The sequence below is a fragment of the Rhodococcus sp. IEGM 1409 genome, from assembly GCF_030056735.1.
In the GTDB taxonomy this organism is placed as follows: domain Bacteria; phylum Actinomycetota; class Actinomycetes; order Mycobacteriales; family Mycobacteriaceae; genus Rhodococcus_F.
Genome location: NZ_JASHKN010000015.1, coordinates 1 through 108,220, shown reverse-complemented (window position 1 = coordinate 108,220; position 108,220 = coordinate 1). Strand labels below are relative to the sequence as shown.

Genomic DNA, 108,220 nt, shown 5'->3' with positions numbered 1-108,220 from the left:
ACACTGTCGTCGCCTCAGATCGACCGAACGTACCGTTCGCACGATCAGGGCAGGGCACAAAGGCCAGCAGGGCGGGGCAGGCAGAACCGGCAAACCCCGTGGGCTCCTATCGCAGCGCAGCCTGTAGCACCTCGCAGAGCACATCCAGCGTCCTCGGGTACTGGGACTTCGTCGGCGTGCTGTAGCCGACGACGATGCCGTCACCTCCGACTGACGACACGTCGGGGTGACGGAAGGCGGACAGTCCTTCGAGGCCGAGATCGTGCGCCTGCGCAGCAGCAAGCACGGCTTGTTCGCTGCCGGAAGGAAGTCGGATCACAGCGTGAAGTCCCGCGGAGATCCCCGCGATCCGGACTTGGGGCACTTGCCGAGCGAGCGTCGTAACCAGTTGATCGCGTCGTCGTCGGTAAGTGGCGCGCATCTTCCGAATATGGCTGTCGAATCTTCCGGACTCGATGAAGTCTGCCAAAGTCAATTGATCCGTTGAACTGACCCAGCGTTCGTAGGGTCCTTTTGTTGCGAGTACGGGTTCGATCAGCCTGTCCGGCAACACCATCCACCCAATTCGAATCGCCGGCGACAGTGTCTTGCTGACAGTGCCGAGGTAGGCAACCTGCTGCGGCGCGATTCCCTGGAGTGCTCCGACAGGCTTTCTGTCATAACGGAATTCGCCGTCGTAGTCGTCCTCGATGATGACGCCGCCTGTGCTCGAGGCCCATTCGACAGCGGTTGCACGCCTTGCCGGAGTCAGTGGTCCACCGAGAGGGAACTGATGCGTCGGGGTCAGAAGCGCGCTGCGGGTGGATGTTGATGCCAATTCTTCTGTGCAAGTTCCGGATTCGTCGACCGAGATGGGAACTGTTCGTAATCCTTCGTCGACAAGTAGCTGCCGGTGAAGATGAAGGCAGAAAGAATCGACTGCAATCGCTCCGCCGAGGGCACGGGCGAGTAGGGAGATCCCGTGACCCGAGCTGGCACTGATCACAATGCGGTTCGGGTCGACGCGAACTCCTCTGGCTCGGCTCAGGTAGGTGGTGAGGGCGTTTCGGAGTTCGACTCGGCCCCTGGGGTCAGTGGCGGCGAATGCGTCGTTCGGTGCGGCAGTCAACGCGCGTCTGGCGGATGAAATCCATGCAGCGCGGGGAAACGCCGACACGTCCGGCGATCCCGGGAGAAGGCTGTAGGTGAAGCGCGGTCTTGTCGGCGACGGATCGGTCCCGCGGACGTGTGCGTCGGCCAGTGTAGCGACTACGGTCCCCGAACCCTGCCGTGTGACGAGCCATCCAGCCGCAGCAAGCTCGGCATAGCAGTCCGCAACGGTGTTTCGTGCGACGCCGAGGTCGAGTGCCAGGGTGCGGGAGGGTGGAAGCCTGGTGCCAGGTTTCAACAGCCCACTGTCGATCGCGTCGCGCAGCGTCTGTAGCAGCGCAGCTCGAATCCCGATTCCTTGCGGTAGTTCGATATGCAGATCGAACCCAAGATTGGCCCATGAATTCATCACCGGATTGAACCATGTTTCGGGGTCTTTTCGGGCTTACGGTTTAGGTATGACTACAACAACAGGCCAACGAATCGACATTGCGAAGCTGGCACCCGAGGTCTACAAGGCGATGATTGCGTTGGATGCCGCTGCGCGTCAGGGGCTGGAGCCGACGCTTGTCGAATTGGTCCTCACTCGCGCGTCGCAGCTGAATCATTGCGCATGGTGCTTGGACATGCACACGCGTGATGCTCGAAAGGTCGGGGTGACGGAGCAGAAGCTCTATCTACTGAACGCGTGGGAAGAAGCGCGAGGGATGTACTCAGATCGCGAACGCGCCGCTCTTGCCTTGACCGAGGCCGTCACAGTCCTTACCGACGGTTTCGTTCCGGACGAGGTGTACAGCGAGGCAGCCGGCGAATTCTCGGACGAGGAACTGGCCCAGCTCATCAGCGTCATCTTGACGATCAATGCGTGGAATCGCATCGCGGTGACCACGAGGAAGGCGCCTCCGGTCCGAAGCTGACCCGAGCCGCATCCTCTGCGTTCGATCAGGCGTCCTTTGTCTCAGCCGGAGATTTGGGTAATCGTTCCAAAGGCGACCAAAAGATTGATTTCGAGGGTGAACAAAACCGAAGAAATCTCTAAATGTGAGGCAAATCGCATTACAGATGCTCGGACGAACGTACCGAGCGCGTGCAGGTTGTCCGAATTCCGACATACCAGTCTCGGTTGAAATCTCCAGTCAAGGGGCCCGCCATGCGGGCCCCTTCTTTTTGCGCGCGGACCGAATGGGCCCTTTTTGGGTTGATCGTGACGGTAGTGCGGTTGAACAAGATTTCAGTCACGGGCTTGAAGCCGGCCCGGAGGGCACCCGCAAGTTGGCTGTTGTCACCTGCGGCGGTGAACTCCAATTCGAGGACGGTGTGGGGAACTACGCCGGCGATCCCCGATCTCTCTTCGTAGAGATCGGGGATTGCCTGTTGGATAGTGTCGCAGGCATGGATCTTCACCTTTCTGGGAAACGTGCCATAGTCGCCGGCGGCAGCAAGGGGATCGGCCTGGCCATTGCCAGAGGTCTCGCAGCTGAAGGGGTTGATGTCGCGATACTTGCGCGCACAGAATCGACTGTCCTGGACGTTGCCCGAGATTTGACGTCGGAGTTCGGAGTTCGAGCTATCGGCATCGCGACCGACACGCGTGACGACGACGCAGTCCAGAGGTCGGTGCGGCGGGTGGTCGAAGAGTTCGGCGGCGTCGACATTCTGGTCAACTCGGCCGCGACGCCGTTCAGTGCGGGTCGATCGTTCGACTTGGAGGCGACCTCCGATGATGTCGTTCGTGGTGAGATCGACGTCAAAGTGCTGGGGTACCTGCGCACTGCCCGCGCAGTAGCGCCGTATCTGATCGATCAGGGCTGGGGCCGGATCATCAACATCAGCGGTTTGGGGGCCAGACAGGCCACTTCGATCGCCCACACGATCCGCAACGTCAGTGTGTCGGCGCTGACCAAGAATCTTGCAGACGAGCTGGGCCCCAAGGGAATCAACGTCACCGTCGTCCATCCGGGGGTGACGCGAACGGAAAGGTTGACCGCACGGATCGCGCGCGAGTCGGAAGATTCCGGCCGGCCGCCGGCGCAAGTGGAAGAGGGCATCGCGACGAACTCGATTCACCGGATCATCGACGCCGAAGAAGTAGCGGACGTCGTGACCTTCCTGGCGTCGCCGCGGAGCATCGCGATCACCGGCGACGCAGTGGCTGTCGGCGGGGGAGTGCCGGGGCCGGTCTACTACTGATACCTCGCGTGCCGCTACCTGGTCGCAGTGGTGACGATCGTGTGAACGCGTCCGCCGCCGAGTCTCTTGCTTTCGTACATCGCCGAATCGGCGACTTTCTGCATGTCCGTGAATGCCCCCGTACGTTCTTCGCCGGCAACAAATTTGTGGGTGCGCACGGCGATTCCGATGCTCGACGTCGACTGGATCTCGTCGGCATTCGAGTGCATTGCCGGCCCGATCGAGTCGAGCATCGGGCCGATTGCCGGGACCGGAAGTCGTTGAACGAGGATGAATTCGTCGCCACCGACTCGCGCGACGACAGCATCGGTATGTGCCCAAGACGACAAGCGCTGTGCCACTCGAAGAATGATGCGATCGCCGACGTCGTGACCGTGGACGTCGTTGATCGTCTTGAACCGGTCGATGTCGATCGCGATCACGAGTAGAGCCGCAGATTCTTGACGCTCGAACCCCCCGAGTACCTTCTCGACGTGGCGGTCGAGGCCACGACGGTTCAAGAGGCCGGTGAGAGGATCGAGGTCGGAGCTGGATGCGTCCATGCTGAGCATCGTCAGCACGATCTGCGAGATGAACGCGCAGACCACGAGTGCGGTGACGACCACCAGCAGTTTTGAAACACCTAGTGCTGGATCGCGATCCGGCCCGAACAAAATTGGCTGCGCCGCGACCCCGATTACCGAGACTGAAAAAACCAGGTGGGCAACCTGCAACTTCGGGTTGTGAAAGTAGGCGATGTAGATGCCGATCAGGGCAAAAATGACGCAGGTGAACAATCGTGCAAGCTGGTAGGAATCTCCAACGATGGAGATCGTGACTGCGATGTCGCAGAAGACCACGAAACCGAACGAGCGACGCTTCGTGGGGCCGAAGACCCACCATGAGACTCCGACCATGAAGCACGCGATCACGACAACAGTGTTGAAGAACAGCGCAATCGTGCTCGTGGGCCCCGCAGGGCTGAACCTGTTGAGTAGCGCGCACACTCCCAGCCCGATGACAATGATGCCAAGTAGTAGCCGAGTGGCAGTAGTGAGGCCGTTATCGCGAAGATAGCGAGTGAAGCGGTCGTATTGATCGGGAAGGGTCAACCACTCGCGGGTCAGCGTCCTCATGGACTTCATCTGCGGCGTCATGGGTGCTTCAGTGTGCGATGGCGGGGGTGTGCACCGCTCATCGTGAACCGACTCCTCTTCTGTCCTGCACCTTGCAATGCTAACTGGATCGATGCCGCATTGGACTGAGATGTTCGGATCGGTGACCCGAAAGTCTTGGTTGCGCGAGCGTGGAGTATAAATACATCTTGTGTCTATGTTGTATTCCGCTTCCGAAACCGTCTTCCGCGAAGTCAAGGAACTGATCCTTTCCGGCGAACTCGCCGGAGGGGAGTTGATCAGTGAGGGTGACATCGCCGCACGGACCAGTGTGAGTCGAACGCCAGTGCGTGAGGCGTTTCTGCGTCTTGAAGCGGAGGGCTGGATGCGCCTCTATCCGAAGAAGGGGGCGTTGATCGTCCCGGTCGCGGACGGGGAAGCGGAACACGTGGTCAGCGCCAGGCAGCTCGTCGAGACTCAAAGCGTTCGAGTGGTGTCGGTCCGACCGCACGCGCGCGAAGCACTTGTCGCAGCTTTGCGTGCAAACCTGATCGAGCAACGTGAGGTTGCTCAGCGTGGGGATGTGGCCGCATTCAGCGCAATCGACGCCGACTTTCACAAGATGATCGTCGCGGCGGGTGGGAATCCACTGCTCGACTCGTTCTACTCGAGCCTGCGCGACAGGCAACGTCGGATGACAGCGCGGTCGATCTCGCGCGACCCTGGCCAACTACCTCGGATACTGGCGGACCACACCGCGCTGACCGACCTCGTCGAATCTGGCGATGCTGACGGATACAACACCGCCGTTCTCACACACATGCGCCAGGTACACGGCCTCGGCTTCGAAGGAACTCTGTGATGAGCACGCAAACGATGGGCGTTGGGACCGCGGTCGATCGTCGTCCAGGCAGTGAACGCGGCAACGGCGGGAAATGGCTGTGGCTGACCGTCGCCGCCAGTATGTTCGCCGCGGCCTGGGGCGGCAACGAATTCACTCCACTACTGGTCATGTACCGACTCGACCACGGCTATTCGCCGGTGATGGTCGATTTCTTCCTCTTCGCCTACGTGGTCGGGATCGTGCCTGCCCTTCTGCTCGGCGGACCGCTGTCCGATCGATTGGGCCGACGCCCGATCATGCTTCCGGCGCCGATCATCGCGATCGCCGGTTCGGCGCTTCTCGCTTTCGGCGCCGACTCCGCCGCTGTCCTGATTTTGGGAAGAATCCTCTGCGGCATTGCCTTGGGGATCGGCATGGCCGTGGGCGGTTCGTGGGTGAAGGAGTTGTCCACGCAGCCTTGGGATTCGGCGGCGTCGGAAGGGTCGGGAGCCCGGCGAGCAGCGATGAGTCTGACCGCCGGCTTCGCCTTGGGTGCGGGTGCTGCGGGAATCTTGGCGCAATGGGCGCCCATGCCGAGTGCGTTGGCGTACGTGCTGCACATCGTGATCACCGTACTTGCGGGCGTGGCGCTGTGGCGTGCGCCCGAAACCCGACCGGCTCAAGCAAAAGATGATCGTCGACGGCTCATCGATGACCTCAAGATCCCCTCGGCAGGCCATCGCAGATTCCTCTACGTCGTTGTTCCCTTGGCTCCGTGGGTGTTCGGTGCTGCCAGTGTCGCGTATGCAGTAATTCCGGCGTTGATGACCGGGCACAGTGGCGATGCGCCCGTGGCCTTTTCGGCTTTGCTGTGTATGGTCGCGCTGACATGCGGATTCGCGATTCAGTCGTTGGGGCGCAAGATCGATACCGATCGCAGTGCGCGGGGCGCTGTAGTGGCGCTGGTGTTTCTGGTGGTCGGTATGGCGGGCGCTGCTCTGGTTGCGTCGACGTTGACCGTGGCCATCGCGATCGTCGCCGCAGCGATCCTCGGCTGCGGGTACGGCATGGCATTGGTGTCCGGATTGCTGGAGATCCAGCGAATCGCGGGCCCGGACGATCTGGCAGGGCTGACCGCAGTGTTCTACTCGATCACCTACATCGGGTTTGCCGTGCCGGCGCTGTTGGCAATGCTGTCGGAAAGCATTCCGGCGCTGAGCTATACGGTGACTCTTCTGTTCGGATCAGTTGCCGCAGCTGCTTGCCTGGTGCTGATCCTTTTCAAGTCGCGTTCACATCTTCCGACTGCATGAGGCCGCCGGGTCCGCCGACTCCCGCGAGAGCCGGCGGATCGGGTGAATCATGCATCTACAGTTGCGGACCCGTTCTCGAAACTGTGAACCGGACTGTGAACCGAACTGTGTACTGACGGGTGTCGACGAACGAGACTTCTCCCCAACCTTCGGCTGAGATGGTGAGGGTGACCCGTACCCAGAAGTCCGGGGTATGAATCTCGTCCGATGTGCGAATTATTTTGTTGCTCAAGGAGATAAGGGAGAATGGGGCCGCGAGTGACGACAACGAGAACGGCGGCCAGTGCGAGTCTGCCATCACCGCTATCAACGTCGGAGCGTCCGCGAGAGTGGCAGCTACGCCGCCGGCACCGAAGCCGAAAAGTGCTGTGGCCAAAGTAGTCAGGCTCAGAAATGGCAGCCCGTCTGTGTGGCCGCCACCCAGATCTGCAACCTCGCCGACGGCAAAGGCTAAGATCGGAGCGACAACCCCGATCGCAAAACATGGTAAAGGTTAGGCAAAGCTAATCGGCGCTTTCGGAATGTTTCGGCGTGGTGGTACGGCTGAGTGAAAGCGTCAGAGTCGAGGCAACGAGCCTTTATTCAGCCAAGCATCCCAGAGAGGGCGCAGTGGAGTGTCCGTGAAACGTGAAGCGAGATCGGTGAATTGCTCGGTGCTGACCGTGCCGTGCCGATGCTTCGTGGTCCACTGACGGATCAGTTCGAAGAACTTCTCATCTCCGAGAACGCCGCGCAGAGTGTGCAGCGTCAACGCGCCCCGCTTGTAGATTCGATCGTCGAACATCAAGGCAGGTCCGGGATTGCCGACGATCAAGTCCTGAGATTTACGCCCGAGCCCCTGATAGGCGTTGGCGGCCAGTTGGTCGGAGGACGGGCCGCCGGAATTCTCGGACCAGATCCACTCTGCGTAACAGGCAAAGCCTTCGTGCAGCCAGATGTCGGACCATTGTCCGAGGGTGAGACTGTTGCCGAACCACTGGTGGGCAAGCTCGTGCGCGACAAGACGTTCGGAACCGCGTCGGCCGGTGCAGTGGTTGGCTCCGAAGATCGAGAGCCCCTGCGCTTCGATGGGAATTTCGAGTTCGTCGTCGGTGACCAGTGCTGTGTAGTCGGCAAAGGGGTACGGGCCGAACAGCTCTCCGAAGACCTCGAGCATCTGAGGTTGGCGGCCGAAATCGACGTCGAACGCTGCGCGCAGCCGCGGCGGATGAACGGCGAAGACCGGCACCGGGCCGGCGCTCACCTGTCGGTGCTCGTACTGGCCGATCTGAATGGTGGCCAGGTAGGTTGCCATCGGTTCGGTCTGTTCGTAGACCCACGTCGTCTGACTGGCGCGGGTCTGCTTGCGGATCAGTTTGCCGTTGGCAAGGGCGTAGAACGGCGAATCGGTGGTGATCGAGATGCGGTAGGAGGCTTTGGAAATCGGGTGGTCGTCGCATGGGAACCAGGACGTCGCGCCGTTGGGCTGACTTGCGACCAATGTTCCTTCGTCGAGTTCCTCCCAACCGACTTCGCCCCACAGGCTCTTGATCGGCTCGGGGTTGCCGCTGTACGCGATGGTGACCGACAGGGCACCGCCCGCCGGGATCTTGGTGGACGGTGTGACGATCAGCTTGTTGTTCAAGTGCGCGTACTTGGTGCCGCGGGCACCGTTGACCGACACCTTGGATACCTGCAAGTTCTGCGCGAGGTCGAAGCTGAATTTGGATCGGCTCTCGGTGGTGACAGCAGTGATGACAGCCTTGCCGGCGAGACGGTTACTGAAGACTTTGTACGTCAGATCCAATTCGTACCGAGACACGCGGTAGCCGCGGTTGCCGTTGTGCGGTAAGTACGGATCGAGCGGCTCCTCGAGCATTCGGTTCGGCTTCACGAGGCCGCCCACGGTGCAATCGGGTTGCCCTGCCAGCGCGTGGAAGGCGGAACTGTGTCACCTCGCATCACCAGAGACGCAGGCCCGACCGTCGCTCCCGCGCCGATGCCGGCTGCGGGTAGCGCGACACAGTGCGGTCCCAGTGTTGCTCCTGCTCCCAGAGTGACGGTATCCATGGACATGATCCGATCATGGAAGAGATGAGTTTGCACGACGCACCCCCGTTCCACCGTTGCTCCGTCGCCCAAAGTCACAAGATCTGCCTCGGGTAGCCAGTACGACTCACACCAAACGCCCTTGCCGATTTTGGCCCCGAGCCCACGCAGGAAGATGTTCAGTACGGCAGTACCAGTTGCGGCCCGGGCGAACCACGGTGCCGCGACGGTCTCGACGAACGCGTCGGCCACTTCGTTGCGCCAGACGAACGAGCTCCACAGCGGGTGCTCTACCTTGGCGATGCGTCCCACGACGATCCACTTTGCCGCGATGGTGATCGCGCCTGCCACTGCTCCGGCGATGAGCAGAACTACGCCGCTCAGCAGCGCCGCGAACCAGAATCCGACGGCGCCGACCAGTGCTTCGAGAGCGAACAGAACACCGAGACCGATGCCGAACGTGACCATCACCGGAATCAGTCGACAGGTTTCGACTATTCCGCGGGCGATTTTCAGTCGCGTCGGCGGGTTGAACGTACGGGCGGCGTCGGTGTCCCCGGCAGCCCTCCGCAGACGTACCGGTGGACTACCCAGCCACGAAGATCCGGACTTCGCCTTGGACGGGGTAGCGGACAGGACGGCCACCAGACCGTTCTTGGGGACGCGTCGACCGGGTGCGGTCATACCGGAGTTGCCGAGGAACGCGCGCTTGCCGATCTTTGCCTGTTCGATGTGCATCCAGCCACCGCCGAGGCCGTAGCTCGCGACCATGGTGTCGTCGGCGAGGAATGCGCCGTCGGCGACCGTCGTGAACTTGGGAAGGAGGAGCACGGTGGATGCTTCGACGTTCTTGCCGATCTTGGCACCCAGGAGGCGGAGCCACCCCGGCGTCAGAAGGCTGGCGTAGAGCGGGAAGAGGAAGGTTCTGGCCGAGTCGAGGAGCCGCTCGGTCGCCCACACCTGCCAGCCGATGCGGCTACGAACGGGGTGGTAGCCGGGGGTCAGACCGATTGAGAGAAGACGTACGGCAACCAGAGTGATGACTGCGAAGACGAGCAGGCTCAGGATGGTCGCGACCGGAAGCATGATCAACGACTGGAGTACTGCACTCCTGAGAGTCTCGGTGTCGCGAATCCACCAACCGATCAATGCGATTCCCGCCATCAGAGCGAAGATCGGCATACCTGCCAGGAAGACAGAGGTGACGCCGTACACCGGAACCCAGCCGGGTGCGCGCTTCGGATGTTCGGCCGGCCACGGATGATTCGCTTTCCCGATCTTGGTGGCGGGGGATCCGGCCCATTGCTGGTTGGCCTTCACCCGGCCGAACACCGCGGATCCTGGTTCGACGACGGCGTCACGGCCGATACGTGCGCCGGGCAGAAGCGTCGAGCGTGAACCGACGGAGGCGCCGTCACCGATCTTGATCTCGCCGATGTGAATGACGTCGCCGTCGATCCAATGACCGGAGAGGTCGACTTCGGGTTCGACGGAGCAGCCGTCGCCGAGTTCGAGCATGCCGGTGATGGGAGGAAGTGTGTGGAGATCGACGCCGCTGCCGATGTCGGCGCCGAGGGCACGTGCGTAGTAGAGCATCCACGGTGCACCCGAAAGATTGGCTGCGCCACTGGCTTCGGTGAGTCGCAGCGCAATCCACAGACGCAGATGTTCACTACCGCCTCGCGGATACGTGCCCGGTTTCAGCTTGCGCAGGAGCAGGCGTGCTCCGACGACGGCGATGGTCATGCGCCCGATCGGCGTGATGAACACGATGAAGGCCAACAGAATCCACCACCACGAGACGGTGGGTGCCCAGCTCGCATCGACGAACCAGCCGAGGACGTTGTTCGCGATCGCCAGCCACGTCACCCACTGCAAACCGGTGAGTGTGGTGAGTGGAACGGTGACGGCTATCTGCGCGAGCTGAGTCTTCAAAGGTGTGGGAGCGACGATGCGCGGCTCCACAGTGTCGGTGGGTGCCAGCTCGTCGAGGTATTCGGCCAGCGATCCCAACCGGGGATGGTCGTAGAGCTGCGCGACGGTCACTTCCGGGAACCGCTCGCGTAGTGCGGTGACGAGTTGCGCGGCAGATAGGGATCCGCCGCCAACTTCGAAGAAGTCGTCGTCGAGCCCGGTGATCTGTGCGCCGAGGATCGAACCCCACAGTCCGGCGACCCACGCCGCGGTTCCGTCGAGTCCCAGCGCGGCGCCGGCGTCTTCGCCCGCACCTGGCAGCGGCCAGGGGAGTGCGTTCCGGTCGACTTTGCCGGACGTGCGCGTCGGGAGTTCTTCCATCAACGCCAGACGCGGCACGAGGGCTGCTGGTAGCTGCTCGCTGAGCTGTGCGTGAGCGGCCTTGAGATCGAAGTCCGGGTCGGTGCTCGCGATGTATCCCACGAGAATTTGGTTGCCGGCCGCGGTTTTCTTCACGGCCGCGGCAGCGCCACTGACACCGGGGAGGTTCTGGAGCGCGTTGTCGACCTCACCGAGCTCGATGCGTCTGCCGCCGAGCTTGACCTGATCGTCTGCGCGGCCTTGGAACATCAAACCGGCGGTCTCGAGCCGGACCAGATCGCCACTTCGGTACGCGCGTTCCCAGCCGAGAGACGGCATCGACGCGTACTTCTCGGCGTCCTTCGCGGGATCGAGGTAGCGGGCCAGACCGACGCCGCCGATCACCAGCTCACCGACTTCACCGACCTCGACGGGGTTACCTTGGGCGTCGACGACCGCCAGGTCCCAGCCGTCGAGGGGGAGGCCGATGCTGACCGGGCTCTTGCCGTCCATGAGAGCGCCGCAGGCCACGACGGTCGCCTCGGTGGGTCCGTAGGTGTTCCAGACCTCGCGGCCTTCGACTGCGAGGCGTTCAGCCAGCTCCGGTGGGCAGGCTTCTCCGCCGAAGATCAGGAGTCGTACCGCTTCGAGAGCCTCGGCCGGCCACAGGGACGCGAGCGTCGGCACGGTGGAGACGATGCTGACATCGCGAGAGACCAGCCACGGACCGAGGTCCATGCCACTGCGGACCAGCGAACGAGGTGCGGGGACGAGGCACGCCCCGTGACGCCACGCCAGCCACATTTCCTCACACGATGCGTCGAAGGCCACGGAAAGTCCAGCAAGCACGCGGTCGCCGGGGCCGATCGGTTCGTCCTGCAGGAACATGCGCGCCTCGGCGTCGACGAACGCCGCGGCGTTGAGGTGCGTGACGGCAACGCCCTTGGGGGTGCCGGTGGATCCGGAGGTGAAGATGATCCAGGCGTCGTCGTCGGGTTCGGGCTCGCGAACCGGTGGATGTTCGTCTCGCTTCGGCGCCGTCCCGGGCTGAATACCGTCGCCGGTGATGATTGCCGCTACCTGCGCCTCACCGAAGACCAACTCGGCGCGCTCTTCCGGATCGTCGGCGTCGACGGGCACATAGGCGGCACCCGCCGCGAGGATCGACAGGATCGCCACGTACAGCGAACGTGAACCAGACGGCATCCTGATTCCGACGCGGTCACCTGCGCCGACGCCGGCATCACCGAGCCAGCGCGCACCGAGCTTGATTTCGTCGAGCAACTCCGAGTACGACAGTGTGGTGTCGCCGTCGTCGATGGCAGGTGCTTCCGGGTTGGCCTCGGCTGAGGCCCGCACGATGTCGATGAGCGTGCGCGGCGCAGGTGCATGCGCCGACCGTAGGAATACGGACGGTATCCCGAAAGATTGTTCCGTCTCCGACTGCGACTGGAGTGGCAAACCCGTTGGTCCTGTTCTACTCACGAAACTTAGAGTCCTGCGAACTGTCGAGTTGAAAGTCTCATGACAAGTTTGCGAGTTGGTGAACAGATATGCCTAATGCAACATGCCGAACGTGCCGGTCAGTCCGTACTGGCAGCTTGGGCGTGCCCTTCTGCCGAGTCGGCGAACTCGGGTGTGTCGAACACCTCTCCGCCCAGCGGATCGACGACCTTCGAATCCTCGGAGAAGTCGACAGCGCCGGTGTCCGGGTCGATGTTGACCGCATGGGCGGGAACTTCGTGCACCGCGACGAGCATGTGGGCGTCGGAGGGTTCCGTCGTGATCCCGCTTTGCGACGGGGTGAGCCCGGCGAAGGTGGACGAGATCTTCAGATCGCGGAGCCGTTTCTCGGCGGGTTGCGGAACGTCGGTCGATGCCGCGGTATTTGTCGAAACCCGCAGGTAGCGCGGGGCCGACGCGACCTCGTACCGGAACGCCTTCAACATCGACAGACATGCCAGCACCATGATGACCGAGAACGGCACGGCGGTGGCGATGGCAACGGTCTGTAGCGCCGTGAGCGATCCGCTGCCACCCACGATGAGGAGAACCGCAGCGGCGGCACCGGAGAGGAACGTCCAGTAGACACGCGTGATCTTGGAGGTCTCCAGGCTGCCACCCGTCGCGAGGATGTCGATGACGATCGAGCCGGAATCCGCGGACGTGACGAAGAAGAACACGATCACGACGATCGCGAGGACACTCGAAATCGTTCCGAGCGGAAGTCCGTCCAGAAGCGTGAACAGTGACGTGTTGGTGTCCACTGCGCCGGATGCGTCGAGCATCGTGCCCTCGTTGCGCTGACGCAGAATGCCGGAGTTACCGAAGATCGTGAACCACAGCGATCCGACCAGCGTCGGTGCCAGCAGCACGCCGAAGACGAACTCGCGGATGGTGCGGCCACGTGAGATGCGCGCGATGAACATGCCGACGAACGGCGCCCAGCTCATCCACCAACCCCAGTAGAAGATGGTCCAGGCACCCTGCCAGCCGTCTTCGGCGAACGGGGACGTGCGCAGCATCAGCTCGGGCAGGGCCTGGACGTATCCGCCGAGGTTCTGCACCCACGACTGCATGAGGAACAGTGTCGGACCGAGAATGAGGACGAACAGGGCCAGCGCTGCAGCGAGCATCATGTTGATGTTGGAGAGCCACTTGAGGCCCTTGGTGACTCCGGAGACGACCGAGAAGGTGGCCATGCCCGTCACGATGATGATGATGGTGATGACCAACCAGTTGTCGGTCTCCACCCAGCCGAGGTAGTCCAGGCCGGCCGAGATCTGCTGGACACCGAAGCCCAACGACGTCGCGACACCGAACAACGTGCCGACGATGGCGACGACGTCGATGGCATGGCCGATCTTTCCCTCGATGCGAGCGCGTCCGAGGAGTGGCTCGAGCAGCCAACGGATCGACAGCGGGCGACCCTTGCGATAAGTCATGTACGCCAGACCCAGGCCGACGACGACGTAGATCGCCCATGCATGCAGACCCCAGTGGAACAGCGTCAGTTCCATCGCTTGATTGGCTGCGGCGTCGGTCGATCCCGCGATCTGCCCGGCTACGGGAGGGCTCACATAGTGCGAAAGCGGTTCTGCTACTCCGTAGAACACGAGGCCGATGCCCATGCCGGCGCTGAAAAGCATCGCGAACCACGAGAGCATCCCGAACTCGGGTTGCTCGTCGTCACGCCCCAATCGGATGTTGCCGATGCGGCTGATTCCGCAGTACAGCGCAAAGATCACGAAACCGGTGGCGGAGAGGATGTACCACCAGCCGACGCCGTCGCTGATCACGTTGTTGAGTGTTTCGAATGCGTCCGCAGCGGTTCCCGCGTAGATCACGGCAAAGGCGATCAGGGCAAAGATCACTATCGACGCGGGGATGAACACGGGTTTCCGTAGTTCACGCCACGCAGTTTTGACCGCAGTCATTCCACTCCTCGAACATTCAGGTATTCACAGCGCCCATTCGGGCGGCCACGTGTCACGCGTAGGTGGGTGTTTCGCTCACGCCATCGCAGTCAAGACCGAGCTATTGCTTTGAAATTCAACGTAACGTCAAGGTTCGGTCAACTCAACTGAACGAAAGATGCTGCACTGTCGCGAAACGTATCGCGGACAGGCGCTTCACCGGTTTTAAACCGTTGAACAATAGCAAGATTGGACTCTTTTGGAATCCATGAAAGGTGAATTCGATTGGTACGGTGAGTTGAATCGGTCGGGTCAACTCACATCGGTCGATCACTTTTGTCAAACTCGGCGAATCAGCTTGTCTGTCAGGTGGTTAACTCTTGGCGTGCGCGCTCGATCGCGGCAGTGTGGTTCCGATACCTAACTGTGATTGTGATGGTCGCAACTATCGGCGGTGCGGGCCCTGTTCTCCTCGCTGGGCGTCGATCAGATCCATCGCATCCTTCAGGCCCAAGCCCGGATGTTGTTCGCGTAGTGCCTTGATTGCCGGGATGCGGCCGTCAGCCGACGCGAGTGCGCTGCGGACGTCGTCGGCAGGTATCACTGGCGCCGACGATTCGGAGGGTGCGGGTATCCCTTCCAGCCAGACTGGTTGCGGATTGTTCCTGGTTCGCCAGGCTTGGGCGGTGCCGTAGGCAAATCCGACGGTTGCAAACAACCAAATCGCCAGCCATGTCCAATTCCAAGCCGTTGGTTCTGTGGTCACCGTATCGATGGTGCTTGGACCGACCACAACGAGAAGCCAGGCCAGCATGATCGTCTGCCACCATCGCTCGACGCGCCTGCTCGGATTCCACCATTCGGCCATCGATGGATACTCGCACAGGGCTGCTGTTTCGGTGCGACCCTGCTGTTTTGGTGCGACGATGGAGACCATGGAGATTCGTGATGCGGTGGAGCGCCTTCGAGCGGAATCAGGGACCTCGACGATCTTCGGTGAACCGCACCAGACCAGCGACGGAACGACGATCATCACGGTTTCGCGTCTACACCGGCGGTGGCGCCGCGACCCGATTCCGGTGCCAGTCGGAGTGTTCTCGATCCACGACGGTGAGCCGTCGTGGTCACCGGCCGTCGATCACACCAGAGCAGCGTTGATGGGGGAGTTCATCGGATTGGCGGCCGCTGTGATCGCAACATTGGCCGTTCTACGTCGACCGCCCTGGCCTGATGTGACGATTCAGAAGGGGTGACCCAGAATTACGCCGATCAGCTGGAACGGCATTGCCAGGAACATCGATCCGACGTAGAGCGGATAGCGAATCGGATCGCCGGCGAGGTAACCCTCGGCGAGCCAGGCCATTACGTCTGCTGATCCCATCATCGTTACTTCCCTTCGCTGTTGCGGTTCACCGACATTTTCGGTCGCGGGAGTTGTTTTGTTACAAGCGAACTCGAAGGAGTAGTAGATGTGATGGCAGTTTCGGCGCAGCAAACGTCGTCAAGTGAGACCTTCGGGGGCGGCGGATGCCAACGGGTGCGATGACGACTTGCCGGGGCAAACTCCATCGGCGGAGTTTGGGTACTCAGCATCGTGTTGTGGGCCCAGCCAGATTCGGAGCGTCTCTGTCGGAGGCGGGAGATGCCGCTCGGCTCGCCGGTTCCAGGTCGCAGACCGGCCGGTTCCTGCACGTGGACCGCCTCGGGCTGGCGCAGTTGCTGCTGGCGCGGACGCGGACCGACACGTTTCAGCCCGCGGCCGCGGCACTGCTCGCGCCGCTACGAGATACGAATGGAGAGTTGCTCGAGACCCTCTCGACGTACCTCGACCAAGAATCATCTCAGGCGCACACCGCAACACGAATGGGCTTGCACCGCAACACCGTATCGATTCGGATCGATCGAATTCAGCGCCTTCTCTCGGTGGATCCGGCCGATCCGGAAACCAGACTTGCACTCCACCTCGGCTGCCGAATTATCACGCCGTGACGACGGCCTTCGCAGCTTCGTCTTGACAAGCGCAGGACGTTCCTGCCATCCTCGTTGCCAGGTCACGAGTACCAGTGTTCAGCCCCGGCTTGCTGGTCGGCAACCCTCCTCCGCGGTGGGGTGCTCCGGGTGACGACCCGGCTGCGTTCGAAAACGAATGCGGCAAGCGCGGACTCTTCCGGGGCCATCACCCGACGAACGAGTCCTTGAACGTGAGGATTGTCTTCGATGACTGCTGTATTGAGTGCCGACACCTGCTGCACCGCTCCGATCGCCAAGGTTTCGGGTGCTGACCTGCAGGTTCCGCTGGTTCAGGGCGGCGAATGCTCCTACGCCAACTTCGACTACGCCGCGAGTGCACCGGCATTGGCCCAGGTCACCGACCGTATTGCCGAGTTGTTGCCGACGTACGCCAGCGTCCACCGCGGTGCCGGCTACGCATCCCGGATCTCCACCCTCACCTACGAGAACGCTCGCGAATCCGTTGCTCGTTTCGTGAACTGTGCCGACGATCAGGTCGTCGTCTTCACCCGAAACACCACTGATTCGCTGAACCTGCTGGCCCAGTGCGTCCCCGGCAGCACCGTTGTCCTCGACGTCGAGCATCACGCAAACCTGTTGCCGTGGAACGACGCTCGTATCGTCACCGCCGCAGACACCATCGAAGAGACCATCGAGCGCCTGATCGGTGAACTGTGCACCAAGCCTGCCGCACTGCTCGCAATCACCGGCGCCTCCAACGTGACCGGCGAGATCCTGCCGATTGCACGCTTGGCTGACATCGCTCACCGTTGCGGCGCACGTATCCTCGTCGACGCTGCTCAGTTGGCTCCCCACCGTCGCATCGACCTGCAGGAATGCGGCGTCGACTACGTCGCGTTCTCGGGGCACAAGCTGTACGCACCCTTCGGCGCCGGCGTTCTGGTCGGACGCCGTGACTGGCTCGACGAGGCTCAGCCGTACCTCGCCGGCGGCGGCGCCGTCCGCGAGGTGACCATCGAGTCCACCGAGTGGGCTTGTGCGCCCGCACGCCACGAGGCCGGTTCGCCCAACGTTCTCGGCGCCGCAGCAATCGCGACCGCATGCGAAACCCTGCACGCCCTGGACTTCGACGTCATCGCCGAGCACGAGAAGGCGCTCACCGCCCAGCTCACCGAGGGCTTGTCCGCCATCGAGGGAGTCTCGCTGGTGCGACTGTGGAACGACGCTCCTGACGCCGTCGGAATTGTGACTTTCACCGTCGACGGATTCGAAGCGGGCGAGATCGCCGCTTTCCTGTCTGCAGAACACGGCATCGGAGTTCGCGACGGACGCTTCTGCGCACACCCGGTGCTCGCACGCCTCGGCCTCTCCGGCGGCGCAGTTCGTGCCAGCCTCGGCCTCGGTAGCAGCTCGGACGACGTGACGAGGTTGGTCGACGCCGTGAACATCCTGGTTTCGAATCAGCGTGATTGGAACTACGCGAAGACCGCCGGTGCGTGGAACCCCGTGCCCGAGACCCGCCCCTTCCTCGGAGCTGCAGACGACAATGCCGGCGCAGCCGAGTGCGTCTGAGCTGAGCTCGGTCCCCGAAAACTCGAACGGACAACTAGCATGGCAGCCATGGCACCAGCGGACTTTCCCGCCACTCCTTCGAGAGTGAGTATCACTCTCGGTCAGTGGTGCCGTCGCCATGTCGATCTGTGCCGCACCTCGTCAGGAATGTGTTCGAGCTGACGATTCGTCTCGCTCATCCCACACTTTTCTGATTTTCGGAGGTCACACATGTCTTCACTCGCTTCGCATTCTCTGCACGTAGCGGTCGAGTTGACCGGTTCCGGTCACCATCCGGCCGCTGAGGGCGCACCCGGAAACCTGCCCATCATCGGCGGCGACTATTGGGTGGACCTCACCGAGAGCGACAGGGTTCTCGATTTGGCTTCATTTCCTACCAATGTGGTTCGGATTCGGGCTGCAGACCTGCGTGAGGCGCAGCTCGAACGCGCACGGATACGTGCTGCCGTCGCCGAAGAAGGACGCGATCCCGACACCGTCGCAGTACTGGTCGATCTCGAGATTCTGATCGCGCCGGAAGCTCGCTCCGCTCGTAAAGAGCTTGCACAGTTGGACAGCGCCTTGACTGCGCCGCGGGTTCCCGTTTCGCTTCATTACGTCGGAACACCTTCCGGTCTCGGCAGTTTGATCGCCGATATCCGAGCTGCCGAGGTTGCCGACGGTGTGACGTTGCTGCCTCTCGCATTGCCCCGCACTCTCGAGCACCTGGTGGACAGCACCATTCCGTGGCTCCAGGATCGCGGCCTGGTGACACCGTCTACCGCAGTCGACGAGGTCCTCGGTCGTTTCGGACTGCCGCCCCGTCAGCGCACGCTCGCGTCCTGATCGCCACCGATTGCATCTGCGTACAGGTGGAACAGCGACGGTAGTTTGTCGGCGCCGTCCACCTGTGCCAGCAGCGTCCAGCACTGTGCCGTGACGGAGCGTGCCCGCCTGCCGATCCAGTTGGTGGGCAGCAATTCTGGCGGCAGCAGCGGATCCGGTTCCATGGCTCGCGTGAATTCCGCCGCGAGCTCGATGGTCATCGTGACGGCATCGGTGTCTTGGGTGCTCTGCAGTTTGTGCAGGCGTGCGGTCGCTACATCGAGCAGCCGTTCGTATCCGGCTGCGATCTCGTCCAGTGGCCACAACTGTGCCGCAATCTTCACGGGTTCTTCGAGGGTGCCCACTTTCAGATCACGAGTGGTGAGCGAGGACAGGTGCTGTTCGACGTCGAGTTCGGCGGCCGCATCGAGAACGTACGGTTCCCAGGCGTGCGGCGAGACGTACAGACCGCCCTGGACGAGCGCGCCGCCGAGGTAGACCACCCTGGTGCGCAGCGCATCTCGTGCTTTCCGTGACGACTCCGGAATTGCGAATCCAGCCAGATGCCAGCACCCGTCCCACGGCGTCGCGGAGTCGCGATCTTGTTGATACGCCAGCCGAACGAATTCGACGTCGGGTTCCATCTCGCGCACGGCTTTCGGCGTGGCTCGCAGCGTGGCCTGACGCCCGCGTCCCTCCTGAGTGAACTTTCCCTCGGCGACCAAACGCTTGATGCACAGCCGAACCTGTTGATCTGTTTTGTCGAGGGCGTCGGCGGTGGCATAGAGGGTGTGCCCGTCGACAGTTCCGTCCGTGCGCAGTAGTCCCTCGATCAAAATCCTCGTGGGTACATCGACGTCTCGGTCGGTCATCGCCCTGCCCTTTCCTCGCGTCTCGACATCTTCGCCCATAACTGTACTATCGACGTCAAAACGATCGTTTTCAATTCGTACGTTAGGACGGGAAGATGGCAGTGCAATCGGTGAGTGAGAGGAAGGGCAACCCTCGTTTGCGCAGGTGGGTGGTTACTTCCCTGGCGGTGGTCGTTGTTCTGATCGTTGGACTTGTGGGCTGGACGCTGTACCAGAACACCTATGACATTCGTGAGGAGAAAGTGACGATTACCGGGGGATCGGTGCCACTCCAGGGAGTCCTTGCCCTGCCCGAACACGGTGACGGCCCCTTCGGGCTCGTGGTTTTCGTCCACGGAGACGGACCGGTCGATGCAACACACGAGACGTTCTACCGGCCGGTCTGGGAGGCGTTTGCAACCGCTGGGTACGCGTCACTCTCCTGGGACAAGCCGGGGGTCAACGGGGCGCCGGGTAATTGGCTCGATCAGAGCATGGACGATCGGGCCGCGGAGACGGAAGCTGCAATCGAGTGGGCGCGGGGCCGCTCGGATATCGATTTGTCTCGTATCGGCCTGTGGGGTGCAAGCCAGGCAGGTTGGGTGATGCCCAAGGTGGTAAACCTCGACCCGGACCTCGCGTTCGTCATTGCCGTCGGTCCCGCGATCAACTGGCTTCAACAAGGTGAATTCAATACTCTTGCAGAGCTTTCCGAGAGAAATGCATCGGCCGACGAGTTCGAGAAAGCGCGGGTCAGCCGCGCGAAGAACTTGGAACAGTTGGCCCGTGATGCATCGTTCGAAGATCTCGTGGCCTCCGGCGAGGCTGACGGTCTCACCGAAGATCGGTGGAACTTCATTCGAAAGAACTACCGATCGGACGTGCGAGCCGATCTCGAAACCGTGAAGGTTCCGGTGTTCTTGATTCTCGGCGGTCAAGACGTCAACGTCGACGTGGCCGATACGGAAAGGGTGTACCGCGAATTACTCGACTCCCCTGGGCAATTGGTGGTCGAGAAGTATCCCGACGCCACTCACTCGATTGTGGAGAAGGACCTCGAAGACTCGGAAGTGATGTCGGCTCTGGTGGCCGTTCTTGCTCCCCGTTCGATCTTCGCTCCCGGTTATCTAGCGGATCAGACTGCATTTTTGGAGGGAATTCATGGCTGACGGCATCACGGTTGTCGCACTGGGCGGTGCCGGTGCCATGGGCTCGGCAGCAGTTCGTCTGGCTGCAACATTGTCGGGAATCGGCAAGGTAGTAGTCGCGGATCGCGATATCGATGCTGCGAAGCGTCTTTCGGTTGAACTGGCTCAGGCGTCAGCGCAAGTCGAGGCGCGCAGCATCGACGTCACGGACGGTCGCACGCTACGTGAATTGTTGGATGACGCAGACGTGATCATCAATACCGTCGGCCCGTTCTTCCGTTTCGGTGTCGGCGTTCTCCAGGCAGCGATCGAGACCGGGACGCACTATCTCGACATCTGCGACGACTGGGAACCGGCAGTCGACATGCTGGAATTGCAATGTGCTGCGCGAGAAGCCGGAATCTGTGCAGTGGTCGGAATGGGCGCAAGTCCCGGGATGAGTAACCTCCTGGCCGCGATGGCAGTCTCGCGATTGGACATTGTCGACGACCTGTACACGGCCTGGCCGGTTGATGTCGACGGCGAGGGGGAGTCGGTAGATACGGTGAGTGCCGCTGCCGTTCACTGGATGCAGCAGATCAGCGGCAAGGTGCCAGTAGTTCGTGAGGGACGGATCGTCACGGAAGCACCGCTGCGTTCCATCGCACTGGAACTGCCCGGCGGACGCCGCGGAAACGCTTACGTGGTCGGGCATCCGGAGCCGGTCATGTTTCATCGGACCTTCAGTCCCTCAGGTCATTCGGCTAATCTCATGGTGATCACACCGGAAACTGTGGCGTTTCTCGACGTCCTCCGTGCGGATATCGACAAGGGGATAATCGATCTCGACGCGGCCGCTGAAGAATTGGGCCAGCCCTCGCTCCGGCGGATGATCCGCGCTGCACCTCGAATGCTCACGCGTGCCGACCACGGATCCTTGCCGTTGTTCTTCGCCTCGGCGACTGGGACGTTCGACGGAAGAGCGATGCGCGTCGTGGCCCGGATTGCAGACGATTCACCGATCTCGGAGTTGCTGTCGGACATGGCCAGTGCGACTGGAATCCCTTTGGCGCTGGGCCTTGCTCAGGTTGTATCCCGGCTGGCCGACGGAACGATTCGGGATCGGGTCGGTGTGCACTCACCTGAGAGTGTCATTGATCCGGAAGTTCTGTTCACTGCGCTGGCGCGGTTGTTCGATCGAACCGACTGGAGGGAGATCGTCACCGTCGAATCCGAGTTTCGCTAGTCAGTTCGCGGCGCGCGATCCGATGCGACTGCGGATTTCGGTCTCGACTCGGTCTGCGTCTTTGGGACTGAACGAGGGCGCTCCGCGGCCGGTGAGGGTGAGTACCACCGCAGTCTCCTTCCAGGGACGTGAAAGATCCAGGCTGTACCACGAGCTGAAATCTGTTGTTCCCCAAATTCGTAGGCGTCCACTCAGCCACGACATGACTCCGAGGTCGACGGATTCGATCTGCGAGTACGGAACGAACTTGCTGACAAACGGGAAGTAGTAGTGACGGATGGTGACGCCCTGATCGTCGATCCGGACGGTTCGGTCCTCGTAGAATGTCGATGTCCCTGCACTCACAGTGATAACCCGGTTCCTGCTGTTCGATGCTCTGTATGGTTGCCTGGAAACCAACCATACAGTCTCTATTGGGGCAGGTCGCGAGCGCGGGCGTCAGGTGCTGGTGGGCCTTGAGACGACGAGATCGCTCACCGCGATCTGGGCATTGCCGATTGCCGCCTGAACTGGTTCGCAACTGCTCGACGCTCGGGCGAGTGCAAGAACTGCGGTGAGTAGGGCGGCGTCGGGTTGTCCTTCGAACGGTCCGCTCTCGACGTCGAACTTTCCATCTCGCAACTGCTTTCGGGCGTTGATTCCCAGTTGTGAAATGACCTCGTCCATCGCGGTCAGGCACTGGGAGAGCGCTCCGATCGACCAGTAGAGATCGGCTGCAACGACGGGTGTCCCCGACGCCACGGTGCCGGCGCGGCGTAATCGGTTGTGGGTATCGAGGAGTATCTCGGGCAGTCCGTGGTCTGCGCAATGTTCCATCCCGCCGCCTCCGTAAGGTGTAAAGTTAGATTATTCAATTACGGTAAAGCAGGGCGGTAAGGGATGCAAGTAGTTTTAGACGATTACGTATCCGGTGCGTCGTTTGCGACTGACCTGGTCAACACCTCACCCCGAGTGTGGGTGGAGGCCGGTGACGCGTTGCCAGACTCCCAGACGCTTCAGGATCTACTGAGTGAACACGGACTCTCGCCGGACGCGCTCCGCAACGGGCGTCGGCCGACCAGCGGTGAACTTTCGGACGTTCAGGGGCTTAGAGAGGAGATTCGTTCGGTTCTCGATGCTCCGACTGCCGGCGAACTGGTCGATCGCACTCATCGACTTCTGCAGACCGTCCCGCATCACGTTCGACTCTCGCCGGATTCCCAGAACGACTATCGGTGGAATGCAGTACCGGACAACAAAATCGATCTCGCGGGCGAACTCACGTTGGTGATCGGCTACTCGTTGCTGGGGACTCTGCGCACATTGGGGTACGAACGATTCCGACCATGCGCATCGCCGACGTGCAACGGGGTGTTTGTCGATACGAGCCGGGGAGGGCGACGCCGATACTGCATGCCGGCGTTGTGCGGCAACCGAATCAACGTCGCGAATCACCGTCAACGGCAGCGTGGTACTTAGTCGTCAACGGCAGCGTGGTACTTAGTCGTCAACGACAGCGTCGTACTTAGCGTCTGCAGTCGCCCGGTCGATAGTGACAATCGAACAGAGTGCGGCCTACTGGATGGGTCGCTTCAACGAGATCCAGACCACGTCAGTCTCGCACCATTGTCGCCATGGCAACTTCTAGTAGATGGCGGCTCGTATGGAAGCTCGTTCTGTCTCCCCGACAGCAGTCACCGGTCCGCCGAAGCCTGAAGGAGTGAACTTCGCTTCGCTCGACAACAAGAAGTACATCGAATTGTCCACTGAGGCTTCGCTTCTTCCCGGCGACGAGTCCTGCAAGGTATGGGAGGAAGGTGAGCGAGCATTGTTCAACGACGTTGACCTGCTGCCGGTGTCGACGACTCCCGCGCACATGTTCTTCAACGGCGCAACGTCGATCTACCCGCCGTCGAGTGGAATCCTCCCGGGCTCGGCGATACGGGTCCTGAAGTAGGCCTCTCCGTAAACGCTCACCTTCGGGTATTGATCATCCGAAGTGCAAACCGAAATACCACCGCGGCGCCCGCACCTGCAGCTAATCCAGCGACGACGTCGGCAAGAAGAACACCGACGCCTACGCCCAGGACGGCAGCAGCGGCGACGGCGAGGGCGACGTCAGCACGAGGAGCGGCGATCGCGGCATCCCTTCCCCGAGTATCGAACGAGCACCCATCTCAACGGAGCATGTCACGAAACTGTCGTCCGGAGTTGTATCAACTGCAAAATGCGTAAAACGCGTCGGCCCCGACGGAGTTGGACTCCGCCGGGGCCGGGCTGTGTGTATTGCGCAGTGGTCAGTGTGTCGGGACGGATTCCTTCGAAGTGGTCGGGGACATATCGGTGTGCTCGCTACCAATCTCCGTGCGGGAGTTGGTGCTGTTGAACCGAGGGAGGAAGCCGGCCAGGACGAGTGCGATGACGGCGGATCCGGCAGCGAGGGCCATGACTACACGGAAAGCGTTCTCCGACGGCAGCGTTGCCCCACCGATGGACATGGTCATCTGGGCGATGACGACACCGGCGATAGCGCTGGCGAATGATGTACCGAGGGAGCGCATCAGGGTGTTGAAGCTGTTGGCTGCACCGGTCTCGGACGCAGGAACAGCCCCCATTATGAGAGCGGGGATCGCGCCGTAAGCCATGCCGGTGCCTGCACCGGTGATTACTGCGATCACGATCAGTTCCCAGATCGAGTGCATGGCGAAAATACCGATGCCGTAACCGATTGCGACCACAATGGCGCCGAGCATGAGCGTCACCTTGGGGCCGTACGAATTGGTGATGCGTGAGGACAGCGGAGAGATGAGCATCATGACGATGCCGGAAGGAGCCATGACCAGACCTGCGGTGAGCATCGAGCCGCCGAGGCCGTAACCGGTTACCTCAGGCAACTGGACTACCTGGGGGAAGACCATGCTGGCGGCGAACATCGCGAATCCGAACACGATGGATGCGAGATTGGTGAAGAGCACCTGGCGGCGGATGGATACGCGTAGATCTACCAGCGGCTTGGGGGTGCGTAGTTCCCACCATGCCCAGAATCCGAATATCACGATCGAGGCGCCGAACAGCGAAAGCGTGAGCGTGCTTGTCCAGCCCCAGTCACCACCCTTTGAAATGGCAAGTAGTAGAGCGATGAGGGCGGCTGAGAGAGAGATTGCTCCGCCGAAGTCGAACGTGCCACCCGTGCGAACCGTCGATTCGGGGACCAGGACGACAACAAGTCCGGCCGCAAGTGCGCCGAGGGCTGCAGACGCCCAGAACAGAACGTGCCAGTCCGCGTATTCCGCGATCAGGGCCGCGATCGGAAGCCCCAGCGCACCACCGACTCCCAGCGAAGCGCTCATCATCGCAACAGCGCCGGCGAGCTTCTTGGGCGGAAGCACGTCGCGCATCACGCTGATACCCAGCGGGATGACGCCGGCCGCAAGACCCTGGAGGATTCGGCCGGCAACGAGGGGGATGACGCTCGAACTGAGTGCTCCGACCACCGAACCGGTCACCAACAGCGCCATGCTGATCAGGAGCAGCCGGCGTTTGCCGAACATGTCGCCCAAGCGGCCCATGGTCGGGACGGCGACGGCGGCTGCGAGCAGGGTGGCGGTCACCGTCCACGCGGTGTCGGACGCGGGAGCGTTCAGGTACTCGGGTAGGTGCGGGATGATCGGGATGACCAGCGTTTGCATGAGCGAGACGACGATGCCGGAAAACGCCAGAACAGCCACTACTGCCGTGGTGGCGGGTGACTTCGCTGTCTGTGGTGGAGAAGTGGTTGACGACATTGCGGTAACTCCATCGGAGGAAGAACGAATAGTGGTTTAAGTCAGTTGCTTGAACTAAGGTTAAATCAACTGACTGACTTAATGGAAGGATGTGTCTCCGATCGTGACGAACATCTCCGGTGCCGAGCAGCTTCGGACAGTCGAGGATGATGGTGACCATGACTACGAGGGCTGAAGATGCGACGGCCGACGCCGGCGTCGCGGGAAGTTCCGCGCGTTCTGCTGCAACCCGAGACCGCATCCTCGCCGTTGCCGAGCAGCTGTTCGCCGAACACGGAGTCTTTGCGGTCTCGAACCGTCAGGTGAGTGAAGCGGCGGGACAGGGCAACAATGCGGCCGTCGGATATCACTTCGGCACCAAGACCGATCTGGTACGCGCGATCGTGAACAAACACTCCCAGCAGATCGAGAAGAAGCGCGGCGAACTGCTACGGGAGGTTGAAGGGTCGAAGGATGTTCGAGACTGGATTTCGTGTCTGGTTCGGGCGTCGACCGATCACTACGCCGAAATGGGTGGCCCGATGTGGTACGCGCGGTTCAGTGCGCAGATTCTCACCGATCCAGTCCTGCGGAAAATCGTCTACGACGAGGCTCTGGCCTCGCCCACTCTGCAGGAGACGCTTCGCGGACTCTCCGACTGTCTCACTGACATGCCGATGAGTGTTCGACGCGCTCGCGCGGACATTGGACGCAATGCGATCGTGCACATGTTTGCCGATCGTGAGCGCGCGCTCGCCGAAGAGGGGCCGGACGAGGTCACGTCGTGGGAGGACTTCACGACCGACCTCGTCGACGCACTGGTGGGTGTTTGGACTGCCCCGATCAGCCGCTGACCTCTGTACTTGTCAACGCCGTTTTGGCTGGGGCTCGAGGTCCATGTTCGCCTTCGCGTCCGCTCGGGGCTGTGATGTCGAATCCAGTTTGGTTTCAACGGGTCGTGTCGGTGCTTGTTTGGGCTGAGACTTTGTTGTCGTCCTTGACGTCAGGGGCAGGTCCCGGCGGTGATGGCAACCGTAGTGCGGGTGTTGCCCAGATGGCGACGGCGATAACAGCGAGTGCACCGGCGATCCAGAATGGATGTGTCACCGCCGCGTCCGATATCGGTGCGAAAGGGTCGGTGTGGATCATTGTCGTTCTCTCCAACAGCCAGCCGGTTGAGAGAACAATTCCGAGCCCGGCGAGCAGAACTCTCAGCGGTGTGTAGACGCGGGTTCGACTGAGCAACAGTAACGATGGCATCAGCAGCGCCACGACAATCAGTTGGGTGAGCTCGATTCCTAGATTGAATCCGAACAGTTCGGTGATCAGAGAACTGCCGCTCGTGTGGAGGTCGTTGAGTAGCGTCGCGAATGCGATGCCGTGAACCAAGCCGAAACAACCGGCGATCCACACTTCGCCGCCACGGACGATGGGCCGGATGGCGTGGATACCCGAGACGAGAATGGATAGAGCGATGAGGCTTTCCACCACCCGACTGGGGATCTGCAGGTAGCCGAAAGCTGCCAACGCCAACGTGATGGAATGACCGACCGCGAAAGCGGTCACCACCTGTACGACGCGTATACAGCTGCGCCGGACGCTGCTGGTGCGCACCCACCGACCGCGGATCGCCAGCAATGGTGCCGGCAGCAGCAGCATCACCAGGAACAGTAGGTGGTCTGCGCCCTCGGCGATGTGTTCGACCCCGAGGTGCACTGAGGACACGAACACACGGGGCAGCGATTGGCCCTGCACCGGCACCTCGACTGTCTGTGTTCGCCAGTCGATCAATCCCACAGCGTCGTATGCGGCGTCTGACGATTCGCGGGAGGACACGAACACTTTGTGAGAGAGGAGGTGATGCACGATCCCATCGAAGTGCAGTTGAAAATCGGTCACTTCTCCTTTCGGCGGCTCTATCGCGGTGTCGTACACGAGGTGATCGACACCGTCGATCACCTCGACCCGTCCACCACCGAGGGTGATGTTCCAGTCGGCTCCGCCGGTGTCGGTGTTGTCGACCGCGAGGTGCGCGAGTACGTAGTTGTGTAGCTCTTGGGCCTTGGCAGGCTCTTGGACCACTGCCGCTGTCAGCGGTTGGTCGATGGCGATCGCAAGTCGGTCGATGGGGAGCTGAATCTGGCCGGTGACCTGATCGGAGTTGATGGTAAGCAGTATTGCGGAGCTGCTCAGTGGATGCGCCTGAGCGGGGTTGACGCTGAACAGGGCCGCCACACCGGCCGATAGGGCACCCAGAATCAGGATTGTCGATCTCCGAAGCCACCGCCGGCCCAGGTTCTCGCGTCGTCGAGCCGGCGCAATGTTATCCATCCGGTCAGCTCGGTGTGGTGCTGCCGTAGTCGTTGGTCTTGTCGCGGTAGACCGAGTGGAAGTGAATGTCCGGAGTGCTCTGGCTGCGTGTGTTGATGAATTCGATCCAGACGCTCGGCCCGTCGATCCGTATGTAACTGTTTTCCTCGGTGGGGCCGGTGTTGTTGGACCACCCGATCCGCGTCTGATCCAACTCCGATTCGTACTTGGCCATCGCTTTGTCCGCCGCGGCGGAATCGAGATCGTTCACATACGCCTTGATAGCGGCGAGGACGGCGTCTTTCTGGGTGGTGTCGAGGGTGGAGACTTCCACGCCCTCAGCGGCCGGGAAGATCCCTGAGTCCGCGCCGGGGCCCGCTACCAAGTCGTCGAACGTGCCCGAGGTGATCTCCGCCGAGCTCAGCTGGCCGTCGTTCAACGCGGCGATCGCACCGAACATTCCATCGGATTCAGCCTTCACGGGTTCGACTGTCACGCCATCTGTTTCGAACGTCACGGGTTCGGAGCCGACGAATTGGGGTGTCTGACTGACGTTGTCGCCGTTGTAGGTCAGAGTCCGCGCCAGGTGGTGGCCACCGAACTGGACCATGAATGGTTGGGTCGGCGACGGTTCGCCGTAGACGGCGACGAAGTAGTCGTTGAGCGCACCGAAGCCGTCTGCGCCCTGTCCACCCAAACTGTTGAGGTAGTCGTCGGCCTTCCCGATGTCCGTGTTCTGGTTAGTACCTTGCTCGCTCAGTGCAGTACCGAGCAGCGTGGTCAAGGCCGCTCTCTGGTCGTCGCTGAGATCGGCGAGAGCGATTCCTGGGCGCGCCACCGTCGTTGCCGGGAAATTGGACCATGTCTGGCGAGACTTGTTGTCGGAGAAGTCGTACTCCACGACCTCGCGCTGGGAGTCGTCGAGAGAGGTCAGAAATGCGGTCGCGGCAGTGACCACCTCGGCGGTGTTGGCCCCACCCGGGCTGGCCCCGTCAGTGTTGAGATTTACCGCAGTCACCTCTTGCATGCCCCCACCGGGCCCACCGCTGGAGGGTCCGCCGGCGGTGGACGAGGTGGTGGAACCGCCTACCGACGACGTAGTCGGCGAGTCCGAGGTGCTCTCAGAACTCGAGCAGGCGGTGACGAGCAGCGCAACGGCGCCGACCAGACCGGCAGCGGCGCGGATACCAGAATTTTTCATCGGGACTCCTGCTTTCGTTGGCTTGAGAAAATCCAGCGTGTTGGTTATCGGCGAGCGTATGCCATCGAACACCGATCACGTGTGGTTGTCCGTTGTGTCCTCGTGTCGCCGAGCCTGTGCGCCTGCTGTCAACCTGCTTGCCGTCTTCTGTCAGATTGCTTCCTCTTTCTTTGTGTTGCAATGCATTTCCGAGAGCGGTGGCACGTTGCTTTTCGGATCGAGCACTGTGCACGGCGACGCACGCAGTAGGCGCTACTGGTTGCGACTTGGAGAGTTGCCGAATACTTGCGGTGCCGGTTGCTTTTCCGTATCAGATCGCAAACTGCTTTTCGTGAGCGTGCCTGAGGTCAGGACGGATTGACGCGTCTTCACCGGGTGGTCGGGTTCATCTCGTTCACCCTGATGCTCGCCCACGTCGGACTGATCACTCTCTGCTACGCCGCCGCTGATCCGAACAAGGTATGGGCAGTCGGACGGGCTGCAGGCCGCTTGCGAGAGCAAGACGGGATCGCCTTCTGGATCCAACGCAGGAGGAGACATGGTCTGCGGTCCAGGTGCCGAGTCCGGCGAACTGGCACGGCCGTGGCGCATCGTATCGAAGTCCCACCGAACCAGTCGAAGATCACGCGTGGAAGAAGCAGCGCGGTCAGCAACGTGCCGGTGCCCGATGCGGCAAGCATCCAGGCCACGTCGGATTGGGTTCCACCGAGCTCGTCGCGGACGTAGTTGACCGTGTTGACCACGACGATCGCGCCGGCTGCTGCCACCACGAGGTTGAGTGCCATGATGCCGCGCAGTCGCGGGGTGGTCACGAAGATTCGAACTCCCGACGCGATCCGATCCCACGCCTTGCGGTGAGTGCTGTTACAAGCGTTGGGGATTCGGGTGGCCGGCACGAGCAGCGTCGAGACAGCAAAGCCCACGGAGGCGGCGACGAACAACAGGTTGAACGTCATGAAGGACAACGCGACTGCGGCAAGAACAGGGCTGAGCAGACTTTCCATCGTTAAGCGACCTGCGATGGCGACAGCGCGGGTGAAATCGGCCGCGTCGGTCACGATGTCTGGGATGACCGCCTGGAACGTGGGTGTGAATGCTGTGGGCGCAGCTTGGCGACCAACCCGGTGCCGAACAGCGCGATGATCTGGGCGCTGAGGAGCAGGCGATAGCTTCGAATCAGGAACAGACGCATGCTGTTCCGTTCCGGCACGGTCCTAACGTCCCGATTCATGTGTGTTCAATCCCGCGAGAAGATTGAAGGCTCCGGTCAGGACATTGAGCGAGACGATCCCGACTACGTCGGCGATCTCGCGATCACCGTAGCCGTACGCTCGAAGGCCTGCGATGTGTTCATCGGAAATCGAGGCAGGTTCCCGGTAGACGCGAAGTCCGAGGTCGATCATTGCCGCGATTGCGGGATCGGCCGATGTGCCCGCGTGGGCACGCTCGATCTCATCCGACTCGACGCCGTTGGCGTGCGCGGCTGCAACGTGGGCTTCGAGGCAAACAGCGCAACCTTGCTGGACCTGTACAGCGATCGAGATTCGTTCGCTGATCTTGCGGTTCAACTTCGCTCGCTTCATTGCCCGGCTGAGCTGCAGGTAGCCGCCTAGTACGGCGGGCGAATGAGCCATCGTGCCGACCATGTCACCGACCTGTCCGTGACGATCGACGAGTTCGGTGAGAAGGTCTTTCGATGCACCGACAGCGGTGGCCGGTGTGAGAGATGCAAGGCGCGGCATGAGGAGTCCTAAGTGGTTCCGACGGTGGTGGGTTCGGCGGGCGGTCGCCGGCTGAACCCACCACCGAAGTTGGTCAAGAATTGACGGTGGACTTAACGGTTCGAGGCTCTTCGACCTTAGGTGACTGCATCACTACCGCGGTGATTCCCGCGCCCACCACTGCGATGACGGCTGCACCGATGAACACTGCGGAGAACCCGTTCGTCAACTCGGTCAGGTCACCGAGTTGATCAGCTCCGAACACCGCTGCGATCGCGGTCATCACCGCGAGACCGACAGCCGAGCCGACCTGGTAACTGACATTGACGATGCCGGAAGCCAATCCGCCTTCTTCCGGGCGTGCGGCCGAAATCGCCGTACCGAGTGAGGGAATGAACGCCAGCGTCATACCTGCCGCAGCCACCAGCGACGCCGGCAGTACGTCGACCCAGAAGTTACCGGTGGGCCGGATCAACGACATCCATCCCAAACCTATTCCCAGGACCAGCAATCCGGCTACGATCATCGATTTTGCGCCGAAGCGCGCCATGGCCCGTGGTGCCACGACGATCATGCCGAGCATGACGAAGATCGTCATCGGCAGCAGAGCCGCGCCGGCGGGGAAGGCGCTGTATCCGAGTACTTGCTGCAGGTACAGGTTCAGGAAGAACCACATCGGTATCCAGGCGGCGCCGAGGACGAGCTGAGCGATGTTCGCGGCACCGAGGTTGGGCGCCTTGAAGATTCCCAGACGCACCAGTGGCTCCCGACGCTTGGACTGGATCAACACGAATGCACCCAACAAAGCGGCCGATACCGCGAGCGCCAGCCACGTCTGCCCGGATCCCCAACCGACGTCAGGCGCCCTGACGATGCCGAAGACTCCGACAGCGAGGCCCGCGGTGACCGCCAGTGCGCCGAGGAAGTCGATCGACCCGGTACGTGCCGGTGCGTTCGGCATCAGGAAGGGAATGGCGATCAAGGCGATGACTGCGATGGGAATGTTGAGGTAGAAAACCCAAGGCCAGCTGGTGTATTCGGTGATGACGCCGCCGAGGAACACGCCGGCCGTACCGCCCGCCGGGGCGGCAGCGCCGTAGATGGACAGTGCCTTGGTCATTTCCTTTTGCGTGCTGCCGAACAGCATCATCAGCAGGGTGAGCGCCGACGGCGCGATGAGTGCGGCGCCTGCACCTTGAACTGCGCGGCCCGCAAGTTCGACGGCGACGTTACCGGCGGCACCGGCGACAACGGAACCGATCAGCAGGATCAGCCAACCGGCGGTGAATACTCGGCGGGCGCCGAAGAGGTCGGACAGGCGCCCGCCGAGGAGGAGTAGCCCACCGAATGCGATGACGTATGCATTGAAGACCCAGGTCAGGCCTTCCTGGGAGAAGCCGAGATCGCTCTGCATCTGGGGGAGAGCGACACCGATGATCGAGGTGTCCATGATGACCATGAACTGAGCGGCGGCGATCAACGCCAACGCCCACCACTTACGTGTGGACTGCGGTTGTGTGGACATTCTGAGTTCCTTACCTGTACGGGGTATAGGTGATGTTTGTCTGGTCAGGGGGCGTCGTAAACGAGCTGCTGCGACATCGATGCAGAGCTGCGACGAAATATGGAGGGAAATAACGCGTTTCGAACTCATTCGGCCGGCGCTCGACGTGGGTGCGCATCGGATCTCCTTCGAGTGAATTCAAAGTACTTGAGTAGGTCGTTAGATACCCTAGGGGGGTATGGTAGAAATTGCAATAAGTTCGACTTCAAGGAGTGTGGAACCCAACGCAGACGGCAACGGAAGTGCTGCCGACCTGAGCTTTGGAGGGCAAGATGTTCAGCAAGAACGGCTACACGCTGGAATTGGCAACGTCGGAGGCGGCTGTCGGCAGCAATGTACCTCTGCAATTCCGGATCCTGGATTCAGCCGGAACGCCGCTGATTCGGTACGCGGACACCCACGACAAGCAGCTACATCTGATCGTCGTCGGTCTGGATCTGACCGGGTTCCAGCACGTGCATCCCGAATTGGACGAGTACGGAAACTGGTATGTGTCAGTTGATTTCGATCATTCGGGAGGCTATCGAGTTTTCGTCGACTTCACCCCGGACGGCGGTGACGGAATCACGCTGAGTGCGGATGTTCGCGTCGCTGGCCTCTATGAACCTCGGCCGTTGCCTGCCGCTGCTACCGCCACGACGGTCGACGGCTATACCGTCTCGATTGAAGGCGCAGCCCATGCAGGTCAGACATCGAAGCTCACACTCTCGGTCAGTCGTGACGGAATCCCAGTCACAGACGTGGAGTCCTATCTTGCCGCATACGGGCATCTGGTCGCGTTGCGCGCCTCCGACCTCGCATATCTCCATGTCCATCCGGACGGCCATCCCGGTGACGGTGTCACGCCGGCTGGACCGGCAATCACCTTCTACGCCAACATGCCGAGTGCCGAGGATTACCGATTGTTCTTGGACTTCAAACACGACGGGGTGGTGCGTACGGCGGAATTCACACTGACTGCCGACAGCGCGACCACGCCTGTGTCCGAACACGCGCATTACGCGCACCACGGGCACTGAGATCCGAATGCGTTTCGCAGCAACGCCGTAGAGGAAAGACGCCACCTAAGAACTGGAGGACAGTATGCCGGCAACGGCCAATCGGGCATGGGCGATCGCTATGCACCCATCTGTTCGTGCAGTAGCGAAGTGCGTGGCGATGTGCGCAGTGATTGCTCTGCAGGGCAATGGAAGCCGAAGAGTATCCGCACATCGCCCCGGAAATGAGAATTGTTGCGACGTCACGCGTTGACGAACAGGAGGGCATCGAATGTTGGAAGCGACAGAAGTTGGCAGTGCTCCAAGCAGCGCCCCAGGCAGTGATCCGACCGGCGATGCATGCTGCACGAGTGATTGGCCATCGGCCGGCTCGAGGACCACATCGGCCACCGCGTCGTCAAAGCCGCTGTTGCCGGTGGGCCCGAGGCGGACGCGAAGATCGAAGAAGCGAACGACGCGATTGCGCGATTGGTCCGCTCGTAGAACTGTGCTCGATGAACATTGATACCTTGGCGGGCATGTTCAGTATCGAGATCCGTCGTACATTCGCTGTGAGGCAAGGGCTTCCGGCACCGGTTCGGGATGCGAAGAATCTGCCGCCGCTGATGCCTGCCGAGGGATTTCGCGTGACGATGCGAGTGGCGTTCTCGTTCGAGGACGACCAACTCGGAGAACGTGGATGGTTTGTCGACACGGACGCTCTGGACGAGTCCGTCGATCGATGTGCCGAGCGATTGGCGAGCGGTGTCTGGCCGGAGATTCTCGATTTCCGTCCGTCATTCGAGAACATTGCGAAGTGGGCTTTCACTGAACTTGCGTCCAGCATTCCTCAGCTGACGTACGTCGAGCTCGACAACGAGACAATAGGTGTGGCAACGAGATACGCCAGATCACACTGATCTGACGTATCTCGTTGACGGACAGGGGTCGATCGGACTACTGGTAGAGACGCAGTGCAGACCCGATGAAGGACTTACCGAATGCGAGCCCGGCCTTGTTGAAGTAGAAGCTCAAGTTCGTATTTGCAAACGGCACCGCGGACACCGTTTTGGTGATCTGCGATTCGGCGTCTGCCCACTCTGCGCACGCTGCGTCGCCGGTCAAACCGGAGGCCTTGGCAACTGCAGCTTCGTAGGCGGGGTTGTTGATCGAAGAGAAATTCTTACCAGCTGCCGGAGCGGGCCCGGTGAAGAACGGAGTGAACCCGCTGGGAATCGAGTTGTTGATCTGGATCCACGCGATGTCCCATTGATTGTTGTCTTTACCGCTGAGCATGACGTCGACAACCTTGTTCTGGTCTGCTCCCGTCACCTCGACGGTGGCGCCTAGATCGGACCATGCAGACTGAGCGAGTTCGGCTGCCGCGCTGCGAGCATCTTCGCCGGCGGCGTAGAGGAGGCGGAGTGTCAACGGGTTTCCGTCCTTGCTTCGTTTTCCGTCCGAGCCGGCGGTCCAACCGGCCGCATCCAAGGTAGCCTTCGCTGCGCTGACGTCGTAGTCCGGAATGTTGCCGGTGACGGAGTCGTACACGCAGGCGCGGGGCTCTACGCCGACGAGACTTGTTGCGCGGGTGCCCTGGCCGGCAGTGATAACTTCTGCCAGATCGTCGAGATTGACTCCCTGGATGAATGCTTTGCGAACGGCGGGATCGCTGGTGGGATTGTTCGCGATCTGGTTGAAGTACATCTGACCGGACGGCATCGGGCGATTGATCGAGGCGAAATTGGCGGCTTCGATCCGGTCCTTGTCCGGACCGGCGATCGGAGATGCGTTGAGTTCGCCTGAGAGGAGCTGGTTTGCGGCGGTGCTGACATTGGGCGCCATGACAGCGATGACGGTCTTGGGGACGCCCGGAGTGTCGGAGGTGGTGTCGTCGGGGCCCCAGTTGTAGCCGTCACGACGCTCGAACGTGTAGTGGTCGTTGGCGGCGACTTCGGTGACTTCGAACATCCCGGAACCGAGAGACTTCTTGTTCGAGGCGGTCGGGTCCGCGAGTCCGGCGTCGCACATGATCGGGAGGCGACTGACTGTGAGGAGGAGGAAGGGGCTCGGCGCCGGAGTGGTGACCGTGATGGTTCGGGTCGCGGGATCGGCAGTCGCCGAAGCGCCTACGGGGACCGTAGTGCCGCGCTGTTGTGAACCGTTGGCCGGATCGGCCACGAAGTTGATGTTGTTCGCGACGGTCTGTGCGGTCAGCGTCGACCCGTCGGTACAGGTCACACCTTCACGAATGGTGAAGGATGCGGAGGTCGGCGTCTCTTCCCATTTCTCGGCCAACCACGGTTTGAATTCACTGGTGTCCGGATCCTGGTAGACCAGGGAGTCGTAGGCCAGCCTCGAGATGTCAGCGGTTGCCGCGGAGCCGGACATGATCGGGTTGAGTGCACCCGGATCGGCTTGCAACGCATAACGGAAGGTTCCGTCTGTCAGAGGTTCACCGCCGTCGGAGCCCGAGGACGTGCCTCCCGAGCTGCAAGCCGACAACACGAGTGCGAGCCCCGCGGCCGTTGCAAGTGCCGAATAGGAGCGGTGTTTCATTGTGCCTCCGTGAAGGAGCCAGGGCCCGAGCGAAATTCGAGAGGGCGCGGTCGAGTGTGACCGCTAAATCTTGGCGTAGGACGTGACGGGCATCTCGGTCGATCTTCACGAAAAAGGGGCGGATTTTTGTCCGATTTCACGAGAACCGGGGTGATGAACCAGTCTGGCTCACGGCGAGTCGAGAAACGATCCACGGCGGTCCGGCTTCTTGAAAGGCAACGAAACACGGGAAATCCACCTGTCACGAAGCGTGGCGTTAGCAGAGCATCGAAATGGAGAAGTTGCTGTTTCGGCAAAGAAGGTTGCGTGAGTTGTGGAAGGTCGTTCATCCTGGGTGCATGAGCCACGAACACCACGATCACCACGAAAACTCTGAAACCACCGAGAATCCGTACGCCAAGGCGGACGCACAGTTCTGGAACTCGCTGTACGAGGAACGCCCGGCGCGGTGGAGCGGAAACCCCAACCCACAGTTGATTGCCGAGGCCTCCGACCTCGAGCCGGGCACCGCACTGGACGTCGGTTGCGGCGAAGGCGCTGACGCCTTGTGGTTGGCGCGTCGCGGGTGGAAGGTCACCGGCACCGACATCTCGTCGGTTGCACTCGGCCGCGCCCAGGCTCACATCGAGGGCGAGGGTGTCGACATCGAATGGCTGGAAGCCGATCTGACGAAGTGGGATCCGCAGGGTCGCTCGTTCGATCTGGTGTCCGCGCAGTTCTTCCACATGCTCGAACCTGCGCGCGGGGAATTGTTCCGGGCGCTCGGTGATCTGGTCGCGCCGGAGGGGCATCTGCTGATCGTGGGCCACTCGCCCCACGAGTCGCCCACCGAGCATCATCGGGCCATGCTGCATACCCCGGAATATGTGGAGTCGCTGTTCACTGATGGCTGGAAGGTGTTGGTCTCGGAGTCGCGGGAACGTGATCTTCCCGCGAACCCCGAGATGCATCACACCACGGATACCGTTGTGCTGCTTCAGCGATTGAGTGCGAGTACCGACAGCAACTCGTAAGCGACGTGAGCCGCTGCGATACCGGTGATCTCGGCGTGGTCATACGCCGGCGCTACCTCGACGATGTCGGCGCCGACCACGTTGAGTCCCACCAATCCGCGCAGTGTGTTCAACAATTCGCGAGAGGTCATGCCGCCCGCTTCGGGTGTTCCGGTACCCGGGGCGTGGGCGGGATCGAGCACGTCGATGTCGACGGAGACGTACACCGGACCACCGTCGAGGCGCTTGCGCATGCGCTCGACGATGCTGGCGACACCGTCGACCTCGTAGTCGTCACTGCGGATGACCTGGAAGCCGAGGACGCGGTCGTCTTCGAGGTCTTTCTCGCTGTAGAGCGGTCCACGGATACCGATGTGCTGCGAGCGCTCCATGTCGATCAGGCCCTCTTCGCTGGCGCGGCGGAAGGGGGTGCCGTGGGTGAAGGGCTGACCGAAGTAGGTGTCCCAGGTGTCGAGGTGAGCGTCGAAGTGCAGGACGGCGATCGGGCCGTGATCGCGGGCCAGTGAGCGCAGGATCGGCAGTGCGATGGTGTGGTCGCCGCCGAGCGTGAGCACAGATGAACCGTCGGCACGCAGGTCGGTGACGGCGGACTGAACCGTCGTGAGAGCTTCCTGAATGTCGAAGGGGTTGACGCCGATGTCACCGAAATCGGCAACCTGCTGGTTGGCGAAGGGGGAGACCTTGAGCGCGGGGTTGTACGGACGCAGCAGCTTCGACGCAGCGCGGATGTGGCCCGGGCCGAAACGAGCGCCGGGGCGGTAGCTGACACCCGAATCGAAAGGAATGCCGAGGATGGTCACGTCGGCGCGCGAGACCTCGTCCAGGCGTGGAAGACGCGCAAAAGTGGTCGGCTCGGCGTAGCGGGGGACGCGCGTGGCGTCGACGGGTCCGATGAACGATCCGGGGTTGTTGGTAGCCATGTGCAGAGGTCCCTGCTCTCGATTCGGCGCACACCGGGCGCCCTTCAGTGATGTAGCTCTCTGAGCAAGTATGGTTTCCCCAAGAGGCTCGGTTGTCAACCCCTGTTTCCTGAAAGGGACACGGCGGTCGTGAAGGAGTGGGTTCAGTGGCCAAGGCGAAGGAAGCGGTGGTGCCGGTCGGTCCGCGCATCGGGGCGAGACTCAAGGCGGCACGCCAATCGAAGCGATTGACCCTCGACGACCTGGCCGAGGCATGCGGTGTGACCAAGGGGTACCTGTCGAAACTCGAGCGCGATCACGTCAACGCGTCGGTGGCGACCCTGATCAAAGTGTGTGCGGTGCTCGAGATCCCCGTCGGATCCCTGTTCGAGAATGCGTCCGCCGGTGAAGTGGTTCGCGCCGACGCCATGCCGCAAATCAGCTTCGGCGGCGAAAAGATGACGGAGTACCTGCTCACGCCTACCAACGAGCGTCGAATCCAGGTGCTGCTCGGCGAGCTAGAGCCGGGTGGCGGAAGCGGTCAGGAGTTCTACAGCTTGCCGATCGACGTGAACTTCGTACATGTGCTCGAGGGTGGCCTGCGGGTCTCGTTCGAGGGCGGTCGGACGGATCCGAACGGTGAGGCCGTCGACGCCGAGGACGTCGTGCTTGCGGCGGGCGATTCCTTCACGTTCACGCCCACGCACAACCACAGCTTTCAGGCCGAAGGCGCGGTTCTGGCGAAGGTTCTGTGGGTCCTGAATCCGGCGTTGCCGGAAGGGCCCCGCGCTCCGTCTTCGTGAGACTCGATTGTGTAAATGTTGATTCTTAGGAAACAAGAGTTGACACGATTGGCGGCACCAGTCACGCTGGTAGTTGTCCCCGTCACACGCACCGTCGAAAATTGGCGTCACGGAACTCCTGAAGGAGCGAACCATGCATGTCGATTCTGTCCGAGTTGGCCTGTTTCAAGGTCCGCTCACCACACCGGACACCTTTGCGTCGGTGGAGTTCAACCTCGCTGCGATCGATACGGCAGCCCGTGAGGCTGCTGCGTCCGGTGCGAAGATCCTCCTGACGCCGGAGATGTCCGCAATCGGCTACGACATCGGCGAACTGGTGTCGCTGCGCGCGGAACCGGCCGACGGCCCGATCTTCGATTCCGTCGCCGCGATTGCTCGCAGCGCGGGCATCGCAGTCGTCTACGGCTACGCCGAACTCGACGGGGGGGATGTCTACAACAGCGTGCAGGTGGTGGGTAGCGCCGGCACTTCGCTTGCGCACTATCGCAAGACGCACCTGTTCGGCACGCTCGACCGCGAGCACTTCCGGCCAGGTGAGACCTTGGTGGTCGGGTTCGATTTCGAGGGCATCCGCTGCGGATTGTTGATCTGCTACGACGTGGAATTTCCCGAAGCAGTTCGGGCACACGCCGACGCCGGAACCGAATGGCTGATCGTGCCGACCGGTTTGATGACTCCGTACGAACACATTGCGCAGCAAGTGGTTCCGGCCCGCGCATACGAGAGTCAGATGTTTCTCACCTACGTCAATCGCTGCGGTGCCGAAACCGACCTGACCTACTGCGGGCTCTCGTGCGCCATCGCACCCGACGGTGCCGAGTTGGCGAGGGCCGGGGGTGGCCAGGAGTTGCTCTTCGCGGATCTTGCTGCCGCCGCCATCGCGCAATCGCGCACTCTCAATACGCATCTCGACGATCGACGCCTCGATCTGTATCCAGACCGTTCTGTCACAACTGTCTCCAAGGAGAACCGTAGATGACCATCCCAGTAGCTCCGGACAGTTCCTCGGAACCGGGCAAGCAGCCGCCGCTCACGATGTTCGGGCCGGATTTCCCGTTCCCGTACGACGATTACGTCTCCAGTCCGGCGGGGCTCGGCTCGGTGCCCGATCTGGCCTTGGGTACCGAAGTTGCCGTGATCGGCGGCGGCCTCTCCGGCATGATCACGGCCTACGAGTTGCTCAAAATCGGTCTCAAACCGATTGTCTACGAAGCCGATCAGATCGGTGGCAGGATGCGGTCGGTCGAGTTCGACGGACACCCCGGAGTAGTCGCCGAGATGGGCGCAATGCGTTTCCCACCGTCGTCGACGACGTTGTTCCACTACCTGAACGAACTGGGTCTGCAGACCGAGGAGTTCCCCAATCCCCTCGCCGAGGTCACGCCCAGCACGGTCATCGATCTCAAGGGCGAAAGCCACTACGCGCACGCTCTCGAGGATTTGCCGCCGATCTACACCGAGGTGGCAAAGGCCTGGCAGCGCACTCTCGAAGAGCATGCGGATCTGATTCCGTTGCAGCAGGCCATTCGTGACCGCGACACCGTAGAAATCAAGCGGATCTGGAACGACCTCGTGGTGCGCTACGACGACCAGACCTTCTACGGATTCCTCGCCGCGTCGAAGCATTTCAAGTCATTCCACATGCGGGAAGTGTTCGGGCAGGTCGGATTCGGTACGGGTGGTTGGGATACCGACTACCCCAACTCGATTCTCGAAATCCTTCGTGTGGTCATCACGGCCGCCGACGACGACCACCGCGGCATCGTGGGTGGATCGCAGCAGCTGCCGATGCGGTTGTGGAACCGCGCCCCGGCGCACATGGCGCATTGGCCTGCCGGTACGACGGTCGCTTCGCTCAACGACGGCGAGACGCGTCCCCGCGTCACCGAACTCCGGCGTACCGAGCCCGGCAACATCACGGTCACGGACTCCGGCGGATACATTCGCACCTACGCGAGTGCCGTTGTAACAGTGCAGAGTTGGATGCTGCTCAACAACATCAGGTGTGACGACGATCTGTTCCCGATCGACCACTGGACTGCGATCGAGCGAACTCACTACATGGGTTCGACCAAGGTGTTCGTACTCGTCGACCGCCCGTTCTGGAAGGACAAGGACCCCGTGACCGGCCGTGATTCGGTGTCGATGACACTGACCGACCGTATGAGTCGCGGCACGTACCTGCTCGATCAAGGTGAGGGCAAGCCTGGCCTGATCTGTTTGTCGTACACCTGGTCGGACGATTCGCTGAAGCTTCTGGCGCTCGACGCCACCGAGCGCATGAACATCATGCTGCGCTCTCTCGAAGAGATCTACCCGGGCGTGGACTTCCGCAGCCACATCATCTCGAGTCCGGTGACGCTGTCATGGGAAACCGAGCGCGACTTCATGGGCGCATTCAAGGCGAACCTTCCGGGGCACTACCGGTACCAGGAGCGCCTGTTCTCTCACTTCGTGCAGAATGATCTCGAACCGCGTCATCGGGGAATCTTCCTCGCCGGTGACGACGTGTCGTGGACCGCCGGCTGGGCCGAGGGCGCGATCCAGACTGCGATCAACGCGGTGTGGGGCGTCGTCAACCATCTCGGTGGTGCTGCGCCAACCGAGAATCCCGGACCCGGCGACGTGTTCGAGGAGCTCGCTCCGATCAGGTTGGGCGACTGAGCTCACCGCAACTGCCGAAATGTCGTGCCCGATGGGGGTTGGTACTCCTATCGGGCACGACCTCTTTCCGGTGATCCACGCAACACTGGAAAGTGTTCGGATCCAATAATTTCCAGGAGGGTGTTCAATGGCGAGCACATCATCGGCGACCAAGACCGCAGCTGCAGCATCGAGACCGGCAGGCGGTGATCGACCCGGTGACCCGGCGCTCGAACTGGTCGCCGAACTGGCAGCAGCGGGTCAGCGACTCGTCTTCCGGCAGGGTGACGACCGGAACAGTGGTGACCTGACCTGCGTGGTGCTGTGGCCGTCCGGAGAGCCCTCCCTCTCCGATCTGTGCGAGAACTTCGAATCCCTCGGACTCCGAGTTTCGACGCACCGCCCGATCCCGACCGTTCTGGGCTCGGCGCACTACTTCACCTTCGAGCCGAGCACCTTCGACGGCGGTGCGCTGGAGAAGATGGCGGACGCCTTCGAAGCCGTCATCACCGGCCAGACTCGTATGGACGCCTTCTCCAGGCTGATCGGACGAGCAGACATCACGTGGCGCGACGCAGAGTTGCTGCGCGCTGCGTGCCGTTTCCTCGCTCAGGCTCGTATCGGGTTGTCCGAGAGCTACATCGTCGGAGTGTTGGCAGCGAAGCCACTCTTCGTACGTCAAGCGATCGAACTCTTCACCGCGCGTTTCGATCCCGCCGTAGCAGGATCGCGTGAGACAGCCGTGGCTACCGCGGCATCGGCCATCGACGAATCAGTCGACGGGGCAGACACTCTCGACGAAGATCGCGTCTTGCGTGGCGTGCGTTCGTTTCTGCAGGCGACTCTGCGCACCAACTGGTACCTGCGCGGCGAGAGCGGCGAACCGCTGCCGTACGCTTCGTTCAAGATCGACTCGCAGTTGCTCTCTACCCCGCAGAAGACCGTTCCCTTCCGCGAGATCTACGTCAGCGCACCCAATGTCGAAGGCGTGCATCTGCGTAGCTCCTCCGTCGCCCGCGGTGGCCTGCGCTGGTCGGATCGGTCCGAGGACTTCCGTACCGAGGCCCTGAGCCTCATGAAGACCCAGAGCGTGAAGAATTCGCCGATCGTTCCTTCGGGAGCCAAGGGCGCGTTCGTGGTTCGTGGCACGTCGTCCCCGACTCCGGCGCAGGTGCAGGAGTCGTACAGCACCTTCATTCGCGGCCTGCTGGACGTGGTGGACAACATCGTCGACGGCGCTGCAGTACATCCGGCCGAAGTGATCGAGTACGACGGCGAAGACTCCTACCTGGTCGTGGCGGCCGACAAGGGGACTGCACGGTTCTCCGACGTCGCTAACGGCATCGCCGTCGAGCGTGGTTTCTGGCTCGGCGACGCTTTTGCTTCCGGCGGTTCGGCAGGGTACGACCACAAGGCTATGGGCATCACCGCTCGCGGCGCCTGGGTAGCGGTACGACGCCACTTCGCCGAACGTGACCTCGACATCGACACCGATCCCTTCACCGTCGCGGGCATCGGCGACATGTCCGGCGACGTGTTCGGCAACGGAATGTTGCTCTCGCACAAGATCCGTCTGGTCGCGGCATTCGATCACCGTCACATCTTCATCGACCCGAACCCCGACACCGAGACGACGTTTGCCGAGCGCGCTCGGCTCTTCACCGTGCCGCGCTCGTCCTGGGACGACTTCGACCGCACCGTGATGTCGCCGGGTGGTGGCGTCTGGCCGCGCAGCGCGAAGTCGATCCGCCTTCCGCTCGAGGCGCGTCAGGCCCTCGGCATCAGGGAGGAGAAGCTGACCCCTCAGGAACTGATCCGAGCGATCCTGTGCGCTCCGGTGGACCTGTTGTGGAACGGCGGCGTCGGTACCTACGTGAAAGCGTCGACCGAAAGCAACGTCGACGCAGCCGATCCGTCCAACGACGCAGTTCGCGTCAGTGGTGACGAGTTGCGTGCGACGGTGGTGGGTGAGGGCGGCAACCTCGGGTTCACCCAGCGAGCCCGCATCGAATACGCCGCTGGCGGTGGCCGAATCAACGCCGACTTCATCGACAACGCGGCCGGCGTGGCCACCTCGGACCGTGAGGTCAACATCAAGATCGCACTCGCAGCGTTGGACGCGACCTCGCGCAATGAACTGCTTGCGGCCGCTCAGGACGAGGTAGCCGCTTCGGTGCTCGAGGCCAGTGAAGATCAGACCCTCGCAATCAGCCTGGCCGAGCACCGCGCTCCCGCCTTGCTCGATCAGCACGAGCGGTTGATCGAGAACCTGGTCTCGGCAGGTGCGATGAAGCGACTCGAAGAATCATTGCCGGACGCCAAGGCTCTGGCGGTCAGGGCGCGTGCCGGTCAGGGTCTCCTGCGGCCGGAACTTGCTGTGCTGGTAGCACAGTCGAAGAACGTACTGACGGCGGAGTTGGGGGCGTCGACCGTCCCGGACAACCAGATCTTCGCCGATCGCCTTCCTCAGTACTTCCCGCTCTCCGTCGTCGAGGCAGCACCGGACGCAGTCCGCGCACACCGGTTGGGCCGCGACATCATCATCACCTCGGTGGTCGACGAACTGGTCAACCGCGTCGGACCCGGTGTTCTGTTCCGGCTCGAGGAACACCTCGGAGTTCGCAGTCCGGAAGCGGCTCTGGCCTACGCTGTGGTCAGCGAAGTGCTTGGTACGGAGGACCTTCGACGCGAGATCTTGAAGTCCGATCTCAGTGCCACCGAGCAGTTGAAGGCTCTCGATCGCTTGCAGCAGTTGTTGGAATCCGAGATGAGCTGGGTGTTGCGCCGCCCGGGTGCCGCCGGCCGGTTCACCGTGAACCCGCGCGCCGACATCGATCGATGGGCCGCTCCGGTGCGGGCTCTCACCGAAGGCTTGTCGGCAAGCGACCGTATCGAGGCGTCCTTCGGAGCGCTCGCCCTGGCGGACATTGCACTGCAGGAGAATACGACGGTCGCGGCCGCGGCGGCGATCTACCGGGAACTCTCCGACGCTCTCGATCTGGGCGATGTTCTCGGTGGCGTCGATGTCGCTGTCGGTGCCTCGCATTGGGAGGTCATGGGCAGCGCTGCCGTCCATGCCAGGTTGACGGCGCGTTTCGCGGACCTCGTGTCCGGAGCGCTCGGTGAAGGTGTTTCGGATGTAGTCGCGTTGTGGACCGCCGCCAATCCGCAAGCGGTGCGCCGGTTCACGGCCTTGATGTCGAGCGTGAGCCGCAGCGGAGCGCTGGACACAGCACGGCTCTGCACGGTCGACGCCGAACTGGAACTACTCGTCCGCGGTGCGTCCAGCTTCGCTTCGGTGCACGCTGCGGAGCGCTCAGCGGCCCTCCCAGGCGAGTAGTGAGAGCAGCAGTTCGGCTCTGACCCTGGCCTGCCCGAGGTCGCATTGCAGCAGTTCCTCGATGCGAGCGATGCGACCTCGGAGGGTGTGCCGATGAACCCCGAGTTCGGCTGCGGCCGACTCCCATTGGCCGTTTGCCTCGAGATAGGCGCGCAATGACGCGACCAGTGCGGTCCCGTGTGCCTGGTCGTGTTCGGTCAGCACCGGGATGGTGTCCGCAGCCATGGCGATCAATGCCTCGCGGGCAGGCTCGGACGCCAGAATTGTCGACCCGCTCAGGGCGTCGAACTCGAGAATGCGCGCCGTGGCCGTCGTAAGGTTGGCTGCGGCGCGGGCCTGGACGAGTGCGCGGGGTGCGTCGAGAAGACGGTGAGGGGTGCTGATTCCGGCCCGCACAGCTTTTGCCTCGGCGGGGGAGAGTTGCGCCAGTAGCGTTTTGGCTGTGTCGATGGTGTCGGTTCCGCGAAGGAGTACGGTCAGCGCGCCGTCTTCGGATTGGGCGAAAAGCGGCCGGCCTGCCCGGGCGAGAGCGTTGTCGAGTTCGCGAAGAACGGGCCCGAGTCCGGATCCGCGAACGTGGACGACACGAACGTTTCCGTGAGTGTCGCTCGCTTCGTCCAGGTACGACGGCACGCCGTCCTCGGGGATTCGGCCGTCGAGCAGAAGCCCGAAAGCCATGGCGTTGAGTCGGGTTCGCTCGGCGCGTAGGCGAACCGGCTTCTCGAGTTCGAGGGTGAGCAACGAGACGGCATGCCCGAGCAGCACTCTGTCGATGTTGCTCAGGGGCCCGGCTCCTGCCATGGCGAGGTAGCCGTGCCAACTGTCGGTCACTCCGACGGGGGACAGTGTCAACGTCCGTTCGGGTGTGCTCTGCGAGATCGACGCCGGAGCGTTGGGATCGCGGGTGGTGGCCGCGACCGCGCGAACCTCGGTGATCAACGACTTCTGGTTTGCCGGGTGCACCGCGGTGATCCGATCCCCGACAAACGCCACCGAAGTCTTTGTGGCTGTGGCCAGTTCACGCACGATCGCCGACACGCCACCGCGCAGCGCAACCCGGGTGATGCGAGTCTGCACTTCTGCCGCGCGCAGTACCGATTCGTATTCCTGCTGGCTCAGGCGGGTCATCACCGCGCGCGTGACGGCCGCGAACGGGGTCGTGAACGGCACTTCCAGCAGGGGGAGTCCGCGGCTACGGGCGGCGGCAATCAGGTCTGCGGGCACACGCTCGTGGGAAAGGCCGGTCCCGAAACCCAGAGCCGAAACTTCTGCGGCGGCCAGACGGTCGATGTACTCGCTGTAGTCGGTGGCGTCCGCGCCTACCAGTGCCAGCCCGGTGGTGAGCACCAACTCGCCGCCGGAAAGCCACGGAGTGGGGTCCGTCAGCTCTGTGGCCTGCGCAAACGTGACGGGGTGGGTGGCAGCTGCTCGGTCGGTGAGCAGAGCCAGCGAGAGGTGTTTCTGGCGCAAGAGCCACGAGATCGGAACCGTCACCTGATCAAGGTTAGCTGGCGTTGCCGATATGGAGTAGACCCGAAGCTTCAGGTATCCATTTCGGCAGTGCTTGCGGTGCTTCGCGCGTCGCATACTCGAATGCAATACACAACCGAGAGGGTGGTCACATGAGTGCAATCGAATACCGGCTTCCGCAGGAGCGTCGCATCGTCACGGAGTTCCCGGGCCCGCGCTCGGCTGCGCTCGCCGAACGTCGTAAGAAGGTCGTCGGCGCAGGCGTCGCATCCACCCTCCCGGTCTACGTCGCAGACGCAGACGGCGGAGTCATCGTCGACGTCGACGGCAACTCGCTGATCGACCTCGGTGCCGGTATTGCCGTGACCAGCGTCGGCGCTTCCAACCCGGCCGTCGTGTCCGCGGTTCAGGATCAGGTCGCACACTTCACCCACACCTGTTTCATGGTCGCTCCGTACGAGGGCTACATCGAGGTCGCCGAGCGTCTCGCCGAACTCACCCCCGGTGATCACGAGAAGCGTTCCGTGCTGTTCAACTCCGGCGCAGAAGCCGTCGAGAACGCCGTCAAGATCGCCCGTCACGCAACCGGTCGCGACGCAGTCGTCGTCTTCGACCACGCGTACCACGGCCGCACCAACCTCACGATGGCACTGACCTCGAAGTCCATGCCGTACAAGAGCGGCTTCGGTCCGTTCGCCCCCGAGGTCTACCGCGTTCCGATGTCCTACCCGTACCGCGAGGGCCTCAACATCGACGGTTCCAAGATCACCGGTGAGCAGGCCGCGCAGCGCGCCATCACGATGATCGAGAAGCAGGTCGGCGCTGCCAACACGGCCGCCATCCTCATCGAGCCGATCCAGGGCGAGGGTGGATTCATCGTTCCCGCAGAAGGATTCCTCCCGACGCTCGTCGCGTGGGCCAAGGAAAACGGTGTCGTCTTCATCGCCGACGAGGTTCAGGCAGGCTTCGCTCGTACCGGCGCCTGGTTCGCCAGCGATCACGAGGGCATCGTCCCCGACCTGGTCACGCTCGCCAAGGGCATCGCCGGCGGCATGCCGCTCGCCGCTGTCACGGGCCGCGCCGAGCTCATCGACGCCGTCCACCCCGGTGGCCTCGGTGGAACCTACGGCGGTAACCCCGTCGCCTGCGCCGCTGCATTGGCGTCCATCGACCAGATGCGTGAGCTCGACCTCTGTGGCCGTGCACGCACCATCGAATCGACTGTCGTCGGCCGAATGAACGCACTGGCAAAGGAACTCGACGTCATCGGTGACGTTCGCGGCCGCGGCGCCATGCTCGCCATCGAGCTGGTCAAGCCCGGTGGACAGGAGCCGGACGCCGAGATCACCAAGAAGATCGCCGCTGACTGCCTCGCTGCCGGCGTCGTGATCCTCACCTGCGGTACCTACGGCAACGTCATCCGTCTGCTCCCGCCGCTGGTCATCTCCGAGGAGCTGCTCGACGACGCATTGACCGTCCTCGAGACCGCAATCCGCACTGCAGCACAGGGGAACTGACATGTCCAACGTCTCGGATCTTCTCGACTCGGTACCCGAGGGTCTCTGGCTCGGCGGCAAGCTTGTCCCAGCCGAGAAGACCTTCGCGGTCTACAACCCGGCCACGGGTAAGGAACTCGCCCAGGTAGCCGACGCCACCGCGGCCGACGGTATCCGCGCGCTCGACCTCGCCGCTGCGGCGCAGGAAGACTGGGCGGCTACTCCGGCACGTGTTCGCGGCGAGATCCTGCGCACCGCGTTCGAATTGCTGCACACTCGCGCCGAGGACTTCGCGCTGATGATGACCCTGGAAATGGGTAAGTCGTTGGCAGAGAGCCGCGGTGAGGTCAACTACGGCGGCGAATTCCTGCGTTGGTTCAGCGAGGAAGCGGTCCGCATCGGTGGACGTTTCACGCAGGCTCCGGCCGGCAACGGTCGCATCCTGGTCACCAAGGAAGCCGTCGGTCCGGTCCTCGCGATCACCCCGTGGAACTTCCCGCTTGCCATGGGCACGCGCAAGATCGGACCGGCACTGGCTGCCGGCTGCACCATCATCGTCAAGCCCGCCGAGGACACGCCGCTGACCATGCAGCTTCTCGGTCAGGTGTTTGCCGACGCGGGTCTACCCGACGGTGTGCTCTCGATCCTCCCGACGTCCGACGCGGCTTCCATCAGCGGACCGCTGATGGAAGATGCGCGTCTGCGCAAGGTCACCTTCACCGGCTCCACCGGCGTCGGAAAGCTGTTGGTGCGCAATGCCGCTGACAAGCTGCTTCGCACGTCGATGGAACTCGGTGGCAATGCACCGTTCATCGTCTTCGACGACGCCGACATCGACGCAGCTGTCGAGGGCGCAATGCTCGCGAAGATGCGCAACGGCGGCGAGGCCTGCACCGCGGCCAACCGCGTCTACGTCGCCAACTCGGTGCGCGAGGAGTTCACCGACAAGTTCACCGCCAAGGTTGCGGCCTTGAAGGTGGGCGCAGGCGACGCCGAGGGCACCAACATCGGCCCGCTGATCAACACCAAGCAACTCGCAACCGTCACCGGACTCGTCGACGACGCCGTGTCCAAGGGTGCTCGCGTTCGCACCGGTGGATCTGCCCCCGAAGGCCCCGGCTTCTTCTTCACCCCGACGGTCCTCGACCAGGTGCCCGCCGATGCGCGCCTGCTGAAGGAAGAGATCTTCGGACCCGTTGCGGCAGTAGTCGGTTTCGATACCGAAGACGAGGCGATCGCGGCTGCGAACAACACCGAGTACGGCCTCGTGGCGTACTTCTACACGCGCGACATCGACCGTGCGATGCGTGTCTCGGCCAAGCTGGACACCGGCATGGTCGGCGTCAACCGCGGCGCGATCTCCGACGCTGCGGCGCCGTTCGGTGGCGTCAAGGAATCGGGCTTCGGCCGTGAAGGCGGTACCGAGGGTATCGACGAGTACCTCGATACCAAGTACGTAGCGCTGTAACTTGCTGTGCGCCTTTATTAACCGCGGGCGGTTAATAAAGGCGCACAGTTGTCTCTACTGACCTAATGGAGTCGGGCGGTAGTACTTGCCCTCGTGGTAAAGCAGGGGCGCGGCAGCGGATTCGTCGTCCTCTTCGGCGTGAACTCGGGTGACGAGTCCGATGACCAGGGTGTGATCCCCGACGGGGATCAGCTGGTCGACCTTGACGCGCATCCAACTGGGGGTGCCGTGCAGAACCGGCTCGCCGGTGTCGAGTACTGCCCACAGCGACTCGTCTGCAAAACGTTGATCGGCGCTACGCGCAAAGCGCTGGGCCAGATGTTGCTGATGTTCGCCGAGAAGGTGGATCACCAAGGACTCGGCGGCCTTGAGGGCGTTGATACTCGACGACGTCTCCGCGATGTTGAACGAGACGAGCGGTGGCTCGAGGGAGACGGACGAGAACGAGGTGGCGGTGAAACCCACCGGGCCGGTACCCGAATCTAGGGTCACGACGGTGACACCGGCGGGGTGGCGGCGAAGCGCTGCGCGATAGTCCCCGGCGCAGATACCGGTGGACAACTCGGGCGTCGCCGCTACTTCGGGGACATCGGGGGTGGTGTGGCTGGAAACGGCATTCGGCTTGTCAGACAACGGGAACTCTCCGGCTGGAACTCGAGGTGTGCGGTGTGGTCGAGGTGACTGCACTCGGCATACACAGACATGCGTCGGTGCGGCACAGATCTACGTGCCGTCGTCGCCAGTGGTTGCCGGCCGGGGTCCTTGTTGCAGTGCACATGGTGTGTCCAACTATAGGTGGACACACATCTGAGTGGGTTCGGACCGGTCTGCCCGGGAGCGCTTCAGTCCATGTCGACGGCGAGGCCGGCGGTGATTCGGAGGAGTTCGGAGTACGTCGTGCGAAAGACCGTGTTGGGGTGCCCGGCAGCAGCCCACAACTCGGGGTATTGCTCGAGGGCGGTATCGATGTACGTGGGCAGATTGGTGGGGTGCCCGAGCGGGGCGACCCCACCGATCGGCTGGCCCGTCGCGGACTTCGCCATTTCCAGTGGCGCCCGCGTGAGTTTGCCTTCGAGGCGTTCGCCGGTGGCCTTCAGGTTGACCTGATGTGCGCCCGAGACCAGCAGCAGGACCGGATCGTCGTCGAGAAGGAACACGAGGGACTTGGTGATCGCGCCTACCTCCACCCCGACGGCCGCCGCTGCCTCGGCCGCGGTGTGCGTGGCGTCAGGCTGCGTGACGATGACGCCGTGGTGACCCCGTGAGATCAGTGTTTCGGCGACGTGCGAGGCGTTGGGGTGGAGGAGGCTCGTCATGAGTTCAGACTAGGACTAGTCGGCGTTCGCCACAGCTGGAGTCGGCGTCATGTCGGTGGACTTTCGGTTACGACGGATCGTGAAGCCGAAGAGCATGACTGCACCGATCAGCGCGTACAGGAAGAGCGTCAGGGCAGGCTGGCCGACGCCGACGTTGTTGAAGTAGACGATGCTCCGGACGCCCTCGGTGCCGGCGCCGGGTGTGATCCATCGGCCGATGGCGGCGTAGAACGAGGGAATCACGTTGGAGCCGAATGCGCCTCCCGCACTGGGATTGCCGAGGATCACGAAGACGGCGATAGCCAGCGGGACTGCCAGAACGCCGATGGCGGCGCGCAATCCGAGTGTGAACATGGCGGTGCCGAACACCACGGCTGTTCCCAGGATCCAGAGCGGGAACCAGTGGCCGGCGAAAGTTCCGAGTACGTGCGAGGTGATGAGAGCGCCGAGGGCTCCCGAGATGACCGAGTAGATCGCGATCACGCCCGTGTGTGCGCTTGCCTGGCGGAGCGTCTTCGGCGCACCGATGAACAGTCCGATGGCTGCCGCAAGGAGATAGCCGCCGACGACCCAGCCGACCGAGAGGTAGAAGCCGGAGAGGCCGCGGTTGTCGTGCGCTCCGACGGGGATCTCGTCGCGGACGACGAACTGTCGGTCCTGTGTTGCCTCGACCTTCGTGAACACCGATTCGAGCGACGTCGCGATGGAACTGCCGGCCGCGCTCGCGGTGATCAGGGTGTCCGGTCCGGCCGGGTTGATGACAAAGGCGCCCTGGATCTCGCGGTCGTTGATCATGCGGCGAGCGGTCGCTGTGCTGTCGACCACCTGAGCGTCGAGCGGGCTGCCGTCGATGGCGTTGAGTTTGTCGGCGATCTGCTGATCCATGCCGTCTGGCGTGCCCTGATCGGCGATGACCGCGATTTCGATGTCTCGCGGAGTCGGCTGATGGAAGGCGGCGACGTAGCTGAGGATGAAGCCCATCTGCAGCAGGAGCACGCCGACGAACAGTGCGGCCATCACCTTGGGTGCGCCGTATTTCACCAGCAGATTGTCGTGGTGGTGTTCGTCGTGGGTGGAGCTGTTGTCTGGTGCGGCGTGTGCCGGATGCGTAGTGGTCACGAAGAGTCCTGATCTTGTCGAAAGTAAAGAGCTTGTCAATACCCGAGGTATTGAATACTCTAGGTATCGTGACTGAATCTCGTCAACCGGACTGGACTCCGGTAACCCGCCCCGGACGTGACGTGGTGCGGCAAAGACTGCTCGACGCTGCGGCGGAAGAGTTTGCGGAGCGCGGATTCAGTGCTGCACGTCTCACTGAAGTTGCTCGCCGAGCGGGCTTCACCAAGGGGGCTGTCTACTCCAACTTCGAGTCGAAACAAGATCTGTTCGCCGAACTGTTCGCGCAACGGTCTCTCGAACTGGCCGGCCGTGTGCTCGCCGAGATCGCCGGTATGAACCCGGCCGATGCAGCGGGCAAAGGCGGCGAGGCCATTGCAACGTGGATGGTCGACGATCCGGGATGGTCACTGCTCGTTCTCGAATTCGGAGTCCTCGCCGGGCGTGATCCGCAGATCGCTCAGGCCTACTTGCGTGAGCGTCGCCACTTGCGCAGTCAACTCGTGGAGTTGATCGGCGAACGTGCCCGGGAATGGGGAGTGGACGATTCCTTCGATGTGCGGACCACCGCAATCTCGTTGATGGCCTTGATATCCGGGCTCGTCCTCGAGCACTCCGTGGATCCGGAAGAAGTTGATCAGAGCGTGATGGGCGCCGCCGTGACGGCACTCTTCGCCGGTGCCGTCGCACGGGCAGGATTGCCTTCCGTCTGAGTTGCTCGGTTGACAGGCAACAGATTTGAGAACTACCCTCTGGGTGCAGTACCTCGTTAGGTGAGGCTTCTGCGCGAACACAGGCCACTGATCTCACGACGTCGAGAGACGCCCAAGGTTAGGACAGATCTCCCCGGCTTAAGGGGTGATCCAAAGTGGCTTCCCGGTTTCGATCGGGACACGTCGTGCAGTGCCAAAACTCGGACGTGGAGGTGTTTTCGCAGCTTGGTGCCGGTTTCTTCCGGCGAAGGCGAGAGTACGTCGATATTCGGTTCTCCTGGCGTGTGCTGTGCGCATGCAATCGTGTGGCGTCATCGGGCGCCCCGAACTTTCAGGAGGTGACCATCGTGGACGACCCGCCGAGTCGATATTCGACCCATCCTTCTGCTCTTACCGACGGTGCTCGCCCCGGTCTTTCGCTCGTCAGCCTCTGACTTTTTTGCACCCTCGGTTTCATCTGCGCGGCTTTGCCGCGTCCGCTGACGACTTCCATTGTCGTTCAGCGCATTCTGCTGCCCTGATGCACTGACATGGTCTGATGCGTTCGGGCAGCCGAGGGGATTCGTCATGTCATTTTCCGTTCTCGCATTGCGGCCACGGCCCACGAGAAACAGTGCACAACAAACACATTCAACAGTCCTGGCAAAGGAAAGCGCACAGGAATTGGTCGACTACTCGACCGCGGACACGCGCACCGTTCTCGCAGATCTGACCACGACGGCCAACGGGCTTCGTGACGATCAGATCGACGATCTTCGCCGGCAATACGGGCGCAACGACGTCCGCCACGACCGCCCGGCGCCGGCAATCGTGCAGTTCGCGGGGGCGTTCAAGAACCCGTTCATCCTGATCCTGGTGTTCCTCGCCCTGATCATGGTCGCGACCGACGTGGTGTGGGCGGACCCGGAAGACGGACCTTCCTACGAGGGCATCATCACCCTCGGGTTGATGATCTTTGTCAGTGTGTCACTGAGGTTCTGGCAGGAATACCGCTCGAGCCGCGCCGCCGAGGCGCTCAAGGCAATGGTGACGACAACAGTCGCGGCCACCCGCAAGATCAACAACACCGTGGTCACGGCGGAGATTCCGATCGAGCAACTACTGCCAGGTGATGTTGTCCAGCTTGCCGCCGGCGACATGATCCCGGCCGATGTCCGCATCATCCGGGCCAAGGATCTGCAGATCAATCAGTCCATGCTCAGCGGTGAATCGATGCCGGCCGAGAAGTCGGCGGAACCATCCTCGGGGATCGACGTCGATCGACTGCTCGAAGCCGAAAACATCGGATTCATGGGTACTTCCGTCGTGTCGGGCAGCGGGACCGCCGTCGCGGTGCACACGGGCAAGCGCACCTACTTCGGTGCCATGACAGCACAATTGGCGTCCAAGCGACCCGAAACCAGCTTCGACGTCGGAGTGCGCAGCGTCAGTTACCTGCTGATCAAGTTCATGCTGATCATGGTTCCCGCGGTGTTCATCATCAACGGACTGACCAAGGACTGGAGCCAAGCACTACTCTTCGGCGTCGCAACCGCGGTGGGGTTGACACCGGAAATGTTGCCGCTCATCGTGACTGCGAATCTGGCCAAGGGCGCGCTGCACATGTCGCGCAAGAAGGTGATCGTCAAGCAGATCAACGCGATTCAGAACTTCGGCGCCATGGACGTTCTGTGCACGGACAAGACTGGAACTCTGACCGAGGACCGCATCGTTCTCGGTGAGCATCTGGACACTGCCGGACGTAAATCCGAGGACGTGTTGCGGCTCGCGGCAGTCAATTCCGTGAATCAGACCGGCCTGCGCAGTCTCCTCGACGACGCAGTGATCGAGGCTGCCGGTCCCGAAGTTCTCGAAGAGATCTCGCGTCGGCACGGGTTGGTGGACGAGATTCCCTTCGACTTCAAGCGTCGTCGCCTGTCAGTGGTGGTCGATCACGGTGACAGTGATCTGATCGTCACGAAAGGTGCAGTGGAAGAGCTCCTTTCGGTCTGTGAATCGGTGGAACTGGACGGAGTGGCTCACCACCTGACACCAGGCTGGCTGGCCCGAATCGACCGACTGGTCGCGGAACTGAACGGTCAGGGTAAGCGAGTGCTTGCGGTGGCGACCAAGGTCGTTGTCGACGAGCAGCGACGGGAGTACTCCACCGCAGACGAAGAGGGCATGACCCTGGTCGGACTGCTTGCCTTCCTCGACCCGCCGAAGGAATCTGCGGCCGGGGCGATCGAAGCGCTCGCGAGCCATGGCGTCGCCGTCAAGGTGGTGACGGGTGACAACGAACTGGTAGCCGAAACTGTCTGCGGCAAAGTCGGTATCGATGTGGGAACCGTGGTATCCGGCGCCGAGATCGAAGCGTTGAGCGACGAGGCCCTCGACGAGTTGGTGCAACGGACAACTGTCTTCGCGAAGACGGATCCGATGCAGAAAGCACGTATTGTCGAATCGCTGCGCCGGGTCGGCCACACGGTCGGCTTCCTCGGCGACGGTGTCAACGATGCACCCGCACTGCGGGCGGCGGACGTCGGCATCTCTGTAGACACCGCAGCGGACATCGCGCGCGAATCCGCGGACATCATCTTGCTGGAGAAGGACCTAGGCGTACTCGAACAAGGTGTCATCGAAGGGCGTCGGACCTTCGGAAACATCCAGAAGTACATCAAGATGACTGCGTCGTCGAACTTCGGGAACGTCTTCTCGGTGCTCGTCGCCAGCGCCTTGCTGCCGTTCATCCCCATGATTCCCGTAGTTCTGTTGTTGCAGAACCTGATCTACGATCTCTCGATGCTCACGATCCCGTGGGACCGCGTCGACGACGACTTCCTCGCGAAGCCCCGCAAGTGGGAGACCAAGAGCCTGCGCCGGTTCATGGTGTTCATCGGCCCGATCAGTTCGATCTTCGACATCTCGACGTTCGCGCTGATGTGGTTCGTGTTCGCTGCCAACTCTCCCGAGCATGCGGCCCTGTTCCAATCGGGTTGGTTCATCGAGTCGTTGATCTCGCAGACGCTGATCGTTCACATGATCCGCACTCGCAAGATCCCGTTCATCCAGTCGCGTGCATCGCTGCCGGTACTGCTCAGCACGGGCGCCGCCTGCGTCTTCGCGCTGGTGTTCCCGTTCACGTCCTGGGGTCATTCCCTCGGGTTGGTTTCACTGCCGTGGAACTACTTCCCGTGGCTGGTCCTCACTCTCGCGGCGTATTGCGTTGTTACGCAGGTGGCCAAGGGAATGTTCATCCGTCGATTCGCGACCTGGCTCTAGGAGTTCACCGTGGAAATCCACGTTATCCTTGTGCGGATAGCGCTCGGGCTCGTCCTCGGCGCTGCCGTCGGGATCGAAAGGCAATGGCGCGCAAGGATGGCGGGTCTGCGAACCAACGCGTTGGTGAGCTTGGGGGCGACGCTCTTCGTCATCATGGGCGCGTACGGGTTTCAGGGTCCGGACGCTGATCCGACGCGCGTCGCGGCGCAGATCGTCTCCGGGATCGGTTTTCTCGGTGCCGGAGTGATTATGAAGCAGGGGGCCTCGGTCACCGGCCTGAACACCGCCGCAACTCTGTGGGCCACGGCCGCTGTCGGAGCACTGGCCGGCGGCGGGATGTACTGGGTGGCGGTGTTCGGTGCCGGTGCAATCATGTTGGCGAACACGCTGTTGAGGCCGTTGGGCCGGATGATGGATCACCAACCTGCCCGCACCGGTCGCGAGGAACCGCCGGCGGACTACACCTTCGAGGTGACCTGCCACGGCGACGCCGAAGCTCACATCAGAGGGCTTACCGTGCAGTCCATTTCGAGGCCGGAGTTCCAACTGCGGTCAGTGCAGTCCTTTGACATCCCGGACAGCGACCGCGTGCGGGTGGTGGCCGAACTGGCTGCCGCCGAGCGTGACGACGGACTCCTCGAATCCGCCGTCAGCAGGCTTAGCCTGGAACCGTTGGTGACTCACGTTCGCTGGGAGGTGGAGCCGTCGAAGTAGATTCGAGGTCTCTGTCAGTTAGCGCGCATGTTCTTGCAGCGCAAGTGAGTTCCCCGGTGCGATGTTCGCGCAGTTGGACGGAGCAGGCTTGCCGTTCAATCGGTCGTCGACCCAAGCGAGCGCACCGGGGAGCCAGAGCATGGCGCCGAGGAAGTGGCTGATGGTGTCGTACTGGTCGTACTGAATCGCCAGGCCGGCGTCGCAGTACTTGCGTGCGAGGCTGCGGACGTCGCCCGTGATCATGACGCCGTCTCCTGCCCCGACGCCGGGGCCACCGGGTTGGGTGCCCTCGATGGTGCCGCCGGCCGCCTGCGCGATGAACATCGGAATGGTCGGTGTCGCCGCGGTGCCCATGTTGATCTTGTTCACGACATCGACGTACTCGGGAACCGTATTGGGATCGGCGTACTCGGGTTTGACCAGATCCTGCCAGGTCAGTCCGGGATATTGCGCCAGCACATTGCCGATGGACGCGTCTTCGAGTCGAGCCATGACGTCGCGTCCACGGTCGCTGAGATACTTCCCGAAATCGATGTCGTACGAACGCGCAACGCCGACGACTGCCATGCCGACAACGCCGCCCCACCCGATGCTTCCGCTCGCGTAGCGAAGGTTGTTGGCCGGATTGACCAGCACGCCGCCCTGCGCCGCACCGATCAAGTTGTCGTTGATCTCCGGTGCATACGCGGGAGCGAGGATCGAAGCCCAGTTGGTGGCGATCGCTCCGCCGGAGTACCCCATCAGCGCGATCTGTGCATCGTCGGTGATTCCGGTTTCCGGGACATCTTGGGCGGCACGCAGAGCGTCGAGCGTCATCATCCCGTATTCGGGTCCGGCAGCGAAGTTCGCATCCGGGCCCTCGGTGTCCGGGACGACGATCGTGTAGCCCAGCGTGAAGAGCGGCCCGAACAGAGCCGCTTCGATGCTCGTGAAGGTTCCGCCGATGTTGAAGTTGCGTCCGCTCGGCGTCCAGTCACCGATCGGGGTGTTACCCGCGATGGCTCGCGACGGACTGTCGTCGGGGTTCAGCGAATCGTAAAAGGACTGGTACGAAACAACTTTGTTCGGTTGGGCGTTGGCCGGTCGCAGGATCGAGGTGACGTTGGCGGACGGCTGGCCGAGGGCGTCGGTCGAGCGATAGAGAATCTGGACTGCCTGTATCGGGGTCGGGATGTTGAGCACGGTGTACGGCACGGTGCGAGTCTCGAGGACCGCGCCCGGGGCGTACGACGAGAGGGGCGCCGCGCCGTCGTAGCTGTAGAAACCGTCATCGGGAGACTGGGCAAGGGTTGGCTGCGCGAGCGCTACCGGTGCGCCGACGCCTGTCAGCGCGACAGCGAGCACTCCGACAACTGTGCGAGATAAGACCCTTGACGACATACTCGTCCTCCACTTTGGTGTGCCACGCCCCACCCTGAGATCGTGGTGTGACGCCCACCATATATTACTGACGGGTAATGTGGGGATCGGGCAGATCGGGCGCCGTCTCGAGGTCGCGGAGTAGGAAAATTTCGGAGGATTCGCCCGGGAGTAACAAGACTCCGGCGTCGATGTATCCCATTGCGCGATAGAAGTTCTGGGCTGATTCGTCGGAGAGGGTCGAGGTGAGAACCCTCGAATATCCCGCCTGGTTCATCTGTTTCTCCCAATATGTGACCAAGGCGCGCCCGGTGCCCTGGCCGCGGTTTGCAGACAGGACGGTCAGCATGTTCATGAACGGAATCTCGTCCCAGAACAGGCCCCAGCGGAGCCACCCGATTGGAGCATCGTTGTGCTCGGCTTCATCTTTGTGCTCGGCGAGGAGAATCCGGCCGCGTTGGACCACGGACGCGAGTTCCTCGGCTGCGATGTGCGAGTCGTTCTCACGTAAGAACGGCAAGTCTGTCTGTGCTGCGACGCGAATGTTCACCACACAAGTCAGTATCGCCGTTCAGTCGGAGACGGTGACGTTCGGCTTCGACAAGTAGACAACTCCGGGATGTGGTTGGGGTCCGTCGCCAACTGCACGTAACCCGCCCGGGTGTACAAGCGAATGTTCCGGGCGCTCCTACTTCCGGTGAACAACTCGAAACTGGTGATGTGCGCCGGAGCATTCCGTTCCACGTGCTGCAGGAGGCGCCGGCCGAGGCCGTTGCCCGCCAAGTCCGGCGCCACCATGAGACGCCCTATCTGCCATGCGGTTCCGTCCGCTGCGCCTCGAACGGCCCCGACGAGCCTGCCGCTGCGTCGTGCGGTCCAGACGGTCGACTCCTGAACCCAGGCTCGGACCGTGGGAAGATCCTCGTGGAGTGGGGGTATGTTCATGCTGTTGTTGGAGATTGCTTCCGAAACCCAGCAACAGCGTTGTAGAACAAGGATTTCCGCGGCGTCCCCGTCTGTTGCGCGCTCTATGACTATTTCGTCCATGGTTAGTCTTCGTTGTCGACTTGTTCTTCACGGGGGAGGTCGGAGGCCTTGGGGGCGGCGGGGACCCATTCACGGAGCGGTTGAATGACTTCGGCATAGAACACCTCAGCTGAACTTGTGACGCTGCTGATGAAACTCGCAGCAGTGCCCGAACGCTTGCTGCCAAGAGTGAAGGATTGCGTCAGTACGAATGAACTGAGTTGACCGCCTTGTCCGTCCGTCAGTAGACGAGGTGTTGCACGGGCCGATGTAAGAGTCTCGCATGTCGACGCGGCGGGACCGGTGAACAACGCTTCGACCAACAAGTCCTCGGGTGCGTTCTTCAATTGACGCAAAGCCCAAGTTACCCGTTTTCCTGCGGTACCTTCGTCAGGAGCGGAAACCGTTGTACTGCAGCTCACTTTGTTGGTTCTCAAATCAGCAGCAACTCGTAACTCTCCGGCTGCGTCGGGGATTCGGAGGGTGGCGCTGAAGGTGCCGTCGTTCGCCAATTCGTTGACTGTCAGCGCGGTACGCGCTTCTGCGTCGTTGACTACCCGGCGGGGCAACACATGTTTGACGACGACACCGAGATCAGCTGTGAACCGCAGTGCAAGATTTCGCGCGAGCGCGATCCACGACTGAGCGACGGCCGCTGCCTTCGGATCTCCAGGACGTAGAGTCCCGGCGCTGACGGAGTCGCGTATCGATACCCAGTGCCGACCCATGTCGACGAACTCCGCTGCCCCGGACTTGGGATGCTCGATGTACCGGAGAAATTCGCTGAGAATCCAACCTTGCAGTGGATTGTCGATTCCGCCATGCGAGAGCACCATCCGAGCCTCGTGGATGACTTCTGCCCAGGAGAGATGCCGCAGCGCGACTTTGGTGAGCTTGCGCTTGTCCACCTCGACCGGTAGTTCGCCGGCACCGGCAGGCAAGTCGTTCGACAGGCTGATCACGACGTCGTACTTGTTCTTCCTGGCGACGTCGAGATAGTTTTCGAGCTGCTCTCGGGTATGGGTGCCTGCACCGGTCTTTGCCTCGAGCAAGCCAGTCCAGAGTCGGCTTCCGCGGGCGATGCGCCACACCGCATCCGGGATCACTCGAGATTCACCTTTGACGTAGGGAACTTCGACGTAACCCTCGAACGAGCCGGCCGGTGCGCCCACGCGGGACGAGACCGCCCGGGCGAACAGCGGAACGGCCTGCATCGTGGAGACCAGCGCCGACGTCGTGCGTCGTTCTTGTTCCTCGCCGGTTCCGACGCCGATCACCGAGAAGAGTCGTGCAGGTTGCCAGGCCTCGGACTCTGCGTGCTTGAATTCGGGTAGTGGGGCTTTCTTGGGTACGGGCTTCGCCGTACGAACGCCTCGTTGTCGTGCAGGCTTTGGCGGCGTCGTAAGTTCGATGTCTGACGGTGCTACGTCTGACGGTGCTACGTCTGACGGTGCTACGTCTGACGGTGCCATGTCTGACGGTGCCATGTCTGACGGTGCCATGTCTGACGGTCCAGTGCCTGATGGTTCGGGCTCCGATATCGGGTGGGGTGTCCCCAGCTCAGGTGACTCTGGCTCCTCGACGGGGGCGTCCTCGCTTACATCGACTCCGAAGTCTTCGGCGAGCCCGGCGAGTCCTGAAGCCCAACCTTGGCCAATGGCACGAATTTTCCACTTTCCGTTGCGGCGATAGACCTGACCGAAGACGAATGCGGTTTCGGTGGACGCGTCGGCGGTGACGTATTCGGCGATAGGAGAGCCACCGGAATCAACCAGCTGGAGCGCAAGTTTGCCGAGGTCGCCGAAGGAACCGGAGTCGACGCTGCCTACCAAAGCGATCGCGTCGACCTGATCGGGCACGGCAGCGAGGTGGACGAGGAGCCGCTCGTGCGGACCGGATTCGGTTTCGCGGCGGCCGAGGTATCGAACCGAGCCGTCAGCAGATTCCTGTTGGTTGTAGAAGACGAAGTCCGCGTCGGACCTGACTTTTCCGTCGACGCCCAGAAGCAATGCCGAGGCGTCGACACCGAATTCGGGGTTGTCCCAGGTGATCACGATGTCGATCTGTTCGAGTTCGTCGGGGAGCTCGATGTTCTGACCTTTGGACAGGAACTGGTCTTCCACGAATTTCCCCTCATCGCTGTGCACAGTCGAATTTTGCCTCTTGATTCTGCAGGGGTAGGTCGAAATTTGTGCGGTTTCGAATCCGCAGGGCAATTGTTCATCCGCAGGCTGAATTTGGCGCGCGGCTGAACATTGGCCGCGCGGCTGTGAATGCAGAAAGCCTTCCATTCGGGCATAACAAACAAAACGCCCGCGACCAATTGGTCGCGGGCGATTCGAAAAAGAACGTCAGACAGTTGCCGGAGTGTTCTCGTCTAACTTCGGATCGCTTTTCTCGATTCGCTTGTTGCGAATGAGGCTGCTGATAAACGCAGCGCCGATCAGGAAGACGCCGACGAGACCGGTAATGATCTCGTTGATGTGAACGCCGATGGACACCATCAAGATGACGGCCAGAGCGCCGATGGCCCAGTGGGCACCGTGCTCGAGGTAGACGTAATCGGAGAGCGTGCCCTTGCGGACCAGGAAGACCGTGATGGAACGGACGAACATCGCGCCGACGAAGCCGAGGCCCAGGGCGATGATGATCGGGTCCGCAGTGATGGCGAATGCGCCGATGACGCCGTCGAAGGAGAAGGACGCGTCGAGCACCTCGAGGTAGAGGAACAGGAAGAAGCCGGCCTTGCCGGTTGCCTTCGCGAGCTGCGTGGGTCCTCCGGACTTGGCGGTTTCTTCCTCTTCGCCTTCTTCCGGCAGATTGAACAGTTCACCTAGTCCGTTGACCGCGATGTAAGTGATCATGCCCAGAACGCCCGAGATCATGACGGTCGAGACCTTGTCGTCAGCGGCGAGGAACGAACCACTCAGTACCAGGACGATGCCGGCCACGACGACCGAGAGCTGATCGAGCTTGCCGATGCGAGCGAGGGGCTTCTCCAGCCAGGACAGCCAGGTGATCTCACGCTCTTCGAAGATGAAGCCGAGGAAGAGCATCAGCAGGAACATGCCACCGAAGGCAGCGATCTGCGGGTGAGCGTCGGTGAGGATGGTTTCGTAGCTCGGCTCGCCGTTGGCGAAGTACGCTGCGTCGTCGGCAGGCGGGTTGAGCGCGAGGTCGAGTGCAGCTACAGGCCCGAGTCCGGAAGCAGCCCAGACGATCACGAGCGGGAACACCAAGCGCATGCCGAAGACGGCGATGATGACGCCGATGGTGAGGAAGATCTTCTGCCAGAATTCACTCATTCTTTGCAGAACGGTGGCGTTGATGACGGCGTTGTCGAAGGAAAGCGAGATTTCCAGAATCGACAGGATGATGACGAGGAATAGTGCCTCGGGTCCGCCGTAGATGAACGCGACGATCATCGCGATGATCGAGATCGCGATGGACAAACCGAATATTCGCAGTACCACGGAGCGTGGCCCTTTCTAGTTGGTCAATGCAGAGTGGTTACTGCAAGCGGTGCCTCACCCGCATCCGAACGTGAAAACGGGGAGGGTTCCACACACTACTGCGGAACCTTCCCCGAGTCAGCTCGTCGAGAGCGAGGATCAGACGTTGACGCCGTAATCGCGCGCGATACCGGACAGGCCGGATGCGTAACCCTGGCCGATTGCGCGGAACTTCCACTCTGCACCGTTGCGGTACAGCTCACCGAAGACCATGGCGGTTTCGGTGGAAGCGTCCTCGGAGAGGTCGTAACGAGCGAGCTCGTTGCCGTTCGCCTTGTCTACGACGCGGATGTACGCGTTGCGGACCTGGCCGAAGGACTGCGAGCGGGCTTCTGCGTCGTAGATCGAGACGGGGAAGACAACGCTTTCGATCTCGGCGGGAACCGCTGCGAGGTTCACGTCGATCTGCTCGTCGTCGCCTTCGCCTTCGCCGTCCGTGTTGTCACCTTTGTGCTCGATCGAGCCGTCGGGCGAACGCAGGTTGTTGAAGAAGATGAAGTGCTGGTCGGAGAGGACCTTCTTGTTCGAGCCTGCGCCGATTGCGCTGGCGTCGAGGTCGAAAGCAGCTCCGGTGGTGGAACGCGCGTCCCAGCCCAGGCCGACGACCACTGCAGTCAGGTTCGGGGCCTCCTTCGTGAGAGAGACATTGCCGCCTTTGGTCAAGCTGACGCCCATTCAGGGGTCCTTTCAAGAGGAGAGACAAGGCCCACTACGACGCGAAGTCGTCTTGGGAGTGTGTTTACCTCCACCACCCTAACCGCAGTTCCGGTGTGTTCGCCGTAACAGCAGAATTACGAACCGAGAAGCGAAGTGCTGGACCCGTAGGATTCAATCGTGGTGGGAAGATGGTCGGAACGCTTCAATCGGGGGGCAAGAGTGGGGGAGTCGGTCAGTCGTGCGCGGGAGGCGCAGACGGCCATGGTTTCGGCGTTCCTCGACATGGACAAGCGGCAGACCATTGCGTCGGCAGCAGTCGAAGCCTCCGCCGAGCTTTTTCCCGAGCGAGGGCTGCGCGCGGAGTGGGAACCCGTTCGTGACCGGTGCTACCAGGCAGCGTCGGACTACCTCGACACATCCGAGCGATACGGCAACGATCAGGTACTCCACCAGAACCCGAACGGTGCTCGGGCCGCGTTCGAGAAGTCGGTAGCCGAACTCGTCGAAGCGGCACAGGGTGTCGACTCCTTCTACAACGGGAATCGCGCGCATCTGGAGCAGGCGACGGTCACGATGTCCGCCATCCCCGTCCTCGGCCAGCAGGCGCGAACTCAGGCCCAAGCAGCCCGCGAGAAACTTGCTGCCACCGAGCAGCGCTATCGCGAGTACCCGTCGGTGGTGACGGCCTCCGAACAACTCGACGACGCGATGACGGCGCTCGAGAATGCGCGCTCCTCCGGTCGCGCCGACGCGCTCCGCACACGGGCCGAGCGTGTCCGCGAAGCCGTGTCCGCGCTCGAGGAAGCACTGGCAGACGCCCCGTCGACGCAGCACCGCGCGGAGATGACGATTTCCTCCGTCTCCACCAGGTTGTCGGCTGTGCGGACGCGAGTGGACCGACTCGACCCGGCGTACTCGGCATTGCTCCGCGAGTTCAACGCCGCGAGTTCCGCTGACCTCGTCGACAACAGCAGTCGCAGCCGAGCGCACATCGATCAGGCCGACATCGATCTCAAGGAAGCGAAGCAGTCGCTGGCTGCGGGTAACCCCGAACATGCACTGGCTCTGATGGCTGAGGCCCGAGTGCACTTGGCCGACGCCGAAGCGTGTGCCGACGCCGTGACGGACCGTCTCGCTACGCTGCGTGCAGTTCGGGCAGATCCGAGCGAAAAGGAACGTGAGGTTCGTTTCCGTTTGAAAGACGCCCAGATGTTCGCTGTTAACCAAGGGTTGGTGGCGGAGTGGGGCTCCGTACTCGATGCTCAACTAGCAAGGATCGAGCGAGCGAGTGCGTCACTGTCGGGAACTCATCCGGACTACTGGTCGTATGTATTACAGCTGGACTCGGTATCGACGTTCATCACCGAAGTTGTCGAGAAGATGCGGGCGCGAGCCGGCAAAAACTGAATGGTCGAGCCGATCGGGGGATCGGAGTTGTTCGGCGCGTTGTCACAGGGGGGCGTTTCATGGACTTGATTGCGGTTACGGAGAGAAGAGAAATGCAGCATTTTCAACATCTCGAGGATGACGTGCGGGAGCAACTGTTCCTGCATGCGCCTCGATCGTTCGCGGATTCCGACGAGAGGGATCTGCTCGCGATTGCTCTGGGTGCAACTCTCTACGTTCCCGCCACTCGGGCCGGGTTGGCCGACATCGTGTCCAAGCGTGCGTCCGAGGGCGTCAGCTCGATGGTGCTCGATCTCGAGGACGCCGTCGCAGATCACGAGGTCGAATCGGCGCGAGCGAACGCGGTCGAAGCTCTCGACAAGATCGCGTCCACCGACGCCGTCGGCATGCTGCTGTTCGTGCGGGTTCGTGAAGTCGCGGACATCCACAAGGTCGCCGCGTCGTTGACCGAGGGGCGCGCCGCGCTCACCGGGTTCGTCATCCCCAAGTTCGGCAGCGAGTCCGGCCCCGTGTTTCTCGACGCCGTCGCGGACGCATCCGAGCTGCTGGGTAAGCATTTCTATGCGATGCCGGTGCTCGAATCACCCGCGCTGGTTCACCGCGATACGCGTGATCTCGAATTGCGCACCATCAGTGGGATTCTCGCGCAACACCGCGATCGAATCCTTGCCGTTCGCATCGGCGCCACCGACATGTGCAGCACCTTCGGCATCCGTCGTGACCGCGATCTGACCATCTACGACGTGCGCGTGGTGGTCGACGTCATCGCCGACATCGTCAACTATCTCGGCCGCGCCGACGGTTCGGGTTTTGTCATCACCGGGCCGGTGTGGGAGTACTTCGCCGATCACGAACGCATGTTCCGGCCGATGCTGCGTGCCACCCCGTTCGAGGAACACGACGCCGTCCGGTTCCGTCAGCATCTCGTCAGCCGCGACCTCGACGGCCTGCTCCGTGAGATCGCGCTGGACCGAGCCAACGGAATTCAAGGCAAGACGGTCATCCACCCGTCACACGTCGCGGCGGTCAATGCTCTCTCCGCGGTCACGCACGAGGAGTACCACGATGCCCTCGACATCCTCGGCGCTGACGCCGGGGGAGTGCAGGCGTCCGGATACCGAAACAAGATGAACGAGATGAAGCCGCACCGCAATTGGGCTCGTCAGACTGCGCTTCGCGCTCACGTGTTCGGTGTGACCAACAAGGGCATCACGTTCGTCGAGTTGCTGACGGCGTTGGTCGATCGATGACAGAGGTTGTCCAGTACAGGGACGTCCCCTGGGCTACCGCAGAATTCGGCTTGGACCTGGTTCACGGCGATTCGTCACTCGGGCATTCGGTACCCGATCTGGTGATCCCGGGACTTCGGCGGAATCCGCGCCGCGCGCACCTGCTGGTGTCCACCGTGCTGGGTAAGCACGTGCCTACCGAGCCGTCCGTGGTCATCGGTGCTGCCGACGACCTCGGGGACTTGGTGCGAACCACCCTCGGTGACGGCGTCGACGTCGTCGTTCTCGGGTTTGCCGAAACCGCAACAGGTTTGGGCCACTGCGTCGCAGCTCGCCTGCACGCTCACTGCTACCTGCACTCCACGCGCCGAGACGTACCCGGCGCTACGACGCTCGCCGGATTCGAGGAGGGGCACTCGCACGCCACGAGCCATCTGATGCAGCCGACGTCCGCCGAACTGTTCGAGAACGACCTGCCACTGGTCCTCGTCGACGACGAGATCTCCACCGGCGCCACCGCGATCGACGCCATCCGGGCGCTGCACGGGCAATGCCCGCGAAGCCGCTACGTCGTGGCCTCGCTGGTGGACATGAGAGCCGAGGAACACCGCGCCGCCTGCGAAGCCGCGGCGTTAGAGTTGGGCGTGCGGATCGATTACGTCTCTCTCGCTTCGGGTTCGACCGTCCTGCCCGACGGCCTGACCGAGCGTGTCACGGCTCTGGATGCTCCGGATCTCAATCCGATCGGTGACCGGCGCGGCACACTGTCTCGCATGGATCTGCCGTGGCCGGCACATGTCCCCGACGGTGGCCGGCACGGTTTTCTCGACGGCGACACCGAGGCATTCGAGTCCGCCGTCGAGGCGGCGGTGTCCATCCTCGGGGCATCGATCGACCCGTCGCGTGCTGTGATCGTGATCGGTCACGAAGAGTTGATGTACCTGCCATTGCGGATCGCAGCGGGCTTGGAAAGCACTGGGCGAGCAGTTCGTTACCAGACCACGACTCGCTCACCCGCCTATGTCGTCGACGTGCCGGGATACCCGCTGCGTCGCGGGTTCACCTTTCCGGCGCCGGAGCTGGGGGAGAACGAGCCTCGATACGTGTACAACGCGCAGTGGCCTGATGCGGCGGTCGACGCCCTTGCCCTGCTCGTGGTGGACGAGCCGGCCGACACCGATCGGTTGACCGCGACGGACGGAGTGATCGAGGTGCTGCGAAACTCCGGCACCGACGTCTTGGTCGCCACCGTTCGCGGGGCCGATCCGTCGGCGCTGCGAGATTCCAGAGCAGGAGAGTCGACATGAACGAACCATTGGTCGGGCCCGATTTCGGTTCGTACGCGCCGGGTGAAGTGAAGTGGCTGCTCAAGGATCTCTCGCACGTGGATCTCGAAGCGGATGTTTCCGTGCGCGAGAAGCGCATTCAGTCGGGTGAGGCGCACTATGCCGAGTCTCTTCCCATCGAGTACCAACCCGATCAGGCATACCGGGATCTGTTCGAGACGGTGCTCGCCGAGAGTGCTCCCCGGCTGGCGCGCGCTGTCGGGACCGTGATGGACCTGGTGCTGGCCGAGCGGGGGAGTGACATCACGTTGGTCTCACTTGCCCGGGCCGGGACGCCGATCGGGATTCTGATGCGGCGCTGGGCCCAGCAGACCCGCGGATTGACGTTGCCGCACTACGCGGTGTCCATCGTCCGCGGCAAGGGCATCGATTCCGTCGCACTCGATTATCTTGCGCACCAACACAACTCGAAGAACGTGGTCTTCGTTGACGGCTGGACCGGTAAGGGGGCCATCGCTCGCGAACTCGACGCGGCGTTGACGGAGTACCACGAGGCGGGTGGCGCAAAGTTCGATTCCGATCTGGCTGTTCTCGCAGACCCCGGCCACTGCGTGCGAACGTATGGCACTCGCGACGACTTCCTGATCGCGTCGGCGTGCCTCAATTCGACGGTGTCGGGCTTGGTCTCACGAACAGTCCTCAACGACACCCTCATCGGGCCTGGCGATTTCCACGGCGCCAAGTTCTATGCAGACCTCGCCGACGTCGACGTCTCCAACAGGTTGCTCGACGTGGTCTCGGCCGAGTTCGACTCCGTCCGTGCCGATGCCGCGGATTCTCTTGCCGCAGTGCTCGATTCCGATCGGACACCGACCTGGGCCGGCTGTGAGTCGGTGGAGAAAGTGCAGGCCGAGTACGGGATCTCGACGGTCAACTTCGTCAAACCCGGTGTCGGAGAAACAACCAGGGTGCTGCTGCGCCGGCTTCCCTGGAAGGTTCTGGTGCGCGAACTCGAAGCCCCGGAGCACGCACACATCCGGTTGTTGGCACAGGCACGTGGGGTTCCGGTCGAGGTGGTACCTGACCTCGCCTACTCGTGTGTCGGCCTGATCAAGGACATCACGTGAGCCGTGCGGACACCGCTGCCTCCCAGGTCCTGATCGCCACCGATCTGGACCGCACGATGATCTATTCACAGGCCGCGATCGGCGGCGATCCCAGTGGCTCCGACCTGGATTCGGCACCGAGCCCGCTGTGCGTCGAGTACTACAACGGCGGTCCGCTCTCACACATGAGCGTCGAATCGATCGATCTGCTGACTGCGCTCAGCTCGCGGGTTCCGGTGATTCCGACAACCACCAGGACCATCGCGCAGTTCCAGCGGATCGATCTTCCCGGCGGACCGTGGAAGTACGCGATCACGAGCAACGGCGGAAACATCCTGGTGGACGGCGAAGCCGATCTCGAGTGGCGAAACGAGATCGACCGTTCGACTCGCAAGGCCGGCGCCGAGTTGCCGCAGGTTCAGGCGGAACTGGAATCGCGGATCGACTCGAGCTGGGTCAGCTCCATTCGTGTTGCCGACGACCTGTTTCCGTACCTGGTCGTCGATCTGGCTGCGATGCCGAGTGATTTCGAATCCGAGTGGAATCACTGGTGCGTGGCACGAGGCTGGAACGTCTCGCGTCAAGGCCGGAAGATCTACACGATGCCCGACGCGGTCTCGAAGTCACGCGCGCTGGCAGAGGTGCGCCGCAGACTGGTCGAGTCGGGTGATCTGGATCAGTCCGCCGTCGTGATCTCGGCTGGTGACGGTGCGTTGGATGCGGACATGCTCGAATACTCCGATTTCGCGATCCGGCCGAGGCACGGTGAGCTGGAAGAACTGAATTGGCAACGGCCGACCGTTACTGTGACAGAAAGGTCCGGTATCGCAGCGAGCGCGGAGATATTGCGGTGGTTCTCTTCCGCGCTCGGGTAATACACGCTCTCTATGAAGGGGATTTAGTTGTCTGTATCGCTTGCCAAAGGGCAGAACGGCCCGCTGGACGTCTCGGATGTAGTTGTGTCTGTTCAGTTGGCTGCAGCCGCTGACCTGTCTGCACTCCTCGTGACGAGCAACGGAAAAGTTCGTTCCGACGCCGACTTCGTCTTCTTCAACCAGCCCACCGGACCCGGTGTGCAGTTGGTTCCCAACCCGGGTGGCATTGCCTCACTCCGAGTCTCACTCGCCGGTGTTCCGGCCGACATCGAGCAGGTTCGCGCCGTCATCACGCTCGACGACGCTTCGTCGAACTTCGGGCGCAGCGCTGCACCGACCGCTCGGGTCTCCGACGCGGCCGGGAACGTGTTGTACGAGTACGTGATCGACGGTCTCACCGCCGAGTCCATCGTCATCGCACTCGAGGTGTACCGACGCCAGGGTGCGTGGAAGGTGCGCGCCGTCGGCCAGGGTTACGCGGGTGGATTTGCCGCACTGGTCACCGATCACGGTGTGTCCGTCGACGATGCACCGCCGCCGCCTCCCACTCCGGTCGCGGCTCCCGCTCCGATCACGCCGCCCTCGTCCGTCGCCCCGACGACATACAACCAGCCGCCGCAGCAGCAGCCTTCGTACAACGCGCCGCCGGTTCCGCCTGCCCCGCCCGCGTACAACCAGCCGCCCGCCTACAACCAGGGACCGACGCCGCCGGCATACCCACCGGCCCAGCAGCCTGCGTACAACCAGCAGCCTGCGTACAACCAGGCACCCCCGGCGCCTCCCGTTCAGAACCAGCCGCCGGCCCAGCAGCCCGAGGTGAGCCTGGTCAAGGGACGTCCCGTCAGCTTGACCAAGGGTCAGAAGGTCACGCTCCGCAAGGAGGGTGGCGTCGCGCTCACCATGATCCAGATGGGTCTGGGTTGGGATCCGATCAAGAAGAGCGGCCTCTTCGGAAGCCGGACGGCCGACGTCGACCTCGATGCTTCGGCTCTCCTGTACGCCGACGGCAACCTCGTCGACGTCTGCTACTACGGTCAGCTGACGTCCAAGGACGGCTCCGTCCGTCATATGGGTGACAACCTGACCGGCGACGGCGAAGGCGACGACGAGGTCATGCTCGTCGATCTGCAACGGGTCCCGGCGCACGTGACCGCCGTGATCTTCACCGTGACCTCGTACCGCGGACACACGTTCGAGCAGGTCTCCAATGCTTTCTGCCGTCTCGTGGACAGCACCACCAACTCCGAGCTCGCCCGATACACGCTCCAGGGCGGCATGGCGTTCACCGGAATGGTGATGGCCAAGGTGTACCGCGCGAACGGTGAATGGAAGCTGCAGGCCATCGGTGAAGGTATCCAGGCCAAGCATGCGGGAGAAGCTGCGCCGCAGCTGGGTCGCTTCCTCACTGCTTGAGTCGAGACTGTATAAGTTCTGACGAATCCGGTTCGGCGGTAGGTGATTTCGATTGCCGTCCGCCGAACCGGACATCGTTGTCCCCTCTGTGCGTTAACCTCATGCGGCATGTCGAGCCGTCAGTCGAGCGGCCGTGCGCGAGAGGACTTGGCACAGTAGATGATCATTCGAGGGAAACTTCTCGGTAGTGCGGCGGCTGTCGCAGGCGCTGTGCTGGCGCTCGTGAGCACCGGAATCGCGCAGGCTTCGGTACCCCAGTCGGTAACTCGGTCAGGTGTATCCGAGACCGGGATCAAGTACGTCGCCCTCGGTGACTCCCGCGCTTCCGGTCCACGGTTGGAACCGATGTACCCCGACGCCTGTTCGCGTTCGTACGAGAACTTCGCGGGCAAGATCTCTCGGACACTCGAGGTCGCGGAGTTCGCCGACGTCTCCTGCAGCGCGGCACGCGCCGAGAACATCATCGACACTCCACAGCTGATTCCGAACTACTGGCCGGTCCAACTCGACGCCGTGCACCCGGACACAGACCTGATCACCATCTCGATCGGCGGCAACGACTCCAACAGTATTTTCCTCGGCCCCCTGTGCGTCGCTCCGGGACCAGGAACCGATCGTGGATGTCGGTACGACCCGCTCGCGAATTCCGTCGCCCAATCCGGAATCGACCGGGCCGCCGGAGAATTGGATCGCATCCTGAGTGCGGTCACGCAGCGCGCGCCTAACGCTCGCATCTACCTGATCGGTGAGGGCGGCATGATTTCCTCTCGCGGATGCTGGCCGAACATCCCGTTCTCCGACGCCGACGCAGCCTGGTTCATGGACTATTTCGCGCGCTACAACACGAAGTTCGACGAGGTCGCGCACGCCCACGGTGTGCGTACCGTCGATATTGCGGCGGCGAGCATCGCCGGTGGGCACGACGCGTGCGCGAGTGCAGATCAGCGTTGGTTCGAGGGCTTGTTCTCGGAGTCGACAGCGCAGCGCTTGCACTTCACGGACGCAGGGATGACCGCGGTGGCCGATCTAGTGGTCGCGGACCTGCAAGGCTGACCGAGAGAGCCCGGTCATGGCATAGTTCGCTGCTGTGGGTATGACTTTTGCTCCCGGACAGAACGCGCCGCTGCAGGCGCCCGTGGTGACGTTTCGAGCCGAGAGCCAGACGCCGTTCGACGTGTCGGCGCTGGTAGCGGACGCGAACCTGCGGGCATTGACGTCAGCGGACTTCGTGTTCTACAACCAACCGTCCACCGCTGGAGTGCAACTCGACCAGAGCGGCATCCGGGTGGAACTCGATCGACTTCACCCCGATGCCGCAGCCGTGTTGTGCATCGTCAGCGTGGATCCGGCAGCGACGGCTGCGGGCGCCTTTCGCACGGCCGGGCTCTCCGCCTCGCTGACTGATCAATCGGGTTCGGTCCTGGCCGAATTCGCGATCCCCACCGCAGGTACCGAGACAGCGGTCATCTGCTGGGAGTTGTACCGAAAGTCCGGTGCGTGGAAGGTCCGGGCCGTAGGGCAGGGCTATGCGGGTGGACTGGCGGAACTGATCTCGGTGCACGGCGTCGAGGTGGACGACGAGCCGGCACAACCAGCCCCGACAGCTGCGCCCGCGTGGGACTCCGCGGTGGAGCCGTTGGAGGTAGGGCGAGGTCTCGAGCGCGCGTGGATGATCTTCGAGGACGCCTCGCGATCTGCCGCTTCGCTCGTCTCCAGCAGCGATTATGCGCTCGCCCGTTTGGACGAAGACCTGACCGCTGCCGTCGCAGATCCGTCGCTGCGGAACTCGGCAGCAGGAGTGGCGGCGCGCGACGCCGCACAGAAGCGTCACGACGACCTCGTCTCGCTCGCGAGAGACAACCACGCCCGCGACAGCGCTCAGCTTGCACACGAACTCGGCGTGATCGACGGCGTGCTCCCACGGTCGATGGCGTCGTGGAAGTCGGTGTCGTGGGCGGGTACAACTGATCCGACCCACATCACGGCCGTCAGCGACGGAATGCGTCTGGGCGAGCTTTCGGCTCCGGACCGCGGCACGCTCACGGTTCCCTACTGCGTCCCGCTGCCACTGCGTCGGCCCATCTGGGTGGACACTACGTCCAGCAAAGCAGCGCTCGGACTGATCAGTGCCGTCACTGTGCGCGTCATGGCCGCAGGCCCGATGCCGCTACTCGACGTCGTCGATCTGACCGGCTCGCTCACGCCACTGACCGACAGGCTGGCGCCGATGCTCGCGGGCTCGGTCATCACCGCTCACACCGAGATCTCAGCGCGCCTGCGCGCGATGGCCGAGGCCGTCGACATGGGCGAACTCGCGCGAATGAGTGGCGTCGCAGATGGCCCGAGTTCTCTGCGCCTGTTGATCCTCAGCGATTTCCCGCACGGATACTCCGCCGAGGACGCACAAACCGTCATGTTCCTCGCCGAACGCGGACCGGCAATCGGTTTGTCGATACTGCTTGTCGGAGAGGACGAGTCGAACTTCGCAGAAGAATCCGTCGCCGCACTGTCCGAGGGGTGCCAACATCTTGCGGCCGCGGGGCAGACAGAGGTTCACGATCCGTGGACCGGAACACAGTGGCACTTCACCCCAGACGTGCTCGACCCGATCTCCGAGACACGAATTCTGGCAGTGTTCGACCGTACCTAGCGGCCGATGGCGAATTGCCGAGCGCACAGGCAGAGTGGTGGTACGACCACGCGCAGTGTGTGGCGGCAATACTCGAGGAGACTCATGGCATTCTGGGATCAGTTGAAGGCTAAGGCTCAGGAGATGAACGGCCAGCTCAAGACAAAGACCAGCCAGTTCCAGAACAAGGAATTCAAGAACGCGAGCATGGCAATGTGCGCGTTGATCGCCGCCGCAGACGGTTCGATCGATCCGTCGGAGCGTCAGAAGACCGCCGCGCTGATCATGAGCAACGAGTCGCTCGCGGTCTTCCCGCCGGACGAGCTTCGTGAGCAGTTCGACTGGTACTGCAGCAAGCTGTCCTCGGACTACGAGTTCGGCAAGGTCGAGGCAACGGCGACCATCGCCAAGCTCAAGTCGAAGCAGGATCAGGCTCGCGCGGTCATTCAGATCGGCATCATCATCGGCGGCGCGGACGGCAACTTCGACGAGCACGAGCGCGGCGTCGTCCGCGACATGTGTTTTGCAGTCGGAATCTCTCCGGCCGAGTTCGATCTCTGATCGATTCAGGGCATGAAAGCGGGTGCAGCGCGAAGGCGCTGCACCCGCTTTCGCGTTCAGTACTCGGGATAACCGTCCTCGGGGCCCAGCATTCGCTCGATCCTCGTCCGCGTGATCTTGGCGAGCTCGTCGACGCAGACCTTGCGCTCGACGGACCGTTCGTTGGACATCCGCTGGCCGATGTTCTCGAGCAGGTCGTCGGCGTCATGGCCGTGCGAACACCACAGATACCGGAAGCCGAAGTTCCGCTCGTACTCCTCGCCGGCGCGGTAGATGGTTGCCATGACGGCGTCGTCCGGAGCCCAGATCGAGCATTGTTCGAGGTGGGACGGCACGCTGTTCTTGCGCACACCGACCGGTGGATGGCACTGCAATGCTCGCTCGACGTCCTCGTCCGAGAGGTTGAGAATCGCGTCCTCGGCTCGCGAGAGGATCTCCGCGTGATCAGCGAACGGACGTCCGTCGCTGACCCACCCGGCCCACGTCAGGGAACAGCAGCACTCGAAAAGTGCGTGTACCGCCTTCTGCCGCGGTAGTTCGTTGAAGCGCTCCAACCCGATCGATTGATGTAGCAGCATGTGACCTCCCGGCCCGTTGTGCCTCCAGGCGCGCTCGACATGCCGCGCGGTAACCAGATACGCGGCCAATTCGATAATCCGCCGCTTCACCTGGGAAAGGAAGGTTCGCTCACCGAGTTTTCAGGTTCTTAACGCGGCGTAACGAGCTGACCGGCCCGCATCCAGCTAGGCGCCTTGCTCGCCGCACTCGCTCTCGCGATCGTCATTGCCCTCGGCATCACCGCCTGGCGCATTCGTACTTTCCCTCGCCGTGCAACAAGACCTCGCCAGGCAAGCTCTCCGAGGTGACTCCGTGTGAGCTCGGCGGAACACAGTGCTTCTGAAACCCTGGTAGATATGGCGAAGCCGCCGGCACCAAAGAGTGTGTCCAGCGGCTTCACAAGGTCGGTGCCCGTCTTGCGCCTCTCGGCAAGTGGCCGCTCGAAGCGGCATTTCTAGGGTGGTACCCGGGGCAAAGAACCGAACACCGACAGCCTCTGCAACGAACACGCCCACAGAGTTATTCCACACCGCTGAACAGCGCAGTCGATCATTTCCGGGTGATGATCGTCCGCAACACGAAAGCGGAAGACCACAGCGGTACCGGCTCCGACCGCGACACCGGACACCACGTCGGCCAGGAGGACCCAGACCGTGACACCGAGGACCGCGGCAGCCGCGATCGCCAATGCGACATCGGCAGGCGCCGGGCGAGGCTGGCGATCTCACTTCCCCTTGCCGGCTTGGGGTCAGGTCCGTTTGCGGCTCGCGATCTCGTCAGAGAGTTGCTGAACGTGGGCGGGGTCCGCATCCCGGGCAAGGGCGACGTAGTGGTCCATGACGGCCGGCCGGTAGCGCACGGGCAACGTCTGTCCTGGGGCGAGTCGGGTCAGCTCGGTGATCGTGAGGTCTTCGTCTGCGATACCGCGGAACGAGATGCCGTCGGAGGTCTCCACGTCGAACATCAGGACCACGCGTGGATTGCTGTTGACCTCCCGCCAGTCGACGAGAACGCCGAGCGCAAGCTCCCCCGTACGCAGTTCCGAATTGCGCTTCAATGCACCACTACTCATGAACGGATTCGGGGCGACGCCCGGAAAGTCGGGCCCGACGCCGAGCGATTCCCGACTCAGATCGGGCCTGAGCTTCGACATCACATCGTCGAGCGACATCTTCGAATCGTTGCGCTTCTTCTTCCAACCGAACATCCTGACCCCTCCCTCGCACCGGTGCCGGAATCTCGGCCTGGAGCTTCACCCTGATTGCGATTGTATGTCGCGGTCATTCCCGATCTCCGTCGCATCGCCGCGTCCCGATGGGGTCGCCGACTGCGGTCGCGGACGGGCTCGGTCGGTGCACCCGTCTGTCGGATGAGCGATAGACCAGGAACCCCTGTGAGTCAGATCATTTACTGCATCCGCCCGCCCGCCCGCCCGCCTGCCTGGCCACCTGCGGTGTCCCCGAAGAGAACTCCGCTTCGCTCAGTCTGTGAAAGCGTTCTGTTTGTTTCCTTACCGTTCTTGCCGGGCGGTGCTGGCCGAATATTTGTAGGTTCGGAGCTTGCCTGGGAACGCCGGGTATGGCTCCTTTGTTTCTGCTGTGCGCATGGCTGAAGGAGAATGGCCGCCCGGTCTCGACGACGCGACCGCTCATTGAGAGACGCGAACGATATCGCTGTGTAAGGACACGACGGAGAGGTCGTCCACCAGGTTTTCAGCCGACTCGACAACCAACCGAAGGGGAGCGCGTGAAGCCGCTAGCGGGTATAGATGCAGGTAAAGCTCATTATCACTGTGTGGTGATCGACAGTGAGGGAATGCGATTGCTCTCTCGTCGGGTCGCAAACGACGAAGCAGATCTGACGACGCTCGTCGACACCGTGCTCGAACTGTCTGGTGGTGGTGTCGTGACTTGGGTGCGGGATCTCAACAGCGGCTGCGCCGGACTGCTGATCGCGTTGCTCGCGGACCGAGAGCAGATGTTGTTGCTGCCAGGCAGGATCGTTTATCACCCCGCCGCCGGTTATCGCGGTGACAGCAAGACCGATGCGAAGGACGCGGCGATCATTGCTGATCAGGCCCGGATGCACCGCGATCTGCATCCGATGCGAGTGGACGATGAGATCAGCGTGGAGTTGAAGATCCTGACCTCTCGTCGCACGGATCTGATGCGAGATCGGACCCGAGCAATCAACCGGCTTCGAGCACTGCTGACCGGGTATTTCCCGGCGCTTGAACGAGCATTGGATGTGCGCAACTCTGCGGGCGGGTTGATCTTGTTGACCGGATATCAATCGCCTGACGGACTTCGGAAGCTCGGTCGGACGAAGTTGGAAGGGTGGTTGCGGAAGAGGAAGGCATACAACGCCTCTCGACTGGCGGATGTTGCGATCGAGGCTGCAAGCGGGAAGTCGGTGCCGGTGGCTGGGCAAGATGTCGCCGCATCGGCAGTGGGTAAGCTGGCACGTCGGATACTGAATCTGAATGTTGAATTGCGGGAGTTGGATTCCGTGATCGAGGAGCGGTTCCGTGGGCACCGGCATGCAGAGGTGATCGAATCGATGCCAGGTTTCGGGCCGTTGCTCGGTGCCGAATTCCTGGCTGCGACTGGTGGAGATGTGTCTGCTTTCTGTAGCGCCGACGGGCCGGCCGGCATCTCTGGTCTGGCGCCAGTGCCGCGTGATTCAGGGCGTGTCAGTGGAAATCTTCGGCGACCGCGCAGATATGACCGCAGGTTGTTACGCGCTTTCTGCCTGTCTGCGCAGCTCAGTATCCGTCACAGCCCTCAGTCTCAAGTCCTCTACAACCGCAAACGAGCCGAGGGAAAACGTCATACACAGGCAGTTCTCGCGTTAGCGAGACGGCGGTTGAACGTGTTGTGGGCGATGCTCCGGGACAACGCTGTCTATCAGCCCGGGACGGGTACTGCCGCATAAGTCGCTTGGCAACGAATGGCGAGCTGACCAGAGACCCAGCCGCCCGGACCGGAGGGTTGCGATCCCGGTGCGTCCGGGGCTTCGGGGACAAATCCTCTTTTGCTGCGCTGCGCTCAGCTGAAGGACGGGACTCCAATTATCGCTGGTGGTAGGGCTAGATCTCTCGTTTAGCCGTGATCAACTCGGTTCGGTACGGGTGGTCGAGTGTCCCGGTGGCGGTGATTATTTTCCGTACTGCGGTCAGTAGCTGGTCTCGTTGATCGGCGCCGAGTCGGATGTGATCGGAATAGGTACCGACCAGGGCGCAAAAGCTGTGAGCGGTATATCGGTGCGACCATTCGTAGGTTCGGTTCGTCCAGGGGGTGAAGCCGGTGATGTGTTGCACGGGTGTGGATTTGGCTTGTTGTTCCTGTTTCGTTCCTGGAGGGGGGAGTTCAGGGGCTATTCGGGTGTAGGCGTCGCGGATTCGATCCCAGACAGGGCCGGTGAGAGCTCCGGGACGATTCCACCACAGGCACAGTGCCCCGCCGTCTTTCAACGCTGCCGTCGCGACAGCGTTTCCTTGTGTGGGGTTGATCCAGTGCCAGGATTGGGCAGCGGCGACGATGTCGAACTGCCCAAGGTTGGGGTCGGTGTCCTCGAATGCAGCGTTCAGGACGCGGACCCTGTGCCCGCTCGTTCGAGACCGCGCGATTTCAGCCATGTCGAGGTCTGGCTCTATAGCGGTGACGATTGCGCCCCGCTCGGCGAGGGCGAGAGTGGCGCGGCCGGTGCCCGCTCCTGCTTCGAGGATGAGGTTGCCGGTTCCGGCTGCCAGGACATCGGTATATAGCTGCTCGGGGTAACCCGGTCGCCATCGATCGTATTGTTCGGCTGTCTGGCCGAAACTGAGGGCTCTTTCTGCTCTGACATGGTCATCCATGCAGGCGACGCTAGTGGTGGTCGGTGACGAACTGCTGAACGAACTATGACCACAGCCAGGCTCGACGGGCCGAGGGTCAGTCTTCGGATAGGCGATCACGCACGCTCGCTGGCTTCAGCAATGCCGCGTCCTTCGGTGAAGCATCGACCTGGGAAAAACCGCGCAGCCTTCGGCTCCGTCCCGATCGGAACGGCCTGCGGTCGTGCTTGACAAAGCCTATTGAGATTCTCCTTCTGGCCTTCCGATTTTGACCGGCGGTGACCTGCGCGCAACCACTGACTCCGCTTCGCTCCGGCCTTGATCGCACTCCATATCTGGCCGACATGCGGGTGACCGGAAACGGTCGATCGCGAGATACTGCGTTCGTTTGTGAGTTTCCTACAATCAGGAACATGGATGTGCAGACGGGCGTGCGTGAACGCGACGAGCAGTGCTGCATCGAGCTATGGCTCTCTGCACTGCAGGGACGTGATGGTGAGGTCGACGAGAATCGAGTGCGCGACCGTGCACGCGCCAAGTTCGAACGGCCGATCATACGATTCGCCGTCCTGGGCCCCGAGCCGATCGGTTTCGCGCTCACCGTCGAAACAACGGAGCGCGTCGCCGTTCTGGAACTGTTGGCGGTGAGTCCTGATACCGTCGGTAGAGGATGCGGGACGGCGCTGTTGGTGGACGCAGTGAACAGCACTCAGCTCGCCGGCTATCAGCAGATCGAATTGCAGGTACGTGCAGGCAACTCCCGCGCGATCGGCTTATACCGGTCGATCGGCTTCGAGCGTACAGGCCGCGTGCATGAGCATCCGTTGGGTGGAGACGCCATGGTGACCTTCGCTCGGGCACTGACATGACAGGTGATCGACGCGGTGAGCTGAACATCGTTCCACCCGCAGATACATCGCCAGGATTCTCGTCGAAATATGTTGCGCTGGTGAGAGTTAATCGGCGATACCTGAACGCCTGAATAGATCGAGAATCACGTCGACGGCAGAACTGGGCGCCGAGACTGGGCGTTGGCCGTCAGATCAGGTCGAGCCGTCGCTCACGATTTGGCTCGGATTCGGTGCTCTGCTGCGCCGTCGGCGGTGAAAACCTCGTCCGGGTGCACCGATTTCGTGTACTTTCCGTGGTCGTAGTTGATGGCCTCGCTCGGGTCTGCGGTACGGTCGCCACCTCTTCCGATCGTGTAGACGTGGGGTGCCTGCGCATCGGGTTCGCCGATTTTCGACCGTCAGTCCGGTCGCCGCAGATCCTGCGCATTGGATGAGACGTGACTTCATCAGTTCGCGATCCTCTACAGTATCCGGGGTTTCGATGATCGTTCTAGTTGACGGTGCGGTGTTCTATTACTCGACGATTTCTATCGTTGCGCCGTTCAGTGTCGCGGTCGCGGGGTTGTCTGCGCCGACTTTCGCATCGAGCTCCCGTTGCTGCCGACTCCGCTGCGCTGTAACGCTTTTGATTTTGATTCCAATGTAGGTGCCGTCTTCATTCTCTACGAGGTTGTCGTAGCGGCGGCCGTGTGTGTCCCCCGGGACCTTCGCAGGACTTGGTCTCGAAGTACATTGGCTTCGAACTGCTCGCCGACTTGGTCGAGGCCGCGTTCCTCAGCTTCGCGTGCCGCATCACCGGAGTTGCCATTTGCGTAACGTCCAAGCGGGTCCCGGCCGTCGTCACGCCCCCACTCGTTGATCGCTTCGCCCAACACATATGCCCCGGCGAGTAGAGGGTCAGACGCGGATTCGCAGATGTTCACCGGATGCGTATTTGCGGGATGCACGAACATCGTGGCCGAGGATGGTTGTGACCCGACGCAATCAACGACGCTGGCTGTGCGAGCAACGCCGCACCTGTACACGCGTGGGAGTCGGTGGGAGTGCGGCGTCAACCGACGTGGACGTGGGGCCGTCGGGACTGGTCGGGTTCGGCGCGGCGAAGGACCTCACGGGTCACCGGAGCGGTTTCGCCCTCACCGATGAAGAGGAATCGGAGCAGGTACATGATCGGGTTTCCCTCAGTCCACTCGAAGTAGACGTCGGGAATCACGCCGGTAATGTCTCTCGTCCGCAGGAGAACCGCCGCGATGGTGTTGGGGACGGCCGGACTGTCGACCCACAGAATCCGGTGCTCACCGCGCTGTCGCCCGTGGACGAGGAGGTCGGTGCTGAATTCAGAGGAGTCCGTGACGTTTACCTCGATGAAGATGATCGACTCTGCCTCCGGGATGTTGCTCTCGGCGCGCTGCTGCGATTCCTTCTGCCGATACTCGTCCTCGTCGAGGCGGTCGACGTCGTGCGCCACCACCGCGAGGTAGCCCTTCTCTGCCGCCTCGGTGATGAATTGCAGCGCGGTCTCGTCGAATTCGACGGAGGTGGCGCGAAGTTCGAAGGCTCGCGAGATCCGGGAAAGAAAGGACACCACCATGATCGCGGCGATGAAGAAGGAAGCGACCTTCACCCCGTCTGGGCGTTCGAAGATGTTCGCGATCGTCGTGTAGACGAACAGAACGGCGACAAAACTGAACCCTACGAACAGTTTTCGCTGACCACGCTTGCGGGCGGACAGGGCAACGGCGACGGTCGCCGACGAGATGAGCACGAGGACGCCGGTTGCGTACGCGGAACTTTGAGCGTCGACACCGGCGTCGAAGTAGATCGTGACGGTGATGGCGATGACGCTGAACACGAGGACCAGAGGACGCACGGCGCGGGCCCACGACGGCGCCATGCCGTAGCGGGGGAGATACCTCGGAACGAGGTTGAGCAGGCCCGCCATTGCCGACGCACCGGCAAACCAGAGGATCAGGATCGTGCTGAGATCGTAGAAGGTTCCGAAGATCTCACCCAGGTAATCGTGCGCGAGGAAGGCAAGTGCGCGACCGTTGGCAGCGCCTCCGGGCTGGAACTCGTTCTCCGGGATCAGGATGGTGGTGACCAGGCTCGACGTCAGCAGGAATCCACTCATGATCAGTGCCGCCGTGGTGAGTAGGCGCCGTGCGCCTTTGATCCTGCCGCGCGGGTTCTGCTCGGTGTCGTGCGGATCGCCCTTGATCTGCGGCATGACCGCGACCCCGGTTTCGAAGCCGGACAGGCCGAGAGCCAACTTCGGGAAGACGATCAGCGCGATCAGGATCATCATCGCCGGGTTTCCGTGCTCGGTGGTCATGGCGCGCGTCCAGTCGGTGACCAAAGACGGCGCGGTCGCGATGTGCCACAGACCTACGGAGATGACCACCACGTTCAAGGTGAGATAGACGGCGACCAGTCCAACCGCGATACCGATAGCTTCGGTGAATCCGCGGAGGAATACCGCGGCGAGGAGCGCGAGCAGAACCAGGGTGACGGCGACGGTGTGCCCGGAGAGAAAGGTTGGTGCAAAAGGGTTCTCGACGAGGTGCGCCGTGGCGTCGGCAGCCGAGAGTGTCATGGTGATGAGGAAATCGGTGGCCGCGAACCCGAGAAGAACGAGAACGAATATCTTTCCGCGCCACTTGGGGAGCAGCTTCTCGAGCATGGCGATCGAGCCCTCGCCGTGCGGACTCTCGCGAGCCACTCGCCGGTAGACCGGCAGCGCACCGAACAGCGTCAGCAGGATCAATACGACCGTCGCGATGGGAGCCAAGGTGCCGGCCGCCAGTGCCGCGATACCGGGTTGGTAACCGAGAGTGGAGAAGTAATCGACACCCGTCAGGCACATCACCTTCCACCACGGGTGGCGCTTCTCCTTCTTCGGCGCCATCCGGTGAGGCCCCAGATGTCCGGCGGGTTCCTCGGTGATGTCCGCGAGCAGCCAGGCCTCGGTGCGTTGTTTCACAGACGGAGCCGTGTTTTCGGCCGGGACCTCGTTGTCGGCTGCGGTTACCACGGCGTCACGGCTTCAGATACACGTCGTTGAGCGTGACCGTCCGCAGGTTCCGGCTCCGGATGATGTCCACCAGTTGCGGATACACGTGGGTCACGGGCAGGTAGTTGAGATGTCCGATCACTATGGCCCCCGGATTGAAGTACTGATTCGCCATCTGCAGGATGTACTCCTCGGTGATCAACGAAGAATCCGACAGTGACCCGTACCAGAGGGTGGGCACGGTGTATCCGACGCTTGCGGCCACGGAATCGACTGTCGCGTTGTGCCTTCCGTACGGCGGCCGAAAGTACGGCGCGGCGTCCACGCCGTAAGTGTTGCGCAGGAACGTGCCGTTCTTCGTCAACTCGTCGGCAATCTGCTGCTTCGACACGGACGTCAGATCCGGGTGCGAGAAGGTGTGATTGCCGAGCTGAATTTGTCCGCTCTCGACCAGCGGCCTGAGAAGTCCAGCGTTTTCGGTCCACGAGTTGTATTGCCCGTTGACGAAGTACGTCAAACGGATGCCGGTGTCTTTTGCGAACTGTGTGTAGAGGCGCACGACTTCGGAACTGGCTCCGTCGTCCACGGTCAGCGCGAGCAGATCTCCGCCACCTGGCAGTCCGGTCAACGATCCGCCGGCAGGTAGCGCCACCCGGGCAGACAGCGGTGGAGGCGGTAACAAGGCCTGCGGGAGATCCGGAACAGGGATGGGGTCCGCTGGTTCGTCGGCTGCGGCGATGGCTGTCCCGACCGAACGTGACGAACAAGCGGTTCCCATGGTCACCGCGGCGGTTCCGGTCAGAGTTGCTGCTGCGAGGGCACTGAGGAAGCGTCGGCGGTCCACAGGGCGGAGCCTAGAGCAGATTCGCCCAATTCGGACTTCATTCTCAGCGTTCTTTCAGCGAATGACCAGCCGTATCCGGTATCGACAGGTTCTACTCAGGAACGGTGGATAGCGTGTCGGCCGTGGAACCGCGACCTCGACACTCGGCAACCAGGCACAGACGTAGGCGTCCACCGCAGCGTTCGACGCTCTCGGTGGGGCGCAAGCTGGCGGCGGCGTCCTTGTCGACGACGATTCTGGTCGGCGTCGGAATCGGGTGGTACGTGCAGTCGGATCTGACGTCGGGGCTGTATCGGTCGGACGCGCTCTCCGCCCTCGGTGACGACGCCGGCAGCTCGCTCGACGGGGATACCAACATCTTGTTGATCGGGCTCGACAGTCGTAAGGCGATGGACGGCAGCGACCTGCCGGCAGAGTTCGTCACCGACAAGTTGCACGCGGGGGACAGCGATGTGGGTGGGTACAACACGAACACGCTTATCCTGCTCCATGTTCCGGGTGATGGTGGCAAGGCGAGTGCGGTGGCAATTCCACGCGACGATTACGTTGCGGTACCCGGCTACGGAATGGCCAAGATCAAGGAAGCATACGGATTGGCGAAGGCTGAAGCTGACGCCAAACTCGTAGCGGACGGTGTGACGGATCCTGCTGTACGAGAACAGCAAGCACGCGAAGTCGGAAGGCGGTCGACACTGACCACCGTGCAGAATCTGCTCGAGGTTCCGATCGATCACTTTGCCGAAGTGAACCTGATGGGCTTCTACGACGTCGTTTCTGCTATCGGCACAGTCCAGGTGTGTCTCAACAATCCGGTGCAGGATGACTTCTCGGGTGCCAACTTTCCGGCCGGGGTCCAGACTCTTGATGCGTCACAGGCGCTTTCGTTTGTCCGGCAACGCCACGGTCTGGACAACGGGGACTTGGATCGCACCCACCGACAGCAGGCATTCATCAGTGCGGTGATCGCCAACCTGAAGGGCTCCGGCGTCATCGGCAACATTCCGAAGATGACGGCACTGGCCGACGTGGTGAAGAAGGACGTGGTGATCGATTCCGCCATGGATCCCGTCCGATTCGCTTCTCAGGCAAGCGCTCTCGCGGGTGGGAACATCGACTTCTACACCCTTCCGATCGAGGGATACGAGACCGTCGACGGCCAGGATGTCAACATGGTCGATCCGGCGCGTCTGCGTAGTGAAGTGTCGAAGATCTTCGCGGGAGGTGACGCGGCGTCAGCGCCTTCGATGGACACCGCGATCTCGACCGGGAACGAAGTTGTGGACATCCGCAACGGAACCGCGACGGACGGGTTGGGCGCCGCGTTGTCGTCGGAGTTGAAAGCGTCGGGAGTCGAAGTCGGAGAGGTGAGCACCGCGGCTCCAACGGCGAAGTCGGTGGTCAGCTATGGAGTCGGCGCCAAAGCCGTCGCAGAGGCGCTGGCCGAGCAGCTGGGTGTGGTCGCGGTGTCGAACGAGCAGGCAGCGGCCGAATCTGTGTCTGTACTGATCGGTGAGGACAATGCGCAGACCGTGTTCTCGGCCGCTCCTGCACAACCCGGCCCGTCGGTATCGGATGGGACCGTTCCCGATACGGGAGCACAGGGATCGCCCATCCGAAGCGACGCGAACGGCGGCATCCCCTGTGTGGACTAACTCTCAGGTAATTCGCACGAAACTCACGCTGACTTCTTTCGTCTGCGGGTCTACATTGGAGAAGTCGAACTCAGTCGGGTACTTCACCTTTGGGGTACCTGACTGAGATTGCGTAGTTGAAAGGATCACCGACATGGCTACAACAGCAGCGGTACAGAATCCGACACGCTCAGACGCCAGGACCATGTCCTTGTCCGAGTACGTGGCCGAGCATCCCGCGCAGCGAGTTTTTCCGCCCACGAGTGAGCGGGCGGCGAGGATGGCGATGCTGATCATGTTCGCCCTGATGGCCGTCACCCTCGTAGTGCTCGTACTCGACGAGGCAGGAACCTTCGGATGAAGGCAGCGTCTTGGATAGGGCAGCGGTCTTCGGCTGAGCCCAACCTTTAGTTACTCTTGAGTAATGACTGAACAGAAGAGCTGGAATGCGTTCACCGTCGAGCGCGAAGACAACATCGCCCAGGTGACGCTGATCGGGCCGAGCAAGGGCAACGCGATGGGTCCGGATTTCTGGAGTGAACTCCCCGAAATCTTCGCCGACTTGGACGCCGACCCCGAGGTGCGCGCAATCGTCATCGCCGGTTCCGGCAAGCACTTCTCGTTCGGCCTGGACCTGCCGGCAATGAGCGGTGACTTCGGTGCTGTCCTCGCGGACAAGGCTCAGGCAGGACCACGCACCAAGTTCCACGACATGATCAAGCGCATGCAGTCGGGTATCAATGCTGTCGCAGATTGCCGCAAGCCCGTCGTCGCAGCTGTGCAGGGCTGGTGCATCGGCGGCGGCGTCGACCTCATCACTGCAGCGGACATCCGCTACGCGAGCGCCGACGCCAAGTTCAGCATCCGCGAGGTCAAGGTCGCGATCGTCGCAGACATGGGCAGCCTCGCACGTCTGCCCGCGATCATCGGCGACGGACACCTGCGTGAATTGGCGCTGACCGGCAAGGACATCGACGCAGTGCGCGCCGAGAAGATCGGTCTCGTCAACGACGTGTTCGAAGATGCCGACGCAGTACTGGCCGCGGCGCGCGAAACCGCGAAGGAGATTGCCCTCAATCCGCCGCTCGTCGTCCACGGCATCAAGGACGTGCTCGATCACACCCGCAGTGCGAGCGTGAACGACAGCCTTCGCTACGTCGCAGCCTGGAACGCGGCGTTCCTGCCTTCACAGGATCTGACCGAGGCCATCACCGCCGTCTTCCAGAAGCGCCCGCCGGTCTTCCAGGGTGAGTAGGAACTGCAAGGGCGAGTAAAAACAGCACAAAAAATCCCCGCGCATCTTCCGATGTGCGGGGATTTTTGCAAGGCCTGAGAACTTGAGCTCAGTGACCGCCGTTGGCAGCGAGACGCTTGATCGAAGCCTCGATCTCGGCCTCTGCCTCGGCGCGGCCGACCCAGTTGGCGGCCTCGACGTGCTTGTTCGGCTCGAGGTCCTTGTAGTGGACGAAGAAGTGCTTGATCGCGTCGAGCTCGAACTGCGAGATGTCACCCAGATCCTGGATGTGATCCCAGCGGGGGTCGCCGGCCGGAACGCAGAGGACCTTGTCGTCTCCGCCGGCCTCGTCGACCATCTTGAACATCGCGACTGCGCGAGCCTCGACGATGACGCCGGGGAAGACCGACTCGGGGAGCAGGACCATGGCGTCGAGCGGATCGCCGTCCTCACCCAGGGTGTTTTCGATGAAGCCGTAGTCGGCCGGGTAGCCGAAAGCTGTGTAGAGGTAGCGATCGAGTTTGACGCGACCGGTTACGTGGTCGACCTCGTACTTGTTGCGCTGACCCTTGGGGATCTCGATGGTGACGTCGAACTCCACGCCGATTCCTCGCTGTCGTGTCGGTAATGATTCGTCGGAAGGATATCGGGTCAAGGATAAGGTTGCCTGACCACCCAGTAGGCAGAGCACAGACGGAGGGGCGTTGGCGGGCCAAGGAAAGAAGAAGATCGGCTCGTTGGAAGAGAGTCGACGGCGCAACTTCCGCATCCTTCTGGCGGTCGGTGCAGTGGTTGTACTGGCTGTCGCCGGAGTTGTCGTCGTGAAACTCGGTACGTCGAACGACACTGCCGGCAGCGCGACCGTGACTACGTCGCCGCAGCCTGCGCTCGTGACGCCGTCACCTCAGGTGGTGCCCGTCCCGACGGACGCACCGATCCCGAGCGCGTCGGGAATCGCTGCGGCGATCGGCCCGGCTGTGGCCAACCCGGATCTCGGGAAGTTCACCGGAGTTGTCGCCGACGCGCTGACGGGGAACATTCTGTGGAGCGCAGACCCGTCGACCCCGATGACGCCGGCATCGACGACGAAGGTGCTCACCGCATCTGCGGCACTGCTGAAGTTGCCGCTCGACCACCGACTGTCCACGACGGTGGTTCCCGGAGCGAGTCCCGGCCAGGTCGTTCTGGTCGGCGGCGGTGACCCGACGCTGACGGCGACGCCGAAGGGGCAGAGCGGGTATTACGCCAACGCCGCTCACATCGCGGATCTCGTCGACCAGATCAAGGCTGTCGGTACGCCGGTGACCAGCGTCGTGGTGGACGCGAGCTTGTTCAAGGGCGACAACATGGCCACCGGCTGGTTCCCTGCTGACATCGCGGCGGGCTACATCACTCCGATCGAATCGGTGATGGTCGAAGGCGGTCGGTACGACGGCACTCAAGACGAGTCGCCGCGTTCGGAGACTCCCGCGTTGGACGCGGGCAAGGTCCTCGCTCAGGCGCTCGGTGTCGATCCCACCAACGTGAGTCTCGGTGCGGCGCCTGCCGGTGCCAAGCCGATCGCCACCGTGCAGTCGGCACCGCTGAGCGACCGGTTGCTGCAGATGATGGAACATTCCGACAACGTGCTCGCCGAGACCATCGGGCGTGAGGTCGCGATTGCCTCCGGAATCGAAGCCTCGTTCACCGGAGCCGTCGACGCGACCGGCAAGACCTTGCAGGCGGCCGGGTTCGACTACACCGGAGTTTCGCTGCACGATTCCAGCGGGCTGTCCGTCGACGATCTCATTCCCGCTCAGGTACTCGATCGCGTCATGACGGCTGCGGCCGGTGACGGTGATCCGAAACTGCGTCCCCTGTTGGACTACCTTCCGGTGGCCGGCGGAACAGGAAGTTTGTCGGACCGCTACGCGTCCGGAAACCGAACCGGTGCGGGTTGGGTACGGGCCAAGACGGGAACTCTCTCGACGGCCAGCGCGTTGTCAGGGTTCGTGGTCGATCAGAACGGGCGAGTGCTCACCTTCGCACTGATGTCCAATGACCGGCCGCCAGAAGTGAGCCGTCCTGCCCTGGACGCGATTGCCGGAGCATTGAGGAATTGCGGGTGCCAATAGTGGCCGAAAAGACTCCACAAGATGACGAAGCCTCGGCTCCGCTCGGTGGCGCCGTCGACTGGAGTCTTGCCGCCAAAGCCGGGATAAAACTGGCGCGTGGCGGCCCCGCGATGTCTCGCTACACAGCCGAGACTGCGACGGCAGAACTAGCCGAAGCATCCAAGCGCGCAGAACTGCCGGTTCGTGAAGTGACCGGTTTGGCCGACGGTCTTCCGGTCCCGGCCGCTGACGTGTTGGACCGGGCCGGGTGGATCACGGCAGCCTCGCGGTCGATGGCGCATCTCACCGGCGCCGACCCCGATGGCAGTGGCAATTTCATCGTCGGAAAGCCGGCAGGCCTGCAGGCCGGCGCAATGCTGGCGTACCTGTCTTCGGCGATCCTCGGCCAGTACGACCCGTTCACCGGTGAGCACGGCACGCTGCTTCTGGTCACACCGAACATCGTCTCCGTCGAACGGTCCCTTCGCCTGAACCCGAGTGACTTCCGGTTGTGGGTCTGCCTGCACGAGGTCACGCACCGGGTCCAGTTCTCGTCCTCGCCCTGGCTCGCGGACTACATGAAGGAATCCGTCGAAACGCTCGGTGCGACGGTGGACGAGTCTATGACCGACGTAGTCGGGCGCCTCGCCGCAGAGCTGCGTTCCCGGAAGGAACCCGACTCCAGTGACGGTGCGACGGCGGGCGGGATCATCGGTCTGTTGCGTGCCTCGCAGGCTGAACCTCAGCGTGACGCGCTGGATCGAATGCTCGTACTCGGCACCCTCCTCGAAGGGCATGCAGACCACGTGATGGATGCCGTCGGTCCCGCCGTGGTGCCGTCGGTGGCAACTATCCGCGCGGCCTTCGACAAGCGTCGGCAGCGCAAGTCCAACCCCGTACAGCGGATCATCAAGATGCTGCTCGGCATGGACGCCAAGATGGCGCAGTACGTACGTGGCAAGGCCTTCGTCGACGCGGTGGTTCTCAAGGTCGGCATGGAGCAGTTCAACACCATCTGGACCGGGCCGGAAACCCTGCCGTTGCTCGACGAGATCGACAACCCCGACGCGTGGGTGACGCGCGTTCTCGGCTAGATGCTGCTGCCCGAGACGCCTGCACTGTTGGCGCTGCGACAGGCCGTGCGGGCGTGGACAGTCGCATACGAGCCACGACGCCGCGTGGTCATCGCCCTGTCCGGGGGAGCCGATTCGTTGGCGCTCACCGCAGCAGCTGTGGCGGAAACCGAATCAGTCGACGCGCTGATCGTGGACCATCGCCTCCAAGATGGTTCGGATACTGTCGCACGCTCGGCCGCGGACCAGGCACTGACGCTGGGTTGCCGGACCGCGACGGTGCTGACCGTCGACGTCGCCGAAGGTGGGAGTCTCGAAGCCGCCGCGCGTGAGGCTCGCTACAACGCCCTGCGCGGCGCCAGGGCCGACCGCCCGGTTCTACTCGGACACACCCTCGACGATCAGGCCGAGACCGTGCTTCTCGGACTCTCCCGCGGGTCCGGTGGGCGATCGATTCAAGGTATGGCTGCATTCGACGTTCCCTGGGGACGGCCGCTACTCGGCATCCGTCGATCGGTGACCAGGGCGGCCTGCGTCGACCTGGGAATCACGCCGTGGGAGGACCCGCACAACAACAATCCCGAGTTCACTCGCGTGCGTCTGCGGCACGAGGCGTTGCCGCTGCTCGAAGAAATTCTCGGCGGGGGAGTTCCCGAAGCGTTGGCCCGAACCGCGACGCAGTTGCGTGAGGACGGCGAGGCGCTCGACGAGTACACCGAGGCCCTTCTTCTACGGGTTGTCGTCGACGGGGAAGTGGAAGTGGACACACTTGCCGATGCGCCCACCGCAATCCGTCGACGCGCTCTGCGGGCCTGGTTGTTGCAGGGTGGCGCAAAAGCATTGACGGACAAACAGTTACGGGCAGTCGACGCCCTGGTGACCGACTGGCGGGGGCAAGGCGGCGTCGCGATCGGGGGCGGAACACCGGAGGCGAGGTTGGTGGCGGCCCGCCGACGTGGCAGGCTGATCCTCGGATTCGAAGACCGACGAAGGGTTTGACGCGTGTACGAGGGCGACATCGCATCGGTACTGATCTCCGAAGAACAGATCCGTGCACGAACGACGGAACTGGCTGAGGAAATCGCCAAGCGTTACCCGGCAGGCGCCCCCGAAGGGGATCTCCTGCTGATCGGCGTTCTCAAGGGAGCGGTCTTCTTCATGACCGACTTCGCCCGCGCCCTGCCGATCCCGTCGCAGATGGAATTCATGGCCGTCAGCTCCTACGGATCCTCGACCTCGTCTTCGGGCGTCGTCCGCATCCTCAAGGACCTCGACAAGGACATTGCCGGTCGCCACGTGCTGATCGTCGAGGACATCATCGACTCCGGTCTGACGCTGTCGTGGTTGATGCGCAACCTCAAGACGCGTAACCCCGCTTCGCTCGAGGTCGTCACCCTGCTCCGCAAGCCCGATGCCGTCAAGATCGACGTCGACGTCCGCGACGTGGGCTTCGACATTCCCAACGAGTTCGTCGTCGGTTACGGCCTCGACTACGCCGAGCGGTACCGCGATCTGCCGTACATCGGCACCCTGGACCCCGAGGTTTACGGCGGCTGAGCCTGCTCGCGCCTGAGTGAGGCTCAGGCGCGGACCCGGCTCAGGGCGTGAGCAGTTTCTTCTGCACCTTGCCCATGGCGTTGCGCGGCAAGCTGTCGACCAGCCATACCTGGCGAGGGCGCTTGTGGATCGACAGCGATTCGGCGACGAAGTCCGAAACCACGGCGCAGTCCGATACCTCGCCGACGATGAACGCGACTATGCGCTGTCCGAGGTCGTCGTCCGGCACACCGACGACGGCGGCTTCGCGAACACCCGGGTACGCCAGCAGAGCCTGTTCCACCTCGCCGGCACCGATGCGGTATCCACCGGACTTGATCATGTCCACCGAGTCGCGACCTACGATGCGGTGGAATCCGCCTTCGTCGACCACCGCGATGTCACCGGTGCGGAACCAACCGTCTTCGGTCATGGATTCCGCTGTCTTCGAAGGGTTACCGAGGTACTCGTCGAAGAGCACGGCTCCCGCGACTTCCAGTTGACCTAGCTGCTCTCCGTCGTGCGCCGACAATTCCCCGTTCTCGCCGCGCAACCTCGTCTTGACTCCCGGTACGGCGTGCCCGACCCAACCCGGGCGGCGTTCGCCGTCGTGCGTCGTGCTGACGGTGATGAGGGTTTCACTCATTCCGTAGCGCTCGACGGGAGCCAACCCGGTCAGCGATTTCATCCGCTCGAACAATGGAACCGGAAGTGGTGCACTGCCGGACACGAGCAAGCGCGCAGATCGCAATGCCGCTGCCGCCGAGGGATCACCGCACACGCGTGACCAGACGGTCGGAACACCGAAGTACAACGAACCACCTGCGGCGGCATACGATTCCGGGGTCGGTCTGACGGTGTGAATCAGCGGCGAGCCCACGCGCAACGCGCCCAGCACTCCGAGGATCAGTCCATGGACGTGGAAGAGGGGCAGTCCGTGGACGAGTGTGTCCTCCGGAGTCCAATTCCACACGTGGGCAAGCGCGTCGAGATCTGCTGCGATCGCTGCTCGCGAGAGGACGACGCCTTTCGGAGCTCCGGTGGTTCCCGAGGTGTACATGATCAGTGCGGTAGCTGCCGCGCACGGTTCGGGATAGGACGTCGCGGATCGCGCGTGAATATCGATGGGAACCAACGGGATGCTCGAATCCGACGGTCCTTCTCCGAGTATCAGTTCGGCCTTGGAATCGGCGATGATGTGCTCACGTTCGAGCGGGCCGGAGTCCGGTGGGATCGGGACCACGGCAACACCAGCGATCAGTGCGCCGGCGACAGCGACCACCGTCTCGAGGCCGGCGGCGGCTTGTACTGCCACTCGCTGTGCACCGTGGATTCGATCGGCGACCGCGGTGGCGGCGGCCAACAGGTCGGCGCGAGAGAGGGTGGCACTTTCGCCGAAACTGACCGCCGCCTCGTGGTCGTCGAATGTGCGAGGGTCGAGGGAGCGCAGAAGTGTGGATTCGCTGTTCATCGCGAGTTCTCTTTCTTTGAGCGAAGATTCAGACGGACCAGGGAACAACGAACAGCAGCCAGGCGAGTATCGGCGTCACCACCATGATGGTCATGCCCCACCGCATCGTCAGCCCGAACACCACGTCGCGTTCTTCCGGAGCGGCGTTGGCCACCACAAGTGCGCCGTTGGTCGAGAACGGACTGCAATCGACCAGGGACGAGGAGATTGCCAGCGCGATGACCAGGCCGGTTGCATTGACCTGACCGGTCATGAGAAAGGGAATAGCCAAGGGGATAAGTGCTCCGAGGATTCCGGTGGTGGATGCAAACGCCGACACGATCGCGCCGATCAGGCAGATCAAGAAGGCTGCGAGAAGTGGAATACCTACGTGTGCAACCGAATCCCCGAGCCACTGGACGGTGTTCTGGTTCTGCAGAAGAGCGACGTATGTGACGATTCCACCGATGAGGAGCACGGTGCCCCAGCTGATCTTGTCGACGGCGCCACGGGCGGAGGCCGGGAAGATCAGAGTGAGAAGTACCGCGACGGTCAGTGCGGTGAATCCGACGTCGAGGTCGAAGACCAAGGCGCCGAGTGCAAGCGACGCCAGTCCGAGCAGGGTGAGTCGCCGCTCGAGATTGAGGGCTCCCTCATGCGGAGCGGTCCCACCGGAGGGCTTGCCGCCACCCTTCGAGCTGTCGCCGGGGCCCGAACCGGTGATGGTGTCGCCACCGCCAGACACGTTGCCGACTGCGTTGACGAGCACGCGTTCAGAGGCGCCGCGCGCAATCAATGCGCGACCGCCGAACGAGACGTATGCGATTGCAGCAACAACGGCCGCGGCCGCGAAGGTCGAGACGAACAGCAAGGCCGGGCTCGACGGGAGGCCGTTCTGGCGCATGACGTCGTTGGTGATGACGCCGAAGATTCCGATGGGGGAGAAGCTGCCCGCCGTTGCGCCCTGGACGACCATGAAGCCCATCAGCATGGGGTGGATTCGGTAGCGGGTGGCGAAGCCCATCGCCACGGGCGCGATGATGGCGACGGCAGCGGGACTGACCGCGCCCATGGCGGTGACGGCCGCGCACACCGCGAACATCGCCCACGGCACGAGGGCCACTCGTCCTCTGACTGCCCGGACGGCCGCGTGAATGATCCAGTCGACCGTGCCGTTGTTTCTGGCCAGCGCGAACAGATAGGTGACGCCGACCAGGATGACGAAGAGGCTGGCTGGGAAGCCGTCGAGGATCTCGCTGGTATCGACGGTAAATACCAGTGTTCCGACGACAAAGGCAGCCACCAGGGCAAGCGCGCCCATGTTCACCGACCTCACGGTGGATATGACGAACACCAGGACAAGTACTGACAGGGCTATGACATTTGCCATCGAACTCTCAATCCGTTCGCGACCAGCTTGTGGTCTGCATCACTTTGAATTGGCCTAGCCTCTCTGCCACTGCTCCATTTGTCAAGTACACTCCGAGGCATGAATTCGACGTCATCGCCCGGCTCGCGCTCGGGCCTGCCCGGACGGTTGAAGCGTCCGCGTCTGTACGAGCAGTTGGCCGAGCACATTTCGAATTTCATCGAGGCTCAAGGTCTTTCGCCCGGCGATCGACTTCCTCCCGAACGCAGCCTGGCCGCTGAACTCGGCGTGAGCCGCGCATCGCTGGCTCAGGCGCTCGTTGCCCTCGAGATCCGGGGCCGAGTCGAAATCCAGCACGGCAACGGTGCAGTGATTCGTGAAGCACCGACGCCCGACGCGGGCCGCTCCACGGACTCGGGAGTGCGGCTTCAGGATCGGACCGTCGACGAACTGACTGCGGCGCGGGAAGCGATCATGGCCGGCCTGGCTCGGGCGGCGGCGTCGAATCCCAACGCTGCGCTTCGGGTCGCGATGCTGACCGACGACGGGACCGCGAGAAACTTCGCCGAGACGTGGCGTTGCGTCAGACACCTGGCAGGCGGTGGCTTATTGGCTGATCTCGACGACACCATCGCCCAGCAGGCGGACGTGCCCGAATCCTCGGCTCGGCTGGCTGCGCGACTCGATCAGCTCGCACACCACATCATCGACGGTGATCAATCGGGCGCCGCCGACGCTGTTGCGGGAATCCTCTCCGAGACCGTTTGAGGCGCCTCGGCCAAACCAGCCCGACAAAGCGCCCGAAAAGCGCACGATAACCGCTATGAGCGTGTTCGCTCACGGGAAACTGTGCTGCGGCGTAGCCCGGGAACCTGATCGGCAATACGCACGTTGAACACAGTGACGACCGTTCCGACCAAGCGGCACGGCTGCTGGCGGGCATCGATGGGGCCGATCGCGGTAACCTGCAGGTGTCCGGTTGGCAGCCGGAAGGCGACCTGGCAGACCCGCACTCTCGAAAGGACCGGCCACATCGGCCGACCTGTATGAACCGTAAGACTGTGTTCCGTAACGTGCTACTCGTAGCCGTCGTGCTGTTGGTGATCTATGCCTTCAGCTACTTCAGCAACGACACCCGCGACTTCAAGACCGTCGACACGTCGGTCGCGATCTCCCAACTCGACGCCAAGAATGTCGCGTCGGCGCAGATCGACGACCGTGAGCAGCAGGTTCGCCTGTGGCTCAAGAACGGCAACGACGCCACCGACGGTAAGACGCAGATCCTGGCGAAGTACCCCGCGAGTGCGTCGGAGCAGATCTTCGACAAGGTCGAAGGCGCCGGTGCGGACAAGTTCAACACATCGGTCACGCAGGAGAGTTGGCTGACGTCGATCCTTCTGTTCGTGCTGCCGATGATCATTCTGTTCGGCATCTTCTTCTTCGTCATGAACCGGATGCAGGGCGGCGGTGGTCGCGGCGGAGTCATGGGATTCGGTAAGTCGAAGGCCAAGCAGCTCACCAAGGACATGCCGAAGACCACGTTCGCCGACGTCGCCGGTGCGGACGAGGCTGTCGAAGAGCTGTACGAGATCAAGGACTTCCTGCAGAACCCGGCTCGTTACCAGGCGCTCGGCGCCAAGATTCCGCGCGGCGTCCTGCTGTACGGCCCTCCCGGAACCGGTAAGACGCTGCTCGCTCGCGCTGTTGCAGGCGAAGCCGGCGTCCCGTTCTTCACCATCTCCGGTTCGGACTTCGTCGAGATGTTCGTCGGTGTCGGTGCTTCGCGTGTTCGCGACATGTTCGAGCAGGCAAAGCAGAACAGCCCGTGCATCATCTTCGTCGACGAGATCGACGCCGTCGGTCGTCAGCGCGGCGCAGGTCTGGGCGGCGGACACGACGAACGCGAGCAGACGCTCAACCAGTTGCTCGTCGAGATGGACGGCTTCGGTGACCGCACCGGCATCATCTTGATCGCCGCAACCAACCGCCCCGACATCCTGGACCCCGCACTGCTGCGTCCGGGACGCTTCGATCGCCAGATTCCGGTCGGCGCCCCCGACCTCGCCGGTCGCCGCGCGATCCTGCGAGTGCACTCGCAGGGCAAGCCGATCGATCCCAACGCAGACCTCGAAGGTCTCGCCAAGCGGACCGTGGGAATGTCGGGTGCCGATCTTGCCAACGTCATCAACGAGGCTGCGCTGCTCACCGCACGCGAAAACGGAACCGTCATCACCGAAGCCTCACTCGAGGAATCGGTGGACCGTGTTGTCGGTGGACCGCGTCGTAAGAGTCGCATCATCAGCGAGCACGAAAAGAAGATCACGGCCTACCACGAGGGCGGGCACACGCTCGCTGCCTGGGCAATGCCTGACATCGAGCCGGTCTACAAGGTCACGATCCTCGCTCGCGGTCGCACCGGCGGTCACGCGATGACCGTGCCCGAGGACGACAAGGGATTGATGACGCGTTCCGAGATGATCGCTCGTCTCGTGATGGCAATGGGTGGACGCGCCGCCGAGGAACTCGTGTTCCACGAGCCCACCACCGGAGCGTCGTCGGACATCGACATGGCCACAAAGATTGCCCGCGCGATGGTCACCGAATACGGCATGAGTGCCAAGCTCGGCGCGGTTCGTTACGGACAGGAGGGCGGGGATCCGTTCCTCGGCCGTTCGATGGGCGTGCAGTCCGACTACTCGCATGAGATCGCTCGTGAAATCGACGAAGAGGTGCGCAACCTTATCGAGGCAGCGCACACCGAAGCGTGGGCCATTCTCAACGAGTACCGCGATGCGCTCGACCTCATCGCGACCGAACTGCTCGAACGTGAGACGTTGACTCGCAAGGACCTCGAGAAGATCCTTGCCGGCGTCGAAAAGCGTCCGCGCATCACGGCTTTCAACGATTTCGGTGGGCGCACGCCTTCGGATCGTCCGCCGGTGAAGACTCCGCGCGAACTCGCGATCGAGCGCGGTGAAACCTGGCCGGAGCCCGCTGCTGCCCCTATCCTCGTCAAGGCAGGCGCATCCAACAGCGGTGTCCCCAACAACGGTGTCCCCAACAGCGGCGGCCTCCCAAACAACGGCAACCAGGGACCCTCGAACGGCTACGCACAGCCTTCGTACCCGCAGCCGAGTGCTCCGCAGAACGCTCCGCAACCGGGTACACCCGACTACGGAGCGCCCGCCGGATGGTCGGCACCGGGTTGGCCCCCGCGTGAGAACCAGTCGCCGACGTACCCCGGACAGCAGTCGGGTGGATACACCGGTGGACAGAATCCGAACCCGCCACAGGGCCAGTACGGTCAGCCCCAACACGGTCAGCCCCAGCCCGATCAGGGGCAGTACGGTCAGCCGCATCCGGGACAGCAGGCGTACCCGGAGCAGCCGCACCCGGGCCGCCGTTACCCCGCACAGCCCGACTACCCGGTGCAGTACCCGGACAGTGGACCCTTCGCCGATCCGAACCGGGGAAACCCGACCGGCGAAAACCAGTGGCAGAGCCCCGCACCGGAACAGCCGCAAACTCCTCCGCCGCATCATTCGGCTGAGGACGAGGGACCGAGCACCGTTCGCTGGGACGGACCGGACGGATCTCGCTGACCTTGCGCCACTAGGCTCTGCGGCGGGGGACCTGTGAACAATTCTCGAGGAGAGTTCGGTTGTCGGTGAATGATGTGGCCAGTGAACTGGTGTCGCTCGGAACGGGCCGCCCGTTCGATCAGGCTCGGGCAGAGGCTGCCGTACGGGAACTGTTGATCGCGGTCGGTGAAGATCCCGAGCGCCCAGGCCTGATCGATACGCCGGCCAGGGTGGCGCGCTCGTACAAGGAGATCTTCGCGGGTCTGTACTCCGAACCCGACGACGCGTTGAACACGACTTTCGACGAGGGGCATCAGGAATTGGTGCTCGTGCGAGACATTCCGATGTTCTCGACGTGCGAGCACCACCTGGTGTCTTTCCACGGTGTTGCTCACGTGGGTTACATCCCGGGAAAGTCCGGCAAGGTGACCGGTTTGTCGAAGCTGGCGCGTGTTGTCGACCTGTACGCGAAGCGTCCGCAGGTCCAAGAACGCCTGACCAGTCAGATCGCGGATGCGTTGATGCGCAAACTCGATCCGCGTGGAGCCATCGTCGTCATCGAAGCCGAGCATCTGTGCATGGCGATGCGCGGTATCCGCAAGCCTGGAGCCAGCACGACCACGTCTGCGGTTCGTGGGCTCCTGCAATCCAGCGCGGCCTCACGGTCCGAAGCGCTGGACCTCATCCTTCGTAAATGAGCGAGATGTCCGCGGCTCCCGTTGCAGACAGCGATCCCGCCCGGATGGTCGTGATGGGGATTCTGAACGTCACTGCCGATTCGTTTTCCGACGGTGGCCAATTCCTTGATCGTGACGCGGCGATCTCTCGCGGGCTCGAACTGCAACGCATAGGTGTCGACATCGTCGACGTCGGCGGCGAGTCGACGCGCCCCGGTGCCACCCGAGTGGACCCGAAACTCGAGGCCGATCGCATTGCCCCGGTGATCGAAGAACTGGTTGCTGCCGGAATCCGCGTCAGCGTCGACACCATGCGCGCTTCTGTCGCCGCAGCCGCGATCGAAGCGGGTGCGGGGATCGTCAACGACGTCTCGGGCGGTCGCGCGGACCCCGACATGGCGTCCGTTGTCGCCGACGCCGGAGTGCCCTGGATCCTCATGCATTGGCGCTCGGCCGGCGACTACGTCCATCGTGGCAGTGCAGATCAATACGACGACGTGGTCCGCGACGTCCGTGACGAACTGCTTTCGCAGGTCGATCTGGCGTTGAAGGCGGGCGTTGATTCGTCGTCGATCATCCTCGACCCCGGCCTCGGGTTCGCGAAGAACGCCGACCACAACTGGGCTCTGTTGCGGGCCTTGCCCGAGTTCAACGCACTCGGATTCCCGGTCCTGGTCGGTGCTTCCCGTAAACGGTTCCTCGGGTCTCTGCTCAGCGATCCCGAAGGCAATCCGCGCCCGCCGGCCGGCCGTGAGACTGCGACGGCCGTGGTCTCCGCCCTTGCGGCGCGCGAAGGCGCCTGGGGCGTTCGGGTGCACGACGCACAAGCCTCGCTCGACGCCATTGCCGTGGTCGATGCCTGGAACCGTGGACGAGAAAGGGCCTGACATGGGGGACCGAATCGAATTGCGCAGGCTGAAGGTTCGCGGCAATCACGGAGTGTTCGACCACGAGAAGCGTGACGGTCAGGACTTTTTCATCGACATCACGGTGTGGATGGACCTGGCTCCGGCCGCGGCGTCGGACGACCTGACCCAGACCCTGCACTACGGCGAGTTGGCGGAAGCCGCCGCCGCAATCGTCGCCGGCCCGTCGCGCGATCTGATCGAGACCGTCGCTGCCGAGATCGCTGACGACGTCATGAAGGATTCGCGAGTCGAGAGCGTCGAGGTCGTGGTCCACAAGCCGTCGGCGCCGATTCCGCTGGTCTTTGCGGACGTCGCCGTCGTCGCACATCGGACCAGGTCGGCATGACGCGCGCTGTTCTGTCGATCGGTTCCAACGTCGGCGACAGCGTGGCTCACCTGCAGTCCGTCGTCGACGGGTTGGGCAGCGCCGTCGTTGCTGTCTCACCGGTCTACTCGACGGCGCCGTGGGGTGGCGTCGAGCAGCAGGATTTTTTCAACGCGGTGGTGGTGGTCGACGATCCCGACGCCGACAGCGCTGAATGGCTTCGCCGTTCGCAAGCTCTCGAGGAAGCCGCCGACCGGGTGCGCGAACTGCGTTGGGGACCCCGGAGCCTGGACGTGGACGTGGTCGACTGCGAAGGCGTCGTCAGTTCCGATCCCGAGCTCACACTTCCGCACCCCCGAGCTCATCTTCGTGCCTTCGTGCTCGTTCCCTGGCTGGACGTCGAGCCTGATGCGACTCTGATCGTCGACGGTCGGAAGTTGTCGGTGACAGAAATTCTGGACGGGCTCGATCGCAGCGAACGTGAAGGTGTGCGCACTACCGATGTGGTGCTTGCGCGGTGACCGAACAAGACAAGGGTTTGAAGCCGACCCGGATCAGTGAACTCGCTGTTCTGGCCGCGGTTGCGGCGGTGGCCACCTGGATTTTGATTCGCGTGTTCTACGGTTCGATGCCGCCCATCCCTGTTTATGCGGGAGCGTCGCTGTACTTTGTGGCCGTTGCCGAAGCCGTCTTCGCTTTTGTCATTCGTTCGCGCGTCAAGAACCGTCAGGTCGGCGACGGGCTCAGGCAGCTTCATCCGATCACTGCCGCCCGCGCGCTGGCATTGGCAAAAGCATCCGCTTTGGTCGGTTCAGCTACCGTGGGTGTCTGGGTCGGAGTGCTGGTGTATCTCATCCCACAGCGCTCGGTTCTGCAGGCCGCGGCCTCCGACACGCCGGGCGCGTGGGTGGGGTTGGGCGCCGCAATTGCGCTGGTAGCGGCGGCTCTGTGGCTCGAACATTGTTGCAAGACGCCGGAAGATACACCTGACGAACCGGCGCACTGACAGCCTGGTCGGCAAATCACCCACGGAGGTACGTGGCGACCCCGGTCTCGGCAAGTACCCTGGCAACCATGACAAATTCTGGTCGATCGAAGTCTGCGCGCCGAAGCAAGCGCAGCGCGAGCCAGATGATCGTTGCTGCTCTTCTGGCACTTGCTGTCATTGCTTCGCTGTTTCTGATCTTCAGCAACAGCGTTCAGCTTCTTCGGGTGGGACTGGTCGTCGCTCTGTGGGCAGCCACCCTCGGCGCTATCGCCATGACCAAGTATCGGCGAGAGTCGGCACTGGACAAAGCCAAGGTTGCCGATCTGCAGACAGTGTACGAACTGCAGCTCGAACGTGAAATTTCTGCTCGACGCGAGTACGAACTGAGCGTCGAAGGCCGCGTGCGACGTGAGGTGACTGCGGACGCGGAGGAACTGGCCGGGCTGCGCGCCGAATTGGTGGCACTGCGCCGAAACCTCGAAGCACTTTTCGAAGGTGGACTGCTACCCGAACAGACCGCGCTCAAGACCGATTCGACGCGAGTACCGGAACTTGGCGGTAGCTCGTACGGCGCTTACCAGCCGGCACCGTCGGGACTGTACGTTCCCGGCGCCGGCCAGAGCGGACCCAGTCAACCGGCACCGAACGTCGGCGGGCTGGCATCGCCCAACGACGATCCGGTGACTGCCGAGACAACCGTCGTGTTCGCCGAGACGTCGTGGCGCGACAGCAGCTTCGTGGCGCCGCGCGTCAATCCGACGCAGAAGCCCCAAGAGGCGCAGAAGCCCCAGGATCAGAGCCGGAACCAGGCGCCGAAGAGTTCCCCGGTGAGTTCTGCGAGTTCCACGCCGACACGAACGGTGAAAAATGTTCCGGTGGAGAAGGATCCGGAGCCGGTCGCGACGGTCGAGCCTGAAATCAAGGCTCCCGCCCAGGCCCCGAACATCGAAGCCGCCGTCATCGAAGACGCCGTCGTCGAAGAGGTGCCCGAGGTTGTTCCCGAAATTGTTGCGGAAACAGAACCTGAACCCGCCGCTGAGTCCGACGCAGAGCCGCGCCGTCGTCGTCGTGCTGCCCCGGAAGATGCCGCGAGTGGTGCTCATTCCAACGGATTGACCGTCGCCGAAATAATGGCAAATCTGAGTTCGACCAACCCGTCCGAAGGCTCCGGTCGTCGCCGTCGCCGAGAGGACTGAGTCGCAGATCACTCGCCCGGCCATGGCATGACGGTTCGGGCGAAGGATATCCTCGGACGCAGAACGTCTGGTACCCGCCGAGCGGGACTGGAACGAACGAGAGGAATCCGGTGACTTCCTTCGGGATCACTAATGGACCTGCACCTGCGCGATTGACGGTGGGAATTGTCTCCGCAGGCCGGGTCGGAACAGCTGTCGGTGCCGCATTGGAGCGAGCCGGTCATGTTGTCAGCGCGTGTTCCGCAGTCTCCAGCGCCTCGGTGGCCCGCGCTGTGAAGCGGCTTCCCGATACCGAAATTCTTCCGGCCGCCGACGTCGCAGCTCGCTCCGAACTGTTGATTCTCGCTGTTCCGGACGACCAGCTTGCTGATCTTGTTCGGGGGCTCGCGGCCACGAAAGCCGTCAAGCCGGGCACGCTCGTCGCCCACACGTCCGGTGCCAACGGCATCGCGATCCTGGCTCCACTGACCGAACTGGGCGCACTGCCCTTGGCTATCCATCCGGCGATGACGTTCACCGGCCACGACGAGGACACTGCACGGTTGTCGTCGGCGTGCTTCGGAATAACAGCTGGCGACGACATCGGATACGCGATCGCGCAATCTCTTGTCCTCGAGATCGGCGGCGAGCCGATCCGAGTGCGCGAGGAGAACCGCGCGCTCTACCACGCGGCACTGGCTCACGGCAGTAATCACCTGGTCACGCTCGTGGTCGACGCTGTCGAGGCGCTGCGAGCGTCGTTGCAGGGTGACGAGCTGCTCGGTCAGCAGTTGATCGACGGAGATCCGGGTGGAGTGGCCGAGCGTGTCCTGCAACCGCTGTTGTCGGCTGCCCTGGACAACGCACTACGACGCGGTCCCTCGGCGTTGACCGGACCGGTGGCACGCGGCGATGCCGCTGCCGTCGACACACATTTGCGCGTACTGACAGAACTTGATCCGGAGCTCGCTGCCGGCTATCGAGCGATGTCCTTGCGATCGGCCCAGCGGGTGGGCGCCCCCACCGAATTGTTCGACATCTTGACTGAAACGGGAGGTGACCGTCGTGAGTGATTTGCAGGGCGGATACAAGCGCGGCGAACTGACGGTGCACCACGATCCGGACAAGCTTCGGCGCGTCTCGCGGGCACTGCGCGGAGTCGGGCGTCAGGTGGCGCTCGTTCCGACGATGGGTGCGCTGCACGCGGGCCATATCGAACTGGTTCGTCAGGCCAAGGTCACCGGCGCCGTCGTGATCGTTTCCATCTTCGTGAACCCGCTGCAGTTCGGTGTCGGCGAAGACCTGGACGCGTACCCACGCACTCTCGATGCCGATCTCGACCTGCTTCGCGCCGAGGGCGTCGAATTGGTGTTCGCGCCGAGTGCCAAGACGATGTACCCGCGTGGTCAGCGCACCACCATCGTGCCCGGACCATTGGGTAGCGAACTCGAAGGCGGCGCGCGCCCCACTCACTTCGCGGGAATGTTGACGGTTGTGGCGAAGCTGCTGCAGATCGCGGCACCCAATCACGCGTACTTCGGCGAGAAGGACTATCAGCAGCTGACGCTCATCCGTCAGATGGTGTGGGATCTCAACTTCGACGTACAGATCATCGGAGTTCCGACGGTCCGCGAGTTCGACGGCCTTGCGTTGTCCTCTCGCAATCGCTACCTCGACGAGAGTCAGCGCGCCGCAGCGGTTGCGCTGTCTGCAGCTCTGATCGCGGGTGCACACGCGGCGTCCGGGGGAGCGGAAGCAATTCTGGAAACCGCGCGCGCTGTCCTGGCAGCTGTTCCGGAAATCGAGGTCGACTACCTCGAGGTTCGGGGCGTCGATCTGGGCCCCGCTCCCGAGCGGGGTGACGGCCGGCTGTTGGTGGCCGCCAAGCTCGGAACCACCCGTCTGATCGACAATGTCGGTGTTGCCGTGGGAACTGGATTCCTCGAGCGTGACACCGATCCATCCGCCGACGCCATCGACGACCTGCTTTCTCACTGAGCACTTTTCACGAGTAAGGACCTGGATATGTTTCGCACAATGATGAAGTCGAAGATCCACCGCGCCACCGTGACTCACGCCGACCTGCATTACGTCGGCTCCGTCACCGTCGACCAGGATCTGATGGACGCCGCCGACCTCCTCGAAGGAGAACAGGTGTGCATCGTCGACATCGACAACGGTGCGCGTCTCGAGACGTACGTCATCGCCGGTGAGCGTGGAACTGGTGTCATCGGAATCAACGGTGCAGCAGCGCATCTGGTCAAGCCGGGCGACCTGGTCATCCTCATCGCCTACGGCGTGATGAACGAGCAGGAAGTCAAGGAGTACTCCCCGCGCGTCGTGTTCGTCGATGCCGGCAACAAGCAGATCGAACTCGGCTCCGACCCGGCTCACGCGCCGGAGGGTTCGGGTCTGATCACCCCGCGCATGCTGTCGACACTTGAGGCCTCGCGCGAATCCAGTCTGGTGTAATCCATGCTGCTCACGGTCGACGTGCGGAACACCAACATCGTTCTCGGTCTGTTTTCCGGAACTGGTGAGCATTCGAAGCTGTTGCAGGACTGGCGAATGCGAACCGACCCTCGGATGACTGCCGACGAGTTGGCGTTGACCTTCCGTGGGCTGTTGGGTACTCATGTCGATCAGATCGCCGGCGTCGCCGCGCTGTCGACGGTGCCGTCCGTCTTGCGTGAGATCCGCGTCATGCTCGAGCGGTACTGGGGTCATGTTCCCCATGTCGTGGTCGAGCCGGGCGTGCGCACCGGTGTGCCGCTACTGGTGGACAACCCCAAAGAAGTGGGAGCCGACCGGATCGTCAACAGCCTTGCCGCGCACCATCTTTACGAGGGTCCGTGCATCGTCGTGGACTTCGGCACGTCGACCTGCGTCGACGTCGTTTCCGCCAAGGGTGAGTTCCTGGGTGGCTGTATCGCGCCTGGGCTCGAGATCTCGACCGACGCCTTGGCGTCGCAGTCTGCTGCTTTGCGCAAGGTCGAATTGGTGCGTCCGCGTTCGGTGGTCGGGAAGAACACCGTCGAATGCATGCAGTCCGGCGCGGTATTCGGCTTCGCGGGCCTCGTGGACGGATTGGTCAACCGCATACGCGACGAACTGCCCGAGTTCGGTGGTGACGACGTCTCCGTGATCGCAACCGGGGACAGTGCACCGTTGATGATCCCCGAATCCGACACCATCGATCACTTCGAGCGAGACCTCACACTCGAGGGGCTGCGGTTGGTTTTCGAGCGCAATCAGGCACGTCGCGGTTCCGGTCGACGACCGGTCGCCTGATCGATGGTTTTGTCCCAGCAGTTTCGCGATTGCAAAAGTTATGCCACAATGGTGCTCGTGAATCGCTGCATGGGTGCTCAGGAGTGTTGTCGAGGCTGACCGCTGCCTTGACCAATTCACACTCCTTGGAGCTAGCTCGTGCTATCCACATATTCTGCAGATCTCTCTGTTTTGGCCCCGACTCTTACTGCTGACCGTGCTGTTTCCGCAGGTCGTGGCATCAATCGCGGGCCGTCCGGACGTCGCCCGAGCGGTGCCTCGTTGCCCACCCGCCTTCGCCCGGCCGATTTGCTGCGACTGACCGACGAGGGAGCAAACGGCGTACTCGACGGCCGTTTCGATCACCTCATCCCCGACGCCTTCCCGACGCTCGACCGTTGGTCCACCCGCTTGCATGCGGACGACGACGTCGATGTGTGGCTCATCAGCTGGGTACCCGAACGCAATACCGAATTGCACGACCACGCAGGCTCGTTCGGCGCATTGACCGTCCTCAGTGGTTCTCTCACCGAATTCCGTTGGGCCGGTGACGCCCTGGTGGAACGCCAGCTCGACGCCGGGGATCAGGCATCGTTCCCCCTCGGATGGGTTCACGATGTCGTGCGTTCGCCCGACGAACTCGGCGCTCCCGTCGAAATCAGCTCGGATGCACCGACTCTGAGCGTTCACGCCTACTCGCCGCCGCTGACGGCAATGTCCTACTACGAAGTGACGGACCACCGGACACTTCGTCGCACCCGTACCGAGCTGACCGACCTGCCCGAGGGGGGCACCAAATGACCATCGACCAAATGCTCGACGACGCTCGCGCACAGATCGATCGCATGTACGTCTTCCAGCTCACCGAGGCCTTTCATCGCGGAGCAATCTTCGTCGACATTCGTCCGCAGGCGCAGCGCGCCATCGAGGGAACTCTCCCTGGCGCACTCGCGATCGAGCGGAACGTGCTCGAATGGCGCCTCGATCCCACCAGCAGCGCGCACCTTGCGCTGGCCACCGACCACGACGTCGAGTGGGTGATCGTGTGCTCCGAGGGCTACACCTCGAGCCTCGCCGCAGCGTCGTTGCAGCAGCTCGGCCTGCACAAGGCTACCGATCTGGTGGGTGGGTACCAGGCGATCAAGGCCGCCGGCCTGCTCGGTGCGCTCAGCGGAGTGCGTCATTGCTCCCGCGAGTTGGCGGCGGTTTCCGCGCATTGAGGTATTTGCTGTGCGCCTTTATTAACCGCGGGCGGTTAATAAAGGCGCACAGCGGGTCTGGCGATACGTCTTCGGACTCACTCCGTGATGGCGGGTGAACGCGGTTGTGAGGGCAAAAGGGCTCGAGTAGCCGACTTCTCGCGCGATCGACGACACTGTCCGCCCGGGATCTGCCATCAGATCCGCGGCCACGGACAGTCGCCACTCGGTCAGGTATCCAACCGGCCCCATTCCCATGAGGTTGGTGAACCGGCGAGCAAAGGCTGCTCGCGAACTGCCGGCTTCCTGGGCCAAACTCGCGACCGTCCAGGAGTGTGCCGGCCGATTGTGCATGAGCCTCAAGACATGCCCGACGACAGGGTCTTCGTAGGCCTTGATCCACCGTGGTGATCGATCCGGGTTTTCGGCGAACCACGTACGGACCGCCGAGATCAGGACAAGGTCCAGGAGCCTGTCCAACAACACCTCCTGCCCTGGCCCGTCGGAGGCGATCTGTTGCTCCAGAAGCGTTGTCATCGGCTCGGTTTCGATGCTGCGTCGAACTACCGCGACGGGTGTCAGGCTGTCGAGGATCTGGCGGCTGACGTAGGAGTCCAAACGATATGTGCCCGTGAGCATGACGGTCTCGCCGCTCGCCCCGTTGCCCCACGTGCGAACCCCGAGCACTGACATGTCCTCGAGTGGTGAGCCGTCGATTGCGGCGCAGTTCTGCGCTTCGTCGATGAGTACGTGGACCGGGGTGCCGGGTTGATCAGCGACTGTATAGGGATCAGGACCCCGCAGAAGTGCCACGTCTCCGGCCCCGAGATTCTCGGTCTGTCCGGCGTCGGAGACGACGACAGCCGTGCCGCGAACCAAAATCAGCACGGTGACGGGTGCGTGGTCCTCGATACGTAACGACCAAGGCGGATCGAGCAACGAGCGCAACAGAAATGCACCTTCCGCTCGAGATCCTGCCAGCATCATCGACAATGCATCCATAATTCGACGGTAGACGCTGGCGTATGTTTTTGCGACCTTCAGCTATGGATCGTATTGCCGTCGCACGGTCGAATGAGTTCATGACTTCAACAAGTGAAATTCAATCGGCAGTGGTGATCGGTGGTACCGGCAAGACCGGTGCGCGCGTTGCACAGAGGCTGACGGCGGCGGGAATCCGTACCCGAATGGCGTCGAGAACATCCGGGACACTTTTCGACTGGAACGATCAGACGACATGGCGGCCCGCGGTGTCCGGTGTCGAAGCGGCATACGTGACCTACGCGCCGGACCTTGCAGTGCCGGAATCGAGCACACACATCGAGGAATTCGCGGAGCTTGCGTACTTCGAAGGGGTTCGTCGAATGGTGCTCCTGTCCGGACGGGGTGAACCGGCGGCGCAGAAAGCCGAACAGGTTCTGGCCGACAGCGACCTGGAATGGGCTGTGGTGCGGGCCAGTTGGTTTGCCCAGAACTTCAGTGAGGGGTATCTGCTCGATCCGATCAGGGAAGGCCGCCTGGCACTTCCGGTAGGTGAGGTGAGGGAGCCCTTCATCGACGTCGACGATCTCGCTGACGTGGCGGTGGCCGCATTGACTCGAACCGATCTCCTTGGCCGAGCCCTCGAGGTGACAGGTCCGGAGTTGCTCACTTTCGCGGAGGCAGTGGATGCGATTTCGACGGCGTCGGGCCGTTCCGTGACATTCGAAAGAATTGGACTCCAACAGTTTTCCGACGGTATGGCGGAAGTCGGCGTCCCGAGTGACGTCGTGGAGTTACTGACGTACCTGTTTGCCGAGGTTCTCGACGGACGAAATCAAAGTGTGACGAGCGTCGTCGAAGAGGTCCTGGGACGGCCCGCACGCGATTTCCCTACTTTTGCCGCCGAGGCCGCTCGAACAGGGGTTTGGTCATGAAGAAGTCCGAGATCATTCTGGAGCTACTGGTCGGCGTGACTGCGCTCGGCGCGCTCGTCGCCGGTGGTGCGTTGTTCGCGTTCTCTTCCTTCGTGATGCCCGCCCTGCGGTCGGTGGATGCACACACCGCGATCACGTCGATGCAGTCGATCAACGTCGAAGCGCCGCGCAGTGCGTTGATGCTGCCGCTGGTCGGATCGGCGCTCACCGCGATCACCACTGGAATCTGGGTATCGATCTCCAGGCCGGACGGCTGGGTCCTTGCTGTTGTCGGTTGCGTCGGGGTGCTCGCTTCCTTCGCGGTGACCGCGATCTACCACGTCCCCCGCAACGACGCGTTTGCCTCGGTCAGCGCCACCGACGCAGCCGCATGGGCGTCGTACGAGGCCGGTTGGACTATGTGGAATCACGTCCGGGTCGGGCTGTACTTGCTGTCGGGAATCGTGCTCGCGGTGGCCGCGGTGCTACCAGCAACAAACGCGGTGGACACGGCCCAGTAGTCTTGTACCCCGTGAGTGATGTAGAAGCCCAGCCAGTCGACGACACCCCCGAGCAGCTCCGTATCCGGCGCGAGAAGCGTGAACGGATCCTGGCGCAGGGGCAGGAGGCGTACCCGGTTTCGGTCGATCGCACCCACACGCTCGCGCAGATCCGCGCGGAGTACCCGGAACTCGAGCCGGACACGGCGACTGGTGTGTTGGTCGGCGTCGTCGGCCGCGTCATCTTCATGCGCAACACAGGCAAGCTGTGCTTCGCGACTCTGCAGGAAGGCGACGGCACTCAGCTGCAGGCCATGATCAGCCTCGCCGGCGTCGGCGAAGAGGCACTGGCGGCCTGGAAGTCCGACGTCGACCTCGGCGACTTCGTCTTCATTCATGGTGAGGTCATCAGCTCCCGCCGCGGCGAGCTCAGTGTGATGGCCGACGCCTGGCAGATCGCATCCAAGTCGCTTCGCCCCCTGCCGGTTGCGCACAAGGAGATGAGCGAAGAGTCCCGTGTGCGTCAGCGCTACGCAGACCTGATCGTTCGCCCCGAGGCTCGTGACAACGCCCGCAAGCGTGTTGCTGTTGTCCGCGCGTTGCGCAATGCGCTCGAGAGCCGCGGCTTCCTCGAGGTCGAGACGCCGATGCTGCAGACGCTGCACGGCGGCGCGGCAGCTCGCCCGTTCGTCACGCACTCCAACGCCCTCGACATCGACCTGTACCTGCGTATCGCGCCGGAACTGTTCCTCAAGCGTTGCGTCGTCGGCGGTATCGAGAAGGTCTTCGAGATCAACCGCAACTTCCGCAATGAGGGCGTCGACTCCACCCACTCGCCCGAGTTCGCAATGCTCGAGACGTACGAGGCCTACGGCACGTACGACGATTCCGCGAAGATGATTCGTGAACTCGTCCAGGAAGTTGCGCAGGAGGCATTCGGCACGCAGGTCCTCACTCTCGCCGACGGTTCCGAGTACGACATCAGTGGCGAGTGGCAGGTCCTCGAGATGTACCCGTCGTTGTCGGCGGCCAT

Annotated in this window: 98 protein-coding genes, 1 pseudogene and 2 riboswitches; of the genes and pseudogenes, 61 read left to right on the top strand and 38 right to left on the bottom strand. The window is 62.5% G+C overall.

Annotation, left to right across the window (positions count from 1 at the left end; translation table 11 throughout):
- Window positions 1–106: 106 nt before the first annotated feature.
- Entirely contained in the window at window positions 107–1,498 is a 1,392-nt protein-coding gene (pdxR, locus tag QM716_RS28105) for a MocR-like pyridoxine biosynthesis transcription factor PdxR (protein WP_283307528.1), read from the bottom strand.
- Between the two features lie 49 nt (window positions 1,499–1,547).
- On the opposite strand from pdxR, the gene QM716_RS28100 reads away from it, so the two are divergent.
- Together QM716_RS28100 and QM716_RS28095 are read left to right on the top strand one after the other, a co-directional pair.
- Window positions 1,548–2,006: a carboxymuconolactone decarboxylase family protein gene (locus tag QM716_RS28100; RefSeq protein ID WP_283307527.1), complete on the top strand. Its 459-nt coding sequence runs from the start codon at window positions 1,548–1,550 to the stop codon at window positions 2,004–2,006.
- Window positions 2,007–2,481: 475 nt separating this feature from the next.
- Window positions 2,482–3,279, top strand: a complete 798-nt coding sequence (locus QM716_RS28095; RefSeq protein ID WP_283307526.1) for an SDR family NAD(P)-dependent oxidoreductase — start codon at window positions 2,482–2,484, stop codon at window positions 3,277–3,279.
- 14 nt (window positions 3,280–3,293) lie between these two features.
- Here the strand turns inward: QM716_RS28095 and QM716_RS28090 are convergent, their stop codons facing one another.
- Complete coding sequence (locus QM716_RS28090; RefSeq protein WP_283307525.1) at window positions 3,294–4,415, bottom strand: GGDEF domain-containing protein; 1,122 nt, start codon at window positions 4,413–4,415, stop codon at window positions 3,294–3,296.
- 175 nt (window positions 4,416–4,590) lie between these two features.
- On the opposite strand from QM716_RS28090, the gene QM716_RS28085 reads away from it, so the two are divergent.
- Both QM716_RS28085 and QM716_RS28080 read left to right on the top strand, forming a co-directional pair.
- The gene (locus tag QM716_RS28085) at window positions 4,591–5,235 is read left to right on the top strand and encodes a GntR family transcriptional regulator (RefSeq protein ID WP_283307524.1); all 645 of its coding nucleotides are present in this window, start codon (window positions 4,591–4,593) and stop codon (window positions 5,233–5,235) included.
- Window positions 5,235–6,509, top strand: a complete 1,275-nt coding sequence (locus tag QM716_RS28080; protein WP_283307523.1) for an MFS transporter — start codon at window positions 5,235–5,237, stop codon at window positions 6,507–6,509. Before QM716_RS28085 ends, QM716_RS28080 begins: the two co-directional genes overlap by 1 nt.
- Window positions 6,510–6,564: 55 nt before the next feature.
- On the opposite strand, the gene QM716_RS28075 is transcribed toward QM716_RS28080, so the two are convergent.
- The 5 genes from QM716_RS28075 to QM716_RS28055 all read right to left on the bottom strand — a co-directional run bounded on the left by QM716_RS28075 (window position 6,565) and on the right by QM716_RS28055 (window position 15,095).
- Entirely contained in the window at window positions 6,565–6,885 is a 321-nt protein-coding gene (locus QM716_RS28075) for a hypothetical protein (protein ID WP_283307522.1), read from the bottom strand.
- 180 nt (window positions 6,886–7,065) lie between these two features.
- Window positions 7,066–8,367, bottom strand: coding sequence for a M1 family metallopeptidase (locus QM716_RS28070; protein ID WP_283307534.1), 1,302 nt, complete (start codon window positions 8,365–8,367; stop codon window positions 7,066–7,068).
- Between the two features lie 11 nt (window positions 8,368–8,378).
- Window positions 8,379–12,272: a Pls/PosA family non-ribosomal peptide synthetase gene (locus QM716_RS28065; RefSeq protein WP_283307533.1), complete on the bottom strand. Its 3,894-nt coding sequence runs from the start codon at window positions 12,270–12,272 to the stop codon at window positions 8,379–8,381.
- A 122-nt stretch (window positions 12,273–12,394) separates the two neighbouring features.
- On the bottom strand, window positions 12,395–14,248 hold the full coding sequence (locus tag QM716_RS28060) for a BCCT family transporter (protein ID WP_283307521.1): 1,854 nt from the start codon (window positions 14,246–14,248) through the stop codon (window positions 12,395–12,397).
- Window positions 14,249–14,672: 424 nt separating this feature from the next.
- Entirely contained in the window at window positions 14,673–15,095 is a 423-nt protein-coding gene (locus tag QM716_RS28055) for a hypothetical protein (RefSeq protein WP_283307520.1), read from the bottom strand.
- A gap of 58 nt (window positions 15,096–15,153) precedes the next feature.
- Between QM716_RS28055 and QM716_RS28050 the strand changes: the two genes are divergently transcribed.
- Window positions 15,154–15,480 carry a hypothetical protein gene (locus QM716_RS28050; protein WP_283307519.1) on the top strand — a complete coding sequence of 109 codons (327 nt, stop codon included), beginning with the start codon at window positions 15,154–15,156 and terminating at the stop codon, window positions 15,478–15,480.
- On the opposite strand, the gene QM716_RS28045 is transcribed toward QM716_RS28050, so the two are convergent.
- On the bottom strand, window positions 15,468–15,611 hold the full coding sequence (locus QM716_RS28045; protein ID WP_283307518.1) for a hypothetical protein: 144 nt from the start codon (window positions 15,609–15,611) through the stop codon (window positions 15,468–15,470). The two genes, QM716_RS28050 and QM716_RS28045, sit on opposite strands and share 13 nt — an antisense overlap.
- Before the next feature lie 215 nt (window positions 15,612–15,826).
- On the opposite strand from QM716_RS28045, the gene QM716_RS28040 reads away from it, so the two are divergent.
- The 3 genes from QM716_RS28040 (at window position 15,827) to QM716_RS28030 (ending at window position 18,595) form a co-directional block, all read left to right on the top strand.
- The gene (locus QM716_RS28040) at window positions 15,827–16,216 is read left to right on the top strand and encodes a PucR family transcriptional regulator (protein ID WP_283307517.1); all 390 of its coding nucleotides are present in this window, start codon (window positions 15,827–15,829) and stop codon (window positions 16,214–16,216) included.
- 60 nt (window positions 16,217–16,276) lie between these two features.
- A riboswitch (SAM riboswitch) is annotated at window positions 16,277–16,391 on the top strand.
- A 53-nt stretch (window positions 16,392–16,444) separates the two neighbouring features.
- Window positions 16,445–17,770 (top strand): aminotransferase class V-fold PLP-dependent enzyme, encoded by a 1,326-nt coding sequence (locus QM716_RS28035; protein ID WP_283307516.1) that lies wholly within the window; start codon window positions 16,445–16,447, stop codon window positions 17,768–17,770.
- Between the two features lie 210 nt (window positions 17,771–17,980).
- On the top strand, window positions 17,981–18,595 hold the full coding sequence (locus QM716_RS28030; protein ID WP_283307515.1) for an LLM class oxidoreductase: 615 nt from the start codon (window positions 17,981–17,983) through the stop codon (window positions 18,593–18,595).
- On the opposite strand, the gene QM716_RS28025 is transcribed toward QM716_RS28030, so the two are convergent.
- On the bottom strand, window positions 18,574–19,485 hold the full coding sequence (locus QM716_RS28025) for a PaaX family transcriptional regulator C-terminal domain-containing protein (RefSeq protein WP_283307514.1): 912 nt from the start codon (window positions 19,483–19,485) through the stop codon (window positions 18,574–18,576). The genes QM716_RS28030 and QM716_RS28025 overlap by 22 nt on opposite strands.
- Before the next feature lie 110 nt (window positions 19,486–19,595).
- On the opposite strand from QM716_RS28025, the gene QM716_RS28020 reads away from it, so the two are divergent.
- Window positions 19,596–20,594, top strand: a complete 999-nt coding sequence (locus QM716_RS28020; protein ID WP_283307532.1) for an alpha/beta hydrolase family protein — start codon at window positions 19,596–19,598, stop codon at window positions 20,592–20,594.
- On the top strand, window positions 20,587–21,798 hold the full coding sequence (locus QM716_RS28015) for a saccharopine dehydrogenase family protein (RefSeq protein ID WP_283307513.1): 1,212 nt from the start codon (window positions 20,587–20,589) through the stop codon (window positions 21,796–21,798). The genes QM716_RS28020 and QM716_RS28015 overlap by 8 nt, the downstream gene beginning before the upstream one ends.
- Here QM716_RS28015 and QM716_RS28010 read toward each other — a convergent pair whose 3' ends face one another.
- Both QM716_RS28010 and QM716_RS28005 read right to left on the bottom strand, forming a co-directional pair.
- Window positions 21,799–22,143: a PH domain-containing protein gene (locus tag QM716_RS28010; protein WP_283307512.1), complete on the bottom strand. Its 345-nt coding sequence runs from the start codon at window positions 22,141–22,143 to the stop codon at window positions 21,799–21,801.
- A gap of 93 nt (window positions 22,144–22,236) precedes the next feature.
- The gene (locus QM716_RS28005) at window positions 22,237–22,614 is read right to left on the bottom strand and encodes a hypothetical protein (RefSeq protein ID WP_283307511.1); all 378 of its coding nucleotides are present in this window, start codon (window positions 22,612–22,614) and stop codon (window positions 22,237–22,239) included.
- Window positions 22,615–22,677: 63 nt separating this feature from the next.
- On the opposite strand from QM716_RS28005, the gene QM716_RS28000 reads away from it, so the two are divergent.
- Window positions 22,678–23,256, top strand: coding sequence for a CGNR zinc finger domain-containing protein (locus QM716_RS28000; RefSeq protein WP_283307510.1), 579 nt, complete (start codon window positions 22,678–22,680; stop codon window positions 23,254–23,256).
- Window positions 23,257–23,440: 184 nt separating this feature from the next.
- Window positions 23,441–23,734 carry a hypothetical protein gene (locus QM716_RS27995; protein ID WP_283307509.1) on the top strand — a complete coding sequence of 98 codons (294 nt, stop codon included), beginning with the start codon at window positions 23,441–23,443 and terminating at the stop codon, window positions 23,732–23,734.
- A gap of 340 nt (window positions 23,735–24,074) precedes the next feature.
- On the opposite strand, the gene QM716_RS27990 is transcribed toward QM716_RS27995, so the two are convergent.
- Window positions 24,075–25,562, bottom strand: a complete 1,488-nt coding sequence (locus tag QM716_RS27990) for an MFS transporter (protein ID WP_283307508.1) — start codon at window positions 25,560–25,562, stop codon at window positions 24,075–24,077.
- A gap of 158 nt (window positions 25,563–25,720) precedes the next feature.
- Here QM716_RS27990 and QM716_RS27985 point away from each other — a divergent pair, with 158 nt between their 5' ends.
- A complete protein-coding gene (locus tag QM716_RS27985) occupies window positions 25,721–26,395 on the top strand; it encodes a TetR/AcrR family transcriptional regulator (RefSeq protein WP_283307507.1) in 675 nt (224 codons plus the stop codon).
- A gap of 94 nt (window positions 26,396–26,489) precedes the next feature.
- Here the strand turns inward: QM716_RS27985 and QM716_RS27980 are convergent, their stop codons facing one another.
- From QM716_RS27980 to QM716_RS27960, 5 genes are all read right to left on the bottom strand, one after another.
- Complete coding sequence (locus tag QM716_RS27980; protein ID WP_283307506.1) at window positions 26,490–27,872, bottom strand: HupE/UreJ family protein; 1,383 nt, start codon at window positions 27,870–27,872, stop codon at window positions 26,490–26,492.
- Window positions 27,873–27,876: 4 nt separating this feature from the next.
- Window positions 27,877–29,052: a DUF3500 domain-containing protein gene (locus QM716_RS27975; protein ID WP_283307505.1), complete on the bottom strand. Its 1,176-nt coding sequence runs from the start codon at window positions 29,050–29,052 to the stop codon at window positions 27,877–27,879.
- 434 nt (window positions 29,053–29,486) lie between these two features.
- Complete coding sequence (locus QM716_RS27970) at window positions 29,487–30,110, bottom strand: MFS transporter (RefSeq protein WP_349307371.1); 624 nt, start codon at window positions 30,108–30,110, stop codon at window positions 29,487–29,489.
- A gap of 156 nt (window positions 30,111–30,266) precedes the next feature.
- Window positions 30,267–30,794, bottom strand: coding sequence for a carboxymuconolactone decarboxylase family protein (locus tag QM716_RS27965; protein ID WP_283307504.1), 528 nt, complete (start codon window positions 30,792–30,794; stop codon window positions 30,267–30,269).
- A 73-nt stretch (window positions 30,795–30,867) separates the two neighbouring features.
- Entirely contained in the window at window positions 30,868–32,298 is a 1,431-nt protein-coding gene (locus QM716_RS27960) for an MFS transporter (protein ID WP_283307503.1), read from the bottom strand.
- Between the two features lie 311 nt (window positions 32,299–32,609).
- Between QM716_RS27960 and QM716_RS27955 the strand changes: the two genes are divergently transcribed.
- The 3 genes and pseudogenes from QM716_RS27955 (at window position 32,610) to QM716_RS27945 (ending at window position 34,234) form a co-directional block, all read left to right on the top strand.
- The gene (locus tag QM716_RS27955) at window positions 32,610–33,356 is read left to right on the top strand and encodes a DUF8832 domain-containing protein (protein ID WP_283307502.1); all 747 of its coding nucleotides are present in this window, start codon (window positions 32,610–32,612) and stop codon (window positions 33,354–33,356) included.
- A gap of 333 nt (window positions 33,357–33,689) precedes the next feature.
- Window positions 33,690–33,818 (top strand): annotated as a pseudogene (locus QM716_RS27950) (transcriptional regulator); the annotation flags it as partial.
- Between the two features lie 11 nt (window positions 33,819–33,829).
- Window positions 33,830–34,234, top strand: a complete 405-nt coding sequence (locus tag QM716_RS27945) for a 6-carboxytetrahydropterin synthase (protein ID WP_283307501.1) — start codon at window positions 33,830–33,832, stop codon at window positions 34,232–34,234.
- Between the two features lie 37 nt (window positions 34,235–34,271).
- Here the strand turns inward: QM716_RS27945 and QM716_RS27940 are convergent, their stop codons facing one another.
- Window positions 34,272–35,873: an ABC transporter substrate-binding protein gene (locus tag QM716_RS27940; protein WP_283307500.1), complete on the bottom strand. Its 1,602-nt coding sequence runs from the start codon at window positions 35,871–35,873 to the stop codon at window positions 34,272–34,274.
- A 338-nt stretch (window positions 35,874–36,211) separates the two neighbouring features.
- On the opposite strand from QM716_RS27940, the gene QM716_RS27935 reads away from it, so the two are divergent.
- Window positions 36,212–36,886, top strand: a complete 675-nt coding sequence (locus QM716_RS27935; protein ID WP_283307499.1) for a class I SAM-dependent methyltransferase — start codon at window positions 36,212–36,214, stop codon at window positions 36,884–36,886.
- Here QM716_RS27935 and speB read toward each other — a convergent pair.
- Window positions 36,850–37,806, bottom strand: a complete 957-nt coding sequence (gene speB / locus QM716_RS27930) for an agmatinase (RefSeq protein ID WP_003941134.1) — start codon at window positions 37,804–37,806, stop codon at window positions 36,850–36,852. The two genes, QM716_RS27935 and speB, sit on opposite strands and share 37 nt — an antisense overlap.
- A gap of 146 nt (window positions 37,807–37,952) precedes the next feature.
- Between speB and QM716_RS27925 the strand changes: the two genes are divergently transcribed.
- The 4 genes from QM716_RS27925 (at window position 37,953) to QM716_RS27910 (ending at window position 44,571) form a co-directional block, all read left to right on the top strand.
- Window positions 37,953–38,588: a helix-turn-helix domain-containing protein gene (locus QM716_RS27925; protein WP_283307498.1), complete on the top strand. Its 636-nt coding sequence runs from the start codon at window positions 37,953–37,955 to the stop codon at window positions 38,586–38,588.
- A gap of 133 nt (window positions 38,589–38,721) precedes the next feature.
- Window positions 38,722–39,567: a carbon-nitrogen hydrolase family protein gene (locus QM716_RS27920; protein WP_283307497.1), complete on the top strand. Its 846-nt coding sequence runs from the start codon at window positions 38,722–38,724 to the stop codon at window positions 39,565–39,567.
- Window positions 39,564–41,252 (top strand): flavin monoamine oxidase family protein, encoded by a 1,689-nt coding sequence (locus QM716_RS27915; RefSeq protein ID WP_283307496.1) that lies wholly within the window; start codon window positions 39,564–39,566, stop codon window positions 41,250–41,252. The genes QM716_RS27920 and QM716_RS27915 overlap by 4 nt, the downstream gene beginning before the upstream one ends.
- Before the next feature lie 127 nt (window positions 41,253–41,379).
- A complete protein-coding gene (locus QM716_RS27910) occupies window positions 41,380–44,571 on the top strand; it encodes an NAD-glutamate dehydrogenase domain-containing protein (RefSeq protein ID WP_283307495.1) in 3,192 nt (1,063 codons plus the stop codon).
- Here the strand turns inward: QM716_RS27910 and QM716_RS27905 are convergent.
- Window positions 44,548–46,065, bottom strand: coding sequence for a PucR family transcriptional regulator (locus tag QM716_RS27905; RefSeq protein ID WP_283307494.1), 1,518 nt, complete (start codon window positions 46,063–46,065; stop codon window positions 44,548–44,550). The genes QM716_RS27910 and QM716_RS27905 overlap by 24 nt on opposite strands.
- A 128-nt stretch (window positions 46,066–46,193) precedes the next feature.
- Here QM716_RS27905 and gabT point away from each other — a divergent pair, with 128 nt between their 5' ends.
- Both gabT and QM716_RS27895 read left to right on the top strand, forming a co-directional pair.
- Window positions 46,194–47,558, top strand: a complete 1,365-nt coding sequence (gene gabT, locus QM716_RS27900) for a 4-aminobutyrate--2-oxoglutarate transaminase (protein ID WP_283307493.1) — start codon at window positions 46,194–46,196, stop codon at window positions 47,556–47,558.
- A 1-nt stretch (window position 47,559) separates the two neighbouring features.
- Complete coding sequence (locus QM716_RS27895; protein ID WP_283307492.1) at window positions 47,560–49,005, top strand: NAD-dependent succinate-semialdehyde dehydrogenase; 1,446 nt, start codon at window positions 47,560–47,562, stop codon at window positions 49,003–49,005.
- A gap of 54 nt (window positions 49,006–49,059) precedes the next feature.
- Here the strand turns inward: QM716_RS27895 and dszD are convergent, their stop codons facing one another.
- From dszD to QM716_RS27880, 3 genes are all read right to left on the bottom strand, one after another.
- A complete protein-coding gene (dszD, locus tag QM716_RS27890) occupies window positions 49,060–49,638 on the bottom strand; it encodes an NADH:FMN oxidoreductase DszD (RefSeq protein ID WP_003941189.1) in 579 nt (192 codons plus the stop codon).
- A 209-nt stretch (window positions 49,639–49,847) separates the two neighbouring features.
- On the bottom strand, window positions 49,848–50,321 hold the full coding sequence (locus QM716_RS27885) for a YbaK/EbsC family protein (protein WP_003941167.1): 474 nt from the start codon (window positions 50,319–50,321) through the stop codon (window positions 49,848–49,850).
- Between the two features lie 15 nt (window positions 50,322–50,336).
- The gene (locus QM716_RS27880) at window positions 50,337–51,440 is read right to left on the bottom strand and encodes an ABC transporter permease (RefSeq protein ID WP_283307491.1); all 1,104 of its coding nucleotides are present in this window, start codon (window positions 51,438–51,440) and stop codon (window positions 50,337–50,339) included.
- 68 nt (window positions 51,441–51,508) lie between these two features.
- Between QM716_RS27880 and QM716_RS27875 the strand changes: the two genes are divergently transcribed.
- The 3 genes from QM716_RS27875 to QM716_RS27865 all read left to right on the top strand — a co-directional run bounded on the left by QM716_RS27875 (window position 51,509) and on the right by QM716_RS27865 (window position 56,125).
- Window positions 51,509–52,150: a TetR/AcrR family transcriptional regulator gene (locus QM716_RS27875; RefSeq protein ID WP_283307490.1), complete on the top strand. Its 642-nt coding sequence runs from the start codon at window positions 51,509–51,511 to the stop codon at window positions 52,148–52,150.
- 45 nt (window positions 52,151–52,195) lie between these two features.
- Window positions 52,196–52,369: riboswitch (M-box (ykoK) riboswitch) on the top strand.
- 348 nt (window positions 52,370–52,717) lie between these two features.
- Complete coding sequence (gene mgtA / locus QM716_RS27870) at window positions 52,718–55,411, top strand: magnesium-translocating P-type ATPase (protein ID WP_283307489.1); 2,694 nt, start codon at window positions 52,718–52,720, stop codon at window positions 55,409–55,411.
- Between the two features lie 9 nt (window positions 55,412–55,420).
- On the top strand, window positions 55,421–56,125 hold the full coding sequence (locus QM716_RS27865) for an MgtC/SapB family protein (RefSeq protein ID WP_003941187.1): 705 nt from the start codon (window positions 55,421–55,423) through the stop codon (window positions 56,123–56,125).
- A gap of 18 nt (window positions 56,126–56,143) precedes the next feature.
- On the opposite strand, the gene QM716_RS27860 is transcribed toward QM716_RS27865, so the two are convergent.
- From QM716_RS27860 to QM716_RS27835, 6 genes are all read right to left on the bottom strand, one after another.
- Window positions 56,144–57,505, bottom strand: a complete 1,362-nt coding sequence (locus QM716_RS27860; RefSeq protein WP_283307488.1) for a lipase family protein — start codon at window positions 57,503–57,505, stop codon at window positions 56,144–56,146.
- Window positions 57,506–57,569: 64 nt separating this feature from the next.
- Window positions 57,570–58,037, bottom strand: a complete 468-nt coding sequence (locus QM716_RS27855; RefSeq protein WP_283307487.1) for a GNAT family N-acetyltransferase — start codon at window positions 58,035–58,037, stop codon at window positions 57,570–57,572.
- 5 nt (window positions 58,038–58,042) lie between these two features.
- On the bottom strand, window positions 58,043–58,429 hold the full coding sequence (locus tag QM716_RS27850; protein WP_283307486.1) for a GNAT family N-acetyltransferase: 387 nt from the start codon (window positions 58,427–58,429) through the stop codon (window positions 58,043–58,045).
- 104 nt (window positions 58,430–58,533) lie between these two features.
- Window positions 58,534–60,633, bottom strand: a complete 2,100-nt coding sequence (locus tag QM716_RS27845; RefSeq protein ID WP_283307531.1) for a TerD family protein — start codon at window positions 60,631–60,633, stop codon at window positions 58,534–58,536.
- A 228-nt stretch (window positions 60,634–60,861) separates the two neighbouring features.
- Complete coding sequence (locus QM716_RS27840) at window positions 60,862–61,983, bottom strand: DUF475 domain-containing protein (protein ID WP_283307485.1); 1,122 nt, start codon at window positions 61,981–61,983, stop codon at window positions 60,862–60,864.
- A 138-nt stretch (window positions 61,984–62,121) separates the two neighbouring features.
- Complete coding sequence (locus QM716_RS27835; protein ID WP_020906049.1) at window positions 62,122–62,697, bottom strand: TerD family protein; 576 nt, start codon at window positions 62,695–62,697, stop codon at window positions 62,122–62,124.
- A gap of 243 nt (window positions 62,698–62,940) precedes the next feature.
- Between QM716_RS27835 and QM716_RS27830 the strand changes: the two genes are divergently transcribed.
- The 9 genes from QM716_RS27830 (at window position 62,941) to QM716_RS27790 (ending at window position 73,185) form a co-directional block, all read left to right on the top strand.
- Window positions 62,941–64,086 (top strand): hypothetical protein, encoded by a 1,146-nt coding sequence (locus tag QM716_RS27830; protein ID WP_283307484.1) that lies wholly within the window; start codon window positions 62,941–62,943, stop codon window positions 64,084–64,086.
- Between the two features lie 92 nt (window positions 64,087–64,178).
- Window positions 64,179–65,336 carry an HpcH/HpaI aldolase/citrate lyase family protein gene (locus tag QM716_RS27825; protein WP_283307483.1) on the top strand — a complete coding sequence of 386 codons (1,158 nt, stop codon included), beginning with the start codon at window positions 64,179–64,181 and terminating at the stop codon, window positions 65,334–65,336.
- Entirely contained in the window at window positions 65,333–66,622 is a 1,290-nt protein-coding gene (locus tag QM716_RS27820) for a phosphoribosyltransferase family protein (RefSeq protein WP_283307482.1), read from the top strand. The genes QM716_RS27825 and QM716_RS27820 overlap by 4 nt, the downstream gene beginning before the upstream one ends.
- Window positions 66,619–67,728, top strand: coding sequence for a cysteine protease StiP family protein (locus QM716_RS27815; protein WP_283307481.1), 1,110 nt, complete (start codon window positions 66,619–66,621; stop codon window positions 67,726–67,728). The genes QM716_RS27820 and QM716_RS27815 overlap by 4 nt, the downstream gene beginning before the upstream one ends.
- Window positions 67,725–68,582: an HAD family hydrolase gene (locus QM716_RS27810; protein ID WP_502942164.1), complete on the top strand. Its 858-nt coding sequence runs from the start codon at window positions 67,725–67,727 to the stop codon at window positions 68,580–68,582. The genes QM716_RS27815 and QM716_RS27810 overlap by 4 nt, the downstream gene beginning before the upstream one ends.
- A gap of 27 nt (window positions 68,583–68,609) precedes the next feature.
- Window positions 68,610–69,995: a TerD family protein gene (locus tag QM716_RS27805; protein WP_283307480.1), complete on the top strand. Its 1,386-nt coding sequence runs from the start codon at window positions 68,610–68,612 to the stop codon at window positions 69,993–69,995.
- Between the two features lie 159 nt (window positions 69,996–70,154).
- Window positions 70,155–71,048, top strand: a complete 894-nt coding sequence (locus QM716_RS27800) for an SGNH/GDSL hydrolase family protein (RefSeq protein WP_283307479.1) — start codon at window positions 70,155–70,157, stop codon at window positions 71,046–71,048.
- Between the two features lie 40 nt (window positions 71,049–71,088).
- Window positions 71,089–72,645 (top strand): TerD family protein, encoded by a 1,557-nt coding sequence (locus tag QM716_RS27795; protein WP_283307478.1) that lies wholly within the window; start codon window positions 71,089–71,091, stop codon window positions 72,643–72,645.
- 84 nt (window positions 72,646–72,729) lie between these two features.
- Window positions 72,730–73,185 (top strand): tellurite resistance TerB family protein, encoded by a 456-nt coding sequence (locus QM716_RS27790; protein WP_003941110.1) that lies wholly within the window; start codon window positions 72,730–72,732, stop codon window positions 73,183–73,185.
- A 56-nt stretch (window positions 73,186–73,241) separates the two neighbouring features.
- Here the strand turns inward: QM716_RS27790 and QM716_RS27785 are convergent, their stop codons facing one another.
- Together QM716_RS27785 and QM716_RS27780 are read right to left on the bottom strand one after the other, a co-directional pair.
- Complete coding sequence (locus tag QM716_RS27785) at window positions 73,242–73,763, bottom strand: 2-oxo-4-hydroxy-4-carboxy-5-ureidoimidazoline decarboxylase (RefSeq protein ID WP_283307477.1); 522 nt, start codon at window positions 73,761–73,763, stop codon at window positions 73,242–73,244.
- Between the two features lie 728 nt (window positions 73,764–74,491).
- On the bottom strand, window positions 74,492–74,950 hold the full coding sequence (locus tag QM716_RS27780) for a hypothetical protein (RefSeq protein ID WP_283307476.1): 459 nt from the start codon (window positions 74,948–74,950) through the stop codon (window positions 74,492–74,494).
- A gap of 539 nt (window positions 74,951–75,489) precedes the next feature.
- Here QM716_RS27780 and QM716_RS27775 point away from each other — a divergent pair.
- Window positions 75,490–76,677 carry an IS110 family RNA-guided transposase gene (locus tag QM716_RS27775; RefSeq protein WP_283307475.1) on the top strand — a complete coding sequence of 396 codons (1,188 nt, stop codon included), beginning with the start codon at window positions 75,490–75,492 and terminating at the stop codon, window positions 76,675–76,677.
- 154 nt (window positions 76,678–76,831) lie between these two features.
- Here the strand turns inward: QM716_RS27775 and QM716_RS27770 are convergent, their stop codons facing one another.
- Window positions 76,832–77,599: a class I SAM-dependent methyltransferase gene (locus QM716_RS27770; RefSeq protein WP_283307474.1), complete on the bottom strand. Its 768-nt coding sequence runs from the start codon at window positions 77,597–77,599 to the stop codon at window positions 76,832–76,834.
- 392 nt (window positions 77,600–77,991) lie between these two features.
- Between QM716_RS27770 and QM716_RS27765 the strand changes: the two genes are divergently transcribed.
- Window positions 77,992–78,447 carry a GNAT family N-acetyltransferase gene (locus tag QM716_RS27765; protein WP_283307473.1) on the top strand — a complete coding sequence of 152 codons (456 nt, stop codon included), beginning with the start codon at window positions 77,992–77,994 and terminating at the stop codon, window positions 78,445–78,447.
- Between the two features lie 1,033 nt (window positions 78,448–79,480).
- Here QM716_RS27765 and QM716_RS27760 read toward each other — a convergent pair.
- Window positions 79,481–81,460: an amino acid permease gene (locus QM716_RS27760; RefSeq protein ID WP_283307472.1), complete on the bottom strand. Its 1,980-nt coding sequence runs from the start codon at window positions 81,458–81,460 to the stop codon at window positions 79,481–79,483.
- A gap of 4 nt (window positions 81,461–81,464) precedes the next feature.
- A complete protein-coding gene (locus tag QM716_RS27755) occupies window positions 81,465–82,283 on the bottom strand; it encodes a polysaccharide deacetylase family protein (RefSeq protein WP_283307471.1) in 819 nt (272 codons plus the stop codon).
- Between the two features lie 122 nt (window positions 82,284–82,405).
- Here QM716_RS27755 and QM716_RS27750 point away from each other — a divergent pair, with 122 nt between their 5' ends.
- The 3 genes from QM716_RS27750 (at window position 82,406) to QM716_RS27740 (ending at window position 85,169) form a co-directional block, all read left to right on the top strand.
- The gene (locus QM716_RS27750) at window positions 82,406–83,935 is read left to right on the top strand and encodes an LCP family protein (protein WP_283307470.1); all 1,530 of its coding nucleotides are present in this window, start codon (window positions 82,406–82,408) and stop codon (window positions 83,933–83,935) included.
- A gap of 133 nt (window positions 83,936–84,068) precedes the next feature.
- Window positions 84,069–84,275, top strand: coding sequence for a hypothetical protein (locus QM716_RS27745; RefSeq protein WP_283307469.1), 207 nt, complete (start codon window positions 84,069–84,071; stop codon window positions 84,273–84,275).
- A 63-nt stretch (window positions 84,276–84,338) separates the two neighbouring features.
- Window positions 84,339–85,169, top strand: a complete 831-nt coding sequence (locus tag QM716_RS27740) for a crotonase/enoyl-CoA hydratase family protein (protein WP_283307468.1) — start codon at window positions 84,339–84,341, stop codon at window positions 85,167–85,169.
- Between the two features lie 88 nt (window positions 85,170–85,257).
- On the opposite strand, the gene QM716_RS27735 is transcribed toward QM716_RS27740, so the two are convergent.
- Window positions 85,258–85,749 (bottom strand): inorganic diphosphatase, encoded by a 492-nt coding sequence (locus QM716_RS27735; protein WP_003941181.1) that lies wholly within the window; start codon window positions 85,747–85,749, stop codon window positions 85,258–85,260.
- A gap of 103 nt (window positions 85,750–85,852) precedes the next feature.
- Here QM716_RS27735 and dacB point away from each other — a divergent pair, with 103 nt between their 5' ends.
- From dacB to hpt, 4 genes are read left to right on the top strand one after another with little or no spacing between them, the layout of a single operon-like run.
- Window positions 85,853–87,262 carry a D-alanyl-D-alanine carboxypeptidase/D-alanyl-D-alanine endopeptidase gene (gene dacB / locus QM716_RS27730; RefSeq protein ID WP_283307467.1) on the top strand — a complete coding sequence of 470 codons (1,410 nt, stop codon included), beginning with the start codon at window positions 85,853–85,855 and terminating at the stop codon, window positions 87,260–87,262.
- On the top strand, window positions 87,262–88,335 hold the full coding sequence (locus QM716_RS27725; protein WP_283307466.1) for an Rv3626c family coenzyme F420 biosynthesis-associated protein: 1,074 nt from the start codon (window positions 87,262–87,264) through the stop codon (window positions 88,333–88,335). Before dacB ends, QM716_RS27725 begins: the two co-directional genes overlap by 1 nt.
- On the top strand, window positions 88,336–89,313 hold the full coding sequence (tilS, locus tag QM716_RS27720) for a tRNA lysidine(34) synthetase TilS (RefSeq protein WP_283307465.1): 978 nt from the start codon (window positions 88,336–88,338) through the stop codon (window positions 89,311–89,313).
- A 3-nt stretch (window positions 89,314–89,316) separates the two neighbouring features.
- Entirely contained in the window at window positions 89,317–89,871 is a 555-nt protein-coding gene (gene hpt, locus QM716_RS27715) for a hypoxanthine phosphoribosyltransferase (protein WP_283307464.1), read from the top strand.
- A 40-nt stretch (window positions 89,872–89,911) separates the two neighbouring features.
- On the opposite strand, the gene QM716_RS27710 is transcribed toward hpt, so the two are convergent.
- Together QM716_RS27710 and QM716_RS27705 are read right to left on the bottom strand one after the other, a co-directional pair.
- The gene (locus QM716_RS27710; RefSeq protein ID WP_283307463.1) at window positions 89,912–91,321 is read right to left on the bottom strand and encodes an acyl-CoA synthetase; all 1,410 of its coding nucleotides are present in this window, start codon (window positions 91,319–91,321) and stop codon (window positions 89,912–89,914) included.
- A gap of 28 nt (window positions 91,322–91,349) precedes the next feature.
- A complete protein-coding gene (locus QM716_RS27705) occupies window positions 91,350–92,690 on the bottom strand; it encodes an SLC13 family permease (RefSeq protein ID WP_283307462.1) in 1,341 nt (446 codons plus the stop codon).
- A gap of 99 nt (window positions 92,691–92,789) precedes the next feature.
- Between QM716_RS27705 and QM716_RS27700 the strand changes: the two genes are divergently transcribed.
- The 14 genes from QM716_RS27700 (at window position 92,790) to QM716_RS27635 (ending at window position 104,813) form a co-directional block, all read left to right on the top strand.
- Window positions 92,790–93,437, top strand: a complete 648-nt coding sequence (locus QM716_RS27700; protein ID WP_283307461.1) for a FadR/GntR family transcriptional regulator — start codon at window positions 92,790–92,792, stop codon at window positions 93,435–93,437.
- A gap of 278 nt (window positions 93,438–93,715) precedes the next feature.
- Complete coding sequence (ftsH, locus tag QM716_RS27695) at window positions 93,716–96,271, top strand: ATP-dependent zinc metalloprotease FtsH (protein ID WP_283307460.1); 2,556 nt, start codon at window positions 93,716–93,718, stop codon at window positions 96,269–96,271.
- Window positions 96,272–96,330: 59 nt separating this feature from the next.
- Window positions 96,331–96,948, top strand: a complete 618-nt coding sequence (gene folE, locus QM716_RS27690; protein ID WP_283307459.1) for a GTP cyclohydrolase I FolE — start codon at window positions 96,331–96,333, stop codon at window positions 96,946–96,948.
- Window positions 96,945–97,814 carry a dihydropteroate synthase gene (gene folP, locus QM716_RS27685; RefSeq protein ID WP_283307458.1) on the top strand — a complete coding sequence of 290 codons (870 nt, stop codon included), beginning with the start codon at window positions 96,945–96,947 and terminating at the stop codon, window positions 97,812–97,814. Before folE ends, folP begins: the two co-directional genes overlap by 4 nt.
- A 1-nt stretch (window position 97,815) precedes the next feature.
- A complete protein-coding gene (folB, locus tag QM716_RS27680) occupies window positions 97,816–98,181 on the top strand; it encodes a dihydroneopterin aldolase (protein WP_283307457.1) in 366 nt (121 codons plus the stop codon).
- A complete protein-coding gene (gene folK, locus QM716_RS27675) occupies window positions 98,178–98,681 on the top strand; it encodes a 2-amino-4-hydroxy-6-hydroxymethyldihydropteridine diphosphokinase (RefSeq protein WP_283307456.1) in 504 nt (167 codons plus the stop codon). Before folB ends, folK begins: the two co-directional genes overlap by 4 nt.
- Window positions 98,682–98,698: 17 nt before the next feature.
- A complete protein-coding gene (locus QM716_RS27670; RefSeq protein WP_153213529.1) occupies window positions 98,699–99,166 on the top strand; it encodes a DUF3180 domain-containing protein in 468 nt (155 codons plus the stop codon).
- A 68-nt stretch (window positions 99,167–99,234) separates the two neighbouring features.
- Window positions 99,235–100,344, top strand: a complete 1,110-nt coding sequence (locus QM716_RS27665) for a DUF6779 domain-containing protein (protein WP_283307455.1) — start codon at window positions 99,235–99,237, stop codon at window positions 100,342–100,344.
- Between the two features lie 110 nt (window positions 100,345–100,454).
- Window positions 100,455–101,396, top strand: a complete 942-nt coding sequence (locus QM716_RS27660) for a Rossmann-like and DUF2520 domain-containing protein (protein WP_283307454.1) — start codon at window positions 100,455–100,457, stop codon at window positions 101,394–101,396.
- Window positions 101,389–102,321, top strand: a complete 933-nt coding sequence (panC, locus tag QM716_RS27655) for a pantoate--beta-alanine ligase (protein ID WP_283307453.1) — start codon at window positions 101,389–101,391, stop codon at window positions 102,319–102,321. Before QM716_RS27660 ends, panC begins: the two co-directional genes overlap by 8 nt.
- Before the next feature lie 27 nt (window positions 102,322–102,348).
- Entirely contained in the window at window positions 102,349–102,795 is a 447-nt protein-coding gene (gene panD, locus QM716_RS27650; protein WP_283307452.1) for an aspartate 1-decarboxylase, read from the top strand.
- Between the two features lie 3 nt (window positions 102,796–102,798).
- Window positions 102,799–103,614 carry a type III pantothenate kinase gene (locus tag QM716_RS27645; protein ID WP_283307451.1) on the top strand — a complete coding sequence of 272 codons (816 nt, stop codon included), beginning with the start codon at window positions 102,799–102,801 and terminating at the stop codon, window positions 103,612–103,614.
- A 219-nt stretch (window positions 103,615–103,833) separates the two neighbouring features.
- Window positions 103,834–104,394 carry a cysteine dioxygenase gene (locus QM716_RS27640; protein ID WP_283307529.1) on the top strand — a complete coding sequence of 187 codons (561 nt, stop codon included), beginning with the start codon at window positions 103,834–103,836 and terminating at the stop codon, window positions 104,392–104,394.
- Window positions 104,391–104,813, top strand: a complete 423-nt coding sequence (locus QM716_RS27635; RefSeq protein ID WP_003945445.1) for a rhodanese-like domain-containing protein — start codon at window positions 104,391–104,393, stop codon at window positions 104,811–104,813. The genes QM716_RS27640 and QM716_RS27635 overlap by 4 nt, the downstream gene beginning before the upstream one ends.
- Before the next feature lie 21 nt (window positions 104,814–104,834).
- Here QM716_RS27635 and QM716_RS27630 read toward each other — a convergent pair whose 3' ends face one another.
- Window positions 104,835–105,794 carry an AraC family transcriptional regulator gene (locus tag QM716_RS27630; protein ID WP_283307450.1) on the bottom strand — a complete coding sequence of 320 codons (960 nt, stop codon included), beginning with the start codon at window positions 105,792–105,794 and terminating at the stop codon, window positions 104,835–104,837.
- Between the two features lie 80 nt (window positions 105,795–105,874).
- On the opposite strand from QM716_RS27630, the gene QM716_RS27625 reads away from it, so the two are divergent.
- From QM716_RS27625 to QM716_RS27615, 3 genes are all read left to right on the top strand, one after another.
- On the top strand, window positions 105,875–106,708 hold the full coding sequence (locus QM716_RS27625; RefSeq protein WP_283307449.1) for a Rossmann-fold NAD(P)-binding domain-containing protein: 834 nt from the start codon (window positions 105,875–105,877) through the stop codon (window positions 106,706–106,708).
- Entirely contained in the window at window positions 106,705–107,208 is a 504-nt protein-coding gene (locus QM716_RS27620; protein ID WP_283307448.1) for an anthrone oxygenase family protein, read from the top strand. Before QM716_RS27625 ends, QM716_RS27620 begins: the two co-directional genes overlap by 4 nt.
- Window positions 107,209–107,219: 11 nt before the next feature.
- The coding region (locus tag QM716_RS27615; RefSeq protein ID WP_283307446.1) for an amino acid--tRNA ligase-related protein at window positions 107,220–108,220 on the top strand (1,001 nt) is incomplete at its 3' end.

What these genes read in the sequence shown, in the direction of transcription:
- pdxR (WP_283307528.1), bottom strand. Translation starts at nt 1,498, where the DNA reads ATGAATTCATGGGCCAATCTTGGGTTCGATCTGCATATCGAACTACCG.
- QM716_RS28100 (WP_283307527.1), top strand. Translation starts at nt 1,548, where the DNA reads ATGACTACAACAACAGGCCAACGAATCGACATTGCGAAGCTGGCACCC.
- QM716_RS28095 (WP_283307526.1), top strand. Translation starts at nt 2,482, where the DNA reads ATGGATCTTCACCTTTCTGGGAAACGTGCCATAGTCGCCGGCGGCAGC.
- QM716_RS28090 (WP_283307525.1), bottom strand. Translation starts at nt 4,415, where the DNA reads ATGACGCCGCAGATGAAGTCCATGAGGACGCTGACCCGCGAGTGGTTG.
- QM716_RS28085 (WP_283307524.1), top strand. Translation starts at nt 4,591, where the DNA reads ATGTTGTATTCCGCTTCCGAAACCGTCTTCCGCGAAGTCAAGGAACTG.
- QM716_RS28080 (WP_283307523.1), top strand. Translation starts at nt 5,235, where the DNA reads ATGAGCACGCAAACGATGGGCGTTGGGACCGCGGTCGATCGTCGTCCA.
- QM716_RS28070 (WP_283307534.1), bottom strand. Translation starts at nt 8,367, where the DNA reads ATGCTCGAGGAGCCGCTCGATCCGTACTTACCGCACAACGGCAACCGC.
- QM716_RS28060 (WP_283307521.1), bottom strand. Translation starts at nt 14,248, where the DNA reads ATGACTGCGGTCAAAACTGCGTGGCGTGAACTACGGAAACCCGTGTTC.
- QM716_RS28055 (WP_283307520.1), bottom strand. Translation starts at nt 15,095, where the DNA reads ATGGCCGAATGGTGGAATCCGAGCAGGCGCGTCGAGCGATGGTGGCAG.
- QM716_RS28050 (WP_283307519.1), top strand. Translation starts at nt 15,154, where the DNA reads ATGGAGACCATGGAGATTCGTGATGCGGTGGAGCGCCTTCGAGCGGAA.
- QM716_RS28045 (WP_283307518.1), bottom strand. Translation starts at nt 15,611, where the DNA reads ATGATGGGATCAGCAGACGTAATGGCCTGGCTCGCCGAGGGTTACCTC.
- QM716_RS28035 (WP_283307516.1), top strand. Translation starts at nt 16,445, where the DNA reads ATGACTGCTGTATTGAGTGCCGACACCTGCTGCACCGCTCCGATCGCC.
- QM716_RS28030 (WP_283307515.1), top strand. Translation starts at nt 17,981, where the DNA reads ATGTCTTCACTCGCTTCGCATTCTCTGCACGTAGCGGTCGAGTTGACC.
- QM716_RS28025 (WP_283307514.1), bottom strand. Translation starts at nt 19,485, where the DNA reads ATGGGCGAAGATGTCGAGACGCGAGGAAAGGGCAGGGCGATGACCGAC.
- QM716_RS28015 (WP_283307513.1), top strand. Translation starts at nt 20,587, where the DNA reads ATGGCTGACGGCATCACGGTTGTCGCACTGGGCGGTGCCGGTGCCATG.
- QM716_RS28005 (WP_283307511.1), bottom strand. Translation starts at nt 22,614, where the DNA reads ATGGAACATTGCGCAGACCACGGACTGCCCGAGATACTCCTCGATACC.
- QM716_RS28000 (WP_283307510.1), top strand. Translation starts at nt 22,678, where the DNA reads ATGCAAGTAGTTTTAGACGATTACGTATCCGGTGCGTCGTTTGCGACT.
- QM716_RS27995 (WP_283307509.1), top strand. Translation starts at nt 23,441, where the DNA reads ATGGAAGCTCGTTCTGTCTCCCCGACAGCAGTCACCGGTCCGCCGAAG.
- QM716_RS27990 (WP_283307508.1), bottom strand. Translation starts at nt 25,562, where the DNA reads ATGTCGTCAACCACTTCTCCACCACAGACAGCGAAGTCACCCGCCACC.
- QM716_RS27985 (WP_283307507.1), top strand. Translation starts at nt 25,721, where the DNA reads ATGACTACGAGGGCTGAAGATGCGACGGCCGACGCCGGCGTCGCGGGA.
- QM716_RS27980 (WP_283307506.1), bottom strand. Translation starts at nt 27,872, where the DNA reads ATGGATAACATTGCGCCGGCTCGACGACGCGAGAACCTGGGCCGGCGG.
- QM716_RS27975 (WP_283307505.1), bottom strand. Translation starts at nt 29,052, where the DNA reads ATGAAAAATTCTGGTATCCGCGCCGCTGCCGGTCTGGTCGGCGCCGTT.
- QM716_RS27965 (WP_283307504.1), bottom strand. Translation starts at nt 30,794, where the DNA reads ATGCCGCGCCTTGCATCTCTCACACCGGCCACCGCTGTCGGTGCATCG.
- QM716_RS27960 (WP_283307503.1), bottom strand. Translation starts at nt 32,298, where the DNA reads ATGTCCACACAACCGCAGTCCACACGTAAGTGGTGGGCGTTGGCGTTG.
- QM716_RS27955 (WP_283307502.1), top strand. Translation starts at nt 32,610, where the DNA reads ATGTTCAGCAAGAACGGCTACACGCTGGAATTGGCAACGTCGGAGGCG.
- QM716_RS27945 (WP_283307501.1), top strand. Translation starts at nt 33,830, where the DNA reads ATGAACATTGATACCTTGGCGGGCATGTTCAGTATCGAGATCCGTCGT.
- QM716_RS27940 (WP_283307500.1), bottom strand. Translation starts at nt 35,873, where the DNA reads ATGAAACACCGCTCCTATTCGGCACTTGCAACGGCCGCGGGGCTCGCA.
- QM716_RS27935 (WP_283307499.1), top strand. Translation starts at nt 36,212, where the DNA reads ATGAGCCACGAACACCACGATCACCACGAAAACTCTGAAACCACCGAG.
- speB (WP_003941134.1), bottom strand. Translation starts at nt 37,806, where the DNA reads ATGGCTACCAACAACCCCGGATCGTTCATCGGACCCGTCGACGCCACG.
- QM716_RS27920 (WP_283307497.1), top strand. Translation starts at nt 38,722, where the DNA reads ATGCATGTCGATTCTGTCCGAGTTGGCCTGTTTCAAGGTCCGCTCACC.
- QM716_RS27915 (WP_283307496.1), top strand. Translation starts at nt 39,564, where the DNA reads ATGACCATCCCAGTAGCTCCGGACAGTTCCTCGGAACCGGGCAAGCAG.
- QM716_RS27910 (WP_283307495.1), top strand. Translation starts at nt 41,380, where the DNA reads ATGGCGAGCACATCATCGGCGACCAAGACCGCAGCTGCAGCATCGAGA.
- gabT (WP_283307493.1), top strand. Translation starts at nt 46,194, where the DNA reads ATGAGTGCAATCGAATACCGGCTTCCGCAGGAGCGTCGCATCGTCACG.
- QM716_RS27895 (WP_283307492.1), top strand. Translation starts at nt 47,560, where the DNA reads ATGTCCAACGTCTCGGATCTTCTCGACTCGGTACCCGAGGGTCTCTGG.
- QM716_RS27885 (WP_003941167.1), bottom strand. Translation starts at nt 50,321, where the DNA reads ATGACGAGCCTCCTCCACCCCAACGCCTCGCACGTCGCCGAAACACTG.
- mgtA (WP_283307489.1), top strand. Translation starts at nt 52,718, where the DNA reads ATGTCATTTTCCGTTCTCGCATTGCGGCCACGGCCCACGAGAAACAGT.
- QM716_RS27860 (WP_283307488.1), bottom strand. Translation starts at nt 57,505, where the DNA reads ATGTCGTCAAGGGTCTTATCTCGCACAGTTGTCGGAGTGCTCGCTGTC.
- QM716_RS27850 (WP_283307486.1), bottom strand. Translation starts at nt 58,429, where the DNA reads ATGAACATACCCCCACTCCACGAGGATCTTCCCACGGTCCGAGCCTGG.
- QM716_RS27835 (WP_020906049.1), bottom strand. Translation starts at nt 62,697, where the DNA reads ATGGGCGTCAGCTTGACCAAAGGCGGCAATGTCTCTCTCACGAAGGAG.
- QM716_RS27830 (WP_283307484.1), top strand. Translation starts at nt 62,941, where the DNA reads ATGGTTTCGGCGTTCCTCGACATGGACAAGCGGCAGACCATTGCGTCG.
- QM716_RS27825 (WP_283307483.1), top strand. Translation starts at nt 64,179, where the DNA reads ATGCAGCATTTTCAACATCTCGAGGATGACGTGCGGGAGCAACTGTTC.
- QM716_RS27820 (WP_283307482.1), top strand. Translation starts at nt 65,333, where the DNA reads ATGACAGAGGTTGTCCAGTACAGGGACGTCCCCTGGGCTACCGCAGAA.
- QM716_RS27815 (WP_283307481.1), top strand. Translation starts at nt 66,619, where the DNA reads ATGAACGAACCATTGGTCGGGCCCGATTTCGGTTCGTACGCGCCGGGT.
- QM716_RS27800 (WP_283307479.1), top strand. Translation starts at nt 70,155, where the DNA reads ATGATCATTCGAGGGAAACTTCTCGGTAGTGCGGCGGCTGTCGCAGGC.
- QM716_RS27795 (WP_283307478.1), top strand. Translation starts at nt 71,089, where the DNA reads ATGACTTTTGCTCCCGGACAGAACGCGCCGCTGCAGGCGCCCGTGGTG.
- QM716_RS27790 (WP_003941110.1), top strand. Translation starts at nt 72,730, where the DNA reads ATGGCATTCTGGGATCAGTTGAAGGCTAAGGCTCAGGAGATGAACGGC.
- QM716_RS27785 (WP_283307477.1), bottom strand. Translation starts at nt 73,763, where the DNA reads ATGCTGCTACATCAATCGATCGGGTTGGAGCGCTTCAACGAACTACCG.
- QM716_RS27780 (WP_283307476.1), bottom strand. Translation starts at nt 74,950, where the DNA reads ATGTTCGGTTGGAAGAAGAAGCGCAACGATTCGAAGATGTCGCTCGAC.
- QM716_RS27770 (WP_283307474.1), bottom strand. Translation starts at nt 77,599, where the DNA reads ATGGATGACCATGTCAGAGCAGAAAGAGCCCTCAGTTTCGGCCAGACA.
- QM716_RS27765 (WP_283307473.1), top strand. Translation starts at nt 77,992, where the DNA reads ATGGATGTGCAGACGGGCGTGCGTGAACGCGACGAGCAGTGCTGCATC.
- QM716_RS27745 (WP_283307469.1), top strand. Translation starts at nt 84,069, where the DNA reads ATGGCTACAACAGCAGCGGTACAGAATCCGACACGCTCAGACGCCAGG.
- QM716_RS27740 (WP_283307468.1), top strand. Translation starts at nt 84,339, where the DNA reads ATGACTGAACAGAAGAGCTGGAATGCGTTCACCGTCGAGCGCGAAGAC.
- tilS (WP_283307465.1), top strand. Translation starts at nt 88,336, where the DNA reads ATGCTGCTGCCCGAGACGCCTGCACTGTTGGCGCTGCGACAGGCCGTG.
- QM716_RS27710 (WP_283307463.1), bottom strand. Translation starts at nt 91,321, where the DNA reads ATGAACAGCGAATCCACACTTCTGCGCTCCCTCGACCCTCGCACATTC.
- QM716_RS27705 (WP_283307462.1), bottom strand. Translation starts at nt 92,690, where the DNA reads ATGGCAAATGTCATAGCCCTGTCAGTACTTGTCCTGGTGTTCGTCATA.
- QM716_RS27700 (WP_283307461.1), top strand. Translation starts at nt 92,790, where the DNA reads ATGAATTCGACGTCATCGCCCGGCTCGCGCTCGGGCCTGCCCGGACGG.
- ftsH (WP_283307460.1), top strand. Translation starts at nt 93,716, where the DNA reads ATGAACCGTAAGACTGTGTTCCGTAACGTGCTACTCGTAGCCGTCGTG.
- folP (WP_283307458.1), top strand. Translation starts at nt 96,945, where the DNA reads ATGAGCGAGATGTCCGCGGCTCCCGTTGCAGACAGCGATCCCGCCCGG.
- folB (WP_283307457.1), top strand. Translation starts at nt 97,816, where the DNA reads ATGGGGGACCGAATCGAATTGCGCAGGCTGAAGGTTCGCGGCAATCAC.
- folK (WP_283307456.1), top strand. Translation starts at nt 98,178, where the DNA reads ATGACGCGCGCTGTTCTGTCGATCGGTTCCAACGTCGGCGACAGCGTG.
- QM716_RS27665 (WP_283307455.1), top strand. Translation starts at nt 99,235, where the DNA reads ATGACAAATTCTGGTCGATCGAAGTCTGCGCGCCGAAGCAAGCGCAGC.
- panD (WP_283307452.1), top strand. Translation starts at nt 102,349, where the DNA reads ATGTTTCGCACAATGATGAAGTCGAAGATCCACCGCGCCACCGTGACT.
- QM716_RS27645 (WP_283307451.1), top strand. Translation starts at nt 102,799, where the DNA reads ATGCTGCTCACGGTCGACGTGCGGAACACCAACATCGTTCTCGGTCTG.
- QM716_RS27635 (WP_003945445.1), top strand. Translation starts at nt 104,391, where the DNA reads ATGACCATCGACCAAATGCTCGACGACGCTCGCGCACAGATCGATCGC.
- QM716_RS27630 (WP_283307450.1), bottom strand. Translation starts at nt 105,794, where the DNA reads ATGGATGCATTGTCGATGATGCTGGCAGGATCTCGAGCGGAAGGTGCA.
- QM716_RS27625 (WP_283307449.1), top strand. Translation starts at nt 105,875, where the DNA reads ATGACTTCAACAAGTGAAATTCAATCGGCAGTGGTGATCGGTGGTACC.
- QM716_RS27620 (WP_283307448.1), top strand. Translation starts at nt 106,705, where the DNA reads ATGAAGAAGTCCGAGATCATTCTGGAGCTACTGGTCGGCGTGACTGCG.